The sequence below is a fragment of the Streptomyces sp. NPDC102490 genome, from assembly GCF_044765285.1.
GTDB lineage: Bacteria > Actinomycetota > Actinomycetes > Streptomycetales > Streptomycetaceae > Streptomyces.
Genome location: NZ_JBIWJU010000015.1, coordinates 115,344 through 225,298, shown reverse-complemented (window position 1 = coordinate 225,298; position 109,955 = coordinate 115,344). Strand labels below are relative to the sequence as shown.

Below are 109,955 nucleotides of genomic sequence, written 5' to 3'. Positions count from 1 at the left end.
CCCGGGCAGGATGCGGATGCCGTGGCCGGGCCAGATCGGGTTCCAGTTGCGCAGGCCTTCGGTGTAGTGCCACATCCGGTCGCGGTTGACCAGGCGGGCGCCCGCCTCGGCGCTGATGTCGAGCATCCGCCCGTCGACGTAGGCGGGGACGCCGGTGACCATCTCGGCCGGCGGGGTGCCCAGGCGCTCGGGCCAGTGGCGGCGGACGATGTCGTGGTCGGCGCCGATGCCGCCGGAGGTGACGACGACGGCCTGGGCGGTGAGTTCGAACTCTCCGGCCGCTTCACGGCTGGAGGCGACGCCGCGCGGTGAGTCGTCCGGCACGAGGAGGGTACCGCGCACCCCGCGCACGGTGCCGCCCTCGACGACCAGGTGGTCGACGCGGTGGCGGTGGTGGAAGGTGAGCAGCCCGTCGCGCGCGGCCTGCCGCGCGTACCGCACGAAGGGCTCGACGACCCCCGTGCCGGTGCCCCAGGCGATGTGGAAGCGGGGTACCGAGTTGCCGTGCCCGCCCGCCCTCAGGTCGCCGCGCTCGGCCCAGCCGACGGTGGGCAGGAAGGTGATGCCGTGCCCGGCCAGCCAGGACCGCTTCTCGCCCGCCGCCCACTCCACGTACGCCCGCGCCCAGCGCACCGCCCAGGAGTCCTCGTCCTCGGTCCGGTCGAAGCCCGCGCTGCCCTGCCAGTCGTTCCAGGCCAGGTCGAAGGAGTCCTTGACGCCGAGCCGGCGCTGCTCCGGGGAGTCGACGAGGAAGAGGCCGCCGAGGGACCAGAAGGCCTGCCCGCCGAGATCGGCCGCGTTCTCCTGGTCCACCAGGGCGACCCTCCTGCCCCGGCTGGTCAGCTCGTGGGCCGCGACCAGGCCCGCCAGACCCGCTCCGACCACGATGACGTCGGCATCCATGGCGACCGTCCCTTCCTGTTGTGTCATTGACGCGTGCTGCCGTCGGTGAGCAGCGCGGTGAGCAGCTGTCCCAGCCAGATGCGGGCGCCCGCAGCGTCCCGGTCCAGGAGCAGTTGGGTGGTGACCCCGTCGTAGGCGGCGACCACGGCGTGCGCGGCTTCCCCGGCGTCGCCGAGCACGGCGGGCAGCGCGGTGTGTCCGCGGGCCCGGGCGAGCCGGTCGGCGATCGCGCGCCTGAGGCGGGCCCGGTGCTCCAGCAGGGTGCGGGCGACCTCCGGGTCGCGGGCGGCGTGCACCAGGAAGTCCGTCTTCACCAGGAGCCAGTCGCGGTCGAGCAGCAGCACCTCGGTGACGCGCTCCACGGCGGCGGGCACGTCCAGGTCGGGGCCGTCGGCGGCGAGGGCGGCGGTCACCTGCTCGGCGATCAGGTCGGCCCGCTGCTCATAGAGGGCGAAGAACAGCTCGTCGAGGCTGTCGAAGTTGGAGTAGAAGGCGCCCCGGCTGTACCCGGCGGCCTCGCAGACCTCCTCGATCGACACCCGTCCGAAGCCCTTGGCGGCGAACACCGCGAACGCGGCGTCCAGCAGGTTCGCGCGGGTGCGCACGCGCCGCCTGGTCACCCGCCCGGTGGTGGCCCTCGCCGTCATGCCCGGCCCCTTCGCTCGGTTCGATGCATGAATGTATCGGATACACCAGCGTATCGAAAGGGGCGGTCACGGAAGGGTCTCCACGACACAGTTAGAACATACTTTCGAACAAGGGGTAGGCTGGTCGCATGACCACGCACCTCCAGGGCTCGCTCTTCGACCAGACCGACGAGGTCCGGCTGGGCCCGCTCGACGGGCTGCGCCGCACCCACCTCGGCTCCGGAGCCTGGATCGACCTGCTCCCCGGGTGGCTGAGCGGCGCCGACGCGCTGTTCGAGCGGCTGGCCGCCGAGGTCCCCTGGCGCGCGGAACGGCGTGAGATGTACGAGCGCGTCGTCGACGTACCCCGGCTGCTGGCGTTCTACGGCGCGGCCGACCCGCTGCCGGACCCCCTGCTGGCCGAGGCGCGCGACGCGCTGTCGGCCCACTACGCCGAGGAACTGGGCGAGCCCTTCAGCACCGCGGGCCTGTGCCACTACCGCGACGGCCGGGACAGCGTGGCGTGGCACGGTGACCGGATCGGGCGCGGCGCGCGCCAGGACACGATGGTCGCCATCCTCTCGGTGGGCGCGCCCAGGGACCTGCTGCTGCGCCCGGCGCGCGGCGGCGGGCAGACCGTGCGCCGCCCGCTGGGCCACGGCGACCTGGTCGTGATGGGCGGCTCCTGCCAGCGCACCTGGGAACACTGCGTCCCCAAGACCACCCGCGCCGCCGGGCCCCGCATCAGCGTCCAGTTCCGCCCGCACGGCGTGCGCTGAGGGCCGGGCAACCGCCCGCGCACCGGTTCTGGTTGGCTGTTCCGCGCGGGGACATCCGACCTGGAACGCGGGAGACCATGAGCGCGGACGTACGGCACGTGGCCGACGGCACCTACCTCGTACACGGCGGCCACACCAACTGGGTCATCCTCACCGAGGGCGACGCGGTGACCCTCGTCGACACCGGCTACCCCGGCGACCGCCGGGCCCTGCTCGACTCCCTGGCCGCCGTCGGGAGTTCACCCGAGGCGGTGGCGGCCGTGCTGATCACCCACGCCCACAACGACCACCTGGGCTCGGCCGAGTACCTGCGCGCCACCCACGGCACCCCGGTCCTGCTGCACGAGGCCGAGGTGCCCCACGCGCGGCGCGACTTCCTCCAGCAGGTGTCGGTCGGCACGGTGCTGCGCAACGCCTGGCGTCCCGGCGTGCTGCCGTGGATGGCGCACGTGCTGCGCACCGGCGGCACCGAGCATCACCCGGTGACCGCGCCCGCGCCCTTCCCGGCGGACGGCCCCCTCGACCTGCCCGGCCGCCCGGTGCCGGTGCACACCCCCGGGCACACCGACGGCCACTGCGTCTACCACCTCCCCGACGCCGGGGTGGTGATCTCCGGCGACGCGCTGGTGAGCGGGCACGCCCTCTCCCGGACCGAGGGACCGCAGCTGCTGCCCGACCTGTTCCACCACGACCGGGCCCGCGCGATCGCCTCGCTCGACGTCGTCGCCGGGCTGGCGGGCGACTGCCTGCTGCCGGGGCACGGCCGCGTCCACCGCGGGCCGGTGAAGGACGCCGCAGAACGGGCCCGGGAACGGGCGTTCTAGAGTCGGGGCATGGCCTTGCAGATCAGCGCCACCAATCCGGAGCACCCCGCGCTCCTGCTCGAACTGCCCTGGCAGCTGCCCCTGGAGCAGTGGCCCGAGGAGTACCTCGTGCCCCTGCCCCGCGGCATCTCCCGGCACGTGGTCCGCTACGCGCGCGCCGGGGACGAGGTGATCGCCGTCAAGGAGCTGGCCGAGCGGCCCGCGCTGCGCGAGTACCAGCTGCTGCGCGACCTGGACCGGCTCGCCATCCCGGCGGTGGACGCGCTGGCCGTGGTCACCGGCCGCTCCGACGCCGTCGGCGAGGCGCTGGAACCGGTGCTGGTCACCCGCCACCTGGGCGGCTCGCAGCCCTACCGGTCGATGTTCGAGACGACGCTGCGCCCGGCGACCATGCACCGGCTGATGGACGCCCTCGCGGTGCTGCTGGTCCGGCTGCACCTGGCCGGGTTCGCCTGGGGGGACTGCTCGCTGTCCAACACGCTCTTCCGGCGCGACGCGGGCGCCTACGCCGCCTACCTGGTCGACGCCGAGACCGGGGAACTGCACCCGCGGCTGAGCGAGGGCCAGCGCGACTACGACCTGGACCTGGCCCGGGTGAACATCAGCGGCGAGCTGCTCGACCTGGAGGCGTCGGGGGCGCTGCACCCGTCCGTCGACCCGGTCGACTTCGGCGCCGAGATCTGCGCCCGCTACCGGAGCCTGTGGCAGGAGCTGACCCGCACGTCCGTCTATCCGGCGGGCAAGTACCACTACATCGAGCGCCGGATCCGGCGGCTGAACGACCTCGGCTTCGACGTGGCCGAGATGCAGATCGAGCACGCCTCCAACGGCGACACCGTCACCTTCGTGCCCAAGGTCGTCGACGCGGGCCACCACCAGCGCCAGCTGCTGCGCCTGACCGGCCTGGACGCCGAGGAGAACCAGGCCCGGCGGCTGCTCAACGACCTGGAGAGCTGGATGGCCACCCAGGACGACTACGCCCCGGGCGACCCCCTCGGCGCCCGCCCGGAGGTCCTCGCCCACCGCTGGGTGCGCGAGGTCTTCCGGCCCACCGTGCGCGCCGTGCCGCCGGAGCTGCGCGGCGCGATGGACCCGGCGGAGATCTACCACGAGCTGCTGGAGCACCGCTGGTACCTGTCCGAGCGGGCCCAGCACGACATCGGCCTGGACACGGCCGTCGAGGACTACCTCGTCAACGTCCTGCCCAGGGCCCGGGAGACCCTCCGGCCCACGGCGGACTGAGCGGCGCGGCGGCCGCTCAGGTGTGCGGGACCACCGCCACCGGGCACTCCGCGTGGTGCAGCACGCCGTGCGCCACCGAGCCGATCCGGGCGCCGACGGCCGTACGCCGGGCGCGGCGCCCGACGACCATCAGCTGGGCGTTCCGGGACACCGACAGCAGCACCTGGCCCGCGCTGCCCATCTCCACGTGTTCGACCACCGGGACGTCGGGGAAGCGCTCGCGCCACGGTGCGAGCGCCTCGCCGAGCGCCTTGTGCTCGTACTGCTCCAGGCCCCCGGCCTCGTCGGCCAGCGTCATCGAACTGGGGCTGTAGGTGAAGACGGTCGGCAGCGTCCAGGCCCGCACCGCGCGCACGGTGGCGCCCCGCGCGGCGGCCGCCTCGAAGGCGAACCCGATGACGTCGGCGCTGTCCTCCGGCTCGCCCTGCTGGCCCACGACGACCTCGCGGCCCGCGGCCTCGCCGGCCGCCTCGGCACCGGCCCGCACGAGGACGACCGGCCGGGTCGCCTCGGCGATCACCTGCTGGCCGACGGAGCCGAGCAGGAAGCCGACGACCGCCCCGTGGCCGCGCGAGCCGAGCACCAGCGTCTCGGCGTCGGCCGCGGCGCCGAGCAGCGCCGCGACGGTGTCGCCCTCGCGGACGTCGGTGGTCACCGCGAGGTCGGGGTGCCGTTCGGTGGCCGTCCCGACCGCCTCGGCGAGGGCGTCCCGCGCCCAGCGCTCCTGTGCCTCCCGGTCCACCGCGCCGGCCGCGCCCTGCTCCTGGAACCGCCAGGCGTGCACGACGTGCAGCGGAGCCCGGCGGCGGACCGCTTCCCTCGCCGCCCAGGCCAATGCGGCCAGGCTCTCCTCCGAACCGTCCGAGCCTGCCGTGATCGGGCGCGTCATGCGGGTCCCTCCCTGGGTCGCGGGAACGTCGTTCTCGCGGCCCAGTCTTCCCCAAGCCGCCCGCGCCCCCGCACGGGGGGAGCGGCCGGAGGCCGCCGGTCTCCCCCACGCCGCCCGAGCGAGGGCCCGCGATCGAACATACGATGGCCGCAGGCCGGTGCGGTGACGGGGACGCCGTGCCGTGAATCCGGCCGCTCGACGTGGGGGACGTATGGCACAGGCCGACGGGGAGACACGGACCGTCATCATGACCGTGGACGACGATCCGGGGGTCTCCCGCGCCGTCGCCCGCGACCTGCGGCGGCGCTACGGCGCCACGTACCGGATCGTGCGCGCGGAGTCCGGCGAGTCGGCGCTCGGCGCACTGCGGGAACTGAAACTGCGCGGCGACCTGGTGGCCGTGATCCTCGCCGACTACCGGATGCCGCAGATGAACGGCATCGAGTTCCTGGAACAGGCCCTGGACGTGTATCCGGGCGCCCGGCGGGTGCTGCTGACCGCGTACGCGGACACCAACGCGGCGATCGACGCGATCAACGTCGTCGATCTGGACCACTACCTGCTCAAGCCCTGGGACCCGCCCGAGGAGAAGCTGTACCCGGTCCTGGACGACCTGCTCCAGGCCTGGCGCACCGGCGACCACCGTCCGGTGCCCAGCACCAAGGTCGTCGGGCACCGCTGGTCGGCGCGGTCCTCGGAGGTCCGGGAGTTCCTGGCCCGCAACCAGGTCCCGTACCGCTGGTACTCCGCCGACGAGCCCGAGGGGCGGCGGCTGCTGTCGGCGGCCGGGCAGGACGGGCAGCGGCTGCCGGTGGTGATCACGCCGGACGGGACCCCGTTGGTGGAGCCGGAGGCGCCCGACCTGGCCGCGCGGGTGGGCCTGGCGACCACGCCGACGGCCGACTTCTACGACCTGGTGGTGATCGGCGGCGGCCCGGCGGGGCTCGGCGCGGCCGTGTACGGGGCCTCGGAGGGGCTGCGGACGGTGCTGGTGGAGCGGTCGGCGACCGGCGGGCAGGCCGGGCAGAGCTCCCGCATCGAGAACTACCTGGGCTTCCCCGACGGCGTCTCCGGCGGCCAGCTCACCGAGCGGGCCCGGCGGCAGGCGGCGAAGTTCGGCGCCGAGATCCTCACCGCGCGCGAGGTGACCGGCCTGGAGGCGAACGGCGCGGCGCGGGTGGTCCGGTTCTCGGACGGCTCGGAGATCGCCGCGCACAGCGTCATCCTGGCGACCGGCGTGTCCTACCGGCAGCTGACCGCGCCGGGCACGCACGACCTGGCCGGCTGCGGAGTGTTCTACGGCTCGGCGCTGACCGAGGCGGCCTCCTGCCAGGGCCACGACGTGTACATCGTCGGCGGTGCCAACTCGGCGGGGCAGGCGGCGATGTATCTGGCCCGGGGCGCCAAGTCCGTGACGCTGCTGGTGCGCGGCGAGTCCCTGGCGGCGTCGATGTCGTACTACCTGATCCAGCAGATCGAGGAGACGCCCAACATCCACGTGCGCTGCGGCACCGTCGTCGACTGCGCGCACGGCGACGGCCACCTGGAGCGCCTGACCCTGCGCGACGCGGTCAGCGGCGACACCGAACTCGTCGACGCGCAGTGGCTGTTCGTGTTCATCGGCGCGGCCCCGCTGACCGACTGGCTGGACGGCACGGTGCTGCGGGACGAGCGCGGCTTCATCCTCGCCGGGCCCGACCTCACCCCGGACGGGCGGCCACCGGCCGACTGGGAGCTGGACCGGCCGCCGTACCACCTGGAGACCAGCGTCCCGGGCGTGTTCGTGGCGGGCGACGCCCGCGCGGAGTCCGCCAAGCGGGTCGCGTCCGCCGTCGGAGAGGGAGCCATGGCCGTGATGCTCGTCCACCGGTACCTGGAGCAGTCGTGAGCGGGCGGCCGATGCCGTGCAGCCCCGAGGAGATCGGGAAGCTGTTCCTGTTCGAGGGGCTGACGCCCGAGCAACTGGGCCGGCTGTGCGCCGAGGGCCGGGTGGAGCTGTTCGACCCGGGCCCCGTGTACGCCGAGGGCGAGGACGCCACCTGCTTCTACGTGATGCTGGAGGGGACGGTCGTGCTGACCCGCCGGGTCGGCGGGGACGAGGTGGAGACCAACCGCACCTCGCAGCGCGGGGTGTACGCGGGCGCGATGCAGGCGTACGTCGGCGACCGGGTACCGCAGGTCTACACCAACTCGATGCGGGTCACCGAGCCGACGCGGTTCTTCGTGCTCCCGGCGGACACCTTCGCGGCCGTCATGCGGGAGTGGTTCCCGATGGCGGTGCATCTGCTGGAGGGGCTGTTCTTCGGGTCCAAGAACACCCAGCGGGCCATCGGCCAGCGCGAGCGGCTGCTGGCGCTGGGCTCGCTGTCCGCGGGTCTCACCCACGAGCTGAACAACCCGGCGGCGGCCGCGGTGCGGGCCACCTCGTCGCTGCGGGAGCGGGTGGCGAAGATGCGGCACAAGCTCGCCGTGATCGCCGAGGGCCCGTTCTCCCGCGACGCGCTCGCGGGGCTCATCGAGATACAGGAGCGCACGGCGGAACGGGTCGCCAAGGCGCCCTCGCTCAGCCCGCTGGAGGCCGCCGACCGGGAGGACGCCCTCGGCGACTGGCTGGAGGACCACGGGATCGAGCAGGGCTGGCGGCTGGCGCCGGCCTTCGTGCAGGCCGGTCTGGACACCGAGTGGCTGGAGCAGGTCGCGGCGGCGGTGGACGCGGAGATCCTGCCGGGAGCGGTCGGCTGGCTCAACTACACGGTCGAGACCGAGCTGCTGATGAACGAGATCGCGGACTCCACCGCCCGCATCTCGCACCTGGTGGACGCGGCCAAGCAGTACGCGCAGCTCGACCGGGCGCCCCACCGCACGGTCGACGTCCACGAACTCCTCGACAGCACCCTGCTGATGCTCTCCGGGAAGATCGGCCCGCGGATCGAGGTCGTCAAGGAGTACGACCGTACGGTGCCCCCGGTCCCGGCGTATCCGGCGGAGCTGAACCAGGTGTGGACCAACCTGATCGACAATGCGGTGTCCGCGATGAACGGCGCGGGCGGCGAGGGGACGCTGACCGTGCGGACGGCGCTCCACCACGACCGGCTGCTGGTGGAGTTCCGGGACACCGGCACCGGGATCGCCCCGGAGATCCGGGAGCGCATCTTCGACCCGTTCTTCACCACCAAACCGGTGGGCGAGGGCACCGGGCTCGGTCTGGACATCTCCTGGCGGATCGTGGTCAACAAGCACCACGGCAGCCTCCAGGTCGAGTCCGTGCCGGGCGACACCCGGTTCCAGGTGCTCCTGCCGCTCACCGCCGCGGAAGCCGAACCGACCGATCCGACCGAACCGACCGATCCAGCCGATCCGACCGAGGAGCCGGTATGACCAGCGACACCGGAATCGACCCCACCGTCCCGCCGAGCGGCACCGGCTGCGCCGAGTGCGACGCGGCCGGCGGCTGGTGGTTCCACCTGCGGCGCTGCGCGAGCTGCGGCCACGTCGGCTGCTGCGACAGCTCGCCGGGACAGCACGCGACCGGCCACTACCGGTCCACCGGGCACCCGGTGGTGCAGAGCTTCGAGCCGGGCGAGGACTGGTACTGGGACTACGCGACCAACGAAGTCCGCGAGTCGGGCCCGGACCTCGCCCCGCCCGGCAGCCACCCGGCCGACCAGCCGTCGCCCGGCCCGGCGGGCCGGGTCCCGGCCAACTGGGCGGCCTCCCTCCACCGCTGAGCCGACCGCGCGGCCGGGGAACGGGGAGGCCCGCCGCCCGGCCCGCGTGTCAGGATGGGCGGCGTGTCGCAGACCTCACTCACCAGCCCGCTCGTCGGCCGCGAGGACGAACTCGCGCGTCTCACCGGCGTGCTGGAGCGCGCCCGCGCCGGGGAGGCCCGCGCGGTCCTCGTCGCCGGGGACGCCGGGGTCGGCAAGACCCGGACCCTGGACGAGGTCGCCGGGCGGGCCGCCGCGGCCGGGACGACCGTGCTCACCGGCCACTGCGTGGACCTGGGCGACGTGGGTCTGCCGTATCTGCCCTTCACGGAAATCCTGGGCCTGCTCGCCGCCGACGAGCGGTTCGCCGCCGTGCTGGCCGGGCATCCGGTGGCCGACCGGCTGCTCGGCGGCGGCCCGGACGGCGGGGCCGAGGCCGCGCCCTCGCGGCTGCGGCTCTTCGAGGGCGTGGCCACCCTGCTGACCGACCTGGCGGACGTCGCACCGCTGCTGCTGGTCCTGGAGGACCTGCACTGGGCCGACCAGTCCTCCCGGGACCTGCTGAGGTTCCTGCTCAGCCGGGGAGTCCTGCAACGCCCGGCGGGCGGGGCGCCCGGCCACCGGCTCGCGCTGTTCGCCTCCTACCGGGCGGACGACCTGCACCGGCGCCATCCGCTGCGCCCGCTGCTGGCCGAGCTGGTGCGCCTGCCCGGCGTGGAGCGGCTGGAGCTGCGTCCGCTGCCGGACGCCGACGTGGCCCGGCTGGTGCGCTCGCTGCGGCAGCGGCGGCTGCCGGACACCACCGTGCGCCGGATCGTCGAACGGGCCGAGGGCAACGCCTTCTACGCCGAGGAGCTGGTCGCCGCCACGGACGCGCCGGCCGGGGGCGTCCCCAGCGGGCTGGCCGACGTCCTGCTCATCCGGTTCGAGCAGCTGTCCGAGACCGCCCAGCAGGTGCTGCGCACCGCCGCCGTGGCGGGCCGCCGGGTGGGGCACGACCTGCTGCGGGACGCCGTCGGGCTGCCCGAGGAGGAGCTGGAGTCGGCGCTGCGCGAGGCGGTGGAGCGGCAGTTGCTGGTCTCCGGCGACGGCGGCACCTACTCCTTCCGGCACGCCCTCGCCCGGGAGGCGGTCTACGCCGATCTGCTGCCCGGTGAACGGGCCCGGCTGCACGGCGCGTTCGCCCGGCTGCTCGCCGGTCCGGACCGCCGCTCGGACCACGCGGCCGAGCGCGCGCACCACTACCGCGAGAGCCACGACCTGCCCGAGGCGCTCGCCGCGTCCCTGGAGGCCGCCGACCACGCCCAGCTCCTCGGCGCGCCCGCCGAGGAGCTGCGGCACGTCGAGGCGGCGCTCGACCTGTGGACGGCGGTCGACGCCGCCGCGCGTCCCGCCGGACCCGACGCGGTGACGCTCACGCTGCGCGCCTCGGCGGCCGCCGTGCACGCCGGGGAACTGCACCGCGCGGTCTCCCTCACCCGCTCCGCGCTGGCCGGCCTCGGCCAGGACGCCGACCTGGAGCTGGCCGCCCGCGTCCGCTACACCCTGGCCGGTCATCTGCTGAGCGTCGACAACCTGGAGTCCGCGTACGCCTACAGCAGCGAGGCGCTGGCCCTGATCCCCGCCGAGCCGCCCTCGGCGACGTGGGTGTGGGCGGCGGCCACGCACGCGACGGCGGCCCGCCAGGTCGGTGAGAACGAGACGGCGCTGCGGGTGGCCCGCCGGGCGCTGAGGGCCGCCGAGGAGCTGGGGGTCACCGACGCCCGCGCCGATCTGCTGATCTCCCTGACGAGCCTGGAGGGCCACAACCGCGCCACCCCCGAGGGCCGGGAGCGGCTCCTGGAGGCACGCGAGCTGGCGCGGCGGGCGGGCAACGCGCCCGTGGAGCTGCGGGCCCTGTTCAACCTCGCCATCGGCTGCTTCGAGTCCGGCGACCTGGAGGAGTGCCTGCCCTGGGCGTCGGAGGGACTGGACCGGGCCCGCCGCTCCGGGCTGCTGTCCTCGCCGTACCCGCGGGAGATGCGGTATCTGGCGCTGCTGGTGCGGTACACGCTGGGCCACTGGGACGAGGTGCTGCGCGAGTCCGCAGAGGACGCCGGGGAGCGGTCGGCCGTGGACGGCCACGCCCTCGGCCCCGGACTGTACGTGGCGCTGGCGCGCGGCGACTCGGGGGTGACCGACCGGGCCCGCGCCCTGTTGAGCGGGCCGTTCGACTGGATGGCGCGGATGGTCGCGGGGATCGTGCTGACCGACGCGGCGGCGCTGCGCGGGGACGCGGAGGACGCCGTGCGGTGGATGCGGTCCAGCGTCGAGACGCTCACCGAGGCGGGCACGCGGCCCACCGTGACCCTCCGGCTTGCCACCCTCGCGCTGTCCGCCGTCGCCGACACCGTGGGCGAGCTGCGCCGGGCCGGGGACGACGCCGGGGTGGCCCGCTGGTCGCAGACGGCGGCCGAACTGCTGGCCGACGCCCGCTGGTCCGCCGCGCACGGCTACGACGACGTCCCGCAGGGCCCGGAGGGCCAGGCGTGGCTGGCGCGCGCCGAGGCCGAGTGGTCCCGGGTGGCCGGCGCCGCGCCGGACCCGGCGGCGTGGGAGAAGGCGGTGGCCGCCTTCACGTACGGCGACGCCTACGAACGGGCGCGGTGCAGGCTGCGGCTGGCCGAGGCCCTGCTGGCCGCCGACCGCCGCGAGGAGGCGGCCGCCGAGGCCGACGCCGTGCGCCGGGAGGCCGACCGGCTCGGCGCGACGGTGCTGCGCGAGCGGCTCGACGACCTGGCCCGCCGCGGCCGGCTCACCGGCCCGGCACCGGCCGGCGCGGGCGCCGCCGCGCTGACCGCCCGCGAGCAGGACGTCCTGCGGCTGCTCGCCCTCGGGCACAGCAACCGCCGGATCGGGGAGGAGCTGTTCATCAGCGCCAAGACGGCCAGCGTCCACGTGTCCAACATCCTCGCCAAGCTGAACGCGGCGAGCCGCACGGAGGCGGTCGCGGTCGCCCACCGGCGGGGCCTGGTCGCCCCGGAGCCGACGTCGTCGCACTGAGGGAGTCGCGGGAACCCCCGCCGCCGGGCGGACGTTGACCCGGCACCGGTACCCGGAGCGCACCACGACACAGGGCGGCACGATGAGCGACTTGGTCCCCGGGGGCAACGTCCCTCTGCCGGGCGGCCCCGTGAGCGTACGGGTGCCCGGCGGCTTCGACGTGTCGGCGCTCGTCACGGACGACGGCGGCAAGGTCGCGAGCGACGAGGACTTCGTCTTCTACAACCAGCCGGAGGCACCCGGCGCGAGGCTGCGGGGCGACACGCTCACCGTCGATCCGGCGCGGCTGCGGCCGGGCGCCACCCGGGTGACGGTGGCGGTCGGCCCCGCGGACCCCGGCACCGCCCTGAGCGCGCTCCCTTCCCCCACCGTCCACCTCACCGACGCCGGCGGCCGGGCCGTCACCCGGTTCACCCCCGCGCGTCCCGGGCAGGAGGCCGTGCTGCTGCTCGTGGAGTTGTACCGGCGCGGCGAGGGCTGGAAGGTGCGCGCCCTGGGGCAGGGGTACGCCGACGGACTCGCCGGACTCGCCCGGGACTTCGGCGTGGAGGTGACCGACGACGCGCCGCCGGGACCCGCCGCGGCGCCGGCCCCGGTCCCGCCCTGGACCGAGTCCGACGACTTCCTGGAACTGGTCAACACCGCTCGCGCCGCAGCCGGTTCACCCCCCGTGCGGGCCGACTCCCGGCTGCTCGGCGCGGCCCGGGCGCACGCCGCCGCGATGGCCGCCGCAGGCACCCTGAGCGTCGAGACCCGGGACGGCGTCTCGGTCCACCAGCGCGTCGTCTCGGCCGGGTTCGCGTATCTCACCGTCGGCGAGCACCTGGTCTCGGGCCCGCGCACGCCCGCCGAGTTCGTCGCGTACTGCCTGCGCGCCGAGCGCACCCGGCGCACGCTGCACGACGGCCGTTTCACGCACGCCGGGTGGGCGCACGTCACCGGCGGGCCCTCGGGCGACACGTACTGGACGGCGGTGTGGGCCGTGCCGCTCACCCCGGACGGCCTGGCCCGCACGACGGCTCACGTCGTCGACCTCACCAACCGGGAGCGGGCCGGGGCGGGACTGCCCGCCCTGGCCGTCGACGCCCGGCTGACCGCCGCGGCGCAGGCGCACAGCGCGGACATGGTGGCCCGCGACTTCTACTCCCACACCGATCCGGACGGCGGCAGGCCCTGGGACCGGGCCGCCGCCGCGGGCGCCGCCCGGCGCACGGTCGGCGAGAACATCGCCTGCGGCCAGCGCTCCCCCGCCGACGTGGTCGAGGGCTGGATGAACAGCCCGGGACACCGGGCCAACATCCTCAAGGCCGACTTCACCCACCTCGGTGTCGGGCTGGCCGGCGGCGGCCGGGCGGGCACGTACTGGACCCAGCTCTTCGGCGGCTGAATCCGCCCACCCGCACCCGATCTTGGCGGAACGGGACGCTCCGGGACAGGATGCCGTCATGAAGGGTGACCTCTTTTCCAGCGAGCACATGGTGCAGCCCGCCACAGCGCCGGGCATGACCGTCGAGAACTCCAAATGCATCCGTTACGCGGTGAACGGCGAGATGCTCGCCCGGCAGGGCGCGATGATCGCCTACCGGGGTGATCTCCAGTTCGAACGCAAGGGCCAGGGCGTGGGCGGCATGCTCAAGCGCGCGGTCACCGGCGAGGGGCTGCCGCTGATGGCGGTGCGCGGACAGGGCGAGGCCTGGTTCGCGAACGAGGCCCAGAACTGTTTCATCGTCGAGGTGGAGCCGGGCGACGAGTTCACCGTCAACGGCCGCAACGTCCTGTGCTTCGACGCCTCGTTGTCCTACCGCATCGCCACCGTCAAGGGCTCGGGCATCGCCGGTGGCGGACTGTTCAACAGCGTCTTCACCGGGCAGGGCAGACTGGGCCTGGTGTGCGAGGGCAGTCCCCTCGTCATCCCGGTCTCGCAGCAGTATCCGGTCTACGTCGACACGGACGCGATCGTCGGCTGGTCCGCGGGGCTCTCGACCTCCCTGCACCGTTCGCAGTCGATCGGCTCGATGCTGCGCGGCGGTTCGGGCGAGGCGGTCCAGCTGCTGCTCCAGGGCGAGGGCTTCGTCGTCGTACGGCCGAGTGAGGCGACGCCGCAGAAGACGCAGCAGCACTGACCCCCTCCTGCCTTCCCCCGGGCCCCCGGAATCCGTGTTGACCTTGGAGGCGTCGCGCGAAAGGGTGCGAAGGGGCGCGGATCAGCGCCCGCGCCGGGAAGGAAGACTGCCTTGATCGGGATCACGGAGATCGAAGCCGCGGCCGAGCGGATCGCCGGACATGTCGTACGCACCCCGACCGTGCCCAGTCCGGGGCTGTCCGCGCTGCTCGGCGTCCCGGTCACCGCGAAGCTGGAACTGCTCCAGCGCACCGGCTCGTTCAAGGCGCGCGGCGCCACCGCGAAGCTGCTGTCGCTGACCGAGGCCGAGCGGGCCGCCGGTGTCGTCGCGGTCAGCGGCGGCAACCACGGCATCGCGGTGGCGGTGATGGCCGCCGCCCTCGACGTGAAGGCCACGGTGGTCATGCCGCGCACGGCACCGGCCCGTTCCGTGGAGATCGCGGAGGAGGCGGGCGCGGTGGTGCGGCTCACCGACGGCATGGACCGCGCCTTCGCGCTCGTCGCCCGGCTCCGTGAGGAGGGGCTGACCCTGGTCCACCCCTTCGACGACCCCGTGGTGATCGCCGGACAGGGCACCGTGGGACTGGAGTTCGCCGAGGACGCCCCGGACCTCACCGACGTGCTGGTGAGCATCGGCGGCGGCGGGCTGATCGCGGGCGTGGCGGCGGCACTGCGGGCGCTGCGCCCCGGGGTGCGGATCTGGGGCGTGGAGACCGAGGGCGCCGAGGCCATGTCCCGGGCGCTCGCGGCGGGCGGGCCGCTCCCGGTGCCCCTGTCCTCGATCGTCACCACGCTCAGCGCGCCGGCCGTCTCCCAGGTGACGTACGACCATGTGTCGGAGCTGGTCACCGAGGTGCTCGTGGTGCCGGACCGGGAGGCGGTGCGGGGTTCGCTGGCGCTCGCCGAGCACGCCAAGGTGTGGACCGAGCCCGCCGCCGGCTGTCTGCTCCCGGCGGCCCGGCAGGTGGTGGAGCGGGTGGGGGACGGCGCCCGGATCGGGCTCGTGGTGTGCGGGGGCAACGCCGCGGTGGCCGACATGGCGGGGTGGGCGGACCGCTTCGGACTGCGCTGACGCGGGGCCGGGACACGCCCCGGCGCGCCCCCCGCTTTTGAAGATGGGTCAGAAACGGGGCCGCCGGGCGCGTTCGCTGAACGCACCCCCGTCCCCTCGACGTACCCCTGGTCGAGCAGAGAGCCGGCGGTGCGAACGAGGGATGGCCATGGGCAGGGCACACGTCTCCACACCCGAGCCGGTCGCCGGGCGCTACCGCCTCTTCGAGGTCGTCCAGCGCGAGACGAACCGTGTCTGCTGGTCCGGGGAGGACGCCACGACGGGCCGCCCGTGCCTGGTCACGCAGATCGCGCTGCCGGAGGAAGGGGCCGGTGAGGCCGTCCGCCGGACCCCGGGCCGGGTGATCCGCACCGGCGAGACCATGGCCTCGCTGTGCCCCGGGCGCGTCGCCGTGGTGCTCGACGCGGTGGTCGCGGACGGCATGCTGTGGACGGTGACCGAATGGGTCGCCGGTGTTCCGCTCGGGGACCTGCTGGACCGGGGCGCGTTCAACTACGCCCGGGCCGCGCGCGTCGGCCTGGAGCTGCTGGCGGTGCTGGACGCGGCGCACACCCACGGCGTGACGCACGGCGAGCTGAGCCCGGGGCAGGTGTTCGTGCGCGAGGACGGCTCGGTCGTCGTCACCGGCTTCGGACTGGCCGGCGCCACCCTCGCCCCGCGGCTGACGGCACCCGCGTACGCCTCGCCCGAGCAGGCCCGTGACGAGCGGATCGGGCCCGCGGCCGACCTGTGGACGCTGGGCGCGATCCTCTACGCGATGGTCGAGGGCAGGCCGCCGTTCCGGGACCGGGGCCGCCCGGAGGCCACGCTGAAGGGAGTGGACCGGCTGCCGCTGCGCACGCCGGTGCGCGCCGGTCCGCTCGCCCGGGCCGTGCAGGGGCTGCTGCGCAAGAACTCCCGGGAGCGGCTGACCCGCCCGGTGGTGCGGGCGGCCCTCACCCGGGCGCTGACGGAGGACCCCGGCGGCACCGTGACCGAGGTGACCACCCGGCCCGGACGGCGCGGGGTGTACGCCGCCGCGCGGCAGGCGGGCCGCGACCGGTCGCGGCGGGCCGTGGCCGCCGGGACGGCCCTGGCCGTCCTGACGGTCACGGTCGCCGTCCTCGCGGTCCTCACCGTCACCGACGGGCTCCCCGGCACCGGCGACGGCGCCGCCCCGGGCGCCCGGCAGCGCCCCTCGGCGCCCGCCGCGCCGCCCACCGGCTCCCACTCCAGTTCCGGTTCCGGCTCCGGTTCCGCCCGGCCCTCCTCCCCCGTCGGCGGCTCCACACCGAGCGCCTCACCGTCGCAGCCGGGTGTCCGCGTTCCGGCCGGGTTCCGCCGCTACCAGGCGCCGGAGGGCTTCTCCGTCGCCCTTCCCGGCGGCTGGCGGCGACGGGACACCTCACGGGTGCCGGACGGCGCGTACCGGGTGGTCTTCGGCGCGTCCGGCGACCCGCGCACCCTCGCCGTCACCTACAGCAGGAGCGCGGGCGCGGACCCGGTGGCCGTCTGGCGCGACGCCGTCGAGCCGGGCCTGGCACGCTCGGACGGCTACCGGCGGATCGGCGAGATCCGCGCGACCACCTACCGCGGGCGGGCGGCGGCCGACATGGAGTGGCTGGCCCGGGACGACGGCACCCGGGTCCGCACCTTCGGTCGCGGCTTCCTGCTCGGCGGCGGGCGCAGCTTCTCGCTGCGCTGGACGACTCCGGCGGGCGACTGGGACGACACCGCGAACGAGCGGGCGCTCGCCGCCTTCCTCGCGACCTTCCGGGAGGACGCGAGCTGAGCCCTTCCGCCCGTTTCCACCTGTTTTCCCTCCGGCCGGGCGGGGACTCGGCCGCCATGGCACACATCGGATACACGATGATGACGGAGCAGGCCGGCCCGCGGGACCTCGTCGGCCATCTGGTGCGGGCCGAGGAGGTGGGCTTCGACTTCTCGGTGACCTCGGACCACTACTTCCCCTGGCTGCGCTCACAGGGCCACTCGCCCTACGCGTGGAGCGTGCTGGGCGCCGCGGCGCAGGCGACCTCCCGCATCCCGCTGATGACGTACGTGACGTGTCCGTCGTTCCGGTACCACCCGGCGGTGGTGGCGCAGAAGGCGGCGACGATGCAGTTGCTGTCCGAGGGCCGGTTCCGGCTGGGTCTCGGCTCGGGCGAGAACCTCAACGAGCACGTGGTGGGCGGCGGCTGGCCGTCCGTCGACGTACGGCACGAGATGCTCCAGGAGGCCGTGGAGATCATCCGGGGGCTGTTCGCGGGCGGCCACGTCAACCACCGCGGCACGCACTTCGACGTGGAGTCGGCCCGGCTGTGGGACCTGCCGGAGAGCGCGCCGCCCATCGGCATCGCCGTCTCCGGCGAGCGCTCCTGCAAGCTGGCGGGCGAGTCCGCCGACCTGGTGATCGCCACCGAGCCGAAGGCGGGTCTGCTGGAGTCCTTCGACCGGCACGGCGGTACCGGCAAGCCGCGGGTGGGCCAACTGCCCGTCTCCTACGATCCCGACCGGGACACGGCGATCAAGCGGGCCCACGCGCAGTTCCGGTGGTTCGGCAGCGGCTGGAAGGTCAACTCCGAACTGCCGCACCCGGACTCCTTCGAGGCGGCCACCCAGTTCGTGACGCCCGACGACGTCGCCGCGTCCATCCCCTGCGGCGACGACCCGGACGCCTTCGTGGCGGCCGTACGCCCGTACGTCGAGGCCGGGTTCACCGAGATCGCCCTCGTGCAGATCGGCGGCGAGTCGCAACCCGCCTTCCTGGACTGGTCGGAGAAGACCCTGCTGCCCGCGCTGCGCGAGGAGTTCGGCCGCGACTGAAACCCGGGGACGGGTGAATCACCCAGATGTCCGAGCATCTTGCCGCTGTGCGGGGTACTAGGGGGTCTACGTCCGTCCTCCTGGAGGCCCCCGTGAACACCGCCGTGCACAAGACCCTGGTCGTGCAGCTCCAGGCGGGCGACTCCGCCGACCGGTTCCCCGTGCTCGCCCACTTCGGGTACGACGCGGCGGACCCGTTCGCCCTCACCGTGGTCTTCAGCCACGACGGCCGGGTGCTCGCCCGCTGGGCGCTGGACCGGGAGATGGTCGCCGAGGGGCTGGCCCGTCCGGTGGGCGTGGGCGACGTGCGGCTGCGGCCGGAGTCCCGGGGCATGTGGGACGAGCTGCGCATCGAACTCCTGGGCGACGGCCGGGCCGATGGGGACCGCCACCGTGCCGTGGTGTTCGCGTGGGCCGCGGCGGTCGACGCCTTCCTGCGCGACACGCACACGGTGGTCCGGCCTGGGCGGGAGCGCGTACGCGTCGACGACTTCCTCGCGGAGCTGACGGCGGAGGGGTGACGGCGCGGGGCTGACGGTTCCGGGTGACAGCCGCGGGACCGCGCACACCGCGCGGGTGCTCAGCGGGTGTGGCGGTGCCGGGTCCACAGCGGGATGCCGAACCAGCACAGCAGGTACCAGAGCACCACCCCGGTGACCAGGTAGGGCACGAAACCGTCGTGGGTCGCGACGCGCAGGATCAGCAGCAGCGAGCAGGCCGTCGTGGCGAGCAGCAGCACCAGGCCGAGCACGGTCAGCCGGGACGCCCACCGCACGGCCTGGGGCTTCACCCGCCGTCCGGAGACGAGGCGGTGCAGGGACACCGGGCCGATCAGGGCACCGGTCGTGACGGCTCCGAGGACCACCGTGATCAGGTAGATCATCTGATCGGTGTCCGAGAGGCTCTCGTACTTCGGCTGGAAGACGACCGTCAGCAGGAATCCGAACAGGATCTGCACGCCCATCTGCGCGACGCGGACCTCCTGGATCAGCTCCGTCCACATCCGGTCCGCCCGCTCCTCCTCGGTCTCGTTGCGGCCCCTGCGGCGGACCTGTCCCTCAGCCGGTTCCGAGTCCGAGTGCGTCACGTCTTCCTCCCGTGGGCCATCGCCTCTGCGTCCCTTTCCCTGTTCCCGGGATCCCTGTACTCAGGCGCGGGGCCGCGCGGGCGACGCCCGGTTTGGGCGATCGGGAGACGGTTACACGGGCCGGGACCGAGCAAGGCGCGGCAAAGGAAGTGCGAAGGATGTCCGACACTCAGCTCACCGTGACGTTCGACGGCGGCGGCATCGACGACGCGCGGGCGATCGTCCGCGCACTGGAGGGCGTCTTCGGGGCCCCCGGCGATCTGCCCGCGGACGAGGGGGCGACGGTGCGCACCGCGACCTTCGACTCCCCGGGCGCCCCGCGGGCGGCCTCCGCTCCGGCAGCGGGCGGGACGCTGTCGGCGCCGGTGACGGTCACCGTGCAGGGCACGCCGCAGGCCGTGGAGGCGGCGAGCGAGACGCTGTCCCGCGCCTTCAGCGCGCGGAACGACGGAGCGGCCTCCGGCGACCAGGAGCGGGAACGGCAGTTGCTCCTGGAGCCGTGAGGCCGGGACCCGTGGCCCGTCGGCTGCCTACCAGCGGCCCTCGACCTGGTCCTTGATGCGGCGGTCGTAGAGGTCGCGGATCGCGGCGAGGGTGGCGTCGGACAGCTCCGGCAGCCGGGCGGCGTCCGTGTTGGCGCGGGCCTGCTCGGGCGAACGGGCGCCCGGGATCACACTCGTCACGCCGGGCTGCTGGACGATCCAGCGCAGCGCCAGCTGGGCCGGGGTGTACCCCTCGGGGGCGAGCGCGGCGAACTCGGCGGCGGCCTCCACCCCGGTGGCGTAGTCGACGCCGGAGAAGGTCTCGCCCTGGTCGAAGGCCTCGCCGTGCCGGTTGAAGTTGCGGTGGTCGTTCGCCGCGAAGACGGTGTCCTTGGTGTACTTGCCGGTCAGCAGGCCGGACGCGAGCGGCACCCGGGCGATGATGCCGACGCCCGCCTCCCGGGCCGCGGGCAGGACGTCGCGCAGGGGCTTCATGCGGAACGGGTTGAGGATGATCTGGACGCTGGCCACGTTCGGCCGGGCGATCGCGGTGAGCGCCTCCTCGCAGGTCTCCACGCTGACGCCGTACGCGGCGACGCGCTCCTCCTCGACCAGGGTGTCCAGGGCGTCGAACACCTCGTCGCTGGAGTAGACCGGCGTCGGCGGGCAGTGCAGCTGCACCAGGTCGATGCGGTCGACGCCGAGGTTGCGGCGGGAGCGGTCGTTCCACTCCCGGAAGTTGTCCAGGACGTAGTTCTGCGGGAGCTGGTCGACCCGGCGGCCCATCTTGGTGGCGACCAGCACATGCAGGTCGGGCCTGCTCGCGAGGAAGGTCGCGATGGTCTGCTCGCTGCGGCCGTCGCCGTAGACGTCCGCCGTGTCGAAGAAGGTCACCCCCGACTCGGCCGCCGCCTCCAGTACCGCGAGGGCTTCCTTGTCGTCGACGTCTCCCCAGTCGGCGCCCAGTTGCCAGGTGCCGAGGCCGACGACCGACGCGTGCTGATCCGACCTGCCGAAAGTGCGCTCGTCCATGGCGTCAGTGTGTCATCCGCGGTGCGCGGGCACCGCGTCGGGACGCCGGGGGCGGCCCGGCCCCTCTCCGGTGGCGAGCCTGCGCGCCTGCGCCGTGCGCGCGATCGCGGGCCCCAGCCGGCGCTTGATCCGGCGCAGCGTCTCCAGCCGGCCGGCCGCCCGGTCGATCCGGTAGTACAGGCGGGGCGGCAGGTACGGCAGCAGCGGCGAGTGGCGCTGGCCGAGCAGGGCGAACATCTCCTCGGACGGCAGGTGGATGTAGCGGGGCAGGTTCTCGTACCACTGGGCGCTGAGCCGGGCCGCGCTCTGCACCGGCAGCAGGGCCGCCCTGCGCGCGCGTTCGTAGTGGGCGAGGGCGTCTGGGAGCGTGTCCCGCTCGTGCAGCGCCGCCGACAGCGCCATGGCATCCTCCAGGGCGAGCGTGGTGCCCGCGCCGATGGAGTAGTGCGTGGTGTGGGCGGCGTCGCCGATCAGGACGAGGTTGTCCCGGGACCAGGTGCGGTTGGTGACGGTGCGGAAGGCGCGCCACGGGGCGCCGCCCCGGCCGGAGGACCGCGCGGTGAGCGGGTGTCCGTCCAGCACGTCGGCGAAGAGCTTCTCCAGCAGGACCAGTCCCTCGGCCTCGTCGGCGCGGTCCAGGCCGAGTCCGGTCCAGGTCTCGGGCGCGCACTCGACGACGCAGGTGCTGCCCTCGGGGCCGAAGCCGTAGCCGTACGCCCAGATCCAGCCGTGGCCGGTCTCGGCGAAGGCGAAGGTGAAGGCGTCGAAGACCTTGGTGGTGCCGAGCCACACGTAGGAGTTGCGGCCGCCGGTGATCTCGGTGCCGAAGTGTTCGGCGTACCGGTTGCGCAGGGCACTGCCCGCGCCGTCGGCCGCCACCACCAGGTCGGCGGCGGGCGGATGGGCGCCGGTGACCGGGTGCTCGTACTCCAGGCGTACGCCCAGTTCGCGGGCACGGGCGGCGAGGATCGCGAGGAGCCGGTGGCGGCCGATGCCGAAGCCCTCGTCGCCGTGGTGCCGGGTGGCCCGGTCGCCCACCCGGGCGACGCCGTCCCGCCAGCGCACGGAGTGCTCCTCGACGGCGCGCGCGGACTCGGGGTCGTGCTCCTGGAGCCGGTCGAGCAGTCCGCGCCAGTAGGTGACGCCCCAGCCGTAGGTCGAGCCCTCCGGGTCGCGCTCGTGGACGGTGACGTCGTGGGACGGGTCCCGCCGCTTCAGCAGGATCGACAGATACAGTCCGGCGGGCCCACCGCCGACGCAGGCGACCTTCACACACACCCCTGGTATGCACTCATAACGGTCATTCGGGACCGCAGAGTAACAAGGGAGGGGCCGCGGGCCGGTGCCGCGCGGCCGTGGGCGGGCGCGGTTTATCCGGCGGCCACCGTGCGGCACTCCGGGTGGCCCCAGCCCTGATCGTTCTTGGCGATGGGCTCGCCGGCCGCGTACGAGCGGCCGCACAGGCAGCGCCCGGCGAACTTGGCCTTGATGGTGCGCGCCGAGGAGCCGCCGCCCTTGCGGGCCGCGCCCGATGCCCGGCGCGGCGCCTTGCGGGCGGCCGGAACGTCCGGTGCGGGCGGCGGCTCCGGCGAACCGAGACCGCTGCCCGCGGCTTCCTGGACCACGGCCGCCTGACTGGCAGCGCGGTCGGCGAAGTCGTTGAGCCGGTCGCCGTCGACCTGGTGGGCGGGTACGTAACGGAACTCGACCGATCGGCCCTCCAGCAGCTCGTCGATGCGCACGACCAGCTCCTGGTTGGCGACCGGCTTGCCGGCGGCGGTCTTCCAGCCGTTGCGCTTCCAGCCGGGCAGCCAGGTGGTGACGGCCTTCATCGCGTACTGCGAGTCCATGCGGACCTCGAGCGGTACGGCGGGGTCGGTCGACGCCAGCAGGCGCTCGAGGGCCGTGAGTTCGGCGACGTTGTTGGTGGACCTGCCGAGCGGGCCGGCCTCCCAGCGGACCGGGGTCTCCGACGCGTCGGCCAGCACCCAGGCCCAGCCGGCCGGACCCGGGTTTCCCTTCGAAGCCCCGTCGCACGCGGCCACTGCACGTTCACGCATGCGTCCGATCATGCCATGGCCCGGCGGGGTGTCCGGACCGGGTCAGGAGGCGTCCGTGACCTTGGGCATCTCTCCCTCGGTGGTCGTGATGTCGATCACCGAGAAGCTCGCGCCCTGCGGGTCGCTCAGCGCCGCGAACCGGCCGAACGGGGTCGTCACCGGACCGAACCGCAGGCTGCCGCCGAGCTCGGTGGCGCGGGCCACGGCGTCGTCGCAGTCGCCGACGGTGAAGTAGACGTTGATGTAGGGCGGGACCTCGGGCGGGAAGTCCTCCGTCATGGCCATGCGGCCCAGGACGGTGCGGTCGCCGAGGTCGAAGATGCGGAAGTCCACCTGGTCGTCCTCCATCTGCTTGGCCCGGTAGGAGAAGACCGCGGGGAAGAAGGCGTCCGACTTCGCGGGCTCGCGGGTGAAGACCTCGGCCCAGCAGTAGGCGCCGGGCACGGCCGTCGCCTCGAAGCCCTCGTGGGCGTCGCCCTGCCAGACGCCGAACACGACCCCGCTCGGGTCCCGGGCCAGGCACATGGTGCCGAAATCGCCGACCCGCATCGGCTCCAGGAGCAGTTCCCCGCCGGCCTCGCGGATCCGGGCGGCGGTCGCCGCCGCGTCCGGGGAGGCGAAGTAGAGGCACCACTGGGACTGGTCCTCGTGCCCGGGCGGGGGCGGGACCACGGCGGCCACCGCCTTGCCGTCCGCGTAGCACTGGGTGTAGTTGCCGAACTCCGACGACGACTCGCCGAAGGTCCAGCCGAGGACGCCGCCGTAGAAGCTCTTGGCTCCCTCGACGTCGGTGAACATCGCGTCGGCCCAGCAAGGGGCCCCTTCGGGTTGCACGGCCATGGCTGCCGCCTCCTGTGCGGAGAAGTGATGCGAACGGTGGGGGTGGACGGGATGACCGGATACGGTCCGGTTTCTCACGCTAGCCATCCCGTCCGCGCCCCGCGCGCCGACGGCGCGTCACTGCCCGGCGTACGCCCGCTCCAGCGCGGCGATGTCGAGCTTGCGCATCGACATCATGGCCTGGTTGGCGCGCGCCACCTTGGCGGGATCGGGGTCCTGGAACATCTCCTCGAGCCGGCGCGGGACGACCTGCCAGGAGACGCCGAACCGGTCCTTGAGCCAGCCGCAGGGGCCGTCCTCGCCGCCGCCCTCGGTGAGCCTGGACCAGTAGTGGTCGACCTCCTCCTGGTCGTCGCAGGTGATCTGGAAGGAGATCGCCTCGTTGAACGTGAACTGCGGGCCGCCGTTGAGGCCCACGAACTTCTGGCCGTTGGCGGTGAACTCCACGGTGAGCACCGAGCCGGCGGGCTGGGGTGCTCCCTCGGGGTAGCGGGTGACGGCGCCGATGCCGGAGTTCTTGAAGACGGAGACGTAGAAGTGGGCGGCGTCCTCGGCGTCGCCGTCGAACCACAGGCAGGTGGTGAATCCGTCGGTGCTCATGAGTACCTCCAGGGAGCGGAACACGGTCACCTCTGTCGACCGGCGCGGAGCGCGGAAGTCATCGCTCTGCCGGTGGCGAATCTGCCGCGGGCAGAGAAGGCGCCTGCGGGAGCCGTGGCGGGCCGAGAGTGGAGGAACCGCGGCGCCATCGGCCGCGGCCCGTCCACTTCTCCCGCTGACCACGACTCGACAAGGAGCGCCGATGTCTCCACTCATCGCCGGATCGGCCCCGGCCCGACCGCCCAGGGCCGAGGAGGGCGACACCCCCGCGACCCGGTTCGACGACCGGCTCGCCGAGCAGTTGCTCGACCAGCGGATCGTGCTGCTGGGCACCCAGGTCGACGAGGTCTCCGCGAACCGGGTCTGCGCCCAGCTGCTGATCCTGTCCGCGCAGGACCCGCGCAGCGACATCAGCCTGTACATCAACAGCCCCGGCGGCTCGGTGCACGCGGGGCTCGCCATCTACGACACGATGCGGCTGATCCCCAACGACGTCTCGACGCTCGCCATGGGGTTCGCCGCCAGCATGGGGCAGTTCCTGCTGAGCGTCGGCACGGCGGGCAAGCGCTACGCGCTGCCGAACGCGCGGATCATGATGCACCAGCCGTCGGCGGGCATCGGCGGCACCACCGCGGACATCGAGATCCAGGCGGACAACCTGGAGTTCACCAAGCGGACCATCGAGCGGCTCACCGCCGAGCACACCGGTCAGAGCCCGGAGACCATCTCGCGGGACGGCGACCGCGACCGCTGGTTCACGGCCGAGCAGGCCAGGGAGTACGGAATGGTGGACCGGGTGGTGCAGTCCCTCGCGGACGTGCGCCCGGCCGCCGCCAGGCGACGGATGGGGCTGTGACATGGGGAGCTACACGATTCCGAACGTCGTCGAGCGGACCCCGCAGGGCGAGCGGTCCTACGACGTGTTCAGCCGGCTGCTGTCGGAGCGGATCATCTTCCTGGGGACCGAGATCGACGACGGCGTGGCCAACGTCGTGATCGCTCAGCTGCTGCACCTGGAGTCGTCGGCACCGGAGAGCGAGATCGCCGTCTACATCAACTCCCCCGGCGGCTCGTTCACGTCGCTGATGGCGATCTACGACACGATGACCTTCGTGCAGGCGCCGATCTCGACGTTCTGTGTCGGGCAGGCGGCGTCCACGGCGGCGGTGCTGCTGGCGGGCGGGGACCCCGGGCGGCGGTTCGTGCTCGAACACGCGCGGGTCCTGCTGGGGCAGCCGACCAGCGGCGGCCGGCAGGGGACGGTCTCCGACCTGGCGTTGCAGGCCAAGGAGATGGTGCGGATCCGCTCCCAGGTGGAGGAGGTGCTGGCCCGCCACACCCACCACGACGTGGCGACCCTGCGCGCGGACATGGACCGCGACAAGGTGTTCACCGCCCAGGAGGCGGTGGCGTACGGGCTGGCCGACGAGGTGCTCGCGCAGCGCCGGTCGCGGGTGTGAGCGGCCGGGCCGGCGTCCCGCCCGGTGCGGGACGCCGGCCCGTGCGCGGCCTCAGGCGGCCAGGCACATCCCGTCGAACCGCGCGCCCGACGTGCCCCGGCCCGCTGCCGCGCCGGTGTGCCGGGAGGTGAGGCGGACCAGCTCGCCCTGCGCGCGGGCCAGCAGGTCGCCCAGGCCCAGTCCGAGGGCGCCCGCGGCGGCGGCCAGCACCTCCGAGGACGCCTCCTTGCGGCCGCGCTCCACCTCCGACAGGTAGGGCATGGAGATCCGGGCGGCCTCCGCGACCTCCTTCAGCGTGCGCTCCTGCTCCAGGCGTTCGCGCCGCAGGACGTCGCCGACCAGATCGCGCCACAGGGGCTCTCGCACGGCGGGCGGCCTTCGCTCCGGGGGAACCGGCGGGGCGGCGGGACGCGCTTCGGGACGCTGGGCCCGTGGGCGCAGCGCGATGACGCGGGCTTCGTTCGACACGTGGCTGGTCACCTCCTCAGCCTAGGGTCCCGGCCGTGTCAGGGAAGGGGGCGGCGTTCCGCCCTCAGGGAAATCACGGCGCGTTCGCGGGGTGCCGGGCACGGCCCGCCGCACTACGCTGAAGGGGGAACACACCACCCCGCGAAGACGCCGCGGCACACGGATCGCGCCACCTGTGGAAACGGGTGGCATGTGTCGTCGCGGCCCGGGTACCCGCAATGCGGGAAAACCCTAGGGAGACGTCGAACCGTGACTTTCGTGGGAGAGGCAATGGAGACCGTCGTGGTCCGGCCGCAGGCGCAGCTTGTCGAGGAGCCCGCCGGGAGCGGGACGGGTGAGGGATCACCACGCGGTGTCGTGGACCCCCGCGCCGTCGCCCCGCGCGACGCGCGGCAGTTGTCCCGCCAGTTCTTCCGGCGCCTTACGGAACTCGAAGAGGGCACGCACGAGTACCAGTACGCGCGCAACACCCTGATCGAGATGAACATGTCGCTCGTGCGGTTCGCCGCGGGCCGCTTCCGCGGTCGCGGGGACGACATGGAGGACATCGTCCAGACCGGCATGATCGGCCTGATCAAGGCCATCGACCGCTTCGAGCTGTCCCGCGAGGTCGAGTTCACGTCGTTCGCGCTGCCGTACATCGTCGGCGAGATCAAGCGCTTCTTCCGGGACACCACCTGGGCGGTGCACGTGCCGCGGCGGCTCCAGGAGCTGCGCGTGGAGCTGGCCAAGGCCCGTGAGGAACTCTCCTCCCGCCTGGACCGCGAGCCGAGCGTCGCCGAACTCGCCACGCTGATGAACCTCAGCGAGAGCGAGGTGATCGAGGGCCAGATCGCGGCCAACGGCTACAACTCCTCCTCGCTGGACGCCGCCCTGACCGGCGAGGGCGCCGAGAGCGGCGAGTCGGTCCTGGCCGACTTCATCGGGGTGGAGGAGGACGGGCTGCGGCTCGTCGAGGACTTCCACTCGCTGGCCCCGCTGATGGCCGAGCTGAGCGAGCGGGACCGGCAGATCATCCACCTGCGGTTCGTGGAGGAGGCCACCCAGGCGGAGATCGGCGAACGGCTCGGCTGCTCGCAGATGCACGTGTCCCGGCTGATCAAGCGGATCATCACCCGGCTGCGCGAGGGCATGCTGGGCGAACTCGGCTGCGCCTGATCCCCCGGTCCGCGACGACGACGGTGCCCTTCACCCCTCGGTGAGGGGCACCACGGCGCGTACGCGCTTGCCGACCGGAACACGTTCGACGACGACCGTCTCGACCAGGGCGTGCACGATCTCCAGACCGTGCCGGCCCACCCGCTCGGGGTCCCGGGGGAAGCGCTCCGGCACGGCGCCGCTGCTGTCGTACACGGTGACGACCACCGAGCTGCCGGTGCCCTCCAGCTCCAGGATGTACGGCCCCCTGCTGTGCCGGTCGGCGTTGGTGACCAGCTCGCTGACCACCAGGAGCACCGCTCCGTCGGCGCGGGGGCCGATCGGGGCGCACCACTCGGTCCTCAGCTGGTCCAGGAAGAGCGAGGCGAAGGAACGCGCCCGCGCTATGCATCCCGGCTCACCGGAGTAGTGCGCCGCCCGCCTCAGCGGTTCGACGGGTACGTCGAAACCAGTCGGTATCACTGCCCCGTCCAGATACTCGGTCATGCGTGTCTCTCTCGGAAGCCGGACTGGCCGGACTCTGCTGCACCCGTCCTCGTACCCCGAGCCGCGCATCGCAGTCCCCCTCACTTCGCAGTGCGGGCATCGTCACACTCGTGCGGGGAACTCGTCGGTGCGGGAAGGGTGCGCGGGCGGGTGGGGAAGGGTGTGCGATGAACGAACTGATGGCCGCACGAAGCCTCACCACCCGGCCGGTGGTCACGCTCGGCGGCGATGCCGTCGCCCAGGTCAAGGACACCGTATGCGACGCCGCCGCGGCGCGGATCACCGGTTTCACCCTGACCGGACGGGGCCTGCTGTCCGGCCTGATGAAGGAGGGCCTGCCGTGGTCGGCGGTGTACGCGCTGGGCCACGACGCGGTGATGATCCGGGACCGGCGGGGTCTGGTCGCCGCGGCGGCGATGACGGAGCACCGGACGAACCTGCGGTCCCGTCTGCTGGGGGCGAAAGTGCTGACCGAGGCGGGAGCGGAGATCGGCACGGTGCTGGACGTCGTGGTGGAGGGCGGCACCGGTGGGCGGGTCGTCGGCTTCCGGGTGGCGGCGAACCGGCGGTTCGTGCCCGGACCCGCCCGGCACCGGCGCCGGGTGTACGTGCCGCGCGGCGAGGCGCTCACGGTCACCGGCCGGGCACTGGTGCTGCCCGAGGACGCCGTCCGGCACGTCGCGGACGACCTGCCCGGCTTCACCGCTCTGGTCGGCGGTGTGCCGGGCCCGTGGCGGGGATCGCCGCCGTGATGCTGTTCACCGAGGTGCGCGGCCTGCCGGTGGTGGCGCCGGACGGGGCCGGACCGCTGGGCACCGTGACCTCCCTGACCGTCGACGCCGTCACCGGGTCCGTCAGCCATGTCCGCTGGCGCGGCGGCCGGTTCGGCCCCGAGGCGGCGCTGCCCTGGGACGCGGTGTGCGCGCTCGGACCGGGCGCCCTCCGGGTACGGTCCGCGGCCGCCCCCGAGTCGGCGCCGCCCCACCACGACCTGCTGGGCCGCCGGATCCTCACCGACACGGGCACCGGGCGGGGCACGGTGCTGGACGTCGCGTTCGACCCCCGCACCGCCCGTCTCCTCGCGCTCTTCACCACCCGCGGCGAAGTGCCGGCCGACCGGCTGCTGGGCGTCGGCGACTACGCCCTGGTCGTGCGGGCGGGCTGAACGCCGGCCGGTGCGGGGCGGGCCCGGCCCGGCTTCCGACGCGGACGGCCCTGTCGGCGGGCGGGCCCGGCGAGGGCTGCTTAGCGTGGCACCGTGAGTCCGCAGACCCCCGCAGTACCGCCCGTACCTCCCCGGCCGCCCGCACCCCCCGGGCCTCCCGGAAGCTCCGGTCGGGCGGCCGCCCGGCACGGCTGGGCGCAGGCGCTGGGCACGGTGCTGGCCGGGCTGGTCGCCATGGGGGGCGTGGCGGCGCTCGGGCTGTGGGCGGCCGGTGCCGCGGACCTGCCCGACAACGCCTTCCCCCGGGTCGTGGTGGCGACCGTCGTCACCGCCGTGGGCGGCGCGCTGGAGATGTCGGGCGACGCGGGCGAACTGGCGGCCACCGACGCGGGGCTGACCGTGATGCCGCTGTCCGTCACCCTGACCGGCGCGCTGGTGATCGCCCGGGGCTTCCTGCGGCCGCTGCGCCACCGGGCCGTGACCGGCGCCGCGGAACTGGCCGGCTGGGCCGGGCGGATCGCCGTCCTGTGGCTGCTCGCCCTCCTCGGGACGGCGTTCGCCGCGCGGCAGACCTTCGAGGTCTCGCTCGGCGAGGGCCTGCTGAACGACCTCGGCGACCTGTTCGGCGTCAGCCCCACGGTCGGTTTCACCACGGACGTGCCGCTGACCGTCCTGTTCGGTCTGCTGTGGCTGGCGGGGGTGTTCGTCCTCGCCCTGCTGGCCTCGCGCCGGACGCCGCTGCCCGGGCGGCTGCCGCGGCTGCGGACGTCGGTGCGGCCGGCCGCGTACGCGATGGTCGCGCTGCTGCTCGCGTACGTGGTCGTCGGCGTCGTCGTCGCCCTGGTCGTCGCCGGGACGCGGGGGCATCCGGCGGACACCTTCGCCGTGCTGCTGCTCGGACTGCCGAATCTGGCCTGGCCCGCGCTCACGATCGGCCTCGGGGCGACCTGGAACGGACGCGTGGAGGGTCCGTTCGGGCTCCCGATGCCGCGGGTGCTCGACGAGGTGCTGCGCACGCCGGACGTCTCGACCGTGAACGTGGGCACGCTCGCCGAGCGCGACGGGCGCATGTGGTGGCTCCTGGTCGCCGCGGCCGTGCTGGTCCTGGCGGCCGGATTCCTCACGGCGTCCCGCTCCCCGGCCGGGCTGCCGGCCTGGCTGCACGCCGTGCGCATGGCCGTCGCCCTGGCCCTCACGGTCCTCATGATCGGCCTGATCGGCCGGATCTCCGCCCACTACGGGCTGTCGGTGCTCGGCATCGGCGACCTGGGCGGCGGGCTCTCCGGGCAGGTGTTCCTGCGGCCGCGGCTGTGGGGTGCGGTGGGTCTCGCGCTGCCGTGGGGCCTGGTCGCCGGATTCCTGGGCGCCCTGCTCGCGCGGTGGGCGGGCGGGCGGCCCGGCCGGGTGCGGTCCTGAAGCGGGCGGGTGCGGCGCGCCGGGAGGCTCAGGCGACGGGGACGACCAGGAGCGGCGCGGCCCGCTGCATGCGCAGCGCGTCCACGGACTCGGCCATCAGCTCGTACTCGGTGGTCTCGTCACTGGTCGCGACGCGCACCAGGTGCCCCGCGGCCAACTCGTCGGCGACCAGCTCCTGCTGTACGTCGTCGGCGCACCAGGCGCGCAGCATGCGCGGCACGTCGGGCGCGTCGTCGGCGACGGGAGTCAGGGCGCCGCGCGGTAAGTGGGGGGTGTCGGGCTGCGGATCCAGCCGCTCGGCGATCCATGACGCCCGGTCCCGCAGCCACCACAGGGCCAGGGCGAGGGTGGGGGCCCGGTAGGTGCCCAGGGGTACACCGATGCGTCGGCCGTCGCAGACACCGTAGGCGGTGACATGGCACAGGAACTCGTCGTGCACTGCTGCCCTCCCCGTCACGCCCGCCTGCCGGTCGGGCGGCGCGTCCGTGCGGCTCGTGTGCTGTGCGTGAGGGCGCTGTCGCATGGTGTGAGAGGCCCTAGTGGTGAGTATGTTCACTCCTTAACCACTGTCACCATGAATTTCCGGCCAGTCTCCTGGCATATTCGCGGCGACGGTTGGCCGAAATCCGCACCGCCGCGGCACCACCGCCGCGCCACCGCCGCACCGCACGCCATGACCTCGCGGGTAATCGACGGTGCCGACGGCCGCGGGCATGGTTGGTCCTACCGGGTCACCGAGACCGGGATCCGGTCCCTGACCAGCGCACGCACCTCATTGGAGGCTGATCACCATGTCCGCACCCACCCGTCGTTACGAGGACGCCGCCGCCCGCTACTTCGAGGCCTGGAACGCGGGCCCGGACGCCGTGGCCAAGGCGGTCGCCGCGGCCTGGACGGAGGACGGCCGCTACACCGACCCGGTGGCCGACGTGCGCGGCCACGAGCAGATCGCGGCCGTGATGACGGCGGCGCACGAGCAGTTCCCCGGCTTCTCCTTCCGGCTGTCGGGTGCGGTCGACGGGCACCACGACACGGCGCGCTTCTCCTGGGAGCTGGTGAGCGACGCCGACGGCTCGGCGCCGGTGGCCGGGTTCGACGTCATCACCCTGGACGACGAGGACCGCATCCGGTCGGTGTTCGGCTTCCTGGACCGGGTGCCCGCGGAGGCGTGAGGAGACCGGGAACGCGCCGGGGGGGGGGGGGGGGGGGGGGGCCCCCCCCCCGCCCCCGGCCCCGGCGCGTTCGAGCGGCGTCCTAGCCCTGGACGACCTTGTCGATGCGGGCCAGCTCGTCGGCGTCGAAGTCCAGGTTGCCGATGGCCGCGACGCTGTCCTCCAGCTGCCGGGGGCTGCTCGCGCCCACCAGGGCGGAGGTCACCCTGCCCTGCCGCAGCACCCAGGCCAGGGCCAGCTGGGCCAGCGACTGGCCACGGGAGGCGGCGATGTCGTTCAGGGCGCGCAGCCTGCCGACCAGCTCCTCGGTGACGGCGTCGGAGTTCAGGAAGGGGCTGTCGCTCGCGGCCCGCGAGTCCTCGGGGATGCCGTCGAGGTAGCGGCCGGTCAGCAGGCCCTGCTCCAGCGGGGAGTAGGCGATGGAGCCCACCTCCAGCTCGTCGAGGGCGTCCAGCAGTCCGCTGGTCTCGGGGCGGCGGTCGAGCATGGAGTAGCGCGGCTGGTGGATCAGCAGCGGGGTGCCCAGCTCGGCGAGGATGCGGGCGGCCTCGCGGGTCTGCTCCGGCGAGTAGTTGGAGACGCCGACGTACAGCGCCTTGCCCTGCTGCACCGCCGTGTGCAACGCCCCCATCGTCTCCTCCAGCGGAGTCTCGGGGTCGGGGCGGTGCGAGTAGAAGATGTCGACGTAGTCCAGGCCCATCCGGGACAGGCTCTGGTCCAGGGACGACAGCACGTACTTGCGCGAGCCCCACTCGCCGTACGGGCCCGGCCACATCAGATAGCCGGCCTTGGTGGAGACGACCAGCTCGTCGCGGTACGGCCGGAAGTCGGCCTTGAGGGCCTCGCCGAGCGCGGACTCGGCCGAGCCGGGCGGCGGGCCGTAGTTGTTGGCGAGGTCGAAGTGGGTGACGCCGAGGTCGAAGGCGCGGCGCAGGATGGCGCGCTGGGTCTCGACGGGGCGGTCCGGGCCGAAGTTGTGCCACAGGCCGAGCGAGAGCGCGGGGAGCTTCAGGCCGCTGCGTCCGGTGCGCCGGTAGGGCATCTCCGCGTAGCGGTCGGGGTGTGCGGTGTACAACGCGACTCCAGAGGGGTTGGCCCCCGAGGTTCGGGGCTTGGGTGGAACCGTCCTCCACTCTGGCGTGACCTGCGGGCAGTGGTCCAACAGAAGAATCCGATGGGATTGCGCGGTTACGCTTCTCAATCATGGAACTGCGTCATCTCCAGCACTTCGTGGCGGTCGCCGAGGACCAGCACTTCACCCGCGCGGCGGAGCGGCTGCTGGTGTCCCAGTCCGGCCTGTCGGCGTCGATCCGGGCACTGGAGCGGGAGCTGCGGGCGCCGCTGTTCGTGCGGACGACCCGCCGGGTGACGCTGACGGAGGCGGGGCGGGCGCTGCTGGACGAGGCGCAGCGCATCCTGGCCCAGGTGCGCTCGGCGCACGAGGCGGTCGCCGCGGTGCAGGGGGTGCTGCGCGGAACGCTGTCGCTGGGCGCCGAGCAGTGCATCGCCGGGGTGCCGGTGGCCGGGCTGCTGGCGGCGTTCCGGCGGCGCCACCCGGACGTGGAGATCCGGCTGCGGCAGGCGGGCTCCGGAGAGCTGGCGGAGGAGGTCGCGGCGGGGCGCCTTGACCTGGCCTTCGCCTACCGCACCCAGGCGGACACGGACCAGCTGCGCTCGGTGGCGCTGGCCGGTGAGCCGATGACGGTGCTGTGCCACCCGGACCACCGGCTCGCGGCGGACGGCGCCGTGCTCACCCCGCACGACCTGGCCGACGAGGTCTTCGTCGACTTCCACCCGGACTGGGGTCCGCGCCGCGTGACCGACGCCGTGTTCGCCGCGGCGGGCGTCCGGCGGACCGTGCCGCTGGAGGTCAACGACGTGCACGGACTGCTGGACCTGATCGACGAGAACCTGGGCATCGCGGTCGTGCCGCGGCACTTCCGGCACAAGCGGGCCGCCCTCACCTCGCTGCCGCTCAAGGACACGGCCGGGACCGAGTACGAGACCATCGCGCTGCTCCCGCCCGCGCAGGCCACCAGTCCGGCGGCGCGGGCGCTGATGGGGCTGCTGGAGACGGGAAGCGCGTGAACGGCGGGCGCGGGCGGCCGGACTGCGCGATGGTGGACGCATGCATGCGAAGGACATCCTCATCGAGGGCTACGGCCGTATCCAGGAAGAAGTCCACGCCGCCGTCGAGGGCCTGGACCCCGACGGCCTGAACGCCCGCCCGGCCGCCGACGCCAACTCCGTCGCCTGGCTGGTCTGGCACCTCACCCGGGTCCAGGACGACCATGTCGCGGACGCCTTCGGGCTGGACCAGGTGTGGCTCACCGGCGAGTGGGAGAAGCGTTTCGGCCTGGGGCTGCCCCGCCGCGACACCGGGTACGGTCACAGCCCCGCCGAGGTCGCGAAGGTGCGGGTCGACTCGGGCGACCTGCTGACCGGCTACTACGACGCCGTGCACGAGCAGACCCGCACGGCCCTCGCCTCGCTGACCGCCAAGGACCTGGAGCGGGTCGTGGACGACAACTGGGACCCGCCGGTCACGCTCGCCGTGCGGCTGGTCAGCGTCCTGTCCGACGATCTCCAGCACGTCGGACAGGCCGCCTATGTGCGCGGGCTCGTTCAGAGCGCGGACGCGTAGCCCGGCAGGACCACGTCCTCGATGAGGGCCTTGCGCTCGTCGAAGGGGACGAAGGCGCTCTTGAGGGCGTTCACGGTGACCGTCCGCAGGTCCTCGACGCTCCAGCCCGCCTGCTCGACCAGCAGGGACATCTCGCGCGTCATCGTCGTGCCCGACACGAGGCGGTTGTCGGTGTTGAGGGTGACACGGAAGCCGAGGTCCTTGAGCGCGGTGATCGGGTGCTCGGCGATGGAGGTGGCGGCGCCGGTCTGGAGGTTGGAGGTCGGGCACATCTCCAGGGCGACACGGCGGTCGCGCACCCAGGCCGCGAGCCGCCCGAGCTTGCCCGCGGCGAGGTCGGGGATGTCGTCGGTGATGCGGACCCCGTGGCCGATGCGCTGGGCGCCGCACACCTGGAGGGCCTGGTGGATGCTGGGCAGCCCGTGCGCCTCGCCGGCGTGGATGGTGAAGGGCACGTTCTCGCGGCGCAGGTGCTCGAAGGCGTCGAGGTGGTCGGCGGGCGGGAAGCCGTCCTCGGCGCCCGCGATGTCGAAGCCGACGACACCGGCGTCCCGGAAGGCGACGGCGAGGTCGGCGGCCTCGCGGACCCGGTCGAACATCCGCATGCCGCAGAGCAGGGTGCCGACCCGGACGGGGGTCCCGGCGGCGGCCGCCTTGGCCATGCCCGCGGCGAGCCCCTCCTGGACGGTCTCCACGACCTCCCTCATCGACAGCCCGCCCCCGGTGTTCAGCTCGGGGGCGTAGCGGACCTCGCCGTAGACGACGCCGTCGGCGGCGAGGTCCAGGACGTACTCCTCCGCGGTGCGCAGCAGGCCCTCGCGGTTCTGCATCACGGCGAGGGTGTGCTCGAAGGTGGCGATGTAGCGCACCAGGTCACCGGAGTTGGCGGCCTCGTAGTACCAGGCGGCCAGCTCGTCGGGGTCGGTGGTGGGCAGCGGGTGGCCGACGCTCTCGGCCAGCTCGACGACGGTCGCCGGGCGCAGGCCGCCGTCGAGATGGTCGTGGAGGACCGCCTTGGGGAGGCGGCGGAGAGTCTCGGTGTCTATGCGCGTAGATGACATGTGCGGTGGTTCCTCGGCGGTTCTGGGCGCGAATGCGGGGACGGGTGGGTGGAAGTTCCGGGGGGACGGTCAGGAGGCGGCGGGCTGGAGCAGGTCCCAGCGGTTGCCGTAGAGGTCCTGGAAGACGGCGACCGAGCCGTAGGGCTCGTGCCGGGGCTCTTCCAGGAAGGTCACGCCCGCCGCGGTCATGCGGGCGTGGTCGCGGGCGAAGTCGTCGGTGTGCAGGAAGAACCCGACGCGCCCGCCCGTCTGGTCGCCGACCCGGGCACGCTGGGCCTCGCCCTTGGCGCGGGCCAGCAGCAGGGCGGTGCCCGCGCCGGGGTCGCCGGGTTCGACGACGACCCAGCGGGAGCCGTCGGGCCGGGGCGTGTCCTCGGCGAGGCGGAAGCCGAGGGCCTCGGTGTAGAAGCGGATCGCCTCGTCGTAGTCGTCGACGACGAGGGCGACCAGGGCGATGCGTGTCATCTGCACCTTCCGGGACGGGCGATTGACGGGAGAGGTTATACGTAAAACTCCCGAACGCCAAGTCCCGCCCGAGACCGGCGGCCGCACGGCGGGCGTGCGGCGGGCGTAGGCCGCGCGTACGACAGGTGTACGGCGGGCGTCAGCCCTTGCGGGCTCCGTCGAGCCGCGCCAGGTCCGCGTCGGTGAGGCGCAGCGCCCCCGCGGCGACGTTCTCCGCGAGGTGGTCCGGATTGCCGGTGCCGGGGATGGCCAGGACGTTCGGGCCCTGGTGCAGGGTCCAGGCGATCCGCACCTGCGCGGGCGTCGCGCCGTGCGCCCGGGCCACCGCGCGCACCTCTTCCTCGTGGGCGGTGCCGGCGCCCCGCGGTCCGGCCTCGCCGGCGATGGCGTAGAACGGCACGAAGGCGATGCCCTGGGCGCGGCACTGGGCGAGGAGCGCGTCGGTGGCGGGGTCGTGGAAGCCGAGTCCGTAGCGGTTCTGGACGCTCACCACCGGCGCGATGGCCTGGGCCTCGGCCAGGTGCCGGGGTTCCACGTCGGACAGGGCGAGGTGGCGGACCAGTCCCGCCGCGCGCAGTTCGGCCAGGGCGCCGAAGTGCTCGGCGATCGAGTCCTGGCGCATGCGGCGCAGGTAGACGACGTCGAGGTGGTCCCGGCCGAGCTGGCGCAGGTTCTCCTCGACGTGGCCGCGCAGGTCCTCGGGGCGGGCGGAGGTGCCCCACTCCCCCGACCAGTCGCGGTACGGGCCGACCTTGGTGGCGACGACCAGGTCGTCGGCGTAGGGCGCGAGCGCGCTGTTGATCAGTTCGTTGGCGGAGCGCAGGGAGGAGAAGTAGAAGGCGGCCGTGTCGATGTGGTTGACGCCGAGTTCGACGGCCCGGCGCAGCACGGCGAGGGAGCGCTCGCGGTCGCTCGGGGTGCCGAGGTGGAAGGCGGCGCTGCCCGTCAGCCGCATCGCGCCGAAGCCGACGCGCCGGACGGGCAGGTCGCCGAGTTGCCAGGTGCCCGCGGACTCCGCGGTGATCGTTTCGGAGGTCATCGGCGGAGTTTCGCACACCCGGCAGGGGTCAGCAGTACAGGTTCCCGCCCGGGGAGACGCCGAGGATCTGGCTGAACTGCTGGTACTTGGTGACCCGGCTCTGGACCTGGGCGGGGTTCCTGCCGTCGCACTCCAGCGAGCCGTTGATGGAGCGGATGGTCTGGCCGAAGCCCGCGCCGTTGACCATCGCGTTGTGCGGGGTCATGGTGCCGGGTCCGGACTGGGTGTTCCAGTACCACAGGCCGGTCTTCCAGGCCACGGCCGCGTCGTTCTGCACCAGCCAGGGGTTGCCCAGCAGGTCGATGCCGAGCGCGTCGCCCGCGGCCTTGTAGTTGAAGTTCCAGCTGAGCTGGATCGGCCCGCGTCCGTAGTAGGCGGCCTGGCCGGCCGGGCAGCCGTAGGGCTGGCTCCAGTCGCAGTAGTGCGGGTAGTTGGCGGTGTTCTGCTCGACGATGTGCACCAGGCCGCCGGTCTCGTGGCTGACGTTGGCGAGGAAGGCCGCGGCCTCCTGCTTCTTGGTGGTGTCGCTGCCGGTGTTGGCGAAGCCGGGGTAGGCGCTGAGCGCGGCGGTGAGGCCCCGGTAGGTGTAGAAGGAGTTCCGGCCCGGGAACATCTGGTTGAACTGGGCCTCGCTGACCACGAAGGTGCCGACCGGCGTCTGCGAACCGCCGTCACAGGCGTACGGCTCCCAGTACCAGGTGCTGATGAGCGGGTCGTAGCCCGGGTTGGCGTGCTCGGCGATGTAGGCCTTGCCGTCGGTGTAGCGGACGATGTCGCCGGTGTTGTAGTTCGTGCCGGCCGACCAGGCGGGGTAGCTCGAACAGGCGGCGGCGGAGGCTTCGTTGGCGGGCATGAGCAACGGCACGGCGCCCGCGAGGGCGAGTGCGGTCACCAGGGCGGATATACGGCGCCTCGACACAGGTCGTCTCCTTCTGCGGAGCACGGCCGCTCCCGTACCAGGGGCAGGGTGGAGCGGAACCTTGTGCGCACGTGCCGGTCTGACCGGCCACGGCGTGGGGGCGGCCGTGGAGGGGGGTGTGAGGCACACTCAACCGCCTTGGTCTGTACCAGTCAAGGGTGTAGACCAATCCAATCCGCCCGACCGGCCCCGGAGTTGACGGACGCGGGGCCGGCCGGTCGGTGCCGTCTCAGACGGCGACCGGCAGCGGCGCCGCGTCGCGGCCGGCCGGTACCCGGGCCGGGTGGCGCCACAGTCCCCGGCGGGCGAGGCGCGGCAGGACGCCCTCGCCGAACCAGTAGGCCTCCTCCAGGTGCGGGTAGCCGGAGAGCACGAACTCGTCGATGCCCAGGGCGTGGTACTCGGCGATCCGGTCCGCGACCTCGTCGTGGCTGCCGACCAGCGCGGTGCCCGCGCCGCCGCGCACCAGGCCGATGCCGGCCCACAGGTTGGGATGGATCTCCAGGGCGTCGCGGGCTCCGCCGTGCAGCGCGAGCATGCGGCGCTGCCCCTCGGACTCGCTGCGGGCGAGGCCCTCCTGCACGGCCCGTACGGTCTCCGGGTCGAAGCCGTCGAGCAGCCGGTGCGCCTCGGCCCAGGCCTGCTCCGCGGTGTCCCGGGTGATGACGTGCAGCCGGATGCCGAACCGCAGGGTACGGCCCTCCTTCGCGGCCAGCGCCCGCAGCCGGGCGATCTTGGCGGCCACCTGCTCGGGCGGTTCGCCCCAGGTGAGATACACGTCGACGTACCGTGCGGCGACCTCCCCGGCGACGGCGGAGGAGCCGCCGAAGTACACCTCGGGCACGGGATCGGGCACCCGCACGAGCTTCGCGTCCTCGACCCGGAGGTGCTCGCCGTCCAGGTTCACCGTCCGGCCCGCCCACAACTCCCGTACGACGTGCAGGAACTCCCCGGTGCGGCGGTAACGGGCGTCCTTGTCCAGGAAGTCCCCGTAGGCCCGCTGCTCGCGGCTCTCGCCGCCCGTGACGACGTTGAGCAGGAGCCGGCCGCCGGTCTGCCGCTGGAAGGTGGACGCCATCTGCGCGGCGAGCGTGGGCGAGACGAAGCCGGGGCGGAACGCGACCAGGAACTTCAGGCGTTCGGTCGCCTGGGAGACCATCGCGGTGGTCAGCCACGCGTCCTCGCACCAGGCGCCGGTGGGGGTGAGCGCGGCGACGAAGCCGAGGTCCTCGGCGGCGCGGGCGATCTGGGTCAGATAGGCCACGGTCGGCGGCCGGTTGCGCCCGGAGTCGGTGGCCGGGGCGCCGTGGCCGCCGCCGACGACATCGCGGCTGTCACCGCTGGTGGGCAGGAACCAGTGGAAGGTCAGGCTCGACACGGGTCTCCGTTCGGGGTGTGGTGGCGGGGCGGGACGGCCCCGGTGGGGGCGGCTCGGGGCAAGAGGGCGGGTCCCGGGCGCCGTTGCCCGGCCCGCGAGGGCGTCGCGGGTCGCTCAGCTCGCCGCGGCCAGCGCGGGGACCGTCGGCACGGGGGCCGCCGGGCGGGTGGCCAGGGCCGCCGAGAACTGGTCGACCACGTGGGCGAGGGCCTCCGCGGCACCCGGGCTGACGGTGACCGTGCCGTCCTCGTGGGCCGTGATGTCCCGGTCCAGGGTGAACCAGCCCTGCACGACGTGCGCCGCGCCCATGGAGGTGAGCACCGGGCGAAGCGCGTAGTCGATGGCCAGGACGTGGGCGGTGGAACCCCCGGTGGCGAGCGGCAGCACCGTCTTGCCGGTGAGGGCGTACTGCGGGAGGAGGTCGAGCAGGGCCTTCAACACCCCGGAGTACGACGCCTTGTAGACGGGCGTGCCGACGACGACACCGTCGGCGCGGGCGAACAGTTCGGCGGCCCCGGTGATCGCGGGGTGACCGAAGTCGGCGCCGAGCAGGGCCTCGGCGGGGACGGTGCGGACGTCGAGCGGTATCACCTCGTGCCCCCGCGCGGTGAGGCGCTCGTCGAGGTGGCGCAACAGCCGGTTGGTGCGGGAGGAGGCGGAGGGGCTGCCGGAGACGGACAGGACGGTGGCCATGGGTCCTCTTTTCGGGGGTCCGCGGTGGGCGGGCGCGGCGGCATGCCCGGTGGAGCCCCCAGCGGGGGTACATCGGCCGGGACATGGGCGGGCAGCGGGCCCAACCGGGCCGCGGTGCGGCCGGGTTCAGGTGGTGCGGGAAGTCGCGCGCGGGGCGGTGCCGGGCCGGTGCGGCGAGGGCGGGAGGAGGCGGCGGACCGGCGGGATCAGGCCGCGGGGCGACAGGAGGCGCTGGAGACGCGCGCGAGGTCGACGTGGCGTCGCCGCGTGAGGTCCGGTCGCATGGGCATGCCGACGATCGTGGCAGCCGTCGTCGAGGACGGTCAAGGAGAACCGGGGCGGTCTCACGTCCAGGCCCCGGAATTCACACGGGTGTGACAAAGCGGACCGCCAGGATCCCGTACCGCCCACCACTACACATAAGGGAGAAATAAGAGCAGAATGCTCTTATGCGGCGCTACCGCACACCGCACCAGAAGCGGACGGCCCTGCAAGTCAAAGGAGACGACTCATGGCCAACGTCTCGCACTCCCGAGGTGACATCACCAGCCACCCGGACGCCCCGGAAATGCAGGCGCGCTACGCGCGCGTGCTCGGTGGTCGCGACGTGGCACTCGTGGACGGGCCGGTGTTCCTGCTCGGCCTCTACTGTGCCGTGTCCCCGTGGATACTCCACTTCACCACCAGCCAGCCCTCACTCGTGGCCCACAATCTGATCGTGGGCATCGCCATCGGTCTGCTGGCCCTCGGATTCACCCGCGCCCCGGAGCGCATGTACGGCCTCAGCTGGGCCATGTGCGCGATCGGAGTCTGGATGATCATCTCGCCCTGGATCGTCGGCACGAGCCCGGACGCCGGTGTCATCTGGAACAACATCGTCATCGGCGCCCTGGCCTTGATTCTGGGCATGGTCTGCGCCGGTACGGCGGCGCGGAGCACGCCACGCAGGCCCTAGACACACCGGAAGGACGCGGTACGGGCGACGGGCCGGTCCCGCACTCGCGGGTCGGCCCGTCGCCCGTGCCGCGTGTGCCCGCTGCGGACTGCAGCCGTCCGCAGCGGGCACACGCAGTGCAGCGGGGGTCCTGAGGAGAAGGGGTGGAGATGGAGATCGACGGCATAATCAGCGCCATCGTCATCGGTGTCGTCATCGGCGTGCTGGGCCGGCTGGTCGTTCCGGGCCGGCAGCGCATCGGCATCCTGTGGACGATCCTGGTCGGCATCGCGGCGGCGCTCATCGGCTCGGCGATCGCCTCGGCGTTCGACGTGGCCGACACCGACGGCGTGGACTGGGTGGAGTGGCTCATCCAGATCGGCCTGGCCGCGGTCGGCGTGGCCGCGCTGGACCGGACCCGGTCGCGTCCGGGCCGATGACGGGCTGACCGTCACCGGTTGCGGAGCCACGCCTCGTACCAGGTGACGGTCGCGTCCAGAGTGTCCGCGAGCGGCGTCGGAGCCGCCTCGAAGAACCGCTCGAAGGCACTGGAGTCCATGATCTGCGGCTCCGTGTGCTGGTAGAACATCTCCTCGTACTCGGCCATCATCTGCTCGTCGAAGGGGCCGAAGGGGCGCGGCCGGTCCAGCACGACCACGTTCAGCGGGCTGCCCACCCGCTTCTCGATCATCGCGTGGATCGCGCGCGTGCTGACGGCCGGCGCGGTCGGCAGGTGCCAGACGCGCCCGTCGCCGTCGGGACGCTCGCCGAGGGTCGCGAGTCCGGCCGCCACGTCCTCGATGCCGGTGTAGCTGTGCGGCAGGTCGATGTCGCCCATCGCCACGACGTCCCCGCCGGTGAGCGCGCCGGGGAAGACGGCAGCGCCCAGGGACGAGTTGAGCACGCCGGGCCCGACGAAGTCGGCGCTGCGGCCGAGGACCACGCGGGCCCGGCCGGACCGGTGGGCGGCGAGGTACCGCTCGTCCAGTTCGGAACGCATCCGCCCCTTGCGGCTGGTCGCCTTCCAGGGACTGTCCTCGGTCATCACCGCTCCCCCGGTCTCGCCGTACGGGTAGAGGGTGTCGAGCACCACCAGGCGGGCACCGCTCGCCTCGACGGCGGCCAGGACGGCCTCCTGGACCCGGGGCATCACCTCGACCTGGAGGTGGTAGGCGACGTTGACGCAGTGGTACACGACGGCGGCGTCCTGTATGGCGGTGCGGGCACCGTCGGCCGTGCCGACGTCGGCGGCGACCCGCTCGACTCCCTCGATCGCCGGGCCGGTGGCCGTGCGGTCCACCAGGCGGACGGGGTGACCCCTGCGCACCAGCTCACGGGCGAGCGCGGTGCCGGCGGGGCCGGACCCCAGGACGACGTGCGGGGCGGGCGGCTGCGCGGTGGCGGTGGACATGGGATTCCTCTTTCTCCTGGGCGCTATTAATACTCCCTTTCGTTATAGACTCTAACTCTCGTGATGACCGATAGCAAGATGGTCTGGCCAGGGAGACATGGAGGGATGGAGGCAGGGAGACGGACATAGGCTGGGCGGGAATGATCAATGCACGAGGAAGGTGCTGCGCCATGGCCGTGGAGGACGCCGAACTGCCACACCTGCGCCGTTGCGTGGAGCTGGCGGCCGAGGCACTGGAGGCAGGCGACGAGCCGTTCGGGTCGGTGCTGGTGGGCGGGGACGGCACGGTGCTGACCGAGGACCGCAACCGGGTGGCCTCCGGCGACCGGACCCGTCACCCGGAGTTCGAGCTCGCGCGCTGGGCCGCCGCCCGGCTGACCCCCGAGGAACGGGCCGCGGCCACGGTGTACACGTCGGGCGAGCACTGCCCGATGTGCGCCGCCGCGCACGCCTGGGTGGGCCTGGGACGCATCGTGTACGTCGCCTCGTCGGAGCAACTGGTGGACTGGCTGACGGAGTTGGGCGTCCCGGCAGCGCCGGTGCGGCCGCTCCCGGTGCGCGAGGTGGCGCCCGGTGTGACCGTGGAGGGCCCGGTGCGTCACCTCACGGAGGAGATCCACGCGTTGCACCGGCGCTTCCACACGGGACGCGGCTGAGCCGGGGCGCCCTCCTGTCGGTACGGCGGACGGGTGCCCCGGTCCGCGGTCAGCTCTCGGTGCCCGGCCGGAAGCGCCGGTAGAGGGCAGTTCCCCCCAGCACGAGGGCGGCGCCACCGGCGAGGGCGGGCACCGTGTGGTCCGCCCCTGTGTGGGCGAGAGACACCTCTTCCCGGGGCGGGGCGGCGTGCGCGGACGGTGCGGGTCCGGCGCGCTCCTCCTCGGGGACGGACGGCTCCGGCTCCGCCGGGGGCCGCGCGGGTTCGGGCCGGTCACCGGAGTCGTTCGTCGACTCGTTGCCGACGGCCGGGTTGCCGATGCCGACCACGTTGACGCTGTTGCCGCTGACGTTCACCGGGAGGTGGACCGGCAGTTGCACGCCGTTGCCGGAGAGCACGCCGGGCGAATCCTTTCCGCTCCCCTCGGCGGACGCGCCGCCGGACGTACCGCCTGAGGCGCCCGTCTCCTGGTGCGGAGCCCCTGTGTGGGGCGACCCCGTGTGGGACGACCCCGTGTGGGACGTCCCCTTCCCTCCGGTGTTGGCGCAGCTGTTGCCCGCGGCCGGGTTGAGGAGCCCCGCCACGTTCACGGTGTTGCCGCACACGTTGACCGGCACGTCCACCGGGAGCTGGACGGTGTCGCCGGAGATCAGTCCGGGCGAACCGGCCGCGGACCCGTCGGCGCCGGCCCCGTCGGACGCGAACGCCGCGCACGCCGGCATCGCCACGGCCAGCGCGCCTGAGGCGGCGGCGACGAGCACACCGTTTCGGGTAACCCTTCTCATGAGGTTCCCTGCCTTCCAGACATGGTCGCGGGCAGTCGCCCGCACCGGTTAAAACGCGGGCGCACCATCCGAGTTATGGCTTATCGGCCTTTCACCCCATCGAGTGGGCCTTTCATCGAACAAGCGGTGCGCCGTCCCTCGCGCCGCCGCCCGGAGGCGCCGGCCGGGAAGCCCGCTTATGGTGAGCGAGGGCGCCGACCACCGGTCCGCGACGGGGCGCCCGGGAGGCATCGATGCAGGCCAAGCTGGAGACTCGGCCCTCGGTCCGGCGCCGCGCGGTCACCGGAGCGCTCGGGCTGGCCCTGCTGGGTGCGGGACTGCCCGCGGCCGGCGCCGCGACCGCTGCGACCACCACGCCCACGGCGACCACCGCGACCACCGCGACCACGCGGGACGCCGGATCCGGCATGGCCCGGTTCTACGACCAGAAGGTCACGTGGTCGGCGTGCGAGGGCATGGACATGCCGAAGGACCTGCAATGCGGCAAGGTCACCGTCCCCCTCGATTACGCGCGGCCCAAGGGGCGGACCCTCGACGTGGCCCTGGCCCGGTACCGGACGACCGGTGACTCGCGAGGCTCGGTCCTGCTGAACTTCGGCGGACCCGGCGGCTCCGGCCTCAATGAACTCGCCGTGGGCGGCAAGGAGTTCATGCACCTCACCAACGGCTACGACGTGGTCACCTTCGACCCCCGCGGCGTCGGCCGCTCCTCCCCGGTGTCCTGCGGACCGGCCACCCTGAAGATCATGGAGGCGACGGACGGGGACGGGGGGACGAGCGACCCCGAGGATGTGCTCAAGCGGCTGCGGGACGCGGCCGCCGAGTGCGCCGAGTACTCCGGCCCCGTGCTGTCCCACATAGGCACGGTCGACGCCGCCCGCGATATGGAGGTGATGCGCCGGGCACTCGGCGACGACCGGCTCAATTACCTGGGCTTCTCCTACGGGACCCGGCTCGGGGCGGTGTACGCGGCCCGGTTCCCGGACCAGGTCGGCCGGATGGTCCTCGACGGGGTGGACACGCTGACGGAACCGCTGACCGAGCAGGGGCTGGCCGGCGCCCGGGGGCAGCAGACCGCGCTGGAGAACTTCCTCGACTGGTGCGTCGAGGACATCGCCTGCCCGTTCGGCCAGGACGCCCGCACCGCCCGCGAGCAGGTCGAGCGCCTGGTCGCCTCGCTCGACTCCGACCCGGTGCCGTCGGCCTTCGGCGAGCCCTTCACCGGACAGGACATGGTCGGCGCGATCGGTCAGGCGCTCTACAGCCGGGAGCTGTGGCCGTCGCTGGAGCGGGCACTCGCGCAGCTGCTCGAGGACGGTGACACCCGGGGCCTGGAGGGCTTCTCGTCGGGCGGCGTCACCTTCCCGGTCCGGGAGCCGGTGCACGAGCCGGGCCGTGCGCCGGTGCGCGGGGACAAGGGAGCCGGCCTCACCGACGACGAGGACGTCCCCATGGACAATCTCCCGGCCGCCCTGATGGCGATCAACTGCGCGGACGATCCGGACCGTCCCACCGCCGCCCAGGTCACCGCCTCCCTAGGCCGGCTGCGCGCCCGCTACGAGGAGGCGTCACCGGTCTTCGGCCGGTACCGGCTCACCCAGGTGCTCATGTGCTACGGCCGGCCCAAGGGCACGGACTACATCCGGGACGACGTGAAGGACCTCGACACCGCGAAGATGCTCCTGGTCGGCACCCGCGGCGACCCGGCCACGCCGTACCGCTGGACCGTGGAGACCGCCGACCGGCTCGGCACCTCCGCCGTGGTCCTGGACAACCGGGGCGAGGGGCACACCGGCTACGCCTCCTCCGAGTGCGTGCACCGCAAGGTCGACGACTTCCTGCTGTACGGCTCCCTGCCGCCGGACGGCAGCTCCTGCGGCCCCGAGTCCGCCACCGGCACCGGGTCCGACTGAGCGGCGACCTGCTCCGAATGCCTGATATGCCCATGGGGCCTATCGTGCTGACATGGAGCACGATCTGAGTCCCGCCACCCTCGCCGAACTGCGGCGCCCCCGCCCGTATCCGGCCGTGTCCGTCCTGACGCCGACGCACCGCCGCGAGCCGGACAACGCCCAGGACCGGGTCCGGCTGCGCAACGCGGTCGCCGCGGCCAAGAAACAGCTGGAGGAGGATCCGGCGGTCAGCCGCGACCGGCGCACGGAGGTGTCCCGAGAACTCGACCGGGCGCTCGCCGAGGTCGACCTGACCTACGCCGAGGACGGTCTGGCGATCTTCGCCGCCCCCGGTGAGCACCAGGTCTGGACGCTCAGCCGTTCCGTGCCCGAGCGCGTGGTCCTCTCGGACACCTTCCTCACCCGCAACCTCGTCGCCGCGCAGGCCGCCGAGCGGCCGTACTGGGTGCTGTCGGTCGCCGCCGACCGCGTCAAGCTGTGGAGCGGCGGCGCGGGCCGGGTCGTGGAGGAACACCTCGGCGGCTTCCCTCTGGACCGGCCCGCGGAGGACTTCGACCCCGAGCGCCAGGAGCGGATCGGTGACGCGCCGAGCACCTTCCGGGACGAGGGCACCCGCAGGTTCCTGCGCGACGCCGACGCCGCGATGGGCAGGGTGCTGCGCGCGCATCCCCGGCCGCTGTACATCACCGGTCCCGAGCCGGCGCTGTCCCTGTTCGACGAGGCGGGCGCCCTGGCCGCGGACGCGGTGCTGGTCCCGCACGGCGGGCTCGCGCACGGCACCGCCGAGGCGGTGTGGCAGGCGGTGCGGCCGGTGCTCGAGGACGAGGCGCGCGGACAGGTCGAGGCGGTGGCCAGGGAACTGGACGCGGCCCGTGGCCGGAAAGACTTCGCGGCCGGGGTGGACGAGCTGTGGGAGAGCGCCCACACCGGCCGCGTCCGGCTGCTGGCCGTCGAGGAGGGCTTCAAGGTGACGATGCGCGACGACGGCGAGCACCTGCTCCCGGCGGGCGACGGCGACCTGGACGCCCGCGAGGACATCGTGGACGAGATCGTCGAGCAGTGCCTGGAGACCGGTGCCGACGTCCGCTTCGTGCCGGACGGGGCGCTCGGGGACGCGGACGGCATCGCGGGCGTGCTGCGGTACTGACGCCCGCCACTGCGGCACCCCCGGGAACCGCTCCCCTCCGGACGCCTCTTGACGCGCGTGAAAGCCTGTTTGCCGTACACGGACACGGACACGCACCCGCTGCTCGCGGGTGCGCGGCGGACGGTGAAGGAGCGGGCGCGGCGTGAGTGGACTTCTGGGTGTGGCGGTCCTGGGTGCGGGACACATGGGCGCCGACCACATACGACGCCTCGACCGGGTGGTGAGCGGTGCCCGGGTCGCCGCGGTGGCGGACCCCGACGCCGAGCGGGCGAAGGAGGCCGTGGGCGGCATCGCCGGGGTGGTCGTGCACACGGACGCCGAGGCCGCCCTGGACGCGCCGGGCGTCGAGGCGGTCCTGATCGCCTCGCCCGGCGAGGCGCACGAGGAGGCCCTGCTGGCCGCCTTCGCGCGGGGGCTGCCGGTGCTGTGCGAGAAGCCCATGGTGCCGGACTCCGCGGGTGCGCTGCGGGTGGTGGAGGCGGAGGCGCGTCTCGGCCGGAGGCTGGCGCAGATCGGGTTCATGCGGCGGTACGACGCCGAGTACCAGCGGCTGAAGTCCCTGCTGGACGGCGGACGCCTCGGCCGGCCCCTGATGCTGCACTGTGTGCACCGCAACGTCTCCTCTCCGCCGCACTTCACCTCGGCGATGCTGGTCAACAGCTCCGTCTCGCACGAGATCGACGCGGCCCGCTGGCTGCTCGGCCAGGAGCTGAGCGCGGTGACCGTGGTGCGTCCGCGGCCGTCGGCCGGTGCGCCCGAGGGCCTGCTCGATCCGCAGTTCGTGCTCTTCGAGACCGAGGGCGGCGCCGTGGTGGACGTGGAGGTCTTCGTCAACTGCGGCTTCGGCTACGAGGTGCGCTGCGAGGCCGTCTGCGAGGCGGGCAGCGCCCGGATCGGCGCGGCCCACACCATGGTGGTGACGGCCGAGGGCGGCGCCCGGGAGGAAGTGGCGCAGGACTACCTCGTGCGGTTCGCCGACGCCTACGACCGCGAGGTGCGGAGCTGGGTGGACGCCACCCGTCGGGGCCGGGTCACCGGGCCCGGTGCCTGGGACGGGTACGCGGCGGCGGCGGTCGCCGAGGCCGGGGTGCGGGCGCTGGAGACGGGCGCGCGCACGTCCGTCGAACTGGCGCCCCGTCCGGCCCTGTACGACCCGGCATAGAACAAGGGTCCGACGAACGTCAGAGCGACGACGCCCTCGGGGTCCGATCCCCTTCAAGTCCCGTAGCGAACCTACGACTTGCCCCGGTCCACGGGTACGCCGAGCGCGTAGCCGAGTCACCCCGGGAAGACTGTGGCATATGCCGGAAGCACCACCGTATCGTGTGTCGCCGAATCCCTTACGGGGCATGGCGGGCTGTGCAACAGTCGTAACGGTCCTTCCGTCAGCCCCGGTTCCCCTTGGTCGTACCGTCAGCACATCGGAGTGCGTCATGTCGTCCCATCTCTCCGCGGACCACCCGGCCGCCCAGCCACCGGGACCCGGCTCGGTCGAGGCGCTCATATCGCAGGCCCGGCGGCTGCGGGGCGACGTGGACGCGGTACGGCGGGACAGCCAGGACGACACCACGGACCCCCGGGGACGCTGGCAGCGCGCCCTGTACGACCTGGCGCTGCACCAACTCACCGACCTAGACGCGCACTTGGCGCAGCTGCGGGACGGCCCCGCGCTCGCGCCCCGCGCCGGTTCACTGCTCAGCCGGGTCGGCAGCGCGGAGTGGAACCTGCTGACGGACGAGGCCGAGTGGTCCGGGGAACTCTTCCGCATCCTGGGCCGCGACCCGGCGTCCGTCCCGCTCAGCCTCGACGAACTCCCGTCCCTGGTACTCCCCGAGGACCGCCCGAAGCTCACCGCGATGGTCACCGACTGCCTCGTCGACGCCCGGCCCATCGACGGCGAGTTCCGCGTGGTGCGCCCCGACGGCACCGTACGCACCGTGCACATGATGGGCGAGCCCGTCCTCGACGCCGACGGCAGCACCGCCTCGATGTGGGCGGTGCTCCGGGACGTAAGCGAACTGCGCCGCAGCCAGCGGGCGGTGAGCGAGACCCATGACTCGCTCCGGTATCCTCCGCCGCCGCCCTGGCACGGTCTGCTCCGGTTCCCGGAGGCGGGACGGCCCGGCCTCGACCTGGCCGCCGCGCACCTCCCGTCGGCCTCCGCCACGAGCCTCACCGGCCCGCGGTCCCGGTACGACGGGTGGTACGACGCGTGTCCGCTCGGAGCCGACGACGAAACCCTGCTCACCGTCGGCGGCTTCGGTCGCTCGGAGACCGAGGCGCACGGCCCGGTGATGCTGATCGGCGCCCTGCGCGGCCTGGCGCTGGCCGGCACCCGGCCCGCGGGGCTCCGGGACCGGCTGGCCGAACTGCTCCGGACCACCGCCCTGCCGCCGGTGCACGACGCCGTGTACTGCGGCTTCCGGCCGGACACCCGCACCCTGACCTGGGCCCACGCCTCGGGCCCCGCCCCGCTGCTCTTCCGCGGCGGAACGGGGCGTGCGCTGACCGGACGGGACGGGCCGTCCGGGCAGGCCGAGGCGACCCTGGAAGCGGGCGACCTGCTGCTCCTGCACACCGGGGCACTCGAACCGGCGGCCGTGGAGCTCCTCCTCTCGCTGGCCCCCCGACTGACCGGGGCGGGCTCCGCACAGGACGGCGTACGGACGGTGACACGGGAGCTCGGTGGGTTTCCGGGTCGTCAGGACGCCTGTGTGCTGATGGCCCGGGTGACGCTGTGAGACCTGCGGGAGTCCCGCGTGAAGAGCGTCGTCGCCTACGCCGGCGCGACGCTGCCGCCCCGTCCCTTCCCCTTGGGTGACCTGCCGGGTGACTTGACCTTCGGCAGGGCCAGCTTGATCTCCTCCCGCAGCTCCTGGATCTTCGGGTAACCGGCGTACTCGGCGGTGAGCCGGTACATCTGGCGCAGCCGGTCCCAGGTCCGCTGGGAGGAGTTGGACCCCATCGACACCAGGGCCAGACGCGCGTACCGGTCCGCCTGTTCGGGGTCGTCGGCGATGAAGCACGCGGAGGCCATCGACAGGTAGTCGAAGATCTTCGACCGCTGCCGGCCGTCGATCCTCAGGGCCAGGGCCTTGTCCGCGTAGTGCTGGGCGTGCGCGGCGGCTCCCGGTTCGAACTCGGCCAGCGTCCGGTAGGCCAGGGCCTGCATGCCGTACAGGTCCTCCTCCTTGAACGTCTGCATCCAGTCCGGGGCCGGCCCGTCCGCCTTGTCGGAGACGAAGAGGTCCTCGGCCCGTCCCAGGGTGCGGCGCATCGCCTGGCCCTTGCCCATGGATGCCTGCGCCCAGGCCTCGATGGTGTACAGCATGGCCTTGGTGCGCGGCAGCACCTGCTCGCCGGAGCCGGACTGGGCGAGCTTCATGAGGTCCAGGGCCTCGTCGGGACGCCCCAGGTGCACCATCTGGCGGGCCGCCCGGGAGAGCGCCTCGCCCGCCCGGGGGCGGTCACCGCCCTCGCGGGCGGCGTGCGCCGCGATGACGAAGTACTTCTGGGCCGTGGGTTCCAGGCCGACGTCGTGCGACATCCAGCCCGCGAGGACGGCGAGGTTGGCGGCGACGCCCCACAGGCGCCGCTGGAGATGGGGTGGGTGGTGGTAGGCGAGCATCCCGCCCACCTCGTTGAGCTGGCCCACCACGGCCTTGCGCTGGAGACCGCCGCCGCGGGCGGCGTCCCAGGCGCGGAACACCTCGACCGAGCGCTCCAGTTCCTCCACTTCCTGCGACCCGATGGGGGCGGCCTCGTAGCGGTCGAACCCGGCGGGGTCGGCGTGCAGGGGGTGGTGGGGGTCGGGAGCGTCGGCCGCCAGGGCCGGGTCGGTGTGCAGCCAGTCGTGCATGGCGCTGCTGAGTGCGGAGCCCGCGGCGAGCGCGGCGCCCGCGCCCACCAAGCCGCGTCGGTTGAGCATGAGGTCCATTCCCGTGAATTCGGTGAGGACCGCCGCGGTCCGCTCGGGCGCCCACGGCACGCCGTCGGGATGCTCTTCGCTCCCGCCGGGTGGCCGTTTCCCCGCACGCCCGTGCCGGACCAGACCGAGGTCCTCGATGGTCACGACACGGCCGAGACGCTCGGTGAACAGAGCCGCCAGCACCCGCGGCACCGGATCGCGCGGGATCTCTCCCATGTCGATCCACCGCCGCACCCGCGAGGTGTCGGTCGCCAGCTGGGGGTGGCCCATGGCCGCCGCCTGCCGGTTGACCAGCCTCGCGAGTTCGCCCTTGGACCAGCCGGCCAGGCCGAACAGGTCCGAAAGACGGGTGTTGGGTTCTCCGCTCACGTCAAGCCCCCAGGTTCTCGGCTGAGTTGACAGTAGCCCCGTGCGGGTTGCCGGGCGACTATTCGCCACCGTTCGCCAGGGTGCGCCAGATGGTGTGCCACGGGCGGCCGGGTGTCAGGTAGGAATGCGCCACCCCGACCCGGTCTCCGTGGGGGTACTCCCCAGGGTGGCCCCGGGCGGCCGGTCGGGCGGCGCGACGGCTTTCGGAAGAGGTGCTCTCCGGCAGCGAACGGGCTGGACCGGACCGGTACTTCTTCAGGCAGGCACAGCAGGCACACGAAGGGATCTGTCTCGCCCATGTACGCAGCATCGTCCTCCGTGTCCGCCCCGCAGCGCTCGTTGCACCCCCGCCCGACGGCGGGTGGCGGCCCCTATCTCGCCCCCGCGCGTCCGGCGGCCCCGGTGCTCGGGGCCGGCAGGGCGCGGCTCGGCGCGGGGCCCGGCACCCAGCCGCTCAGCGGAAGAATCGACCTGTCCGGCCCCCAAGGGGCCCAACTGCGCACGGCGATCGCCGCCGTGCACCGGATCTGTCCGGAGTTCTCCCCCGTGCAGGTACTGCGGCGCAGCGGGCGGTCCGTGCTCCTGGTCGGCACCACCGGGCGCAGCACGGCGGTGGCCAAGTGCTTAGTGGACCACTCCCCCGCGTGGGCGGAACGCAGTCGGCACGAGATAGGGGCATACCGCTCGTTCGTCCGGCAGCGCCCCCCGGTGCGGGTGCCGAGACTGATCGCGGCGGACCCGGACAACGGCACGCTGGTCATCGAGCGGATGCCCGGACGGGTGGCGGCGCTGCAGCGGCATCCCCTGGAGGCCCCGCCGCGGGCCGACATCAGGGCGGCCATCGGGGCGGTCTGCCGACTCAACGCGTGGCGGCCGCCGGCCGGCACCTTCGACGCCCCGCTGGACTACGCCGCCCGGATCTCCCGCTACCACGAGCTGGGGCTGCTCACCGACCGGGACCTGGGCGACCTGCAAAAGCTGCTGCACGGCATCGCCCACGCGGGCGGCCGGCAGGGCATGGGCCAGTTCTGTCACGGTGACGCGCTGCTGTCCAACGTCCTGATGTCACCGGCGGGTCCGGTGCTGGTGGACTGGGAGCACGCGGGCTGGTACCTGCCGGGCTACGACCTGGCGACCCTGTGGGCCGTCCTCGGCGACGCCCCGGAGGCCCGCCGTCAGATCAGCCAGATCGCGCAGTCGACGGGCACGGCGGCGCGTGACGCCTTCCTGGTGAACCTGATGCTCGTACTGACCAGGGAGATCCGTACGTACGAGACGGCCGTGCAGCGTTCGATGCACGACACGGCCGCGGCACCGTCGGCGCCGGCCCATCCCGGTGCCGCGCCGACCGGCGAGGAGCAGCGGCTGCTGCTGCGCCGGCTGCACGACGACTGCCAGATGGCCCGGCGGGCCGTGCGGGCGGCGGTCGGCACCCGCTGACGGCGGGGACCAGAGAAAGACGCCAGAGGAAGACGACAGTCCGCGGTGCGCCCCCCGGGTGGGGGCGCACCGCGGATTTCGCGTGTGCGCCACCCGGGTGTGTGCAGGGGCCATTGGTGTACGCCACTGACGCCGCGCAGGCCGGTGGGCCGCCGCCACGAAACTCGCCGAACCCTGGCTGACGTGGGAAATCGCCGCCATGACGGCATGATTGACGGATCGTCCGACCGCCGGGTACCACTGACCCACGCCCGGCCCCGCACCCCCGTCACGCCCCGTCCTGCCCCACCGTCACAGGAGGCCGCCTTGCGAGGAACCCCCGTCGTGCCCGCCCTGGCCACCGCGGCTCTGCTGCTGCCGCTGCTCGGCGCGGCACCGTCCGCCGCCGCGCCTCCCGACGCGCCACCCGCCCCGGACCGCCTCCAGCGGGCGTTCGCCACCGCGGCGGCCGAGTACCACGTGCCGCAGAGCGTCCTGCTCGGCGTCTCCTACCTTCAGTCCCGCTGGAACGCGCACGGGGGCGCGCCGAGTGTGACCGGCGGCTACGGCCCGCTGCACCTCACCGACGCCCGCACCGCCCTGGCCGGGGCGTCGCACCACGGCGAGGGCTCCGAGGACCCGCGCGGCGACGACGCGCGCGCCGCACTGCGCCCGGCGGGCGGTGCCCCCGCTCCCTCCACCGACCTGCCGGCCCGGCTGACCACGCTGCCGAGGGCCGCCGAGCTGACCGGGCTGAGCCCCGAGGCGCTGCGCACGGACCCGGCCGCGAACGTGTCCGGCGGTGCCGCGCTGCTCGCCGCCGCGCAGCGGGAACTGGGTGAGCCGCTCAGTGCCGACCCGGCGGACTGGTACGCGGCGGTGGCCCGTTTCTCAGGCGCGGAGGACTCCGCGACGGCGGCGGCGTACGCCGACGACGTGTACCAGGTCATCCGCACGGGTGAGCGGCGCACCACGGACGCCGGTCAGCGGGTCGTCCTGGCCGCCCGCCCCGACGTGGCACCGGACGTCTCGCAGCTGGACGACGCGGGCCTGCGCGCCGCGTCCGCGGCCGGCACGGAGTGCCCGAAGTCGGTGTCCTGCGAGTGGGTCCCCGCGCCGTACGAGGAGTTCGGGGACGGCGACTACGGCAACCACGACCTGGGCAGCCGGCCGGCCTCCCAGCGCATCCGCTACATCGTCGTGCACGACACGGAGGGCACCTGGAACGGTGTCCTCAACATGGTCCAGGACCCCACCTATGTGTCCTGGAACTACACGTTGCGCTCCACCGACGGCCACATCGCCCAGCATGTGAAGGCCAAGGACGTGGCCTGGCACGCGGGCAACTGGTACGTCAACGCGGGGTCGATCGGCCTGGAGCACGAGGGCTTCCTGGCGGAACCGGACGCCTGGTACACGGAGGCGATGTACCGGTCGTCGGCGCGGCTGGTGAAGTACCTGGCGAAGAAGTACGACATCCCGCTGGACCGGCAGCACGTCCTCGGCCACGACAACGTGCCCGGTACCACCACGGCGACGATCCCGGGCATGCACACCGACCCGGGCCCGTACTGGGACTGGCGGCACTACTTCCAGCTGCTCGGCCGCCCCTTCGAGCCGACCGCGGGCAAGAAGTCGTCCCTGGTGACGATCCGCCCCGACTACGACGCCAACCGCCCCGAGTACACCGGCTGCGAGACGGCGGGGACGCCCTGCGCGGCGCACGGCTCCAGCGAGGTGCGGCTGTACTCCGACCACGACGTGAACGCGCCGCTGATCAAGGACATCGGCCTCGGCACCACCCCCACGACCGGGGTGAACGACCTGTCCTCCCGGGTCTCCACGGGCCAGCAGTACGCGGTGGCCGACCGCTGGGGCGACTGGACGGCCATCTGGTACCTGGGACAGAAGGCGTGGTTCCGCAACCCGGCGAAGAGTCCGGCGGCGGTGCCCGCGTCGGGGCGGGTGCTCACTCCGAGGAAGGGTCTGGCAAGCGTCCCGGTGTACGGGCGCGCGTACCCGGAGAAGGCCGCCTACCCGGCGGACGTGCCGGCCCAGGCGGTGTCGCCGCTGCCGTACACCCTGCCCGCGGGGCAGAAGTACGCGGTCGGTGAGAAGGTGCCCGGCGAGTACTACTACGCGGTCACCTTCGACGCGGCCTCGCACCGGGTGGTGACCGGAAAGGACCAGTACTACGAGATCCAGTACGGCCACCGGGTCGCGTACGTGCGCGCCGCCGACGTGACGGTCTCGGACGTGCGGTAGGCCGGTAGGCCGAGGCCGGGGAGCCGGGTCTCAGCCCTGCTGGAAAAGCTCCGCCGGGAGCGGCTTCAGCAGGGCGTACAGATCGTCGGTGATGGGGCGGTCCCAGGCGGCGATGGTCACCAGGACGCCGTCGCTGCGGTCGAACTGCACGCAGGAGATCCGGCTCTCGGAGAGCTTGAGGCGGCGCACGATGAGCAGGTTGTCGCCCTGCATCACGGGAACGTCCTCGGCGCCGACGACCGTGATCTCCTCGTCGTTCTCCAGCGCGAGGAGCAGCTGGGCCACCTCGAAGGGGATCTCGCCCTCAGGGACGTCGCGGGCCGGGGAGCCGTCCGGGAGGTTGCCGATGATCATCGCGGGGCCGCGGCCGCCGAACAGGTCGTAGCGCAGGAAGACGCCCTGGCAGCTGCCGTCGGGCGCGGGCAGCAGACCGGCGCCGAGGTTGCCGGGCCAGTCGCCCGGGTCCATGGCCAGTACGTCGAAGTCGGGCCCGGCGGGTGTGGCGCTGCGGCGGCGGAGGAACGACATGCCGCAATGGTACGTGGCCGAGGGCCCCGGGCGACGTGCGGGCGGCCGTCCGGCCGGGCTACCCGGTCCGCCGGTGCCGGTCCTGGTGGCGGGCCACCCTGGCCCGGTTGCCGCAGGAGGGCTTGCACCACTCCTGACGCGGGTGCTCCTTGAGGAAGTAGCGCACGCAGCGCGGTGCGTGGCAGGCCCGCAGCCGCTGCCGGTCGGGCCCCGCGAGGAAGCCGATCACGGCCTGCGCGAGGGCCGCGGCGAGGTCGGCCCGCGCGCCCTGCGCGGGCACGGCACGCACGACGGGCTCGGCGGTGTCCGCCCAGGCCAGGACGGGGACCGTGGGGGTGCGGGCGGCGGCCTCGTTCAGGAGCCGCAGGGCCTGCGGCACGGGCAGCAGCCGGGCGGCGTCGGCGGGGCTCGGCTCGCCGGGGCGCACGGCGCGGGCGAAGAGGGCGCGGGCGGCGGCCCGTACGTCCCGTACGGCGGCCAGGGCGGAGGCGTCGGCCGCGAAACCCTCGGTGCCGGGCAGGACGCCGGGGTGCGCGCCGACCCAGGCGGTGAGTCCGGCGGGGTCGGCCAGGTCGTCGGCGATCCCGCCGTGTCCGTCGTGCCGGACGGTCAGCGCGAGGTCGAGTGCGATCCGGGTGTCCTTGCCGGGCGAGTCCTGCATGGGGCCGATGATAGGCAGGCCGGACGGGCCGGGTGTCACTCCTCCGGGGGAGCCGGTGGCACCACCGCGATCGGGGCGGCCGCGTGCAGCAGCACGGCGTGGGTGACCGAGCCCATCATGCGGGCGGGAGCCAGCAGGCGCCGGCGGTGCCGGCCGACGACGACCAGGTCGGCGTCCCTGGCGGCCGCGACCAGGTTCCCGGCGGCGTCGCCGGGCACGACGTGGGTGTCGGCCCGGACGTCGGGGTGGCGGCCGCGGTAGGGGGCGAGCAGGCCGTCGGCCAGGACCCGCGTCTCGCTCTCGACGGAGACCTCGTCGATCACCAGGGGCATCATCTGACCCGCCGCGGCCCAGGTCTGCACCGGCCACGGGTAGGCGGCGACCACCTGGAGGCGGGCGCCGCGCAGCTCGGCCTCGGTGAAGGCGAAGGTCAGCGTGGCCTCGTCGGGGCTGTCCACGTGCAGGCCGACCACCACCCGAGGGCCGGGTTCGGCGGATGCCTCGCCGTGGACCTCGCGTCCGGGGCGGGGCACCACGACGACGGGGCATTCGGCGTCGCGGGCGGCGGCCATGCCGTTGGAGCCGAGCAGCAGGCCGGTGAAGCCGCCCCGGCCGCGGGAGCCGAGGACGAGCAGTTGGGCGTCGGCGCCCAGTTCCGGCAGCAGGGCGCCCGGTACGCCTTCCATGCCCACGTACTCCGTCGGCACGGCGAAGGCCCGCCCCTGGAGGTGCGCGCGTGCCTGGTCGAGCGCCGGGTCCTCGGCGGTGTCCGGCGGGCCCGCGACCAGGACGTCGGTCTGGGCCCAGGCGGCGTACTGGCGGACGTGCACCACCCGCAGGGGTGCCTCGCGCCGGTGGGCGGCGTCGAGCGCCCAGTCCAGGGCGCGCAGGCCGTCGTCGGAACCGTCGACCGCCGCGATGACCGGCAGGGTGCTCATGGGTCCTCACCTCCGGAGTACGCACTTCCCCCCGGCGGCGGACCGGACACCCGGGTTCGGCCGGTCGGCGCACTCCCGCGGTGCCTACGTGAGGTCGAACTCCCCTTCCCGCGCTCCCGACACGAACGCGCCCCATTCCGCCGGGGTGAAGATCAGGGAGGGGCTCTGCGGGCTGCCGCTGTTCCGCATGGCGATGAACCCCTCGACGAAGGCGATCTGGACATCCCCCAGGCCCCGGCTGCTGGACTGCCACTGCGCGTTGCTGAGGTCCAGCTCGGGCTTGTCCCAGCCCATGAGCGGGCGCTGGTGGGTGGTGCTCTCGGCCACGTCCGTGCTCCTCCCGGTTTCGTCGTGCGCGGCCAGCCTAGCGATCGGGTCGGACCGCCGACAGGCCACGTGGGAAGTGCGGTGCGAAGAGACACGAAGGAGATCGCCCACCGGCCGCCGTTCTGTCGCACCACCGGAATGCCGCGTCAGGAACCGGTGAGGCGGTCCCGCAGTTCCCTCTTGAGGATCTTTCCGCTGGCGTTGCGCGGCAGGGCGTCCACGAACCGTACGCGTTTGGGCGCCTTGAACGCGGTGAGCCGCTCGCGGGCGTGGGCGATGAGTTCGTCCTCGGTGACCTCGCCGCGCGGGACGACGACGGCCGTGACGGCCTCGATCCACCGCTCGTCGGGCAGGCCGATCACGGCGGCCTCGGCGACGGCGTCGTGCGTGTAGAGGGCGTCCTCGACCTGGCGGGAGGCCACCAGGACGCCACCGGAGTTGATGACGTCCTTCACGCGGTCGACGATGGTGTAGTAGCCGTCCGCGTCCCGTACGGCGAGGTCGCCGGAGTGGAACCAGCCGTCGCGGAAGGCGGCCTCGGTCTCCTCGGGCTTGTCCCAGTAGCCGTCGCACAACTGCGGGGAGCGGTAGACGATTTCGCCGGGTGTGCCGTCGGGCACGTCCTTGCCGTCCTCGTCGACCACGCGCGCTTCGACGAACAGGACGGGGCGGCCGCAGGAGTCCATGCGGCCCTCGTGCTCGTCCGGGCCGAGGACGGTGGCGAGGGGGCCGATCTCGCTCTGGCCGAAGCAGTTGTAGAAGGCGAGGTGGGGCAGGCGGGCGCGCAGCCGCTCCAGGACGGGCACCGGCATGATCGACGCGCCGTAGTAGGCCTTGCGCAGGCCGTCGAGGTCGCGGGTGGCGAAGTCGGTGCGGTTGGCGAGGCCGATCCACACGGTCGGCGGTGCGAAGAGGCTGTCCACGCGGCCCGCTTCGATCAGGTCGAAGAGCCGGTCGCCGTCGGGCGCGTCCAGAATGACGTTGGTCGCGCCGACCGCGAGGTAGGGCAGCAGGAAGACGTGCGTCTGCGCCGAGTGGTAGAGCGGGAGCGCGTGCGCGGGGCGGTCTCCGGCGCCGAGGTCCAGGGCGGTGATGGCGCTCAGGTACTCGTGCACCAGCGCACGGTGGGTCATCATCGCGCCCTTGGGCAGCGCGGTGGTGCCGGAGGTGTAGAGCAGTTGCACCAGGTCCTCGGCGCCCGGTTCGGGGCCGTCGTACGCGGGCGCCGAGGCGAGGCGGGCCAGGAGCGAGTCGTCGGCGTCGCACAGCGGCAGGGTGCGGGTCCCGCCGGGGAGCCGGGCGGCGAGGCCGGGGGCGGCGAGGACCAGGGTGCTGCCTGACTGGCCGACGAGGTAGGCGAGGTCGTCGCCGGTGAGGTTCTGGTTGACCGGGACGTGCACCAGGCCCGCGCGGGCGCAGGCCAGAAACGCGATCAGGTAGGCGTCGGAGTTGTGGCCGTAGGCACCGACCCGGTCGCCGGGGGACAGTCCCTCGCCCCGCAGGACGCTCGCCGCGCGGGAGACCGCGGTGTCCAGCTCCTGGTAAGTCCAGGAGCGGTCGCGGTACTCCACCGCGACGCGTGCCGGGGTGCGTCGGGCGCTGCGCCGCAGCACCCCGTCGACCGTGCTGCCGTGTCCGGGCGTCATGACCTGATCCTCGGCCGGTGGCGGGGACGGGTCAAGCGGTGCGTGCGCCCGACGGCTCCGCGCATCCGCTCCGCTCACCCCATTGACACGACCCGTCACTGACAGGAAAGTTTCACTCCGCACGGCGATCCGGGAAAGATACTTTCAGCTTCGGCGGCGGGAGACTCTTCGATGGCCGGTCAGGCGACGAACGGATGCACACGGCGTCAACTGGGCGCAGGTGCCCTGGCCCTGGGGGGTGCCCTGGCCATCGCCCCGTTCGCGGCCGGGCCGGCCGAGGCCGTCTCCGGCCAGGGCCGCCGCCCCACCCTGCGGCACGGCACCGCCGGACGCGCCGGACTGCTCCCGGGCCATCTGCGTCAGCTCGTCACCGACGCCGAGACGTTCCTCGGCCCGTCCCCCGTGCACCCGTGGTACGCGGGCGCCGTGCTGCTCGCCGGCCGGGGCGGCACGGTGGCGCTGCACGAACCGATCGGCATGGCGGTGCGGTACCGGTCCTACGACGAGGCGACCGACACCGGCGTGGAGTTCCCGGCGGGTGAGCAGATCCCGATGGCCCGGGACACGGTGTTCGACCTCGCGTCGATCTCCAAGCTGTTCACCTCGATCCTCGCCGTGCAGCAGCTGGAGCGGGGCGCGCTGGAGCTGGAGGCGCCGGTCGCCTCGCACCTGCCGGACTTCGGCCGGGCGGGCAAGCAAGGCGTGACGACCCGTCACCTGCTCACCCACACCTCGGGTTTCCGGGCGTGGATCCCGCTGTACGCCGCGCCCACGTACGAGGAGAAGGTCCAGCTCGTCTACGACGAGGCGCCCGTGAACGCCCCCGGGACCGCGTACCTGTACTCGGACCTGAACCTGATCTCGCTGCAACTCGTGCTGGAGCGGATCACGGGCCGCACCCTGGACGTGCTGCTGCGCGACGAGATCACCGAGCCGCTCGGTCTCACCCGCACCCGCTACAACCCGCCCGCCTCCTGGCGGCCGGGGATCGCGGCCACCGAGGACGCCCGCAAGCCGTGGTCCGGCCTGGACCGCGGTCTGGTGTGGGGCGAGGTGCACGACGAGAACGCCTTCAGCCTGGGCGGCGTCGCCGGTCACGCGGGGGTGTTCTCCTCGGCGTGGGACCTCGCGGTCCTCGGCCGTACGCTGCTCAACGGCGGTTCCTACGGCCGGGCCCGCGTCCTGCGGCCGGAGTCGGTGGAGCTGATGTTCACCGACTTCAACACCGACTTCCCGGGCGACGAGCACGGCCTCGGCTTCGAGCTGTACCAGCACTGGTACATGGGCGCGATGGCGACACCGCGCACGGCCGGGCACACCGGTTTCACGGGCACCTCGCTGGTGCTCGACCCGACGACCGACTCGTTCCTCGTCGTGCTCGGCAACTCCGTCCACCCGGTGCGCGGTTGGCGTTCCGGGTCGGCTCCCCGGGTGGCGGCGGGCACCAACCTGGCGCGGGCGGTGCCGGTCCGTCCGGCACACGGGCGCACGGCGTGGTTCTCGGGGACGGCGAGTTCCGCCACGGCCACGCTCACGCTGCCCGCCCTGGACACATCGGCCGGCCGGGCCCGGCTGCGCTGCGCGCTGTGGTGGGACACCGAGCCCGGCTCGGACACCCTGGTCCTGGAGGCGTCGACCGACGGCGGCGCCGGCTGGCAACCCGTGCCGTTCACCACCACGCACCGCGGCGAGGCGCCCCGGGAGCATCCGGAGGGCTCGGCCACCGGCTGGTCGGGACGCGTCTGGCACCAACTGACCGCCGGCCTCCCGGCCGCGCGGAGCCTCACCCTGCGCTGGCGGTACACGACCGACCGGCTGTACGTGGGTCGCGGGGCGTACGCCGATGGGCTGCGCGTGGAGGCGGGCGGCGGCGTCCTGTTCCACGACGCGCGCCCGGCGGACGCGGCGCGCGTGGAGGCGGTGGGGTGGACGGCGTCGGCCGACTAGCCGCGCGCAAGCGCCCTCAGCCCCCGGTGCCGTCCAGCACCGCCATCGCCGCGTTGTGTCCCGGCACCCCGCTCACCCCTCCCCCGCGCACGGCGCCCGCGCCGCACAGCAGGACGTTCGCCTGCCCGGTCTCCACTCCCCAGTGGCCGGTGCCCTCCTGGGCGTGGGGCCAGGACAGCTCGCGGTGGAAGATGTTCCCGCCGGGCAGGCGCAGGTCGCGTTCCAGGTCGAGCGGCGACCTGGCCTCGATGCAGGGCCGCCCGTCGGCGTCGGTCGCCAGGCAGTCCGCGAGGGGCTCGGCGAGGTGGGCGTCGAGCTGGGCCAGGGTCGACTTCAGCAGTTCCTCGCGTACGGCGTCGTTGTCCCGGGCGAAGAGGCGGGCCGGTGTGTGCAGGCCGAACAGGGTGAGGGTGTGCATGCCCTCGGCGGCCAGGCCGGGGGCGAGGATCGTGGGGTCGGTCAGCGAGTGGCAGTAGATCTCGGAGGGCGGCGCGTCGGGCAGTTCACCGGCGGCCGCCCGGGCGTGCGCGGCGGCCAGCTGCTCGTACCCCTCGGCGATGTGGAAGGTTCCGGCGAAGGCCTCGCGCGGGTCGGCCTCGGGGTCGCGCAGTCGTGGCAGCCGGGTCAGCAGCATGTTCACCTTGAGCTGGGCGCCCTCGGCGGGCGGGGGCGGCGCCTGTCCGGTGAGCGCCGCCAGGTCCCGCGGGGAGGCGTTGACCAGGACGTGGCGGGCAGCGGCGACGTGCTCGCCGTCGGCCGAGCGGTAGGTGACCTCGGCGGTGTGCCCGTCCGCGTCGATCCGCACCGCCTCGTGTCCGGTGGCGAGCACGGCACCGGCGGCGCGGGCCGCGTCGGCCAGCGCGTCGGTGAGGGCGCCCATGCCGCCGACGGGCACGTTCCAGGCGCCGGTGCCGCCGCCGATCACGTGGTAGAGGAAGCAGCGGTTCTGGACCAGCGAGGGGTCGTGGGCGTCGGCGAAGGTGCCGATCAGCGCGTCGGTGAGGGCCACGCCCCGGACCAGGTCGTCGGCGAAGTGCTCCTCGATCGCGACGCCGACCGGCTCCTCGAACAGGGCCCGCCAGGCCGTCTCGTCGTCGACCCGGCGGCGCAGTTCGTCCCGGGTGGGCAGCGGTTCGGTGAGGGTCGGGAAGACCCGCTGGGCCACGTGGCCGGTCAGGGCGTAGAAGCGCTGCCAGGCGGCGTACTCCCGCTCCGAGCCGGTGAGCCGGGCGAAGGACGCGCGGGTGCGGCGCTCGCCCCCGCCGACCAGGAGCCCGGTGGGCCGCCCGGCGCGCTCCACGGGCGTGTACGAGGAGACGGTGCGCGCACGCACCCGGAAGTCCAGGCCGAGGTCCCGCACGATCTTCCTGGGCAGCAGGCTGACCAGGTACGAGTACCGCGACAGCCGTGCGTCGATCCCGGCGAACGGCCGCGTGGACACGGCCGCCCCGCCGGTGTGGTCCAGCCGTTCGAGAACCAGCACGGAGCGCCCGGCCCGGGCCAGGTAGGCGGCGGCGACCAGGCCGTTGTGGCCGCCGCCGACGATGACGGCGTCAAAGGCGCGGGAGGTGCGGGGCGGGGTCGTCATGGCTCTTGGTAACACGGGCGGATCGGGGGCGGCCAGCCCGCCGACGGGCACCGTCCGCGGTCAGCGTGCCGCCCCGCGCGGTGCCGCGACCCCGCGGTACCGCTCCGCGGCCTCGGCGGTGCGGCCGAGCCGGCCCCCATGGCGTCGCCCCGCCCCCGTGGTTCAGTCCGCCCCGCCCTCCCTTGGCCGGTCCAGTACGGCCGCTTGTCGTCCGATGTTGTACGGCGCCGGGCGCGCGGCCGGGCCGAGCCGTGCCATGGCGCGCAGGATGTGTTGGGGCGGCAGCTGCCAGCGCAGACGTGCCGGGATGCGGCGCAGCAGGGTGCCCGTGGCGCGCAGTCGGCGGGTGACGGTGGCGGGCGGGGGCGCGGGTCTGCCGTAGAGCTGGTGCGCGTAAGGCGGCAGTGAGTCGTACGCGAGCGAGGCGACCCGTCGCCACAGCAGCTCGCGGGCCGGGAGCAGGAGGGGGTGGACGGGCGGGCGGAGCAGGAAGTCGTCCACCTCGTGCGCCTCCGCTCCCGCTTCGAGTTCGGGCCGTACCCGCGCGAAGTAGGCGGCCAGCTCGGCCTCGTTCGCGGGTACGGAGGCGGGGTCGAGGCCGACGAGTCGGGCGCTGTGCCGGTGTTCGGCGAGGTAGCGGTCGGCGTGGGCGTCGGTGAGCGGGAATCCGGAGCGGCGCAGGACGTGCAGGTAGGAGCCGATCTCGGCGCAGTGCACCCACAGCAGCAGCGCCGGCTCGTCGACGCCGTAGCGCTCCCCCGTGACCGGGTCCGTGGCGCCGAGCATGCGGTGGATCTTCCGCACCCGGGCCCCGGCCCGCTCGGCGGCCTCGGTGGTGCCGTACGTCGTGGTGCCGACGAAGCCCGCGGTGCGCATCAGGCGGCCCCAGGCGTCGCGCCGGAAGTCGCTGTTCTGCATCACGCCGCGCACGGCGCGCGGGTGCAGGGCCTGGAGGTAGAGGGCGCGGATGCCGGCCACCCACATCATCGGGTCGCCGTGCGCCTGCCAGGTCACGGAGTCCGGGCCGAAGAGCCCCGGATCGCCGTCCGTCGCCGTCATACGGGCAGGCTAACGCGTCGCGCCCGGTGCTCCCAGGGCCTCAGCGCAGGGTGGCGAGGAACTCTCCGCAGGCGCGGGCGCAGTCGCGGCAGGCCCGCGCGCTCTCCTCGGCGCCCGGGTGGCCGTCGAAGACGTGCGCGCTCTCCAGGCACACCTGGCGGCACCACTCCAGCTGGGCGCGGATCGCGGACTCCTCCACCTGGTTCTGCTCGGACAGCACCCGGCAGGTCGCGTCGCAGACCTCCGCGCACATGATGCCCCTGCGCCGTACGAGTTCCTGGTTCTCGGTCCCGTCCGGGTCCACGAGGCTCGCCCGCAGGGCGCAGGCCCGGGCGCACTCGGTGCACGCCTGTGCGCACGCGAAGCGGTCCTCGAGGAAGCGGAACAGTTCCTGCTGGGAAGTCGTCGTCGATGTCACACCGCGCGGGTTGCCGCCGGTTGCCGCGCCAAACCGCCGGACCCGGTGATTCCCAGGGGGTCCGGACCGTCGCGGCCGCACCGCGATCGCGGTGATCAGGTTGGTCACGCGGGCCGGGGGTACCCGCGCTCCATGAGCAACGCATGGATGGATCTGGCCGCGAGCGGCTCCGGCGGTTTTCCCGTCTGGCTGATCATCGCCGCCGTAGTAGTGGTGGCCGTGCTGATCGGCGCGTTCGCCTTCGGCAGCCGACAGAAGCGCCGGGAGTCGCCGCCCCCGCGCCCCGAGGAACAGCCCCGTATGCCCGACAGCGGTCCCGTCCACGAGGAGCGGGAGCGTCGGGAGCCGAACGAGATGCCGCGCAGCGACGACCGCACGCTGCCGCACGAGATGGGGCACCAGGGCAGCCGTACCGCCTCCGACCAGGAGCGGCCCCGCTGGGACGAGGGCAGCAGCGGCTCCTTCGGCAGCGGCGGCACGGGCGGACGCTGACCGCGGCGCGGGGCACTCCGCACGAGCGGGGCAACCCGAAGGGTGACGGTGCGTGATCGGAGCGTAGTTTCCGGCGTCGGCGGTGGGGAATCCATGCGCCGTGCTGTTGCAGAGGAGAAGGGCCCGCGCCGGTGCGCGGGCCCGTCACGCGGGCGAACACACCGTCAACTGGGCCGACGGGCGGCTCCCCGTCTCCGAGGGCGGGGGGCTGCTGCGCAAGGCCTTCCCGGAGCACTGGTCGTTCCTGCTGGGCGAGATCGCCCTGTACAGCTTCGTCGTGCTGCTGCTGACCGGGGTCTGGCTGACGCTGTTCTTCAAGCCCTCGATGTCGGAGGTCGTCTACGACGGCTCGTACGAACCCCTGCTGGGCATGAGCATGTCGGAGGCGTACCGCTCGGCCCTGGACATCAGTTTCGACGTGCGCGGCGGGCTGCTGATCCGGCAGGTGCACCACTGGGCGTCCTTGGTGTTCCTGTCGGCCATCGGGGTGCATCTGCTGCGGATTTTCTTCACCGGGGCGTTCCGCCGACCGCGTGAGGTCAACTGGCTGATCGGTGTCACCCTCTTCGTGCTGGCGCTCGCCGAGGGCTTCGCCGGCTACTCGCTCCCGGACGACCTGCTGTCCGGGACGGGGCTGCGCATCGCCCAGGGGATCATGCTGTCCCTCCCGGTGGTGGGGACGTACATCAGCATGTTCGCGTTCGGCGGCGAGTATCCGGGCCACGACATCGTGCCGCGGCTGTACTCGGTGCACATCCTGCTGCTCCCCGCACTGCTGGTCGCGCTGGTCACGCTCCACCTGATCCTGGTGTTCTACCTGAAGCACACCCAGTGGGCGGGCCGCGGGCGCACCGACCGCAACGCGGTGGGCAAGCCGTTGTTCCCGCAGTTCATGACGAACTCCACCGGCCTGTTCTTCATGGTCTTCGGTCTCCTGACGGTGCTGGCGGCGGTGGCCGAGATCAACCCGATCTGGACGTACGGCCCCTACCGCCCCTACGTCGTCTCCACGGGCTCGCAGCCGGACTGGTACGTCGGCTTCCTGGAGGGCTCACTGCGGCTGATGCCGCCGTTCGAGACGGCGGTGGCGGGCCACACCGTCATGTGGAACGTGCTGGTGCCGGCGGTCCTGCTGCCGGGCGCCCTGTTCGCGGTGCTGTACGCCTACCCGTTCTTCGAGCGGTGGGTGACGGGCGACCACGAGGAACACCACCTGTGCGACCGGCCCCGGGACAGGCCGGTACGCACCGGGCTCGGGGTCGCCGCGATCGTCTTCTACGGTGTGCTGCTGCTGGCCGGCGGCAACGACATCCTCGCCCACACCTTCCACGTCTCGCTGAACCTGCTCACCTGGGTCTTCCGCGTCTCCCTGGTGCTGGCGCCGCCGCTGGCCTTCGTCGTGGCCAAGCGCGTCTGCCTGGCACTGCAGGAGCGCGACCGCGAGCGCCTGACGGAGGGTGAGGAGACGGGCGAGGTGCACCAGACCCTCGCGGGCGGCTACGCCGAGAGCCACGGGCCCCTCGACCCCGAGGAGCGGTACGTGCTGCGATCGCGCAGGCAGCCCGAGCCGCTCGCGCCGTCCCCGAAGGAGGGCGACGCCTCGCACGTGGGCCGCCTGCGGGCGACGCTCAGCGAGTGGTACTACGGCGACCGGGTCGACGTCGAGGAGACGGAGACGGAGCCGGAGCGGGGACCGGCACCGGAGGCGGCGGCACCGGCGGAACGGGACGCCTACTCGGGCGAGCCGGAGCGCTGAGCGCCCCGGTCGGCGTACTGGAAGACCAGACCGCCGGCCCCCATGGTGAGCAGGCCGAAGCCGATCAGCGCCAGCCACAGGCCGAAGACGATGCCGAAGGCGAGCACCACCGCGGCCAGCGCGGTCATGATCGGCCAGGCGCTGCGCGGCGGGAAGAAGTCGAGCGGGCCCGCGGTGTCCACGACCTCGCCGTCATCGCGGTCCTGCGCCCGCAGGCCGCGCTTGCGGTACTGCACGCGCAGGAAGAACGCGACGAGCGAGGCCATGAGGAAGGCGATGACGAGCACGGCGGTGCCGGCGGGCTCGCGCGACCACCAGCCGTAGAGCGCCGCCTCGGCGCCGAAGAACACCGCCACACCGGTGAACAGACGGGATTCGGTCCTCACTGCACATGCCTCTGATCGTGTCGGCTGATGTCGGGGTGGTGCAGGTCGAACGCCGGGGACTCGGAGCGGATCCGGGGCAGCGAGGTGAAGTTGTGGCGCGGCGGCGGGCTGCTGGTGGCCCATTCGAGGGAACGGCCGTAGCCCCAGGGGTCGTCCCGCTCGACCTTCTCGCCGTACTGGTGGGTGCGCCACACGTTGTAGAGGAACGGCAGTGTGGACAGCCCGAGGAGGAAGGCGCCGATGGAGCTGATGGTGTTCAGCGCGGTGAAGCCGTCCGCGGCGAGGTAGTCGGCGTAGCGGCGCGGCATGCCCTGCTCGCCGAGCCAGTGCTGGACCAGGAAGGTGGTCTGGAAGCCGACGAAGAGGGTCCAGAAGTGGATCTTCCCGAGGCGTTCGTCGAGCAGCTTGCCGGTGAACTTCGGCCACCAGAAGTAGAAGCCGGCGAACATCGCGAAGACGACCGTGCCGAACAGCACGTAGTGCAGGTGGGCGACGATGAAGTACGAGTCCGTCAGGTGGAAGTCCAGGGGCGGTGAGGCGATGAGGACGCCGCTCATGCCGCCGAGCAGGAACGTCACCAGGAAGCCGCACGCCCACAGCATGGGGGTCTCGAAGGAGAGCGAGCCGCGCATCATGGTGCCGATCCAGTTGAAGAACTTCACCCCGGTCGGCACGGCGATGAGGAACGACATGAGGGAGAAGAACGGGAGCAGCACGGCGCCGGTGGCGAACATGTGGTGGGCCCACACCACCGCGGAGAGGAAGGTGATGGCGATGGTGGCGCCGACCAGGCTGACATAACCGAAGATCGGCTTGCGGCTGAACACCGGGATGATCTCGGTGACGATGCCGAAGAACGGCAGTGCGACGATGTACACCTCGGGATGGCCGAAGAACCAGAACAGGTGCTGCCACAACAGCGCTCCGCCGCTGGCCGCGTCGAAGACGTGCGCGCCGAACTTCCGGTCGGCCTCCAGCATCAGCAGTGCGGCGGTGAGCACGGGGAAGGCGGGCAGCACCAGGATCGACGTGAACAGGATGTTCCAGGTGAAGATCGGCATCCGGAACATGGTCATGCCGGGGGCGCGCAGGCAGATGATGGTGGTGATGAAGTTGACGGCGCTGAGCGTGGTCGACACGCCGCTCACCACCAGGCCCATCGTCCACAGGTCACCGCCCGGGCCCGGGCTGAAGGTGGCGCTGTTCAGCGGTGCGTAGGCGAACCAGCCGAACGAGGCCGCTCCCCCGGGCGTCAGGAACCCCGCCACCACCATCAGGCCGCCGAACAGGTACATCCAGTACGACAGCGCGTTCAGCCGGGGGAACGCCAGGTCGGGGGCGCCGATCTGCAAGGGCATGATGACGTTGGTGAACCCGGCGAACAGCGGGGTCGCGAACAGCAGCATCATGATGGTGCCGTGCACGGTGAAAAGTTGGTTGTACTGCTCGTTGCTGAACAACTGCAGCCCGGGCCGGGCGAGTTCACTGCGCATGAGCAGGGCGAGGACGCCGCCGAAGAGGAAGAAGCCGAACGACGTCGACAGGTAGAGATGGCCGATCACCTTGTGATCGGTCGTCGTGGCCCACCGCACCAGTGCCCGGCCCAGCGTGCGGTTCGTCCGCTGCCGAGCCGGTGTCCGGCGCGGCGGCTCGGTCCTTCTGTCCACCGCCATGCGGCGGAGCGTACCCAGGCGCCGTGGGCTCGGCCCGACGACCACGCCGAGGCCGGCGCCGGGCGTCCGGCGGTTGGGCCACCCGGCGCACGCGGGCGCGGACCGGACGGTGCCGGGCCCGCACCCGCGCGCGGCGATCGGGTTACCGGGCGTCGAGCACGGTGCCGGTCAGCACCGGGCCTTGCGGCTCGCCGTCGTCGTCGGTGTTCCGGAATCCGATGTACTCCGTGGGCTCCGCGACCTCGTCGGTGACGGTGGGCACCGTCACCTCGGCGTCCGTCTCACCGGGCGGGACCGAGGCCCACAGCGCGAAGTAGTCCAGCCGGGACAGCGGGACCTCCCCGTCGGGGACCTCCCCCACCGTCTCGAGGAGCCAGTCGTGGTCGACGTCCTTGGTGGACAGCTCGGGACGCGTGTCGTCGGGGACCGACACCAGTGCCGTGCCCAGTTCCACGTCGGCGGGCTCCGAGAGCGATACCCGCCAGCGCAGCGGCTGCCCCTCGGTGACCTTGTCCGCGACGGGCGTCACGCTGATCTCCGGCATCGGGTCGTCCTCCCGCACCGTCACGCCGCCGACGTAGGAGCCGACGACGGAGCCGTGGACCGACTTGACCAGCAGGTCGTGGGCGGAGTCGCCGCCGTAGCGCTTGTTGCCCGTCACCTTCACGCGCACGTCGACAAAGGGCTTGCCGGAGCGCACGGTGACCAGGCGCTGTTCGGCTGCCGACCCGGACCCTTCCATGACGTACATCCGGACCGTGCCGCTGCCCTTGCCGGAGACCCGGACCGGGACGTGGTAGGTGCGTACGCCCGAGTCGCCCTCCTCGACCGTCGTCCGGCCGACGTCGACGCGGGCCAGCGGGGCCGGCCGCACCCGGGGGGTGCCCGGCTGCCACCCGTAGGCGTCCATCAGCCAGGCCTTGCCGGCCCGGGAACGGGGTGTCAGTTCCAGCGTGGTGACGCGGCGCAGGTCGATTCCGGCGCGGGTGGCGGCGGTGAGCGGTACGCGCAGTTCCTGCGCCCAGTACGACGCGGTGCGGTCGCTGCCCGGGAGGCCGTCGGCGCGGACGGCACCGAGGGTGGCACGCCGGCCGGCCGCGTCGGTGACGGACACGTCGAGCCGGGTGCCGGTGCTGCCCGGCGGCACGATGACGCGCAGGGCGAGGCTCTTCGCGCCCTTCAGGGAGACGGGTGCGCCGGGTCGGACCCGGGTCGCGGTGCCGGGTGCGGACCAGTCCAGGGCGACCGCGCCGCGACCGGTCTCGCGCTCCGGCCACCAGTACGCGAAGTGCGGCGAGGAGCCGCGCGCGTCCTCGCCGAGGCAGGCGACGCCGGGATCGGGGTCGACCGCCGAGCACAGGCGGCCGCCGCCGGTCACCTTCACGCCGCCGTCCGGCAGGAACCCGGCACCGCGTCCGGCGCCGACCGCGTGGGTCAGCACCCGGGCCGGTCCGGCCGAGGGGGCGCGGCGGCCGGTGCCGTCCACCAGCTCGCGCACCCGGTCGTCACCGGCGACGAACAGCCGGGCGGCGGCGGCGATGTAGGTCGCGCCGGCCCGGTGCTGCTGCCCGGCGGTGAGCCGGGTGGGGCTGTCCGCCGAGCAGACCGGGTCGGGGGCCTCGGGGTCCTCCCAGAAGTCGTCGGAGGCGGGGGCCGCGGCCTGGCCGGGCGTCCATTCGCTGTTGAAGTAGTTGTGGTTGGCGCCCGTGATGTGGACCGCGCTGTGCAGCGCGCGGCCCCGGCTCACGCCGCGGGTGCCGTCGACGTAGAGCTGCCCCTGGAGGTCGGAGACGTCGCCGTCGCAGCCCGGCAGGATCGTCAGGGACGGCACGTCGGGCACCGGGTTCTGGCCGAAGGCGGTGGGGCCGATGAGTACGGTGCCGCGGATGTTCCAGCGGGCCCGGCCCCTCTGGCCGTCCTGGGCCGCGGGCGGCGGGTACAGGCTGTCCATCGCCGCCCGGTCGACGCCTTCACCGCCGCGTGAGTGGCCGACAAGCAGGACGCGGGACAGGTCGGCCTTCGGGCCGCGGCGGACGGCGGCCGGGGCGGTGGCGGTCGCGGCGGACCAGTCGGCCCAGCGGGCCAGGTGGGAGCGGACCAGCGACGAGCGGGCCTGGGCGCCGGCGTCCGCGAGGTCGCCGTCCTGGCCGTTGATGCCGTTGGCGGAGATCGAGACGGTCACATAGCCCTGGGAGGCCAGCAGTTTCTGGTCCTGGAGGTAGCCGCGGTGGCTGGGGATGGGCTGGGCGCCGTCGGCGCAGGGCCAGTCGATCGTGACGGCGTCCTCGCCCTGGCCGGGGACGTAGCAGGTGGCGTGCCGGCCGTGCAGGAAGAGCGCGAGGGGGCGTTTGCCGGTGGTGCCCTTCGGTGCGACGACCAGGCCGCGCATCTCGACCGGGACGGACAGGCCGGGCAGCCGGACCGGGTCGAGGGTGTACTCGCCGGTGGTCGTGGCGAACCGGCCGGGCCGGCCCGGGTCGACGGTGCCGGCGGGGAGGAGCGGCGGGAGTTTCGCCGGGGGCGCTTGGGCGGGGCGGCGCTGTCGGGCGGCGGCGCCCGGTTCCTGGTCCAGCCGGCGGCCGGCGGCGCGGACCTGGAGGTCGGTCAGCCCGTGCGGTGCGGCGGGGCGGGTCTCGTCCAGCGGTAAACGGAAGGTCCTGCCGTCGCGGTCGGGTGCGGGTACGCCGAGCAGCCGGCCGCCGGAGTGGAACTCCACCCGTGCGTCACCGGGCCGGACGGGCCGCGGGGAGCGCCATTGAAGGGATCTCGCCGTACCGGTGCCGGTGATCTGCCAGCCGGGCGGCAGGTCGGCGGTGCCGTCCGGTGCCGCCCGCAGGGATGCGGCGCCGCCGGGCGGTTCCGGTGCGGCCTGGGCCGCGGCGGGCGCGACGCCCACCAGGGTCAGGGCCGCTGTCGCGGCGGCCCATATCGTTCGAGCACGTATCAAGAATCCGCTCCTCAACACCTGGGTGGTTCCTGGTTCCGGGGCAACGTCCGTGCGGACGCTCCCGGTTGGAGGAGGGGAGGAAGATCCTTGAGGTTGCCTGCGAGCCGTCAGCCGCCGGTTCCGCCGCCGGTCGTACCGGTGCGGGGGCCCGCCGCGGTTCCGGGGGCCGGGGGTGCCTCACGGGTCGCCGCGCCGAGGGGGCAGTCTTCGCTGGAGCGGCCGGCCAGCCGGCCGCCGGGCTGCTCCACGGTCACCTGCGCGCTCCCCAGTGCCGGGTCCTGGTGGAGCCGGGCGACGGCGACGGTGCAGGCCAGTTGGTCGACCGCCGTGTCGCTGAGGCTTCCGGCGCTCCGCGGCAGCCGGACGCTGACGCCGGTGCCGTCGGTGCGGATGGTGGGAGCCTCGGCGGCGCGCGGCAGTTCGGTGGTCAGCCCTCTCCCGCGCTCCTTGTCGTCGGGGCCCTTGAACAGCATGAGCAGGGTGCTGCCGAGGTCGGTCGGGCCCGGCACCGTGCGGTCCACCGCGACCAGGGACCCGTTCTCGACGAAGTAGAGCGGGACCTTGACGAAGGGCACCGCCTCGGGCACGGACTCCGACGGCGCGGAGGTGACGCCCGGGTCCAGGACGCCGGTCGCGGGTTCGCCCGCCTCGACCACCCCGGTCTCGGGGATGCCGCACGCGGAGAGCGGGAGCAGCGCCGCCAGCAGCAGCGGGACGGCGCGCGCGGACGGGTTCATGTGCGGTCCTCCTTCGCCGGGGGCGGCGTCCGGTCCTCCGTGGCGTCCGGGGGCAGCGGCAGGACGACCGTGAAGACGGCGCCGCCCTCGGGATGGTTGGCCGCCCGGACGGTACCGCCGTGCAGGCGTACGTTCTCCGTGGTGATGGCCAGGCCGAGTCCGCTGCCCTCGCTCCGGGCGCGGGCGTCGGCCGACTTGTAGAAGCGGTCGAAGACATGGGGCAGGACGCTCTCGGGGATGCCGTCCCCGCCGTCGCGGACCGTGACGACGGCCTGCCGCCCGGCGCGGGGGTCGTCCTGGGCGTGGAGGTCCAGGCGCACCGGGGGCGCGCCGTGCCTCAGGGCGTTGGCGACGAGGTTCGCCACGATCACGTCGAGGCGGCGCGGGTCGACCCGGCCGCGCAGCGCGCCCGGTTCCGGCAGGCCGGTCTCCACGGTGTCCTGCCAGCCGCGGGAGGCGAGCGTGCGGCGCAGGGACTCGGCGAGGTCGATCTCGTCCAGGTGCAGGGCGGCCGCGCCCGCGTCGAACCTGGAGATCTCCATCAGGTCGTCCACCAGCTCGGCCAGCTTGGTGGTCTCCGTGCTGATCAGGCGTACGGCCGTCGCGGTGTCCTCGTCGAGTCCGGCCGCGTCCTCGTCCAGCACGTCGGTGACCGCCGACATCGCCGCCAGCGGGGTGCGCAGTTCGTGGGAGACGTCCGCGGCGAAGCGGCGGGCGCCGGCTTCCATGCGCCGCAGTTCCGCCACCGAGCCCTCCAGTGCGGCGGCGGTCTCGTTGAAGGTGCGGGAGAGATCGGCGAGTTCGTCGGAGCCGTGCACCGCGAGCCGGGTGTCCAGCCGCCCCTCGGCGATGCTCCGGGTCGCCCGGCGCAGCGCCCGCACCGGACGCAGCACGCCGCGGGCGGCCAGGAGGGCGATCAGGACGGCCAGGACCAGGGCCGGTACGGTGGCGCGTTCGATGGCGTTGACCAGTGCGTCGACGTATCCCTGCTCCTCCTGCTGCGGCACGGTGAGGTAGACCTCGAGCCCGGAGGCGCGCCGCTCGGTGGTGTACTGGCCGGCGAAGGTGACGGGCATGCCGACGACCAGCGAGGAGTGGCCGTCGTGCGACACCCGCTGGAACACGGTGGCCCGGCGGGAGCGCACCGACTCGCGCATGGCCGGGGACAGTTCGCCGAACGCGTCCCCGGGGACGGAGGTCGCGCTCGCCTCCCGGTAGGCGACCAGCACCCGCCACGGCTGGGACCGCCCGCCCCTGGACACGTCGTCGGCGAACGACTCCAGGTCGGCCGCGTCGGGCGGGAACCGGTAGTTGGGGACCAGTGTGTTGACGCGGTGCCGGAACTCCTCGATCACCGTGTCCTGGCTCTGTTGCAGGATCCCGGTGCGTGCCTCGCGGAAGGTCAGCGCGCCGGTGGTCACGGTGGCCACGACCGCGACGAGGGTGAAGGTCACCACCAGCCGCAGGCGCAGCCCCATCAGCGCCCGCAGCACCCGGGGAACTCTCACCGAGGCCCGAACCGGTAGCCGAAGCCGCGCACGGTGTGGACGTAGCGCGGACTGCCCTGCGGTTCACCGATCTTGGACCGCAGTCGCTTGACGCAGGCGTCCACGAGGCGCGCGTCGCCGTGGTAGTTGTGCTCCCACACCGCCTCCAGGAGCTGCTGGCGGCTGAACACCTGACCGGCCGAGGCGGACAGGGTGAGCAGCAGCCGCAGTTCGGAGGGGCCGAGGGCGACGGGTCGTCCCTGGTGGGTGACGGTCAGTCCGGCCCGGTCGATGACCAGGTCGCCGTGGTGTTCGGTGCGCGCGCTGCCCTGCTCGTCCGCCGTGCCGCCCACGCGGCGCAGTACGGCGCGTATGCGCGCGTCCAGCACCCGGGCGCGGACCGGTTTGACGACGTAGTCGTCGGCGCCGGACTCCAGTCCGACGACGATGTCGGTGTCGTCGCCGCGGGCGGTGGCCATGATGATCGGCACCTGGTCGTGGGCGCGTATGCGGCGGCACACCTCCAGGCCGGACATGCCCGGCAGCATCAGGTCGAGGACGACCGCGTCGGGACGGAAGGACCGGAGCTGCTCCAGTCCGTCCTCGCCGGTCGCGGCCGCGGCGACCTCGTGCCCCTGCCGGCGCAGGGCCAGTCGTACGCCGTCCCGGACGGCGCGGTCGTCTTCGATGATCAGGACCCGTGGCATGGGGCTCAGTATGCGCGTGCGCGGGTGGGAGACCGAGCGCGGGTGACGGCTGTTACACAGCGGTCCAAAAGCCGTCCACGGGCGATCACACGCCCCGGGCACCCTTTGTGATCATGAGCAAGCGCCGTCGACCGACTCCCCCGCCGTCCTCCGCCACGGGCCGCCGCCGAGGCGGTCGCTCCCGCCACCGGGGCGGCGGGCGGCCCCGCCTGCTGTGGCCGGGTCTCGCGGCCGGGGCCGTCCTGGTGCTCGCCGGCGGTCTGGCCCTCAAGGGGGCCACGGAGCCCTCCGGCGGCTCCACCGGCACGGCCGGTACGTCCTCGGCGGCCCAGGGGTCCGAGTCGCCCACGGCCGGTGGGACGGAGAAGGCACCGGAGGACGGGACTCAGGCCGCCCCGGCCAAGGAGACGGAGAAGAAGAAGGAGACGGGGCAGGACAAGGAGGATGAGAAGGGCAAGGAGGAGAAGCCGGACCCCGACTCGATTCCGTCGTCCGGACCCGGGACGTTCGCCACCGCGGGCGGTGGCGGTGACCGGGTCGGCGGGAGCGCGCGGACGCTGACCTACGTGGTGCAGGTCGAGGACGGCATCGGGATCCCGGCGCGGGACGTCGCGGCCGAGGTGGAGCGCGTCCTGGCCGACGAGCGGGGCTGGACGGCCGACGGGAAGGTGGGGTTCCGGCGGGTGTCCGGGGGCGCCTCCGACTTCCGGGTACGGCTCGCCACCGCGGGGACGGTGGACGAGATATGCGGCCGGTACGGCCTGGACACCGGCGGCGAGGTCAACTGCAACGTGGGCCAGGACGTCATGGTCAACCTCAAACGGTGGCTGCTGGCCACGCAGTACTACGCGGACGACGTGACGTCGTACCGGGCGCTGATCATCAACCACGAGGTGGGGCACTTCCTCGGCCACGGGCACGAGGGCTGCCCCGGGGCGGGGCGTCCGGCGCCGGTGATGATGCAGCAGATCAAGGGCCTGCACGGCTGCCGCACCAACGTCTGGCCCTACGACGCGGAGGGCCGGGCCGTCACCGGTCCGGCGGTCGGCTGACGGTGTCGCCGTCGCGCTTCCCGCAGTCCGGATTCCGGCAGGTGCCGGGGGCCCAGACCGGGACGGTGATCCCCAGCGTCTTGTGCCGGTGGATCTCGGCGGGGACCCGGTGGCCGCAGGTCGGGCAGATGTCCTCGTACTGCGCGTCGACCTGCCGCGGTGTTCTCGTCTTCTGCGTGTGACTGCTCATGATGCCCACACCCACGCTCGTGAGACCGTTGAACGCCTCTTTGCCTTTACTTTACCTTACGTCCGGAAGACCCGGGAAGCGCGCCCGCGCCGTCCTCCTCCCCGTTCTTCCCGTTCTCCCCGTTCTTCCCGTGCTCCGTGTCGGCGGGGCGGCGCAGGCTCAGCGTCACCGAGACCGCCAGGACCACGACGATGACCGCCAGGCTCACCAGTGACGGGATCTCCGGCACGGCCGGGCTGATCGTCTTGTGCGTCGCCTGGAGGATGAGTTTGACGGCGATGAAGCCGAGGATGACCGCCAGGCCGGTACTCAGGTAGTGGAAGCGCTCCAGCAGCCCCGACAGCATGAAGTACAGGGCGCGCAGGCCGAGGATGGCGAAGGCGTTGCTGGTGTAGACGATGAAGGTGTCGTCGCTGACGGCGAGCACGGCCGGCACGCTGTCCACGGCGAAGATCAGGTCTGCCGCCTCGATCGCGGCGACGACGGCGAGCAGCGGCGTCGCCACGTGCTTGCCCGCTTCCTTCACGAAGAACTTCTGGCCCGCATACGTGTCCCGCACGGGGACGACCTTGCGCAGCAGCCGCACGGCGAAGCTCCGGCCCGGGTCGAAGCTCTCCTCCTCGCCTTTGAGGATCTTGTAGACGCTGTAGAAGAGGACGGCCGCGAAGCCGAACAGTACGGCGGTGAACCGGTTGACCACGGCCACACCGGCGGCGAGGAAGACGCCGCGGAACACCAGGGCGCCGATGACGCCGAAGAACAGCACCCGGTGCTGGTAGGCGCGGGGGACCTTGAAGTAGGCGAAGATCAGGGCGAAGACGAAGAGGTTGTCGACCGAGAGGCTCTTCTCCAGCAGCCACGCGGTGGTGTACTCGGTGCCCGCCGTACCGCCGAGGACGAGGAAGACGACCGCGCCGAAGGCGAGGGCCAGGCCCACCCACAGACCGCTCCAGACGGCCGCTTCCTTGAAGCCGATGACGTGGGCGCTGCGGTGCGCCAGCAGGTCGACGGCGAGCGAGACGACGACGGTGGCGGCGAAGGCCGCCCAGAGCCAGAAGGGCACATCGAACATGGCGACCTCGCGTGGAGCTGGGGGGTCAGCGGTCCTCGGCCACGGGGGCGGGCCGCATCGCCTCGGTGGGCACGCCGTTGGCCCTGGCCGCGTCGGCGAGGGCCTGGGCGGCGGCCTCCGCGGCCTGCGCCGTGTCGTTGGCCGCCTGGGCGGCCCCGTCGTCCGTCGACGGGCTCTCCCGGGTGGCCGGCGACTGCGGCAGCGCTTCGGTGAAGGCGCGGGACACTCCCTGGAGCGCGGAGGTGACCTCGCTGGGGATGACCCAGAACGTGCTGCCCGAGCCCTGCGCCAGCTGGGGCAGCACCTGGAGGTACTGGTAGGCGAGGAGCTTGGGGTCGGGGTCGTTGCGGTGCACGGCCTGGAAGACCTCGTCGATGGCCCGGGACTGTCCCTCCGCCTTGAGGATCTCGGCGGTGCGGTTGCCCTCGGCGCGCAGGACGGCGGCCTGCTTGTCGCCCTCGGCGGTGAGGATCTGCGACTGGCGCTGGCCCTCCGCGCCGAGGATCGCGGCCCGCTTGTCCCGCTCGGCCCGCATCTGCTTCTGCATGGCGTCCTTGATGGACTGCGGCGGGTCGATCGCCTTGATCTCCACCCGGTTCACCCGCAGCCCCCATTTTCCGGTGGCCTCGTCGAGCACCCCGCGCAATTGACTGTTGATGGTGTCGCGCGAGGTGAGGGTCTTCTCCAGGTCCATGGATCCCACGACGTTGCGCAGGGTGGTGACGGTGAGCTGCTCGACCGCCTGGAGGAAGTTCGCGATCTCGTAGAAGGCCGCGCGCGGGTCCGTGACCTGGAAATACAGCACGGTGTCGATCTCGACGACCAGATTGTCCTCGGTGATGACCGGTTGGGGCTTGAAGGAGACCACCTGCTCGCGCAGGTCGATCACCGGATAGACGCGGTCGATGTACGGGATGACCACGCTGAGGCCGGGTTTCAGCGTGCGGTGATAGCGGCCGAGCCGTTCGACGTTGCGGGCGCGGGCCTGCGGCACGATGCGCACCGCCCGCACCACGGTGAAAACGGCGAGAAGCGCGACGATCACACCGGCGATGAGGAACGCCGAGGCTTCCATGGTCACTCCCGGGGATAGACGAATGCGGTGGTGCCGCTGATCTCCAGGACGTCGACGGTCGCACCCCGGGGAATCACCAGCGTCTCGTCGTAGGAACGGGCCGTCCATTCCTCACCGCCGATGCGGACCCGGCCTTCCCTTCCGGTCACGTCGGAGACGACGTAGGCGGCCTGGCCGATCAGGGCGTCCACTCCGAACCGCTGGGTCTGGGGCTGGACGAGGTGGCGCAGCGCGACGGGGCGGAGGAAGAAGAGGGTGACCGCGGAGACGACCGTGAAAACGAGGAATTGAAAAGGCGTGGAAAGACCCGCCGCCGCGGATCCGGACGTGATCAGCGCGGCCACTCCCAGCATTCCGAGCGCGGCGGTCAGGGTGAAGATCTCCGCCACGACCAGGACCGCCGAAACGATCAGCCAGATCAGCCACGGATCCATCACGGCCCCCTTTCCGCATTTGATCTATTTTACCGGCTTTCCGGAAAAGGGGACCTGCTCGTCACCGACGGCAACTCGTCGCGCTATTGGTCTAGACAAGGGTCCTCGTGATGGTGAAAAGTCGAATGGGTCATGCGTCTCCCTCCTCCCTCGGGACGCCCCCGCACCCAGCCCCGTGCTGCGCAAAGAGAGGAGCACCACCGTTGGAAGCGCTGGAGAAACGCAGGGAGCACGTGATCGCACTGTTCCGCGTCGTCGTAGGTCTGCTGTTCGCCTGCCACGGAGCGGCCACCCTGTTCGACGTCCTGGGCGGCCCGCACGGAGCCGCACCCGGCTTCGCCGCATGGCCCGGCTGGTGGGCCGCCGTGGTGCAACTCGTCGGCGGCAGCCTGGTGGTGTGCGGCCTCGCCACCCGCACCGCCGCCCTGGTGTGCTCCGGGTCCATGGCGTACGCCTACTTCGTGGAGCACCAGCCCGACGGGCTCTTCCCCATCCAGAACGGCGGGGAGCCGGCGGCCATGTTCTGCTGGTCCTTCCTCCTGGTCGCCGCCGTCGGTCCGGGCCGCTGGAGTCTGGCCTCCCGCCTCCGCCCACGGCGGGGTGACGAGGGTGGACGGGTCACCCGGACGCTGCCCAGGGATACGCCGACGTCCGCCTGAACCCGGGCGGGCCCGGCCGTGGGCGGGCGGTGGTCGGCCCGGGGCCACCGCACCGCCCGTTACTTCTGTCCGGCGAACATGGCGATCAGGCCGTGCGGTGCGTCGTCGCCGTACATCAGGGCGTACAGCCGGGACGCGTCGGCGGCCTCCGCCGCACCGCGCGGGAACAGGTCCCGTTCGTACGCGGCGAGCGCGGCCTCCGCGTCCCCGGGGTGCGCGGCGAGGGCCATGCCGAGTTCGGCGCCGTCGTACATGGCCAGGTTGGCGCCTTCGCCGGACGGGGGCATGAGGTGGGCCGCGTCGCCGAGCAGGGTCACTCCCGGCACCCGCTCCCACCGGTGCGCGGCGGGGAGGGTGTGGAGCGGACGCAGGACCGGTGCGACGTCGGCGTCGGTGATCAGCGCGGTCAACTCCGGTGCCCATCCGGCGAACTCCCGCGCCACCCGCGCCGCGCCCGCCGCCCCGGCGAGATCGAGGCCGTCGAACCACTCCCGCGGTTTGCGCAGGGCCACGTAGGCGTGCAGGGTCCCGCCGCTCTCCCGGTGGGCCTGGATCGCCTTCCCGGGCGCGAGGGCGAACATCGCGCCGTCGCCGACCGCCTTCGCGGTGGCCGGGTGCCTGACGTCGGCGTCGTACAGCCAGGTCTCGACGAACGACATGCCGACGTACTCGGGCGTGGCGTCGGACAGCAGCGGTCGCACCCGGGACCAGGCGCCGTCCGCGCCGACCAGCAGGCTCGTGACGACGCGGGTGCCGTCGGCGAACGCCACCTCGTGGCGGCCGTCGCCGAGGGAGCGGGCGGCACGGACCTTGCGGCCCCAGCGGACGGTGCCGGCCGGGAGTGAGTCGAGCAGCATCCGCCGCAGTTCGCCGCGCATCACCTCGGGCCGGCCGCCCGTGCCGTCGTCGCCCTCCTCGTACAGGACCGTCCCGTCCGGGGCGAGGGCCCGGCTCGCCTGGCGGCCCTCCAGGACGAGGCCGCGGAACTCCTCGAACAGCCCCGCGGTCCGCAGGGCGGGCTGGCCGTTGTGCTCGTGTATGTCGAGCATCCCGCCCTGGGCGCGGGCCGTCGGGGACGCCTCGGCCTCGTAGACCGTGGCCGGGATTCCGTGGACGTGCAGAACGCGGGCGAGCGTGAGGCCGCCGAGTCCGGCGCCGACGATCGTGACGTGCGTGGTCATGGTGCGTACCTCCTGATCGCGGCCGCGGGGGTGGGGAACCGACGAGACCGACGGGGACTGGAACGACGTTCCAGCACCTCCAGAGTGGAACGCCGTTCCAGTGAATGTCAAGCTGGAACGGCGTTCCAGGCGGTCTAGGATGGGGGGCATGGCAACCAGGTCGCGTCGTCCGGAACGGCGGCAGGAACCCCTCTCGCGGGAGCGCATCGTCGGGGCCGCCGTCGAACTGCTGGACAGCGTGGGAGAGCGCGGCCTCACCTTCCGCGCGCTGGCCGAGCACCTCTCGACCGGCCCCGGCGCGATCTACTGGCACATCACGGGAAAGGCCGAACTGCTCGCCACCGCCACGGAAGCGGTCGTCTCCGGCGCCGTGACCGCCGGCCCCACCGGTACCGCCGACTCGCCCGAGGACGCGATCCGCGCCGTCGCGCTCGGCCTGTTCGACGCGACCGAAGCGCACCCGTGGCTGGCCGCGCAGCTCGCGACGCAGCTGTCCCGCACCCCCTGGGGGACGGTGACACCGCGGATCTTCGAGAGCCTCGGCCGCCAGGTCCGGGCGATGGGCGTCCCGGAGGCCGACTGGTTCACGGCAACCTCGGCACTGACGCACTACATCCTCGGCGCCGCCGGCCAGAACGCCGTGAACTCCGCGAGCGCCGGCCCGGCGGGACACGACGTGGACCGGGACGAGTTCCTGGACACCGTGTCGACGGCGTGGGAAGGGCTCGACCCGGACGAGTACCCCTTCACCCGGGCCGTGGCGGCCCAGGTGCGCGGCCACGACGACCGCGAGCAGTTCCTCTCCGGAATCGCCCTCGTCCTGGCCGGCATCACGGCACTTCACCGGCCCGGCCGGTAGCAACCGTCACCACCGCCCGCCGTCCGGACGGCGTTCGGCGTGTGCGCCGTCTCACGCATCCCACACCTGCCCACGTTGCGTGGGTCACTGCGGAAATGCCCTTTTCGCGTCCATGCTCGAAGTGAGAGGTGCCGCGCGAAGTCGCGCGCAGCGCCGATGACTTGGTCGCGTCGCGGTCGAGTGAGCCGTGCCACAGCGCTCGTGACGCAGACCCCACTTCCCCCCACCGCTCCCCTCCGAAAGGTGCCGATCGTGGCCGCTTACCTGTGCGCTCCCGCCGTGATACACGGCGAGCACTCCGTGAAGACCAGCGAGATCGTGGCGGACGTGCGCGACCGGCACCCGGACGCGGCGTGGGCGCCGCGGATCGACGGCATAGCGGCCAGTACGGGCATCGAGACCCGCGGCTGGATGCTTCCCCTCCAGGCCGCCGTCGCGCCCGGCAACGGCGGCGCCCTGGGGACCGCCGGCCCCGGGGCCGTCCGGGCGGCGCTGGCCCGCGACGGGTTCACCGAGCAGGACGCGGACCGCGTGATCGCCGCCCTCGGGACGGTGCCCGCGCCGCAGACCGTCCAGGAACGCACCGCCCCCGCCTGGGAGGCCGTCCAGTCCTACGGGGAACGTGCGGCGCGCGGGGCCCTGCAGATCGCCGGGCTGGACCCCGCGGACGTCGACTGCCTGATCACCAGCAACTCCACCACCCCGGCGCTGCCCGGACTGGACGTGGCCCTGGCCAACCGCCTGCCGCTGCGCGGTGACGCCCTGCTGCTGCCGGCCACCCAGTGGGCCTGCGTGGCCGGGACCCGTTCCCTGGCGCTGGCGGCGGACCTGGTGGCGGCCGACCCCGACCGGGTGGTCCTGGTGGTGATCTCGGAGGCGCTGAGTACGACCTACCAGCCCGCGGACGACACCCTGGAGTCCCTGATCGTCCGGCTGCTGTTCGCGGACACCGCGGTCGCCGCGGTGGTCACGGGCCGCCCGAGGCGCGAGTCGGTGCTCCGGCTGGACACCGCCTGGCACCGCACCCTGCCGGACACACAGCACCTGCACCGCCTGGAGACGCGGGCGGACGGCACCCACTTCGTGATGGACCGGCGCGGGCCGCGGGCGGTGCAGGACACGGTCACCGCGATGTGGGAGTGGCTGCGCGTCCGTTACGGGGACGACCCCGCCTCCTGGCACCCCGACGTCCTGCTCGCGCACCCCGGCGGGACCCGGGTGCTGGAGTACATGGAGCAGACGATGCCCGACGCGTGGCCCTCGGGGCTCCTGGAGTACAGCCGGGACAGCTACACCAGCGGCAACCGCGGGGGCGCCGCCGTGTTCGACATCCTGCGCCGGGCGCACGACGCCGGGCAGAAGTCGGGCAGCCGTGCCGTCCTCTACGCGGCCGCCCCCGGCCTCACGGCCACCGCCCTGGAAGGCGAGTGGCTCTAGACCCCCCGGTCACCTTCCGTGGTCGTCGCGCGGTCCGCTGGTGTGGGCGAAGCGTCCGCCGGTGTTATTGAATGGGGTGTGCGGCCGGGATGCTCGGGGGCTCTTCCGCACGGGTTCGAGTACGGCCCCGGCACTGTGCCGGGGTTGGCGAGTGAGCTGAGGGAGCCGCATGGACTCCACACCCTCCCCTTCGTCCTCGTCGCCGTTCGACCTGGTCAGCAGTGCCCTCGGGCGCTACATCCCGCGTGACGGAGCGGCGGCGGCCGATCCCGCCGAGTCCCGGGACGACCCCGCCGGGCAATCACCGGAGCACGATCATCCGGCCGGGGGCCGGCCGGAGCAGATCCTCGGCGCGGTCAATCTGGACCGGGAGCTGAGAGTCACCCACCGCAATCTCGACGCCCCCGTCTTCGCGGGACTGGACGCCGTGATCGGAAGCCCGTTCGTCGATCTCCTGCCCCAGGGTGACGTACCGACGGTCACCCGGCGGCTGCGCCAGGTCCTGGAGACCGGCGAGGCCCACGTGGCCCGGGTCCAGCGCCTGCGCCGCCGCGACGGGTCGGAGCTGGTGGTCTCGATGAGCATCCTGCCCGCGGCGGCACCCCAGGAGGGCCTGACCGTCTCCGTGATCGCCATGGCCAGGCGGCTGCACCTGTACGCCGCCGAGACCGCGATCGGCATGTCGCTGGACATCGGCGAGACGGCGCAGTCGCTGGCGGAGTCCCTGCTCGCGTGGGGGGACGTGGCCGCCGTCGATCTCGACTTCGCCGTGTGGACGGGCGAGGGTGTCACCGACCGGGCGCAGGGCCGCATCCGGCTGCGGCGGGCGGCCCTGGTGCCGGACCGGGCGTGGCCCGAGGGCTATGTGACCCTCGGCGAGGATCTTCCCAGCGACGCGAGCCGCCTGCTGTCGCAGGCGATACGGCGGGCCGACGCCCCGCAGTCCATCGTCCTGCCCGACCGCGAGGCGATCGAGCGGGTGCTCGGCAGCCCGCGGCTGGTGCGGGCCCTGGTGCCCGGGGACCGGTCGGCGGGGGTGGCGTGCGTACCGCTGGTCCTGGAGGGCGATCCGCCGGTCGTCCTGGGCGTGGCGGAGGTGTGGCGGCGGGCGGACCGCCCCTTCGCCGACAGTGAGCTGTTGGACCTCCAGGAGCTGGTGGCCAGGACCTCCCACCATGTGGACCTGGCCCGCCGGCACCAGCGCGAGCACACCCAGGTGCTGGCCCTGCAACGCCGGCTGCTGCCGCGCTCCGGCGGCGGCACCGTCCAGACCGCCAGCGTCTACCAGCCCACCACTCCCGACAGCGCGGGCGTCGGCGGTGACTGGGTGAACAGCTTTCCGCTGCCGGACGGCCGTACCGCGCTGGTCGTCGGCGACGTCGTCGGGCACGGCCTGGGGGCCGCGGCGACCATGGGGCAGCTGAGCATGGAGGCACGCGCCCTGCTGTCCGCCGGCCTGGCGCCCGACGAGGTGCTGGAGCACCTGGACGAGACCGTGACCCTGCTGGACGACTCGGAGTCCGGACTGGCGGCCGGCTACAGCGCCCTCGGTTCGACCTGCTGCATCGCCGTCTACGATCCCGTCAGCCACCGTGTGGCACTGTCCAGCGCGGGCCACCTGCCTCCGATCCTGGTCTCGCCGGACGGGCACGCCGGCCCTCTGCCGGTCCAGCCGCACCCCGGCCTGGGCGCCGAGTTCGCGCTGCGGGAGCCGTTCGGTGTGCACACGTTCTCCGCGCCCCCGGGCTCGCTGCTCGCCCTCTACACCGACGGCCTGGTCGAGGACCCGGCCGTGCCGATCGACGAGGGCATCGGCAGGCTGGCGGAGGCCGTGTCCGCGGTGCACCCGTGGGACACGCTTCAGCAGGCGGCGCGGCGGGTGGTCTCCGAGGTGATGCCGACGCGTCAGCGCGACGACGTGACCCTGCTGCTCGCGCGCATGATCGGCTACCGCAAGGGGGACACCGCGACCTGGCGGCTGCCCGCCCGCGACGACGCGGCCGCGCGGGCCCGTGCGCTGGTCTCCGCGCTGCTGCGGCAGTGGCGCACCAGGGACACCACCCGGGACACCGTGCTGCTCCTGGTCAGCGAGTTGGTCACCAACGCGGTCCGGTTCGCCGGCGGCCCCGTCACGGTACGGCTGATCAGGGCCGGTCCCGGGCTGCTGTGCGAGGTCGGCGACACCGGCAACGGCCGACCGCGGCTGGGCCGGGGCGGGCTCCTCGACGACGGGGGCCGCGGCCTGCACGTGGTGCACCGGCTCACCAGCCGGTGGGGGGTGCGGTGGACGGACACCGGCAAGGTGGTCTGGGCCGAGGTCGTGCGCTGACGCGCCTGCGGGACCGTACGTGCGCGAGGTTCGGGGTGGAAGGGAACCGGGGCGCGGGGGGCCGGCGTCCGTGGAAGCACAAGATCCCCACAGCGCCCCGAGGAATCCGAGATGACCGGCACGGCCACCCGTTACCTCTATCTCGCGCGGCACGGCGAGGCTTCTGCGGACGAGAGCAGGCTGACGGACGCCGGCCGGCGACAGGCCACGCTGCTCGGCCGGCGCCTGCGCGACGTTCCGCTGACCGCCGTCCACCACGGCCCCCTGCCGCGGGCGGAAGAGACCGCGCGCCTGATCACGGACGAACTGGAGGGTCTCACTCCGCGCGTCGCGGAGAGCGCCGGTGACTACGTGCCCCACATTCCGGAACGCGACGAACTCCCGGCCGGGTCGGCGGACTTCTACCTCGACTTCCTCGCCGGTGCCACGGACGAGGAACGCAGGCGCGGACCCGGGCTCGCCCGTCAGGCGCTGCGCCGTTTCACGGGGGCGGTGACGGACGGCACGCGGGACCGGCACGAACTGGTCGTCACCCACAACTTCCTCATCGCCTGGCTCGTCCGCGACGCCCTGCACGCGCCGAAGTGGCGGTGGCTCGGCCTCGACCACGGCAACGCGGCGCTCACCGTCATCCGCTACGCGCCCGGCCGGGCGGCGTCCGTCCTCGTCACCAACGACATGCGCCACCTGCCCGCCGAGCTGTGCTGGACGGGCTTTCCCTCCATGGCGGCCTGACCGGCCTCGACGCGGATGACACCTTGTCGCTGCCGGTCAGGGCATGGCGGTGCTTCGGGAAGGAGCCCGGCCCGGGGTGTCAGGCCCGCACCGTCTCCGGCTCCGGCCGTGCCCCCTTCCGGCGGACACCCTCGCCGAGTTCCTCCGTCGGGACCGTGTGGGTCTCGCGGGCCGTGAGCGCGGCGATCACCGGCGGGACGCACAGCGCCGCCGTGAAGAGCGCCACCGCGAACCAGTCGTCGCCGTCCGGGCCGGCGATCCGCGCGGCGAAGGTGACCGCGAACCCGGCCACCGCGAAGCCGATCTGCGTACCGATGGCCACGCCCGACAACCGCACCCGGGTGGAGAACATCTCGCCGTAGAAGGCGGGCCACACGCCGTTCGCCGCGCTGTAGACGACACCGAAGGCGACGATGCCCAGCAGGAACGTCAGCGCGTAGGAGCCGGTCGAGATCGCCCACAGGTACAGGAACATCGTCACCGCGCTGCCGACCGCGCCGATCAGGAACACCGGGCGCCGGCCGATCCGGTCGGACAGCATCGCCCACAGCGGGATGGCGGCAAGCGCGGCGACGTTGGCGAGGGCGCCCACCCACAGCATCGCGGTGCGGGACATGCCGACCGAGTCACTCGTGGCGAAGGCCAGCGCCCACACCGTGAAGATCGTGCTGACCGAGGCGATCAGCGCGGCGGCCACCACCCGCAGGACGTCCGCCCAGTGGTCGCGCGCCAGCACGGCCAGCGGCATCTTCACGACGCCTTCCGTGGCCACCTGCTGGGCGAAGGCCGGAGTCTCGTCGAGCCTGCGGCGGATGACGTAGCCCACCGCGGCGACCACGACACTCAGCCAGAACGGCACGCGCCAGCCCCAGGCCAGCAACTGGTCCTCGGGGAGCGCCGCGACGGGGAGGAAGACCAGGGTGGCGAGCAACTGGCCGCCCTGGGTGCCACTGAGGGTGAAGCTGGTGAAGAAGCCGCGTCGGTGCGGCGGCGCGTGCTCCAGGGTCATGGAGTTGGCGCTGGCCTGCTCCCCCGCCGCCGATATGCCCTGGAGCACACGGCAGAGCACCAGCAGGACCGGGGCGAGGACGCCGACCTGGTCGCGCGTGGGCAGGCACCCGATGAGGAACGTGGACACGCCCATGAGGATCAGGGTGAAGACCATGATCTTCTTGCGGCCCATGCGGTCGCCGATGTGCCCGAGGAAGAACGCGCCGACCGGACGCGCGGCGTACGCGACGCCGAACGTCGCCAGCGACAGCAGCGTCGCGGTGGCCGGGTCGGACTCGTCGAAGAAGACCTCCGGGAAGATCAGCGCGGCCGCGCTGCCGTAGATGAAGAAGTCGTAGTACTCCAGCGCGCTGCCGATCCAGGCGGCTGTGGCGGCCTTCCTGGGCTGGCCGGGCGGGGCGGCGCCCTGGGAGGCGGGGGCGGGGACGGACACGGCGTACTCCTTCGGGGGACTCCGCCCGGGGACGGAGTGAGCGGGGGGAGGGGTGCCGGACGAGTAATTAACCCACTGGGTAGTTAGTCGCGGTTGGGAAGGGATGTTGCGCCGACGTGTCCCGCCTGTCAAGGGGTCGTGTCCTGGGCGAGCGCCCCGCCCTCAGTCCGTCGCGCGCTCCGCGGTCAGGTAGGCGATCACCATGTCCCCCAGCATCGTCCGATAGTGCTCGCGCTGGTCCGGGGCGACCAGGTCGCGGCCGAACAGGGCACCGAAGGTGTGCCGGTTGGAGACCCGGAAGAAGCAGAAGGAGCTGATCATCGCGTGCAGGTCAACGGCGTCGACGTCGGCCGTGAACAGGCCGGAGCGCCGCCCTTCGTCGAGGATGCGGCGGATCACGTCGAGCGCCGGGGAGCCGATGCTGGCCAGCATCTCCGAGGACGCGATGTGCGCGGCGTCGTGGATGTTCTCGATGCTGACCAGGCGGATGAAGTCGGGGTGCCGTTCGTGGTGGTCGAAGGTCAGCTCGGCGAGGCGCCGGATGGCGGCCACCGGGTCCAGGTGGTCGACGTCGAGCTGCTGCTCGGCCTCCCGGATCACGCCGTACGCCCGTTCCAGTACGGCGGTGAACAGCTGCTCCTTGCCTTCGAAGTAGTAGTAGATCATCCGCTTCGTGGTGCGGGTGCGGGCGGCGATCTCGTCCACGCGGGCCCCGTCGTAGCCGGCCCGGGCGAACTCCCGCGTCGCCACGTCGAGGATCTCGGCCCGGGTGCGGGCGGCGTCGCGGGTGCGGGTGCCGGATCGTGCCGGTTCGTCGACGCTGGTCATCGGGTTCCTTCGGCTGGGCCTTGACGGGGTGCGGGCAGGGCGTGTCGGTGAGGGGCGTGTCGGTGATTGTAGAAGCCGTGCGCTTCCCTCCCGCCGCAACCTCCTGCTATGACTAACGTACTGGTTCGTACATTGTTCGCTCGGGTTCGAGCCCGAGCCGCTCAGGAGGTCGTCCCCAGGTGGCCAACGACTCGTATCTCGTCGGACTGATCGGTTCCGGCATCGGACCCTCGCTCTCCCCGGCCCTGCACGAGCGGGAGGCCGGTCGTCAGGGCCTGCGCTACCTGTACCGGTTGATCGACATCGACGCCCTCGGCGTGCCGCCCGAGGCGGTGGGCGACCTCGTGCGGGCCGCGCGGGACCTGGCATTCGACGGGCTGAACATCACCCATCCGTGCAAGCAGCTCGTCATCCGGCACCTGGACTCCCTCACTCCGCAGGCCGAGGCACTGGGCGCGGTCAACACCGTCGTCTTCGACGACGCCGGCCGCGCGATCGGCCACAACACGGACGTCACCGGCTTCGCCGCGTCGTTCGCCCGCGGACTGCCGGACGCGCCGCTGGAGCGGATCGTGCAGCTCGGCGCGGGCGGAGCGGGCGCGGCCGTCGCCCACGCCACCCTCACGCTGGGCGCCGGGCGGATCACGGTCGTCGACGCCCTGCCCGAGCGCGCCGTCGACCTCGCCACCTCGCTGAACCGGCACTTCGGGGACGGCCGTGCCGTCCCCGCCACCCCCGACCGACTGCCCGACCTGCTGTCAACGGCCGACGGCATGGTGCACGCCACCCCCACCGGCATGGCCGCCCACCCGGGGCTGCCGCTGCCCGTCGACCTGCTCCACCCGGGACTGTGGCTCGCCGAGGTCGTCTACCGCCCGCTGGAGACCGAGCTGCTGCGCACCGCACGCGCGCTGGGCTGCGCCACGCTGGACGGCGGTGGCATGGCCGTCTTCCAGGCCGCGGACGCGTTCCGGCTGATCACCGGGCGGGAACCCGACACGGCGCGGATGCTCGCCGACATCACCGACCTCGCCGGTGCCGTCACCGCTCCGAAGTAGAAAGAGGAACCGACGTGCGCACGTCCATCGCCACCGTCTGCCTGAGCGGCTCCCTCACCGAGAAGCTCACGGCCGCGTCCCGGGCCGGTTTCGACGGCGTGGAGATCTTCGAGAACGACCTTCTGGCCAGCCCGCTGGCCCCTGAGGAGATCCGGGCCCGTTGCGCCGACCTCGGACTGACCATCGACCTCTACCAGCCCATGCGGGACGTGGAGGCGCTGCCCGAGGAGGAGTTCGGCCACGCCCTGCGCCGCGCGCGGCACAAGTTCGAGGTGATGCGCAGGCTCGGCGCGGACACCGTCCTGGTCTGCTCCAGCGTCTCCCCGCACGCCCTGGACGACGACGCCCTCGCCGCCGAGCAGCTCGGCCGCCTCGCCGGCCTGGCCCAGGACCACGGCATCCGCGTCGCCTACGAGGCGCTCGCCTGGGGCCGGCACATCAGCACCTATGATCACGCCTGGCGCGTCGTGCAGGCCGCGGACCATCCCGCGCTCGGCACCTGCCTGGACAGCTTCCACATCCTCTCGCGCGGCAGTGACCCCCAGGGCATCGAGGACATCCCCGGCGAGAAGATCTTCTTCCTTCAGCTGGCCGACGCCCCGCTGCTCGCGATGGACGTCCTCCAGTGGAGCCGTCACTACCGCTGCTTCCCCGGCCAGGGCGGCTTCGACGTCGCCGGACTGCTGCGGCACGTACTGCGCGCCGGTTACGACGGCCCGCTCTCCCTGGAGGTCTTCAACGACGTCTTCCGGCAGTCCGAGGCCGGTCCCACCGCCGTCGACGCCCGGCGCTCCCTGCTGGTCCTTCAGGAACAGGTCGGCCTCGCCGCACCGCCCGCACCCACCCCGCCCTCCGGTGTCGCCTTCGCCGAGCTGGTCACGCCCGACGCCGCCCCCGTCTCGGCGGTGCTGGGCGCGCTCGGCTTCGCCCGGACGGCACGGCACCGGGGCAAGCCGGTCGACCTGTGGCAGCGGGGCGACGCCCGCGTACTGGTCAACACCGGTCCCGCCGAACGCCGCGACGGCACCCGGCTGGCCACCATCGGCCTCGAGTTCCCCGACCCCGCCGGCGCGGCCCGCCGCGCCGAGACCCTGCTCGCCCCGGTGCTGCCACGCCGCCGCGCGCACGGGGACGCCCCGCTGGAGGCGGTCGCGGCACCCGACGGCACGGAGCTGTTCTTCTGCGCCACCGAGCGCCCCGGACTGCCCGACTGGCGCGCGGACTTCGAGAACGTCGGGGGCGCCGGTCCCGACGCCGGGGGCGACGGTGGCTGGCGCATCGACCACCTGTCCCTGACCCAGCCCTGGCACCAGTTCGACGAGGCGGCTCTCTTCCACCGAGCCGTCCTCGGGCTGCGCTCCCAGGGGAGCGTGGACGTCGCCGACCCCTACGGGCTGCTGCGCAGTCGCGCCGTCTCCACCGACGACGGCACCGTCCGGATCGTCCTGACCGTCGGCGCGGCCCCCGTCGACGACACGGCGCAGGCCCAGCACATCGCGCTGGCCACCGACGACGTGGTCGCCGCCGCACGCGACCACCGTGCGGCCGGTGGCGAGCTGCTGCCGATCCCGGCCAACTACTACGACGACCTCGCGGCACGCTACGAGTTCGCGGACGGCGAGCTGGAGACGTACCGGGAGCTGGGCATCCTCTACGACCGCGACGAGCACGGCACCTTCCGGCACTGCTACACGCTCACCATCGGCCGGGTCTTCTTCGAACTCGTCCAGCGCGACGGCGGCTACCGCGGCTACGGCGCGGCCAACGCCCCGGTGCGGCTGGCCGCACAGCACACGGTGCGCGGGTTCACCGGCGGCTGACGCGGTGATGCCGTACGGTCCCCCACCCCGGTCGCGAGCCACGTAGTCGATCCGCGCGTACCGGACACCGTCGGAGGTAGTGCCCGACCGGGCGTCACGGGTAGTAGCATCGCGGGACTACTTTCAGCTTGAAACCGTATGAGGACCACCGAAGAGGAGAAGTCGTGCCCGACCGCGGGAGCCACGTCACCTTCCAGCACGGGCAGGAGTACCTGGCCGCGATCTCCGAGCGCTGGAACTACCAGATCCTGCGGGAGGTGTTCTTCGGCGTGGGCCGCTTCGGCGAGCTCAAGCGGGCCCTGGGTATCTCGGCGAACATCCTCACCGCGCGGCTCAACAGCCTGACGGAACTGGGACTGCTGACCAAGCGCGCCTACCGACCCGACAAGCCCTGGTACGAGTACGAACTCACCGACAGCGCCCGCGAACTCGTCGTCCCGGCCATCGCGGCCGTCACGCGCTGGGCCGAGACCCACGCGACCGGCACCGACGTCACGCACCGCCCGCTCATGCACACGACGTGCGGCAATCCGACCAACCCGTACCTCGCGTGCAGCAGTTGCCACCAGCCGGTCGAGGCCTCGACTCTGCGGCCGACGACCGCCGAGGAGGGTGGTGCCGGTCGGCGGGAGGGATCGGCTCCCGCGGCGCCGGGTGACTGATCTCCTCACCCCGGGCCAAGGTGGTAGCGTTCTGAAACTAGTAGCGATACGCTACTAGTAAGTGAACGCCTTTTGGTCACGAGAGGACCGATCATGACCGTGAACTGGCTCGAAGGAGTTACCGAGAAGCTGATCCCCACCTCACTGGGCCTGATCAACGTGCGCGTCGGCGGCCGTTCCGACGGCCCCGCCATGGTGTGCTGGCCGAGCCTGATGATGGACGGCACCATGTGGCAGTACCAGTACGAGCACTACGCTCCGACCCACCGCGTGGTGCTCATCGACAGTCCCGGACACGGCAGGTCCGACGCGCTGCGCAAGATCATCGACCTCAAGGACTGCTCCGACGCGCTCGTCGACATCCTCGACGCGCTCGACATCGACACGTGTGTTCTGGTGGGCAACAGTTGGGGCGGCATGCTCGCCGGCGTCTTCCCGGCCTACTACCCGGAGCGGACCGCCGCGGCGATCGGCATCAACTGCACCGCCTCCCTGCCCACGACGGTCGAAAGCATCTGGGCCACCGCGCTGTCCACGTTCCTCTCGCTTCACTCGAAGATGCCGCCGCTGGCCGCCAAGGCCGCCCGCGCCGCCTTCGCCGGTCCTACCGCCGAGGCCACCAACCCGGAGTTCACGGAGTTCACCACGTTCGTGCTGCGGGACGACCCGAAGTCGGTCGCGTGGGCGCTGCGCAGCATCCTCATAGGCCGCAAGGACGAGCACCGCCGCCTGAGCACCATCAGGAACGTGCCCGTCCTGATCATCGCCGGTGAGGAGGACAGCCAGTTCCCGGTGCACGTGGTGCGGAAGATGGCGGACGCCATCGAGGGCAGTACCTTCCGTGTACTCCAGCACACCGCGCACCTCGCCGCCCGCGAGAACCCCGATGGCGTCAACGCCGAGATCGACGCCTTCCTCGCCACCGTGCCCGCGACCGTCTGATCAGGAGACCGACACCATGGCAGACACCGCACACGCCACGGCCGTACCCGACTGGGTGCTGAAGTTCATGGACGCCATCGACACCCTGGAGTTCGGCGAGGGCTTCGCGCCGCTGACCGAGGACACCGACATGTTCTTCGGCACCGAGCACATCCGCGGCGTCGAGGCCATCAAGGCGTTCTTCGTCAAGATCGACGAGCCGCTGAACATCACCCACGAGGTCCTGGAGTTCTGGACGGCGGGCGACGGCGTCCGCCTGCTGCGCGGCGAGGCCACCATGGCCAAGAAGAGCGCGCCGAACCAGGTGGTGCGCGCCCCGTTCATGCACATCTTCTACCTCGACCAGGAAGAGCCGGCCCGCGTCCGGGCCCTCCGCGTCACCGCGGGCCCGCTTCAGACCGACGCGGTGATGTGACCCGCGTCCGGGACCCACAGCGACTACGCGGGCCCCGGAACCGAGAACCGGCAAGAGTCCACAGCCCGACTCAGCACGGCGGGTGCACGGGCTCGTTAGGGTGACGGGATGAGCGACGATCCCGTGATACTGCGTCCGGTGGCCGAGGATGACTTGTCGGTGCTCGAGCGGTTCCTGACAGATCCGGAGGCCACCGGACCGTTCCAATGGCTGGGCTGGTCGGATCCGGGGCGCTGGCGACGTCGCTGGGCGCAGGATGGTCTGCTGAGCGATGACGGCGGCCAGTTGATGGTGACGACGGGCGCCGACCGGCTCGGTTTCGTGGCCTGGCGGAAGGTCGTGACCTCGCGGAACTCGTACTGCTGGAATATCGGGGCCCAGTTGCTGCCGGACGGCCGGGGACGTGGTGTCGGCACGCAGGCGCAGCGGTTGCTGGTGCGCTATCTGTTCGCGCACACTCCTGTGGTCAGACTCGAGGCGGACACCGAGACGGAGAACATCGCCGAGCAGCGCGCACTGGAGAAGTCCGGCTTCACCCGTGAGGGCGTCCTGCGCAGCGCCGTGTTCCGGGACGGACAGTGGCGGGACGTCGTGCGCTATAGCGTGCTCCGCGACGAAATCGCCTTGGACGAGTCTCCGGAAGTAGCGCGCCGCTCGGGTGACAACTAGCGGCGGCCCGCTTTGGACTGCCCTACAGACGCGCGTTGCGCTCCGCATTTCGCCGGTAGGCGTCATGTGCCGCCTGGGTGGCGAACCCCGTGACGAAAGCGGCGGGGCTGCCGTAAAGCAGAAGTGGACCCACGTCGGAAACCCAGTCCCCGATGGCGAGCACAGCGACAACGTCGAGGTAGTAGAACAGGAACAGTGCCCCTTGGCCGAGCTTCGTCATCGCCCATCCCCCTTGTGGTCGCCGCTCTTTCGCCCAGGCATGCCCGGTCCGTTACGGTCCGACACCGCGCAGAGCGGCCCGCGCCTGCGCAGGTGGAGGACTGCTCTTCGCGATGAGTTCTGCGGCGATCGTGAGTCTGTATCTCTACGGGGCCAACAAGCTGATCACGGAAGAGAGACGATGGGCATGGGAAATCCGGAGCGGGCCAGAGATGTCTGGCCGATCGTGCACGCGGAGCGTGCGGCGCTGATCCACGACCTCGAGAGTCTCGACGACAAGCAGTGGGAGCAGCCGTCGCTCTGTGAGGAGTGGACGGTCCATGACGTCGTTGCCCACCTGGTCGACTCAGCTCGCACGACGCGCGTCGGCTTCGTGGTCGGCCTCGCCCGGGCACGGTTCGACTTCCACCGCCAGAACGCTCACGGTGTGGCGCGCGAGCACGGTGCCTCGCCGCTGGAGACGTTGGCGCGGCTTCGCCGGGTGGCCGCGCGGACGTCGACCCCTCCGGCGCCTCTCGACAGCCGGATCGTCGAGGCGGTCGTCCACGGGGAGGACATCCGCCGCCCGTTGGGACTCACCCGCTTCTACCCCCGGGATGCCGTCGTCAGGGCGCTTCGCTTGCAGGCTCACACCCCGGCGTCGTTCGGCGGCGCCAAGGAACTCGTGGCCCCTCTCCGCCTCACGGCGACCGACGCCGATGTGTCGATCGGCGATGGTCTGGAAGTGACCGGACCTGCGCTTTCATTGCTTCTCGCCATTATGGGACGGCGCGTGGCGCTCAACGACCTGGACGGCCAGGGAGTCGGTGCGCTGAAGTAGCCAACCTGACGAGCGTGGCCTTGGGCTTGCCGCGGCGCATACCGCCCTCTGAGAGCCTTCGCGGATGTCGGCACCGAGTTTTGGAGTGCCTCCTCTTCGCCGTCGCCGAACCCCGTGACTGCTTCCTCAAAGCGTTCCACTTCGTGGAGCGCTGACTCATGCACTCGCCCGTCGCCGCACGACGACTGAGTCAGTCTTCTCATCCGCCGGGCGGAGCCGTGATCAGGTCCATGCTCGGGTATCTGCCCGTGACGAAGCCCGCGGCCTCATAGACCGGGAGGCCGGCCGTACTGGCGTGCAGTTGGACGTAGTGGATGCCCGCCGTGTGGAGGCGGCCGACCAGTGCGTCCACGATGCGGCGGGCGTGGCCGCGGCCGCGGGCGGGGACGTCGGTCACGATCCCGTCGAGGTAGCCGCGGCGTCCGTCGGGCCAGCGCGAGCTCGGCAGGTGGTAGGTGATCCAGGCCATGCCGCAGGCGAGGAGAGGCGCACCGGGTTCGCCCCCGACGACCAGGCAGACGCAGTCGTCGCGGTGGTTGATGCGTTCCTCGAACCAGCCGTGGGCGATGCGTCGCCACGGTGCGTCGGCCGGTCCGGGATCCATGCCCAGGCTTTCCAGGGCGACGGCGCGCAGCCGGATCAGTTCCGGTATGTCGGCCGTGACGGCCTCGCGAGGTTGCATGTTCCTGGCTCCTTCCGTCGGGCCTGTGTCAACGGTCCATGCTGAGCAGGACACGGCCGAAGGGCCGGTCCTCGATCAGGTGACGCTGCGCCTCGGCCGCCTGTGCCAGCGGCAGCACCCGAGCGACGACGGGGTTGATGCGGCCCGCGTCCAGCCACTCCAGCAGGGTCATCCGGGCGGCCCGGGCAACGTCGGGCGGGGTCGTCGTGAAGGTGTAGCCACGGGCTGTGGCGTTCTTCCATATCAAGTCGGTGATGTTCACCGTTCCTTCGATGCCGCCCGCGTATCCGACGCCGACGTAGACGCCTCCGTGGGCGAGGGAGGCCATGCAGTCACCGAGCAGCGGACCGGCGACGCCGTCGACCACGATGTCCACGCCCCTGCCGTCGGTGATGCGTGCGACACCGTCGGTCAGCGATTCGCGGGACAGGTCGATCACGTGCTGGTGACCGGCAGCGCGAGCCTGTTCCGCCTTGTCGGTGCGGCTCGCGGTGGTCAGGACCAGGGATGCGCCGAGTTCGCGGGCCACCTCCACGGCACCCATGCCGACTGAGCCGCCGATGCCCGGTGCCAGGACGGTGCAGCCGGGGCTCACCTCTGCCACCCGGGTCAGTACCAGGTAGGCGGTGCTGTATCCGGCGCCGGCGAACAGAGCACACGCGGCTTCGTCGCTCACGCCGTCGGGGAGGGGCATCAACTGGTCGGCGTCCGCGGCCAGCTGTTCGCGCCAGGTGCCGTCGGTGCGCCAGCCGAGCCCACCGCCGCCGACCACCACCCGCGTGCCGTCTCCCAGGCCGGTCACCCCTGGTTCGGTGACCCGGCCCACTCCGCCGCCTCCGGGGATGTGGGGTGGGGGCCGGTGCAGGGAGGCATCCATCCGGCCTGCCCTGATGGTGTTGTCGGCCGGGCTCACCTCGGCGTAGGCGAGCCTGACCGACGCCCTGCCGCCGGTGGCCGGTTCGGCGGGGCGCTCCACGAGTTGCAGCTCCTCGTAGCCGCCGTGGCGCCGGTACTCGATCGCCAGCATGGCGTTACACCTCCGTGTGTGGGATGCCAGGACCTCGGGGGGCCGGATGGTCCACGTCGATGAAACAGGTTCTGTTACAACTGCGAGTAAGGGTGAGTCCGGCTGCCACCGGGTCGGCGGTTCAGTTCAGTCGGAGCGGGTGGCCAGGGTGTCCCGCAGGACGTCCGCGATCGTGACGCCCGCGAACTCCCGCCGGACGGCTTCCTCCGCGTCGGCATAGACGCCGCGCAGCGTCGGCCGAATGCCACGGCCGATGGGGCACGCCTGGTTCGGTGTACCGCGATGCAGCGCGAACAGAGGTTCGTCGTGCACCGCGCTGAAGACGTCGAGCAGTGCGATGGAGTCCGCGGCGCGAGCCAGTGTCCAGCCGGCCCCCGCCCCGTGCCGGACCGTCACCAGCCCCGCCTCGCGCAGATCCGCGAGACTGCGCCGGATCACGACCGGGTTCGTGGCCACGCTCGTGGCGATCTGGTCCGAGGTGACCACGTCGCGTCCGCGGTCGTGCACCAGGGCCATCCAGGTCAGCACATGGACAGCGACCGTCATCCTGCTGTTGGCACTCACGCCCTCCACCCCCTCGCTGTAACAATAACAGTTGCAGCGAGGGGGTTCGGTGGGCTCGGACCTGATGCGCTGCCTGGAGGGACAGGACCGACACGGTCCCGCCTGTGCCTGGCCGGGCCCGAGTTGACCCTCCCCCACGTCAGGTGTGCGGCTGTGTGCCGACGAAAGGACTTGGGCGCGCCCATGTCGTTCGCGCGCGTGACCTTCGCTGCCGCAAGGCCGATACTGCCGACAGCAGGGATCCCGACCAACCGCACCCGACCGTCCGACCGACCTGACGCCTCGTCACCAAAACCGGCATCGAGTCGGCATCAGTACCGCCCGAAGCCGCACACGACCGCCACGGACTACCAAGATCACGAACCGCTCGACCCCACCCTGACCAGCAAGAACACAAGCCACAGCCCATCAGCTAATCTGCCTAGGAGAACCCTTGAGGATGCTCATCAACGTACCCGAGACCGTCGTCGCGGACGCGTTGCGCGGTATGGCGGCTGCCCATCCCGAGTTGACCGTGGATGTCGAGAACCGGGTGATCGTGCGGCGGGACGCCCCGGTGTCCGGGCAGGTCGCCCTGGTGTCGGGAGGCGGTTCCGGGCACGAGCCGCTGCACGGCGGGTTCGTGGGCCCCGGGATGCTGTCGGCCGCCTGTCCGGGTGAGGTGTTCACCTCGCCGGTGCCGGACCAGATGGTGCGGGCCGCGGCGGCCGTGGACAGCGGGGCCGGGGTGCTCTTCATCGTCAAGAACTACACCGGCGACGTCCTCAACTTCGACATGGCCGCCGAACTGGCCGAGGACGAAGGTATCCGGGTCGCGAAGGTGCTGGTCAACGACGACGTGGCGGTGACGGACAGCCTCTACACCGCCGGCCGGCGCGGCACCGGCGGGACGCTGTTCGTCGAGAAGATCGCCGGGGCGGCGGCGCGGGAGGGCCGCCCGCTGGAGCAGGTGGAGGCGATCGCCCGCCGGGTCAACGACAGCTCCCGCAGTTTCGGGGTGGCGCTCAGCGCCGTCACCACGCCGGCCAAGGGCAGCCCCACCTTCGACCTCCCCGCCGGTGAGCTGGAACTGGGCATCGGCATCCACGGGGAGCCGGGCCGGGAGCGGCGCCCGATGATGACCTCGGGCGAGATCGCCGAGGCGGCCGTGGACGCGGTGCTGACCGACCTCGGCCCGCGCAACCCCGTCCTGGTCCTGGTCAACGGCATGGGCGCGACGCCGCTGCTGGAGCTGTACGGCTTCAACGCCGAGGTGCAGCGGGTGCTCAGCGAGCGGGGTGTGGCCGTCGCCCGCACCCTCGTCGGCAACTACGTCACCTCCCTCGACATGGCCGGCGCCTCGGTCACCCTGTGCGAGATCGACGAGGAACTGCTCGGACTGTGGGACGCCCCGGTCAGCACCCCGGGTCTGCGATGGGGCATGTGACGGCGAGCCGGGGAAGAATCGCGACGTACCTACCAGGCAAGGAGAACCTGTGCTCGACGCCGACTTCTTCCGCCGCTGGATGACGGCGGCCACCGCGCTGGTCGACCGCGACGCGGAGCGGCTCACCGCCCTCGACTCACCCATCGGCGACGCCGACCACGGCAGCAATCTCCAGCGCGGGTTCACGGCCGTGGCCGCCACGCTGGAGAAGGACGCGCCCGACACACCCGGCGCCGTCCTGATCCTCGCCGGGCGGCAGCTCATTTCCACGGTCGGCGGCGCCTCGGGGCCCCTGTACGGGACGCTGCTGCGCCGTACCGGCAAGGCGCTCGGGGACTCCCCCGAGGTGAGTGAGGAGCAGTTGGCCGAGGCGTTGCGGGCGGGCGTGGACGCCGTCCGGACGCTCGGCGGTGCCGCCCCGGGGGACAAGACCATGGTGGACGCCCTGGTGCCCGCCGTGGACGCCCTGGGCGACTCCTTCGCGGCGGCCCGTACGGCGGCCGTGGGCGGGGCCGAGGCGACCACGCCGATGCAGGCCCGCAAGGGCAGGGCGAGCTATCTGGGTGAGCGCAGCATCGGACACCAGGACCCGGGTGCGACCTCGGCCGCACTGCTCTTCGAGGCGCTGAAGGAGGCGGCCGGTGAGTGACGAGAAGCTGGTGGGCGTCGTACTGGTGTCCCACAGCGCCGAGGTCGCCGCGTCGGTGGCTGAGCTGGCGAAGGCCCTGTCGGGCGGCGCCGGGGCGGTGGCCGTCGCACCGGCGGGCGGTACCGCGTCCGGGGAGTTCGGGACCAGTTCGGAACTGGTCGCGGCCGCCGCCGCGTCCGTGGACCGGGGCGCGGGGGTCGCCGTCCTCACCGATCTGGGCAGTGCGGTGCTCACCGTGAAGGCGCTGCTCGCCGAGGGTGACGAACTCCCGGAGAACACCCGTCTGGTGGACGCGCCCTTCGTCGAGGGCGCGGTGGCTGCGGTCGTCACGGCCTCGACGGGCGCCGACCTAGCGGCCGTGGAGGCGGCGGCCGCGGAGGCGTACTCCTACCGAAAGGTCTGACCGGGAGGTCCGGGCGCAAGGCCCGCCCGGGCCGCTCAGTCCCCGTCCACGAACCGCCGCGCCAGCCGCTCCCCCGCCTTCTCGGCCGCGGCCGTGTCCTCGATGGGCTCGACCCGGCTGCCCTTGAAGACGATGTACGTGACGTCGGAGGCCACGCCGCCGCCCTCGGGGTCCGACGGGACGCCGAGGGAGCGTGCGGCGGCGTAGGAGGCCTCGCCGATCAGCTCGCTCGGGCCGACGTCGCCGACGACCGCGTACCGTACCCGGTCCCCGTGGACGAGGGCCGCGAGAGATCCGCCGCGGACGTCGTCCTCGCGGTGGTCCCAGGTGTCGCTGGGTCCGGGCACGACGACGTAGGGCAGGCGTTCGGCGTCCAGCGGGCGGCCGTCGGACCCGGTGTACGCGGTGGCGGGGCTGAAGTGCGGGTCGGTGCGGGCGTTGCACCGGTCGCCGGGCCGCCCGTCGCAGTCGACGTCGAGGTCGGCCTTCCAGTACACGGCGTCCCGTGTGCCGCACACCGGGATGTCCGCCGGTGCTCCGGCGTCGCTGCGGTAGCGCCCGGGCGAGACGGGTGCGCAGTCCCGCACCTTGGCCAGCAGGTCGGCGGCGCGGACGGGTTCCCCGCTCCCGTCCCGCCGCGGGCGGGCCCCGGCCCGGGAGTCCGGCCCGACCCGCGAGGGAGGTTCGGTCTGCTCGGCCGGGACGTGCGGTACGGGGCCCATCCGGACCCCGGACCGGTCCGCGCGCAGGCTCCCGGTCCGGTCCGGGACGCCGGGCAGCAGGATCCGAGCATGCGGGTCGGAGAGCGGCGGGGGCGGGGCGTCGGGGAACGTGGTGGGGGCGAGCAGGGCGGCGCTGGCCGCGACCAGTGTCAGCGACTGGACACGCACGATGGGGCCTCTCCTCGGGGACAGGGACGGGCACTCGGCCCCATGTGTCCCCGAAACGCTCACGTGACCACCTTTCGCAGGGCCAGACGGTGCATGCCCGCCGCGCGCTCCGTGTCCCGGGGATGCGCGACCGGGGGCGGGTGGGCCGGGCCTGTTGCGGCCCGGCCCACCCGGCCGCCCGTGCCGGCGCGGGTCGGCGACGACAGCGGTCCACGCGCCGGCGGCCCGAACTTCCCCGGGCTCGCCGGGAGTTCGGCCGTGAGGTGACTCAGCATACGTAACGCTTCCGGGTGCGGTTCACCCACGGCCCTCTTGATGTGATCGCGTCACGCGCGTCATATTGGTCCGGACCTTTACAGTCGTCGCCGTCGAAGCCGGCGCCACCGGGGAGGCAGAACCGTGCGCGAGGTTTCCGTTCCCGCTCTCCCGCGCCGCTGCGCCCTGCTCTGCGGGGCGCTCCTCCTGCTCGCGTCCTGCGGCTGGGGCTCGGCCGAGGACGGTGGCGGTGAGGGCGACGGCGGCGGGCTGCCCGCGGTACCCACGGGCGTCACCGCGAAGGCCGGCAGCGCGACCACCGTGCACGTGATGTGGAACGCGGTCGACGACGTCGAGACCTACGAGGTCTACCGCGGCGGCACGCTGGTGAAGGAGGTGCCGGCGGCCGAGCGGATGGTGGACTTCACGCGGCTGCGCCCCTCCACCGGGTACGTCTTCACCGTACGGGCGCGGGACGCCGACGGACGGCTCGGTCCACGCAGCCGGGAGGTGCGGGCGACCACCCCCGCCGCGGTGGCCGACGCCTCCGCACCGACCCGCCCGGGGGACGTCCGCGGCCGGGCGGCGGGCAGCCGGGCGGTCCAGCTCACCTGGTCGGCCGCGAAGGACGACCGCGGTGTGGTGTCGTACGACGTCTACCAGGGCGGCACGAAGGTCCACAGCGTCGGAGGCAATCAGACGGCGGCCGTGGTCACGGGGCTGCGGGCGGGCACCCGCTACTCGTTCACCGTGCGGGCGCGGGACGCCGCCGACAACGTCTCCCCGGCGGGCGCCGCCGTCCTGCTCACCACCCCGGGCACCGACGACGGACACGCCACCGCGCCCACTCGGCTGCGCGCCGCCTCCCACCAGGCCGACGGGGCCTACTACCTCGACCTCTCCTGGACCCCGCCCCGCACGGAGACCCCGGTGACCGAGTACCAGATCCACCTGGACGGCCGGGCGGCGACCTCGCTGGTCTACGGCGCCGACGCACCGCGCGACCGCGCCGAGTACAGCTTCTACGCCGGCCGCGAGGCCGGGGTCACACACCGGGTCAAGATCCGGCCGAGGCTGGCCGACGGGACGTGGGGCGGGTTCTCTGAGGAACGGCAGGTGACCACGGGAGCGAGCCGGTGACCTGACGCGCGGTCGGCTCCGGTTCGGTCCGGGGGGCGTGTCACCTGGCCGGTCGCGCTCCGCATGCGGGGCCGGCCCGTGCCCTGTTGGCTGCCAGAGGGGGCACGGGCGTTCCCGATCCCGGCGGCGCAAGGATGTACCGCCGACCGTGCCGCCGGAGGGCAGTCCACATGCGCATCTCATCGCCACTTCTCCGCTCCGGTGCCACCGTGGCGGCCGCCGCCGTGCTGCCCGTCGTCCTGGCCGCCGGACCGGCCGCGGCGGGACCGGGGATCTCCGTGAGCACCACCGGGACCACGGTGTCGGTCACGACCACGGCCTGCGCCCAGCTCAACGGCAGTTGGGGCACCGCCTCGCTGCTCACCAGCAGCCAGCGGGACTTCGCCCAGGGGCGTCAGGTGGCGCTGTCCGGCAGCGGTTCGGGCCAGTCCGCGGCCTGGTCGGGCATCTCGCCGGGCACGTACACGGTGATCGTCATGTGCTCGAACAACAGCACCGCGGGCACCCAGACGGTCATCGTCTCCTCGGCCCCCTCCCCCAGGCCCTCGCCGAGCCGCTCCGCGACCCCCGCCCCGTCCGTGTCGCCGGGCGGCGTCATGGGCGGTCTGGGCGGGGCCGTCCAGGACTACGGCACGGCCACCCTGGTGGCGGGCGGCGCGCTGGTGGGGGCCGGCGTCATCGCCGCGGCCTGGTTCCTGCGCCGCCGCTCGAAGCCGTACCGGTTCTGAGCGGGGCCCACGGGATGGCCGGGGCGGTCAGGCCCGTTCGTCGCCGGGCAGGTCGGCGAACTGGGCCAGGGCGTGTCTGAGCCACTGGGTCCAGAACGTCTCCAGGTCGATGCCGGCCCGCAGCACCAGGTGCCGCAGCCGGTCCTCGGTGCTGTCCCGGCCGGGCGGGAAGTCGCGTCGCTCGATGTCCTCGTACTCGGCCAACTGCCGTTCGTGCAGCTCCAGATGGCGCCGCAGGTCCGCCTCGACACCGTCGGTGCCGACCACGGCGGCGGCGCGCAGCCGCAGCAGCATCGCGTCCCGCAGGGGCTTGGGGTCCTGCGGGGTCGCGGTCCAGCGGGACAGTTCGGCGCGGCCCGCGGGCAGGACCTCGTAGGACTTCTTCTGCCCGCGGGCCGGCTGCTGTCCGGGCAGTGCGCGGATCAGGCCCTGCGCCTCCAGTTTTCCCAGCTCGCGATAGATCTGCTGGTGCGTCGCCGACCAGAAGTAGCCGATCGACCGGTCGAACCGGCGGGTCAGCTCCAGGCCCGACGACGGCTTTTCGACCAGGGCGGTGAGGATCGCGTGCGGGAGTGACATGGGCTCATCCTAGGGACGGCCCGCGCGCCTTCCGGCCCACGCGGCCCTACAGCGCCGCCGCCAGCTCGGTGCCCTGCTTGACGGCGCGCTTGGCGTCCAGTTCGGCGGCCACGTCGGCGCCGCCGATGAGGTGCGCGCTGTGTCCGGCGGCGACCAGGTCGTCGTACAGGCCCCGGCTCGGCTCCTGGCCGGTGCACAGGACGACCGTGTCGACCTCCAGGACGGTGGACTCGTCGCCGACGGTGATGTGCAGCCCGGCGTCGTCGATCCGGTCGTAGCGGACGCCCGGCACCATGGTGACGCCGCGGTGCTTGAGCTCGGTGCGGTGGATCCAGCCGGTGGTCTTGCCCAGCCCCGCGCCGACCTTGGACGTCTTGCGCTGGAGCAGGTGGACGGTGCGCGGCGGCGCGGGGCGCTCGGGTGCGGCGAGGCCGCCGGAGGCGCGGTAGGCGGTGTCGACGCCCCAGAGGCGGAAGTACGTCTCCGGGTCCTCGTGCGCCTTGTCGCCGCCGTCGGTGAGGTACTCGGCGACGTCGAAGCCGATGCCGCCCGCGCCGAGGATCGCGACGCGCTCGCCGACGGGGGCGGCGTCGCGCAGGACGTCGAGGTAGCCGACGACGCAGGGGTGGTCGACGCCGGGGATGTCGGGCGTGCGGGGGGTGACGCCGGTGGCGACGACGACCTCGTCGTGGCCGGTGAGGTCGGCGGCGCCGACGCGGGTGTTCAGGCGTACGTCGACGCCGTGTGCCGCGAGCTGGGTGCGGAAGTAGCGCAGCGTCTCGTCGAACTCCTGCTTGCCGGGGACCTTGCGGGCGACGTTCAGCTGCCCGCCGATCTCGCTCGCGGCATCGAACAGGGTGACCTCGTGGCCGCGTTCGGCGGCGCTCACCGCGCAGGCGAGGCCGGCCGGTCCGGCGCCGACGACGGCGACGCGCTTGCGCCGCCGGGTCGGGGAAAGGACCAGCTCGGTCTCGTGGCAGGCGCGCGGGTTGACCAGGCAGGAGGTGATCCGGCCGCTGAACGTGTGGTCCAGGCAGGCCTGGTTGCAGCCGATGCAGGTGTTGATGGCCTCGGGGCGGCCGGCCGCGGCCTTGGCGACGAAGTCGGGGTCGGCGAGCATCGGGCGGGCCATCGAGATCATGTCGGCCGTTCCCTCGGCGAGCAGCGTCTCGGCCACCTCGGGGGTGTTGATGCGGTTGGTGGTGACGAGCGGGACCGACACCTGGCCCATCAGCTTCTTGGTGACCCAGGTGTAGGCGCCGCGGGGCACGGAGGTGGCGATGGTGGGGATGCGGGCCTCGTGCCAGCCGATGCCGGTGTTGATGATCGTCGCGCCGGCGGTCTCGACGGCCTTGGCGAGGGTGATCACCTCGTCGAGGGTGGAGCCGCCGGGCACCAGGTCGAGCATGGACAGGCGGTAGATCACGATGAAGTCCTCGCCGACCGCCTCGCGCACCCGGCGGACGATCTCGACGGGAAAGCGCGTGCGGTTCTCGTACGACCCGCCCCAGCGGTCGGTGCGGTGGTTGGTCCGCGCGGCGATGAACTCGTTGATCAGGTAGCCCTCGGACCCCATGATCTCGACGCCGTCGTACCCGGCCTCGCGGGCCAGCCGGGCGGTGCGGACGTAGTCGTCGACGGTGCGCTCGACCTCGGCGTCGGTCAGCTCGCGCGGCACGTGCGGGCTGATCGGGGCCTGGAGCGGGCTCGGGGCGACCAGATCGGCGTGGTAGGCGTAGCGGCCGAAGTGCAGGATCTGGAGGGCGATGCGGCCGCCCTCACGGTGCACGGCGTCGGTGACCACCCGGTGCTGCTCCGCTTCCGCCTGCGTGGTGAGCTTGGCGCCGCCCTCGTAGGGGCGACCCTCGTCGTTGGGGGCGATGCCGCCGGTGACGATCAGGCCCACGCCGCCGCGGGCCCGGGCGGCGTAGAAGGCGGCCATGCGCTCGAACCCGCGCTCGGCCTCCTCCAGGCCGACGTGCATGGAGCCCATCAGGACCCGGTTGGGGAGCGTGGTGAAGCCCAGGTCGAGCGGGCTCAGCAGGTGCGGGTAACGGCTCATCGGGCCCTCCGTGCGCGGTGACGTGCCTCTGTTGTAGAGGACGGCCACCCCATTGTGCAACTAGTTGCACAATGGGGTGGCGCACACCTCACCGCACCCGGCGGGACCGGCTCAGCGGCTTTCGAGCCGTACGTGCAGTTCCCGCTCCTGGTCCCCGGAGGTCTGGCTCAGGTCGTGCACGGTGAACAGGGAGTCCAGGGTGGCGCGGAGCCTCTCGACCGCCCAGTAGCCGCCCTGCGCGTCGGCCTCCACGGACGCCCCCAGCCGGGCGGGGGCACACTCGCCCCCCTGCTCGTCGGCCACGTCGAAGGTGCCGAGCCACACGGTCGGGCGCACCTCGTCGTACTCCCGGGTCACGTCGCCCGCGTGCCGGTCCGAGGAGAAGCACGCGCACAGGGTGTCGAACACGGTCCGGGCGTCCTCCTTGCTGCATCCGCTCAGCTCCACCGAGACGGACTCGGGATGCAGTCGCTCACCGTCCATCGTGATCGCTCCCTCTCGTGGTCATGGCCGATTCCGCTCTCGCCGTACCACCAGAAAAGCACCACCGGCGGCCCGGCGCGAAGGGGCCGGGTCAGCCCCGGGTGAACCGGTACGTCTTGCTGTCGGTGAGCACGCAGAAGCCGGGCGACACGACGATCACCCGCAGGGTGCCGGTCCGCCGGTCGTAGTCGACGCCCTCCGCCTCGAAGCCCCCGGAGCAGGCGCTGCGCAGGGGCAGCTGCCGCAGCGCGGTGACGTGTCCGGTGACGTCGGCGGTGCCGTTCGGCGCCGCCGACAGGTCGATCCTCAGCAGCGGCTTGGTGAGGCCGAAGAGCGTGCCCGCCGGGTCGTCGGAGGAGCACAGCAGCGTGGTGGCGTCCAGGAAGTCGCAGCCCTGGACGTCGCGCACGGCGTGGTCCAGGTGGACGGTGGCCGCCTGCGGGAGGTTCGCCGAGGGCGAGGTGGCGGGGTTGACGCCCGGGTTCGGGAAGACCAGCAGCCGGTTCATGGTGCCCCATTCCCCCGCCAGCATCCACTGCCCGTCGGGCGAGACGGCGGACCACGAGTTGTTCAGCGCCTCGCCGGGGCTCAGCGTGTGCACGTACTCCGACCAGGTCCCGTCCGGTGCCTGCACGCGGAACATCTTCGTGTTCCCGTCGTCGCGCTGGTACGGCTCGACGTAGTGGCCGTCGTAGGAGGCGTCCGGGTCGCCGACGTGGTTCCAGCCGCGGGCGGCGAGGCCGAGCGGAACGGTGCCGATCCCGGTGTAGCGGTTGGGGCTGCCCGCCGGGACCTCCACCGAGGCCAGGCCCTGGCTCTCGGTCAGCGGGTCGGCCCGGTCGGAGCCCACCTCGGTCCAGGTGTCGGCGGCCCGGGCGCCCTCGGCGGGGGCGTCCGCCCGGGCCGGGCCCGCGAGGACGGCGGAGAGGGCGAGGACGGCGAGACCGGTCAGGGCGGCGTGACAACGTTGCCGGGCACGCAGGGGCATCGGGGGCTCCTCGGTGGGGGTGGCCGGGCGGCACGGGCGGGCTGGAGACACTCGGCGCACAGTCTGGACCGTCCACAGGGTCATGTACAGACCAACTCCGGACGCGCTTCGTGCGGCGGTCCCCGGCCTGCGGGGAGATGCTGGGAGGGGACGGCGCAGCCCTGACGGACCGGCCCGGTGCGCGGTGGAACGCGGTAGAACAAGGGGGTCGGCATCGCAGGGCGTGCCGCGTCGAACGGCGAAGGCGGGGCGTGGGATGAGTGCAGCGGGGTCTGCCGGGTTCGAGGGCGAGCCGTCACCGCGCGGCCCGGTGCGGCCCAGCGGGCTGCTCGACCTGCTGAACGTGGCGTCGATCGTGCTGGACGCCGAGGGCCGGATCGTCCTGTGGAGCCCGCAGGCCGAGGAGCTGTTCGGCTGGTCCGCGCCGGAGGCGCTGGGGCGGTACGCGGCCCGCATCATGGTCCACGAGCGCCATTTCGACCTGGTCGTGAAGCTGTTCGAGGAGGTCATGAAGACCGGCCGGAGCTGGGCCGGCGCCTTCCCCGTCCGGCACAAGGACGGCGGCACCCGGCTGGTGGAGTTCCGCAACATGCGCCTGCTCGACGACCGCGGGGACGTCTACGCCCTCGGGCTCGCGGCCGACCAGTCGACGGTCCGCCGGGTGGAGCGGGACGTCGCCCTGTCCACGAGGGTGATCATGCAGTCCCCGATCGGTCTGGCCGTCCTGGACCCCGAGTTGCGGTACGTCTCGGTCAACCCGGCCCTGGAACGGCTGGACGGCATCCCCGCCGGGGACCACCTCGGCCGGACGGTCCGCGAACTGCTGCCGCAGGTGGACGCCGGCCCGCTGGAGGCGGCGGCACGGGAGGTGCTGGAGACCGGGCGGCCGGTCGTCGACCGGCCCGCGACCGGGCGGACCCCCTCCGACCCGGACCAGGATCACACCTGGTCGGTCTCGCTGTACCGGCTGGAGGACGCCCTGGGCGCCGTACTGGGCGTGGCCGTCTCGGTCGTGGACGTCACCGAGCAGTACCGGACGGCGGCCGAGGCCGAGAGAGCGCGGCGCCGGCTGGCCGCCGTCGCGGACGCCTCCGCCCGGATCGGCACCACGCTGCAACTGGACCGCACCGCGTACGAGCTGGCCGACGTGGCCGTGCCCGGTCTCGCGGACATCGCCGCCGTGGACCTGCTGGACGCCCTGGTCGCGGGCCGGCGCAGCACGCTGGGGCCGGCCGAACCCGCGGTGATCAGGGCGCTGGCCGTGCGCGCCGCCGACGACGCCGGGGACGCGCTGCGGGCGGCCGACCCGCCTGGCCGGGTCGCCCGGTACGGACCGGACCGCCTGGTCACCGAGTGCGTGCGCACCGGCCGGCCGGTGATGGTGGCGCGGGTGACGCGGGAGGACCTGGCACGCGTCGCCCGCTCGCCGGAGGCGGCCGAGCTGCTGCGCCGGGCGGGCGTCCACTCGTACCTGGCCGTGCCGCTGATCGCGCGGGGCGAGGTGCTCGGTGCCCTGGACCTGAAGCGGATCGCGAACCCCCTGCCGTTCGACGAGGACGACCTGCTGCTGGCCCGGGAGCTGGCCGCGCGGGCGGCGTTGCAGATCGACAACGCCCGCTGGTACCAGAACGCCCGCGACACCGCCCTCACCCTCCAGCGCAGCCTGCTGCCCAGCCATCCGCCGGTGACCGGCGGGCTCGAGGTCGCCTCCCGCTATCAGCCGGCCGGGGGCACCAGCGAGGTCGGCGGCGACTGGTTCGACGTGATCGAGCTGGCCGGCGGCAGGACCGCGCTGGTGGTGGGCGACGTGATGGGCAGCGGCATCGCGGCGGCGGCCTCCATGGGGCGGCTGCGCACCGCGACGAACACCCTGGCCGCCCTCGAACTGGACCCCGCGCAGCTGCTCGGGCACCTGGAGCGGACCACGGCGGGCCTCGACCAGGCCATCGCCACCTGCCTGTACGCCGTCCACGACCCGCACCTGCGGCGGTGCCTGATCGCCAACGCCGGGCATCTGCCCCCGGTCCGCCTGCGGGCCGGCCGGCCGCCCGAGCTGCTCGACCTGCCCACCGGGGTGCCGCTCGGGGTGGGCGGCGTCGCCTTCTCCACCACCGAGGTCGGCCTGGAGCCGGGCGACCGGCTGGTCTTCTACACGGACGGCCTGGTCGAGACGCGCGGCCATCCGCTGGACGAGCGGCTGGACGCGCTGCTCGCCCTGCTGGACGGCCCGGACCGCCCTCTGGAGGAGGTCTGCGACCTGCTGCTGCGCACCCTGCACGAGCCGGAGAACTCCGACGACGTGGCCCTGCTGATCGCCCGGGCCACGCCGCCGGAGCAGCGGTACGGGGCGCGGACGGTCAGCCCCTGACGCCGATCACCACGTGGGCGTACAGCTCCTCGCAGACCGCGAGGCGGGTCGTCAGACCGGCCCGGGTGAAGGCGGCGACGGCGTCGGGCGCCTGGCGTTCGCTCGTCTCGGCCAGCAGGCAGCCGCCCGGGGCGAGCCAGCCGGGCGCCTCGGCCGCGACCCTGCGCAGCACGTCGAGGCCGTCGGTGCCGCCGTCCAGGGCGACCAGCGGTTCGTGGTCGCGGGCCTCGGCGGGGAGCAGCGCGACCTCCTCGGTGGGGACGTACGGCACGTTGGCCGCGAGGATGTCCACCCGGCCGCGCAGCGCGTCGGGCAGCGCGTCGAACAGGTCACCGGCGTACACCCGGCCGCCCGCGTCCGCGAGGTTGCCGCGGGCGCAGTGCACGGCGGCCGGGTCGACGTCGGCGGCGTGCACCTCGGGCCGGTCGAGCGCGGCGGCCAGGGCCGCGCCGACGGCGCCCGACCCGCAGCACAGGTCGACCACGACGTCCGCGTGCGGCGCGTGGGCCAGGGCCTCGGACACCAGGAACTCGGTGCGTCGGCGGGGCACGAAGACACCGGGCGCGACCGCGATGCGCAGGCCGCGGAACTCGGCCCAGCCGAGGACGAGTTCGAGGGGCAGGCCGGTGACCCGGCGGTCGACCAGCGCGGTGAGTTCCGCGGCGGTGCGGGCGGCGGTCAGGAGGAGCGCGGCCTCGTCCTCGGCGAAGACGCAGCCGGCGGCACGCAGCGCGGCCACGACGGCGTCACGCGACGGGAGAGCAGCCGAGAAGGGGGCGCGGAGGTCCGGGGAGGACGCGGGGAGGGGCGGGACGGGGAAGGTGGGAGGCATGGAAGCCGAGAGCCTTTCGGGAACCGAAGGGCGCTCTCCCGGTCACTCGTTTCCGGTGACCGCACTGCCGTGAGATGAGAGCACCCGGGCCGACACAGCGGTAATCGGTCTCACCTCCCAGTCGTCCGGCGGCCGGGGCGATCCGCGGCCGCCGGTCACCCTACCCCAAGGAGCAGACGCCGACGGCCTCCCCCCCGAGTGGTTGACGCGCACTACCTCCCAGGCAAAGTTGTACTGTGCAACCAGCAAGGCCGAGGAGGAACCGTGACGGCTGCCGAGACACCGGACGAGACGAGCGTCGCTCCCGGCGGGCGCCCCGCGGACGCCGCCGTGGAGACCATCCAGCGCGAGATGACGGTCTTCGCCCGCCGGGCCCGCGCCTCCGCGGGACGCATGCACCCGGAGCTGTCGCTGGTGTCGTACACGCTGCTCGGTCACCTGGAGGAGCGGGACGGCCGCCGGGCCACAGACCTGGCCGCCCACTACGCCCTGGACAAGTCCACCGTCAGCCGCCAGGTGTCCGCGCTGGAGCGCGCCGGGCTGATCGAGCGGCGCGTCGACCCGGACGACCACCGCGTCCAGGTCCTGCACCTGACGGAGTCCGGACGGCACGCCCTGGACCGGGTCACCGAGCGCCGCAGGACCGCCTTCCGGGAGCGGCTCGCCGACTGGCCCGAGCAGGACCTGCTCCGCTTCGCCGCGTATCTGGAGCGGTACAACGCGTGGCCGGGCGCGGCCCCGGACGGGGACCGGGACTGAGCGGCGCCGGGGACACGTACCGTGGACGGGTACGCACTGATCACGCCGGCCGCGGGCAGCCCGCCCCGGCGGCCCGAAAGGCTCCACCGCATGCACACCACCCGAGGCTTCACCGGGCGTCCGCGCGCCGCCCGGCCGGGACTGCCGCCCGGCCAGTACGACGCGGGCGACGACTGGCCCGTGCTGTCCGCCGAGGTCACGCCCGAGATCGCGCCGGCCGACTGGACCTTCCGCGTGGGCGGTCTGGTGGCCGAGCCCCGCACCTGGGACCTGGCACAGGCCCGCCGGCTGCCGGCGTCCGGGTACGCGGGCGACATCCACTGCGTCACCGGCTGGTCGAAGTTCGGGGTGCGGTTCGGGGGCGTGTCCCTGGACGCCTTCCTGGACGCGGCGGGTCCCCTGCCGTCGGCGACGCACGCGGTCGCCCACGCGCACACCGGCTACACGGCGAACCTGCCGCT

The 109,955-nt window shown here is 73.1% G+C and carries 110 protein-coding genes (2 of these 110 cut by a window edge); 56 read left to right on the top strand and 54 right to left on the bottom strand.

Features of this window, described 5'->3' with window-relative positions:
- Both ACIRGB_RS31615 and ACIRGB_RS31610 read right to left on the bottom strand, forming a co-directional pair.
- Positions 1-903, bottom strand: the 5' portion of a protein-coding gene (locus ACIRGB_RS31615; protein ID WP_403872261.1) for an FAD-binding dehydrogenase. It extends 771 nt beyond the left edge of the window; only the first 903 of its 1,674 coding nucleotides appear in the window; its start codon is at positions 901-903; its stop codon lies off the left edge, out of view.
- A 23-nt stretch (positions 904-926) separates the two neighbouring features.
- Positions 927-1,550, bottom strand: coding sequence for a TetR/AcrR family transcriptional regulator (locus ACIRGB_RS31610; RefSeq protein WP_403872181.1), 624 nt, complete (start codon positions 1,548-1,550; stop codon positions 927-929).
- A 128-nt stretch (positions 1,551-1,678) separates the two neighbouring features.
- Between ACIRGB_RS31610 and ACIRGB_RS31605 the strand changes: the two genes are divergently transcribed.
- The 3 genes from ACIRGB_RS31605 to ACIRGB_RS31595 all read left to right on the top strand — a co-directional run bounded on the left by ACIRGB_RS31605 (position 1,679) and on the right by ACIRGB_RS31595 (position 4,374).
- On the top strand, positions 1,679-2,308 hold the full coding sequence (locus ACIRGB_RS31605; protein WP_403872179.1) for an alpha-ketoglutarate-dependent dioxygenase AlkB: 630 nt from the start codon (positions 1,679-1,681) through the stop codon (positions 2,306-2,308).
- Positions 2,309-2,385: 77 nt separating this feature from the next.
- Complete coding sequence (locus ACIRGB_RS31600) at positions 2,386-3,132, top strand: MBL fold metallo-hydrolase (protein WP_403872177.1); 747 nt, start codon at positions 2,386-2,388, stop codon at positions 3,130-3,132.
- A gap of 9 nt (positions 3,133-3,141) precedes the next feature.
- Entirely contained in the window at positions 3,142-4,374 is a 1,233-nt protein-coding gene (locus ACIRGB_RS31595; RefSeq protein WP_403872175.1) for a DUF4032 domain-containing protein, read from the top strand.
- 16 nt (positions 4,375-4,390) lie between these two features.
- Here ACIRGB_RS31595 and ACIRGB_RS31590 read toward each other — a convergent pair whose 3' ends face one another.
- Positions 4,391-5,263, bottom strand: a complete 873-nt coding sequence (locus ACIRGB_RS31590; protein WP_403872173.1) for a universal stress protein — start codon at positions 5,261-5,263, stop codon at positions 4,391-4,393.
- A gap of 211 nt (positions 5,264-5,474) precedes the next feature.
- On the opposite strand from ACIRGB_RS31590, the gene ACIRGB_RS31585 reads away from it, so the two are divergent.
- The 10 genes from ACIRGB_RS31585 (at position 5,475) to ACIRGB_RS31540 (ending at position 18,532) form a co-directional block, all read left to right on the top strand.
- Positions 5,475-7,151 carry an FAD-dependent oxidoreductase gene (locus ACIRGB_RS31585; RefSeq protein WP_403872171.1) on the top strand — a complete coding sequence of 559 codons (1,677 nt, stop codon included), beginning with the start codon at positions 5,475-5,477 and terminating at the stop codon, positions 7,149-7,151.
- Positions 7,148-8,641 (top strand): ATP-binding protein, encoded by a 1,494-nt coding sequence (locus ACIRGB_RS31580; RefSeq protein ID WP_403872169.1) that lies wholly within the window; start codon positions 7,148-7,150, stop codon positions 8,639-8,641. The genes ACIRGB_RS31585 and ACIRGB_RS31580 overlap by 4 nt, the downstream gene beginning before the upstream one ends.
- Complete coding sequence (locus ACIRGB_RS31575) at positions 8,638-8,991, top strand: UBP-type zinc finger domain-containing protein (RefSeq protein WP_403872167.1); 354 nt, start codon at positions 8,638-8,640, stop codon at positions 8,989-8,991. Before ACIRGB_RS31580 ends, ACIRGB_RS31575 begins: the two co-directional genes overlap by 4 nt.
- 54 nt (positions 8,992-9,045) lie before the next feature.
- Positions 9,046-12,012, top strand: a complete 2,967-nt coding sequence (locus ACIRGB_RS31570; protein WP_403872165.1) for an AAA family ATPase — start codon at positions 9,046-9,048, stop codon at positions 12,010-12,012.
- An 82-nt stretch (positions 12,013-12,094) separates the two neighbouring features.
- On the top strand, positions 12,095-13,399 hold the full coding sequence (locus tag ACIRGB_RS31565; RefSeq protein ID WP_403872163.1) for a CAP domain-containing protein: 1,305 nt from the start codon (positions 12,095-12,097) through the stop codon (positions 13,397-13,399).
- A gap of 58 nt (positions 13,400-13,457) precedes the next feature.
- Positions 13,458-14,135 carry an AIM24 family protein gene (locus ACIRGB_RS31560; RefSeq protein WP_403872161.1) on the top strand — a complete coding sequence of 226 codons (678 nt, stop codon included), beginning with the start codon at positions 13,458-13,460 and terminating at the stop codon, positions 14,133-14,135.
- Between the two features lie 111 nt (positions 14,136-14,246).
- Positions 14,247-15,206 (top strand): threonine/serine dehydratase, encoded by a 960-nt coding sequence (locus tag ACIRGB_RS31555; protein ID WP_403872160.1) that lies wholly within the window; start codon positions 14,247-14,249, stop codon positions 15,204-15,206.
- Between the two features lie 148 nt (positions 15,207-15,354).
- Positions 15,355-16,977, top strand: a complete 1,623-nt coding sequence (locus tag ACIRGB_RS31550) for a serine/threonine protein kinase (protein WP_403872158.1) — start codon at positions 15,355-15,357, stop codon at positions 16,975-16,977.
- A gap of 56 nt (positions 16,978-17,033) precedes the next feature.
- Positions 17,034-18,011, top strand: a complete 978-nt coding sequence (locus ACIRGB_RS31545) for an LLM class F420-dependent oxidoreductase (protein WP_403872156.1) — start codon at positions 17,034-17,036, stop codon at positions 18,009-18,011.
- Positions 18,012-18,103: 92 nt separating this feature from the next.
- Positions 18,104-18,532 (top strand): SsgA family sporulation/cell division regulator, encoded by a 429-nt coding sequence (locus ACIRGB_RS31540; protein ID WP_403872154.1) that lies wholly within the window; start codon positions 18,104-18,106, stop codon positions 18,530-18,532.
- Positions 18,533-18,591: 59 nt separating this feature from the next.
- Here the strand turns inward: ACIRGB_RS31540 and ACIRGB_RS31535 are convergent, their stop codons facing one another.
- The gene (locus tag ACIRGB_RS31535) at positions 18,592-19,098 is read right to left on the bottom strand and encodes a DUF6328 family protein (RefSeq protein WP_104631328.1); all 507 of its coding nucleotides are present in this window, start codon (positions 19,096-19,098) and stop codon (positions 18,592-18,594) included.
- Between the two features lie 158 nt (positions 19,099-19,256).
- Here ACIRGB_RS31535 and ACIRGB_RS31530 point away from each other — a divergent pair, with 158 nt between their 5' ends.
- The gene (locus ACIRGB_RS31530; protein ID WP_403872152.1) at positions 19,257-19,601 is read left to right on the top strand and encodes a hypothetical protein; all 345 of its coding nucleotides are present in this window, start codon (positions 19,257-19,259) and stop codon (positions 19,599-19,601) included.
- A gap of 27 nt (positions 19,602-19,628) precedes the next feature.
- On the opposite strand, the gene ACIRGB_RS31525 is transcribed toward ACIRGB_RS31530, so the two are convergent.
- The 5 genes from ACIRGB_RS31525 to ACIRGB_RS31505 form a co-directional block, all read right to left on the bottom strand.
- Positions 19,629-20,612 carry an aldo/keto reductase gene (locus tag ACIRGB_RS31525; RefSeq protein WP_403872150.1) on the bottom strand — a complete coding sequence of 328 codons (984 nt, stop codon included), beginning with the start codon at positions 20,610-20,612 and terminating at the stop codon, positions 19,629-19,631.
- Between the two features lie 12 nt (positions 20,613-20,624).
- Complete coding sequence (locus ACIRGB_RS31520; protein ID WP_403872149.1) at positions 20,625-21,890, bottom strand: FAD-dependent monooxygenase; 1,266 nt, start codon at positions 21,888-21,890, stop codon at positions 20,625-20,627.
- A gap of 92 nt (positions 21,891-21,982) precedes the next feature.
- The gene (locus ACIRGB_RS31515) at positions 21,983-22,684 is read right to left on the bottom strand and encodes a ribonuclease H (protein ID WP_403872147.1); all 702 of its coding nucleotides are present in this window, start codon (positions 22,682-22,684) and stop codon (positions 21,983-21,985) included.
- Positions 22,685-22,714: 30 nt separating this feature from the next.
- On the bottom strand, positions 22,715-23,512 hold the full coding sequence (locus ACIRGB_RS31510) for a VOC family protein (protein WP_403872145.1): 798 nt from the start codon (positions 23,510-23,512) through the stop codon (positions 22,715-22,717).
- A 117-nt stretch (positions 23,513-23,629) separates the two neighbouring features.
- Positions 23,630-24,112, bottom strand: a complete 483-nt coding sequence (locus ACIRGB_RS31505; protein WP_403872143.1) for a VOC family protein — start codon at positions 24,110-24,112, stop codon at positions 23,630-23,632.
- A 202-nt stretch (positions 24,113-24,314) separates the two neighbouring features.
- On the opposite strand from ACIRGB_RS31505, the gene ACIRGB_RS31500 reads away from it, so the two are divergent.
- The gene (locus ACIRGB_RS31500) at positions 24,315-24,968 is read left to right on the top strand and encodes an ATP-dependent Clp protease proteolytic subunit (protein WP_403872142.1); all 654 of its coding nucleotides are present in this window, start codon (positions 24,315-24,317) and stop codon (positions 24,966-24,968) included.
- A gap of 1 nt (position 24,969) precedes the next feature.
- A complete protein-coding gene (locus tag ACIRGB_RS31495) occupies positions 24,970-25,572 on the top strand; it encodes a ClpP family protease (RefSeq protein ID WP_403872141.1) in 603 nt (200 codons plus the stop codon).
- 51 nt (positions 25,573-25,623) lie between these two features.
- On the opposite strand, the gene ACIRGB_RS31490 is transcribed toward ACIRGB_RS31495, so the two are convergent.
- The gene (locus tag ACIRGB_RS31490) at positions 25,624-26,052 is read right to left on the bottom strand and encodes a helix-turn-helix domain-containing protein (protein WP_403872139.1); all 429 of its coding nucleotides are present in this window, start codon (positions 26,050-26,052) and stop codon (positions 25,624-25,626) included.
- Between the two features lie 258 nt (positions 26,053-26,310).
- Between ACIRGB_RS31490 and ACIRGB_RS31485 the strand changes: the two genes are divergently transcribed.
- Positions 26,311-27,198 carry an RNA polymerase sigma factor SigF gene (locus ACIRGB_RS31485; protein WP_403872137.1) on the top strand — a complete coding sequence of 296 codons (888 nt, stop codon included), beginning with the start codon at positions 26,311-26,313 and terminating at the stop codon, positions 27,196-27,198.
- Between the two features lie 30 nt (positions 27,199-27,228).
- On the opposite strand, the gene ACIRGB_RS31480 is transcribed toward ACIRGB_RS31485, so the two are convergent.
- Positions 27,229-27,684, bottom strand: a complete 456-nt coding sequence (locus ACIRGB_RS31480) for an ATP-binding protein (protein WP_403872135.1) — start codon at positions 27,682-27,684, stop codon at positions 27,229-27,231.
- Positions 27,685-27,851: 167 nt separating this feature from the next.
- Here ACIRGB_RS31480 and ACIRGB_RS31475 point away from each other — a divergent pair, with 167 nt between their 5' ends.
- The 3 genes from ACIRGB_RS31475 to ACIRGB_RS31465 all read left to right on the top strand — a co-directional run bounded on the left by ACIRGB_RS31475 (position 27,852) and on the right by ACIRGB_RS31465 (position 30,265).
- Complete coding sequence (locus tag ACIRGB_RS31475; protein WP_403872133.1) at positions 27,852-28,436, top strand: PRC-barrel domain-containing protein; 585 nt, start codon at positions 27,852-27,854, stop codon at positions 28,434-28,436.
- Positions 28,433-28,849, top strand: a complete 417-nt coding sequence (locus tag ACIRGB_RS31470; protein ID WP_403872259.1) for a PRC-barrel domain-containing protein — start codon at positions 28,433-28,435, stop codon at positions 28,847-28,849. Before ACIRGB_RS31475 ends, ACIRGB_RS31470 begins: the two co-directional genes overlap by 4 nt.
- Positions 28,850-29,053: 204 nt before the next feature.
- Positions 29,054-30,265: a streptophobe family protein gene (locus ACIRGB_RS31465; protein WP_403872257.1), complete on the top strand. Its 1,212-nt coding sequence runs from the start codon at positions 29,054-29,056 to the stop codon at positions 30,263-30,265.
- Positions 30,266-30,293: 28 nt separating this feature from the next.
- Here ACIRGB_RS31465 and ACIRGB_RS31460 read toward each other — a convergent pair whose 3' ends face one another.
- Positions 30,294-30,704 carry a hypothetical protein gene (locus ACIRGB_RS31460; RefSeq protein ID WP_076973003.1) on the bottom strand — a complete coding sequence of 137 codons (411 nt, stop codon included), beginning with the start codon at positions 30,702-30,704 and terminating at the stop codon, positions 30,294-30,296.
- Positions 30,705-31,056: 352 nt separating this feature from the next.
- Between ACIRGB_RS31460 and ACIRGB_RS31455 the strand changes: the two genes are divergently transcribed.
- The gene (locus ACIRGB_RS31455; RefSeq protein ID WP_403872131.1) at positions 31,057-31,437 is read left to right on the top strand and encodes a nuclear transport factor 2 family protein; all 381 of its coding nucleotides are present in this window, start codon (positions 31,057-31,059) and stop codon (positions 31,435-31,437) included.
- An 82-nt stretch (positions 31,438-31,519) separates the two neighbouring features.
- On the opposite strand, the gene mgrA is transcribed toward ACIRGB_RS31455, so the two are convergent.
- Positions 31,520-32,512, bottom strand: coding sequence for an L-glyceraldehyde 3-phosphate reductase (mgrA, locus tag ACIRGB_RS31450; protein ID WP_403872129.1), 993 nt, complete (start codon positions 32,510-32,512; stop codon positions 31,520-31,522).
- 128 nt (positions 32,513-32,640) lie between these two features.
- Here mgrA and ACIRGB_RS31445 point away from each other — a divergent pair, with 128 nt between their 5' ends.
- Both ACIRGB_RS31445 and ACIRGB_RS31440 read left to right on the top strand, forming a co-directional pair.
- Entirely contained in the window at positions 32,641-33,525 is an 885-nt protein-coding gene (locus tag ACIRGB_RS31445) for a LysR family transcriptional regulator (RefSeq protein ID WP_403872127.1), read from the top strand.
- A gap of 40 nt (positions 33,526-33,565) precedes the next feature.
- Positions 33,566-34,081 (top strand): DinB family protein, encoded by a 516-nt coding sequence (locus tag ACIRGB_RS31440; protein ID WP_403872125.1) that lies wholly within the window; start codon positions 33,566-33,568, stop codon positions 34,079-34,081.
- Here the strand turns inward: ACIRGB_RS31440 and ACIRGB_RS31435 are convergent.
- The 7 genes from ACIRGB_RS31435 to ACIRGB_RS31405 all read right to left on the bottom strand — a co-directional run bounded on the left by ACIRGB_RS31435 (position 34,063) and on the right by ACIRGB_RS31405 (position 39,920).
- Positions 34,063-35,142, bottom strand: coding sequence for an adenosine deaminase (locus ACIRGB_RS31435; protein WP_403872123.1), 1,080 nt, complete (start codon positions 35,140-35,142; stop codon positions 34,063-34,065). The two genes, ACIRGB_RS31440 and ACIRGB_RS31435, sit on opposite strands and share 19 nt — an antisense overlap.
- 69 nt (positions 35,143-35,211) lie before the next feature.
- Positions 35,212-35,607: a VOC family protein gene (locus ACIRGB_RS31430; RefSeq protein ID WP_403872121.1), complete on the bottom strand. Its 396-nt coding sequence runs from the start codon at positions 35,605-35,607 to the stop codon at positions 35,212-35,214.
- Positions 35,608-35,746: 139 nt separating this feature from the next.
- Complete coding sequence (locus ACIRGB_RS31425) at positions 35,747-36,646, bottom strand: aldo/keto reductase (RefSeq protein ID WP_403872119.1); 900 nt, start codon at positions 36,644-36,646, stop codon at positions 35,747-35,749.
- 28 nt (positions 36,647-36,674) lie between these two features.
- A complete protein-coding gene (locus tag ACIRGB_RS31420) occupies positions 36,675-37,565 on the bottom strand; it encodes a glycoside hydrolase family 19 protein (protein WP_403872117.1) in 891 nt (296 codons plus the stop codon).
- A gap of 229 nt (positions 37,566-37,794) precedes the next feature.
- A complete protein-coding gene (locus ACIRGB_RS31415) occupies positions 37,795-38,943 on the bottom strand; it encodes an LLM class flavin-dependent oxidoreductase (RefSeq protein WP_403872115.1) in 1,149 nt (382 codons plus the stop codon).
- A 114-nt stretch (positions 38,944-39,057) separates the two neighbouring features.
- Positions 39,058-39,636 (bottom strand): NADPH-dependent FMN reductase, encoded by a 579-nt coding sequence (ssuE, locus tag ACIRGB_RS31410; protein ID WP_403872113.1) that lies wholly within the window; start codon positions 39,634-39,636, stop codon positions 39,058-39,060.
- Positions 39,637-39,842: 206 nt separating this feature from the next.
- Positions 39,843-39,920: a putative leader peptide gene (locus ACIRGB_RS31405; protein ID WP_403872255.1), complete on the bottom strand. Its 78-nt coding sequence runs from the start codon at positions 39,918-39,920 to the stop codon at positions 39,843-39,845.
- A gap of 227 nt (positions 39,921-40,147) precedes the next feature.
- On the opposite strand from ACIRGB_RS31405, the gene ACIRGB_RS31400 reads away from it, so the two are divergent.
- Positions 40,148-40,591: an SPW repeat protein gene (locus tag ACIRGB_RS31400; RefSeq protein ID WP_403872112.1), complete on the top strand. Its 444-nt coding sequence runs from the start codon at positions 40,148-40,150 to the stop codon at positions 40,589-40,591.
- 149 nt (positions 40,592-40,740) lie between these two features.
- Positions 40,741-41,010: a GlsB/YeaQ/YmgE family stress response membrane protein gene (locus ACIRGB_RS31395; RefSeq protein ID WP_403872253.1), complete on the top strand. Its 270-nt coding sequence runs from the start codon at positions 40,741-40,743 to the stop codon at positions 41,008-41,010.
- Between the two features lie 11 nt (positions 41,011-41,021).
- On the opposite strand, the gene ACIRGB_RS31390 is transcribed toward ACIRGB_RS31395, so the two are convergent.
- Complete coding sequence (locus ACIRGB_RS31390; RefSeq protein WP_403872110.1) at positions 41,022-41,981, bottom strand: SDR family oxidoreductase; 960 nt, start codon at positions 41,979-41,981, stop codon at positions 41,022-41,024.
- Positions 41,982-42,151: 170 nt separating this feature from the next.
- Between ACIRGB_RS31390 and ACIRGB_RS31385 the strand changes: the two genes are divergently transcribed.
- Positions 42,152-42,637, top strand: a complete 486-nt coding sequence (locus ACIRGB_RS31385; protein ID WP_403872108.1) for a nucleoside deaminase — start codon at positions 42,152-42,154, stop codon at positions 42,635-42,637.
- Positions 42,638-42,686: 49 nt separating this feature from the next.
- Here the strand turns inward: ACIRGB_RS31385 and ACIRGB_RS31380 are convergent, their stop codons facing one another.
- Entirely contained in the window at positions 42,687-43,421 is a 735-nt protein-coding gene (locus ACIRGB_RS31380) for a chaplin (protein WP_403872106.1), read from the bottom strand.
- A gap of 233 nt (positions 43,422-43,654) precedes the next feature.
- Between ACIRGB_RS31380 and ACIRGB_RS31375 the strand changes: the two genes are divergently transcribed.
- The 4 genes from ACIRGB_RS31375 to ACIRGB_RS31360 all read left to right on the top strand — a co-directional run bounded on the left by ACIRGB_RS31375 (position 43,655) and on the right by ACIRGB_RS31360 (position 49,222).
- A complete protein-coding gene (locus ACIRGB_RS31375; protein WP_403872104.1) occupies positions 43,655-45,334 on the top strand; it encodes an alpha/beta hydrolase in 1,680 nt (559 codons plus the stop codon).
- A gap of 52 nt (positions 45,335-45,386) precedes the next feature.
- A complete protein-coding gene (locus ACIRGB_RS31370) occupies positions 45,387-46,481 on the top strand; it encodes a chemotaxis protein (RefSeq protein WP_403872102.1) in 1,095 nt (364 codons plus the stop codon).
- A 142-nt stretch (positions 46,482-46,623) separates the two neighbouring features.
- Positions 46,624-47,643, top strand: a complete 1,020-nt coding sequence (locus tag ACIRGB_RS31365) for a Gfo/Idh/MocA family protein (protein ID WP_403872100.1) — start codon at positions 46,624-46,626, stop codon at positions 47,641-47,643.
- 271 nt (positions 47,644-47,914) lie between these two features.
- Positions 47,915-49,222 carry a PAS domain-containing protein gene (locus tag ACIRGB_RS31360; protein WP_403872098.1) on the top strand — a complete coding sequence of 436 codons (1,308 nt, stop codon included), beginning with the start codon at positions 47,915-47,917 and terminating at the stop codon, positions 49,220-49,222.
- 35 nt (positions 49,223-49,257) lie between these two features.
- On the opposite strand, the gene ACIRGB_RS31355 is transcribed toward ACIRGB_RS31360, so the two are convergent.
- Positions 49,258-50,778, bottom strand: a complete 1,521-nt coding sequence (locus ACIRGB_RS31355; RefSeq protein WP_403872096.1) for a hypothetical protein — start codon at positions 50,776-50,778, stop codon at positions 49,258-49,260.
- Between the two features lie 297 nt (positions 50,779-51,075).
- Here ACIRGB_RS31355 and ACIRGB_RS31350 point away from each other — a divergent pair, with 297 nt between their 5' ends.
- Complete coding sequence (locus ACIRGB_RS31350; protein WP_403872094.1) at positions 51,076-52,218, top strand: aminoglycoside phosphotransferase family protein; 1,143 nt, start codon at positions 51,076-51,078, stop codon at positions 52,216-52,218.
- Between the two features lie 324 nt (positions 52,219-52,542).
- Positions 52,543-54,462, top strand: a complete 1,920-nt coding sequence (locus tag ACIRGB_RS31345; RefSeq protein WP_403872251.1) for an N-acetylmuramoyl-L-alanine amidase — start codon at positions 52,543-52,545, stop codon at positions 54,460-54,462.
- Between the two features lie 30 nt (positions 54,463-54,492).
- On the opposite strand, the gene ACIRGB_RS31340 is transcribed toward ACIRGB_RS31345, so the two are convergent.
- The 5 genes from ACIRGB_RS31340 to ACIRGB_RS31320 all read right to left on the bottom strand — a co-directional run bounded on the left by ACIRGB_RS31340 (position 54,493) and on the right by ACIRGB_RS31320 (position 58,562).
- Positions 54,493-54,990, bottom strand: a complete 498-nt coding sequence (locus ACIRGB_RS31340) for a hypothetical protein (RefSeq protein ID WP_403872092.1) — start codon at positions 54,988-54,990, stop codon at positions 54,493-54,495.
- Positions 54,991-55,048: 58 nt separating this feature from the next.
- Entirely contained in the window at positions 55,049-55,651 is a 603-nt protein-coding gene (locus ACIRGB_RS31335; protein ID WP_403872090.1) for an ABATE domain-containing protein, read from the bottom strand.
- A 35-nt stretch (positions 55,652-55,686) separates the two neighbouring features.
- Entirely contained in the window at positions 55,687-56,589 is a 903-nt protein-coding gene (locus ACIRGB_RS31330; RefSeq protein WP_403872088.1) for a universal stress protein, read from the bottom strand.
- An 84-nt stretch (positions 56,590-56,673) separates the two neighbouring features.
- Complete coding sequence (locus ACIRGB_RS31325; protein ID WP_030182473.1) at positions 56,674-56,916, bottom strand: DUF397 domain-containing protein; 243 nt, start codon at positions 56,914-56,916, stop codon at positions 56,674-56,676.
- Between the two features lie 146 nt (positions 56,917-57,062).
- Entirely contained in the window at positions 57,063-58,562 is a 1,500-nt protein-coding gene (locus ACIRGB_RS31320; protein WP_403872087.1) for an acyl-CoA synthetase, read from the bottom strand.
- A gap of 171 nt (positions 58,563-58,733) precedes the next feature.
- Here ACIRGB_RS31320 and ACIRGB_RS31315 point away from each other — a divergent pair, with 171 nt between their 5' ends.
- Positions 58,734-60,509: a serine hydrolase gene (locus ACIRGB_RS31315; protein ID WP_403872086.1), complete on the top strand. Its 1,776-nt coding sequence runs from the start codon at positions 58,734-58,736 to the stop codon at positions 60,507-60,509.
- Between the two features lie 16 nt (positions 60,510-60,525).
- Here ACIRGB_RS31315 and ACIRGB_RS31310 read toward each other — a convergent pair whose 3' ends face one another.
- From ACIRGB_RS31310 to ACIRGB_RS31300, 3 genes are all read right to left on the bottom strand, one after another.
- The gene (locus ACIRGB_RS31310) at positions 60,526-62,097 is read right to left on the bottom strand and encodes a phytoene desaturase family protein (protein ID WP_403872084.1); all 1,572 of its coding nucleotides are present in this window, start codon (positions 62,095-62,097) and stop codon (positions 60,526-60,528) included.
- Positions 62,098-62,259: 162 nt separating this feature from the next.
- Positions 62,260-63,156 carry an oxygenase MpaB family protein gene (locus tag ACIRGB_RS31305; RefSeq protein WP_403872082.1) on the bottom strand — a complete coding sequence of 299 codons (897 nt, stop codon included), beginning with the start codon at positions 63,154-63,156 and terminating at the stop codon, positions 62,260-62,262.
- Between the two features lie 40 nt (positions 63,157-63,196).
- Positions 63,197-63,574 carry a four-helix bundle copper-binding protein gene (locus ACIRGB_RS31300; protein WP_403872080.1) on the bottom strand — a complete coding sequence of 126 codons (378 nt, stop codon included), beginning with the start codon at positions 63,572-63,574 and terminating at the stop codon, positions 63,197-63,199.
- 132 nt (positions 63,575-63,706) lie between these two features.
- Between ACIRGB_RS31300 and ACIRGB_RS31295 the strand changes: the two genes are divergently transcribed.
- Complete coding sequence (locus ACIRGB_RS31295; RefSeq protein WP_403872079.1) at positions 63,707-64,066, top strand: DUF6479 family protein; 360 nt, start codon at positions 63,707-63,709, stop codon at positions 64,064-64,066.
- Between the two features lie 100 nt (positions 64,067-64,166).
- Positions 64,167-65,822 (top strand): cytochrome bc complex cytochrome b subunit, encoded by a 1,656-nt coding sequence (locus ACIRGB_RS31290; protein ID WP_403872077.1) that lies wholly within the window; start codon positions 64,167-64,169, stop codon positions 65,820-65,822.
- On the opposite strand, the gene ACIRGB_RS31285 is transcribed toward ACIRGB_RS31290, so the two are convergent.
- The 6 genes from ACIRGB_RS31285 to ACIRGB_RS31260 form a co-directional block, all read right to left on the bottom strand.
- Entirely contained in the window at positions 65,798-66,208 is a 411-nt protein-coding gene (locus ACIRGB_RS31285; protein WP_403872075.1) for a cytochrome c oxidase subunit 4, read from the bottom strand. The genes ACIRGB_RS31290 and ACIRGB_RS31285 overlap by 25 nt on opposite strands.
- Entirely contained in the window at positions 66,205-67,926 is a 1,722-nt protein-coding gene (gene ctaD, locus ACIRGB_RS31280; protein ID WP_403872074.1) for a cytochrome c oxidase subunit I, read from the bottom strand. The genes ACIRGB_RS31285 and ctaD overlap by 4 nt, the downstream gene beginning before the upstream one ends.
- 97 nt (positions 67,927-68,023) lie before the next feature.
- Positions 68,024-70,828: a hypothetical protein gene (locus tag ACIRGB_RS31275; RefSeq protein ID WP_403872072.1), complete on the bottom strand. Its 2,805-nt coding sequence runs from the start codon at positions 70,826-70,828 to the stop codon at positions 68,024-68,026.
- Positions 70,829-70,935: 107 nt separating this feature from the next.
- The gene (locus ACIRGB_RS31270) at positions 70,936-71,565 is read right to left on the bottom strand and encodes a hypothetical protein (protein WP_403872070.1); all 630 of its coding nucleotides are present in this window, start codon (positions 71,563-71,565) and stop codon (positions 70,936-70,938) included.
- Positions 71,562-73,043, bottom strand: a complete 1,482-nt coding sequence (locus tag ACIRGB_RS31265) for an ATP-binding protein (RefSeq protein WP_403872249.1) — start codon at positions 73,041-73,043, stop codon at positions 71,562-71,564. The genes ACIRGB_RS31270 and ACIRGB_RS31265 overlap by 4 nt, the downstream gene beginning before the upstream one ends.
- Before the next feature lie 26 nt (positions 73,044-73,069).
- Positions 73,070-73,759 (bottom strand): response regulator, encoded by a 690-nt coding sequence (locus ACIRGB_RS31260; protein ID WP_403872068.1) that lies wholly within the window; start codon positions 73,757-73,759, stop codon positions 73,070-73,072.
- 113 nt (positions 73,760-73,872) lie between these two features.
- On the opposite strand from ACIRGB_RS31260, the gene ACIRGB_RS31255 reads away from it, so the two are divergent.
- Positions 73,873-74,811 (top strand): DUF3152 domain-containing protein, encoded by a 939-nt coding sequence (locus tag ACIRGB_RS31255; RefSeq protein WP_403872066.1) that lies wholly within the window; start codon positions 73,873-73,875, stop codon positions 74,809-74,811.
- Here the strand turns inward: ACIRGB_RS31255 and ACIRGB_RS31250 are convergent.
- Genes ACIRGB_RS31250 through ACIRGB_RS31235 form a run of 4 tightly spaced genes read right to left on the bottom strand, consistent with a single transcriptional unit; the run spans position 74,789 to position 77,582 of the window.
- The gene (locus ACIRGB_RS31250; protein ID WP_403872064.1) at positions 74,789-75,001 is read right to left on the bottom strand and encodes a hypothetical protein; all 213 of its coding nucleotides are present in this window, start codon (positions 74,999-75,001) and stop codon (positions 74,789-74,791) included. The two genes, ACIRGB_RS31255 and ACIRGB_RS31250, sit on opposite strands and share 23 nt — an antisense overlap.
- 46 nt (positions 75,002-75,047) lie before the next feature.
- Positions 75,048-76,073: a TerC family protein gene (locus ACIRGB_RS31245; RefSeq protein ID WP_403872062.1), complete on the bottom strand. Its 1,026-nt coding sequence runs from the start codon at positions 76,071-76,073 to the stop codon at positions 75,048-75,050.
- A 25-nt stretch (positions 76,074-76,098) separates the two neighbouring features.
- Positions 76,099-77,148, bottom strand: coding sequence for an SPFH domain-containing protein (locus ACIRGB_RS31240; RefSeq protein ID WP_403872060.1), 1,050 nt, complete (start codon positions 77,146-77,148; stop codon positions 76,099-76,101).
- A 2-nt stretch (positions 77,149-77,150) separates the two neighbouring features.
- Positions 77,151-77,582, bottom strand: a complete 432-nt coding sequence (locus ACIRGB_RS31235) for an NfeD family protein (RefSeq protein WP_403872059.1) — start codon at positions 77,580-77,582, stop codon at positions 77,151-77,153.
- A 203-nt stretch (positions 77,583-77,785) separates the two neighbouring features.
- Between ACIRGB_RS31235 and ACIRGB_RS31230 the strand changes: the two genes are divergently transcribed.
- Positions 77,786-78,241: a DoxX family protein gene (locus tag ACIRGB_RS31230; protein ID WP_403872057.1), complete on the top strand. Its 456-nt coding sequence runs from the start codon at positions 77,786-77,788 to the stop codon at positions 78,239-78,241.
- Positions 78,242-78,300: 59 nt separating this feature from the next.
- Here the strand turns inward: ACIRGB_RS31230 and ACIRGB_RS31225 are convergent, their stop codons facing one another.
- The gene (locus ACIRGB_RS31225) at positions 78,301-79,422 is read right to left on the bottom strand and encodes an FAD-dependent oxidoreductase (protein ID WP_403872055.1); all 1,122 of its coding nucleotides are present in this window, start codon (positions 79,420-79,422) and stop codon (positions 78,301-78,303) included.
- Positions 79,423-79,570: 148 nt separating this feature from the next.
- Between ACIRGB_RS31225 and ACIRGB_RS31220 the strand changes: the two genes are divergently transcribed.
- The 4 genes from ACIRGB_RS31220 (at position 79,571) to ACIRGB_RS31205 (ending at position 84,782) form a co-directional block, all read left to right on the top strand.
- Complete coding sequence (locus ACIRGB_RS31220) at positions 79,571-80,281, top strand: TetR/AcrR family transcriptional regulator (RefSeq protein ID WP_403872053.1); 711 nt, start codon at positions 79,571-79,573, stop codon at positions 80,279-80,281.
- A 252-nt stretch (positions 80,282-80,533) separates the two neighbouring features.
- Positions 80,534-81,718, top strand: a complete 1,185-nt coding sequence (locus ACIRGB_RS31215; protein ID WP_403872051.1) for a type III polyketide synthase — start codon at positions 80,534-80,536, stop codon at positions 81,716-81,718.
- 169 nt (positions 81,719-81,887) lie between these two features.
- The gene (locus tag ACIRGB_RS31210) at positions 81,888-84,047 is read left to right on the top strand and encodes a SpoIIE family protein phosphatase (protein WP_403872049.1); all 2,160 of its coding nucleotides are present in this window, start codon (positions 81,888-81,890) and stop codon (positions 84,045-84,047) included.
- A 111-nt stretch (positions 84,048-84,158) separates the two neighbouring features.
- Entirely contained in the window at positions 84,159-84,782 is a 624-nt protein-coding gene (locus tag ACIRGB_RS31205; RefSeq protein ID WP_403872047.1) for a histidine phosphatase family protein, read from the top strand.
- 79 nt (positions 84,783-84,861) lie between these two features.
- Here ACIRGB_RS31205 and ACIRGB_RS31200 read toward each other — a convergent pair whose 3' ends face one another.
- Positions 84,862-86,226 carry an MFS transporter gene (locus tag ACIRGB_RS31200; RefSeq protein ID WP_403872045.1) on the bottom strand — a complete coding sequence of 455 codons (1,365 nt, stop codon included), beginning with the start codon at positions 86,224-86,226 and terminating at the stop codon, positions 84,862-84,864.
- Between the two features lie 162 nt (positions 86,227-86,388).
- Entirely contained in the window at positions 86,389-87,054 is a 666-nt protein-coding gene (locus ACIRGB_RS31195; RefSeq protein ID WP_403872043.1) for a TetR family transcriptional regulator, read from the bottom strand.
- Positions 87,055-87,233: 179 nt separating this feature from the next.
- Here ACIRGB_RS31195 and ACIRGB_RS31190 point away from each other — a divergent pair, with 179 nt between their 5' ends.
- The 6 genes from ACIRGB_RS31190 (at position 87,234) to ACIRGB_RS31165 (ending at position 92,620) form a co-directional block, all read left to right on the top strand.
- Positions 87,234-88,112, top strand: coding sequence for a shikimate dehydrogenase (locus tag ACIRGB_RS31190; RefSeq protein ID WP_403872041.1), 879 nt, complete (start codon positions 87,234-87,236; stop codon positions 88,110-88,112).
- 14 nt (positions 88,113-88,126) lie between these two features.
- Positions 88,127-89,932 (top strand): bifunctional sugar phosphate isomerase/epimerase/4-hydroxyphenylpyruvate dioxygenase family protein, encoded by a 1,806-nt coding sequence (locus ACIRGB_RS31185; protein WP_403872039.1) that lies wholly within the window; start codon positions 88,127-88,129, stop codon positions 89,930-89,932.
- A 164-nt stretch (positions 89,933-90,096) separates the two neighbouring features.
- A complete protein-coding gene (locus ACIRGB_RS31180) occupies positions 90,097-90,594 on the top strand; it encodes a winged helix-turn-helix transcriptional regulator (protein WP_403872037.1) in 498 nt (165 codons plus the stop codon).
- A 93-nt stretch (positions 90,595-90,687) separates the two neighbouring features.
- Positions 90,688-91,536 carry an alpha/beta fold hydrolase gene (locus tag ACIRGB_RS31175; protein ID WP_403872035.1) on the top strand — a complete coding sequence of 283 codons (849 nt, stop codon included), beginning with the start codon at positions 90,688-90,690 and terminating at the stop codon, positions 91,534-91,536.
- A gap of 16 nt (positions 91,537-91,552) precedes the next feature.
- A complete protein-coding gene (locus tag ACIRGB_RS31170) occupies positions 91,553-91,951 on the top strand; it encodes a nuclear transport factor 2 family protein (RefSeq protein WP_403872033.1) in 399 nt (132 codons plus the stop codon).
- 108 nt (positions 91,952-92,059) lie between these two features.
- Complete coding sequence (locus tag ACIRGB_RS31165) at positions 92,060-92,620, top strand: GNAT family N-acetyltransferase (RefSeq protein ID WP_403872031.1); 561 nt, start codon at positions 92,060-92,062, stop codon at positions 92,618-92,620.
- A gap of 22 nt (positions 92,621-92,642) precedes the next feature.
- Here ACIRGB_RS31165 and ACIRGB_RS31160 read toward each other — a convergent pair whose 3' ends face one another.
- On the bottom strand, positions 92,643-92,840 hold the full coding sequence (locus tag ACIRGB_RS31160; RefSeq protein WP_403872029.1) for a hypothetical protein: 198 nt from the start codon (positions 92,838-92,840) through the stop codon (positions 92,643-92,645).
- 180 nt (positions 92,841-93,020) lie between these two features.
- Here ACIRGB_RS31160 and ACIRGB_RS31155 point away from each other — a divergent pair, with 180 nt between their 5' ends.
- On the top strand, positions 93,021-93,659 hold the full coding sequence (locus ACIRGB_RS31155) for a maleylpyruvate isomerase family mycothiol-dependent enzyme (RefSeq protein ID WP_403872028.1): 639 nt from the start codon (positions 93,021-93,023) through the stop codon (positions 93,657-93,659).
- 199 nt (positions 93,660-93,858) lie between these two features.
- Here ACIRGB_RS31155 and ACIRGB_RS31150 read toward each other — a convergent pair whose 3' ends face one another.
- The 3 genes from ACIRGB_RS31150 to ACIRGB_RS31140 form a co-directional block, all read right to left on the bottom strand.
- Positions 93,859-94,341: a GNAT family N-acetyltransferase gene (locus tag ACIRGB_RS31150; protein ID WP_403872026.1), complete on the bottom strand. Its 483-nt coding sequence runs from the start codon at positions 94,339-94,341 to the stop codon at positions 93,859-93,861.
- A 28-nt stretch (positions 94,342-94,369) separates the two neighbouring features.
- A complete protein-coding gene (locus ACIRGB_RS31145; protein WP_403872024.1) occupies positions 94,370-95,368 on the bottom strand; it encodes a zinc-binding alcohol dehydrogenase family protein in 999 nt (332 codons plus the stop codon).
- 126 nt (positions 95,369-95,494) lie between these two features.
- Positions 95,495-95,932 carry an Rrf2 family transcriptional regulator gene (locus ACIRGB_RS31140; protein WP_403872023.1) on the bottom strand — a complete coding sequence of 146 codons (438 nt, stop codon included), beginning with the start codon at positions 95,930-95,932 and terminating at the stop codon, positions 95,495-95,497.
- A 433-nt stretch (positions 95,933-96,365) separates the two neighbouring features.
- On the opposite strand from ACIRGB_RS31140, the gene dhaK reads away from it, so the two are divergent.
- Genes dhaK through ACIRGB_RS31125 form a run of 3 tightly spaced genes read left to right on the top strand, consistent with a single transcriptional unit; the run spans position 96,366 to position 98,410 of the window.
- Positions 96,366-97,358 (top strand): dihydroxyacetone kinase subunit DhaK, encoded by a 993-nt coding sequence (gene dhaK, locus ACIRGB_RS31135; protein ID WP_403872021.1) that lies wholly within the window; start codon positions 96,366-96,368, stop codon positions 97,356-97,358.
- A 49-nt stretch (positions 97,359-97,407) separates the two neighbouring features.
- Positions 97,408-98,007 (top strand): dihydroxyacetone kinase subunit DhaL, encoded by a 600-nt coding sequence (dhaL, locus tag ACIRGB_RS31130; protein ID WP_403872019.1) that lies wholly within the window; start codon positions 97,408-97,410, stop codon positions 98,005-98,007.
- Positions 98,000-98,410: a PTS-dependent dihydroxyacetone kinase phosphotransferase subunit DhaM gene (locus tag ACIRGB_RS31125; RefSeq protein ID WP_030182406.1), complete on the top strand. Its 411-nt coding sequence runs from the start codon at positions 98,000-98,002 to the stop codon at positions 98,408-98,410. Before dhaL ends, ACIRGB_RS31125 begins: the two co-directional genes overlap by 8 nt.
- A gap of 35 nt (positions 98,411-98,445) precedes the next feature.
- Here ACIRGB_RS31125 and ACIRGB_RS31120 read toward each other — a convergent pair whose 3' ends face one another.
- Positions 98,446-99,300 carry a glycoside hydrolase family 75 protein gene (locus ACIRGB_RS31120; protein ID WP_403872017.1) on the bottom strand — a complete coding sequence of 285 codons (855 nt, stop codon included), beginning with the start codon at positions 99,298-99,300 and terminating at the stop codon, positions 98,446-98,448.
- Positions 99,301-99,699: 399 nt separating this feature from the next.
- Here ACIRGB_RS31120 and ACIRGB_RS31115 point away from each other — a divergent pair, with 399 nt between their 5' ends.
- Complete coding sequence (locus tag ACIRGB_RS31115) at positions 99,700-100,695, top strand: fibronectin type III domain-containing protein (protein WP_403872015.1); 996 nt, start codon at positions 99,700-99,702, stop codon at positions 100,693-100,695.
- 170 nt (positions 100,696-100,865) lie between these two features.
- Positions 100,866-101,423, top strand: coding sequence for a hypothetical protein (locus ACIRGB_RS31110; RefSeq protein ID WP_403872013.1), 558 nt, complete (start codon positions 100,866-100,868; stop codon positions 101,421-101,423).
- Positions 101,424-101,450: 27 nt separating this feature from the next.
- On the opposite strand, the gene ACIRGB_RS31105 is transcribed toward ACIRGB_RS31110, so the two are convergent.
- The 4 genes from ACIRGB_RS31105 to ACIRGB_RS31090 form a co-directional block, all read right to left on the bottom strand.
- A complete protein-coding gene (locus ACIRGB_RS31105; protein ID WP_403872011.1) occupies positions 101,451-102,002 on the bottom strand; it encodes a PadR family transcriptional regulator in 552 nt (183 codons plus the stop codon).
- Positions 102,003-102,048: 46 nt separating this feature from the next.
- Positions 102,049-104,064 carry an FAD-dependent oxidoreductase gene (locus ACIRGB_RS31100; RefSeq protein ID WP_403872009.1) on the bottom strand — a complete coding sequence of 672 codons (2,016 nt, stop codon included), beginning with the start codon at positions 104,062-104,064 and terminating at the stop codon, positions 102,049-102,051.
- Positions 104,065-104,175: 111 nt separating this feature from the next.
- On the bottom strand, positions 104,176-104,547 hold the full coding sequence (locus ACIRGB_RS31095; protein ID WP_403872008.1) for a hypothetical protein: 372 nt from the start codon (positions 104,545-104,547) through the stop codon (positions 104,176-104,178).
- Positions 104,548-104,638: 91 nt separating this feature from the next.
- Positions 104,639-105,535 (bottom strand): hypothetical protein, encoded by an 897-nt coding sequence (locus tag ACIRGB_RS31090; RefSeq protein ID WP_403872006.1) that lies wholly within the window; start codon positions 105,533-105,535, stop codon positions 104,639-104,641.
- 256 nt (positions 105,536-105,791) lie between these two features.
- Here ACIRGB_RS31090 and ACIRGB_RS31085 point away from each other — a divergent pair, with 256 nt between their 5' ends.
- Entirely contained in the window at positions 105,792-107,903 is a 2,112-nt protein-coding gene (locus tag ACIRGB_RS31085) for a SpoIIE family protein phosphatase (RefSeq protein ID WP_403872004.1), read from the top strand.
- Here the strand turns inward: ACIRGB_RS31085 and ACIRGB_RS31080 are convergent.
- Positions 107,893-108,735: a putative protein N(5)-glutamine methyltransferase gene (locus ACIRGB_RS31080; RefSeq protein ID WP_403872002.1), complete on the bottom strand. Its 843-nt coding sequence runs from the start codon at positions 108,733-108,735 to the stop codon at positions 107,893-107,895. The two genes, ACIRGB_RS31085 and ACIRGB_RS31080, sit on opposite strands and share 11 nt — an antisense overlap.
- A 351-nt stretch (positions 108,736-109,086) precedes the next feature.
- Between ACIRGB_RS31080 and ACIRGB_RS31075 the strand changes: the two genes are divergently transcribed.
- Together ACIRGB_RS31075 and ACIRGB_RS31070 are read left to right on the top strand one after the other, a co-directional pair.
- The gene (locus ACIRGB_RS31075) at positions 109,087-109,494 is read left to right on the top strand and encodes a MarR family winged helix-turn-helix transcriptional regulator (protein WP_403872247.1); all 408 of its coding nucleotides are present in this window, start codon (positions 109,087-109,089) and stop codon (positions 109,492-109,494) included.
- A gap of 90 nt (positions 109,495-109,584) precedes the next feature.
- A protein-coding gene (locus ACIRGB_RS31070) for a sulfite oxidase-like oxidoreductase (RefSeq protein ID WP_403872000.1) crosses the window boundary here: on the top strand, positions 109,585-109,955 show its 5' portion. 235 nt of this gene lie beyond the right edge of the window; the window shows 371 of its 606 coding nt (coding positions 1-371); its start codon is at positions 109,585-109,587; its stop codon lies beyond the right edge, outside the window.

Excerpts from the sequence above, each read along its gene's own strand:
- ACIRGB_RS31610 (WP_403872181.1), bottom strand. The coding sequence starts at position 1,550 with ATGACGGCGAGGGCCACCACCGGGCGGGTGACCAGGCGGCGCGTGCGC.
- ACIRGB_RS31605 (WP_403872179.1), top strand. The coding sequence starts at position 1,679 with ATGACCACGCACCTCCAGGGCTCGCTCTTCGACCAGACCGACGAGGTC.
- ACIRGB_RS31600 (WP_403872177.1), top strand. The coding sequence starts at position 2,386 with ATGAGCGCGGACGTACGGCACGTGGCCGACGGCACCTACCTCGTACAC.
- ACIRGB_RS31595 (WP_403872175.1), top strand. The coding sequence starts at position 3,142 with ATGGCCTTGCAGATCAGCGCCACCAATCCGGAGCACCCCGCGCTCCTG.
- ACIRGB_RS31590 (WP_403872173.1), bottom strand. The coding sequence starts at position 5,263 with ATGACGCGCCCGATCACGGCAGGCTCGGACGGTTCGGAGGAGAGCCTG.
- ACIRGB_RS31585 (WP_403872171.1), top strand. The coding sequence starts at position 5,475 with ATGGCACAGGCCGACGGGGAGACACGGACCGTCATCATGACCGTGGAC.
- ACIRGB_RS31575 (WP_403872167.1), top strand. The coding sequence starts at position 8,638 with ATGACCAGCGACACCGGAATCGACCCCACCGTCCCGCCGAGCGGCACC.
- ACIRGB_RS31570 (WP_403872165.1), top strand. The coding sequence starts at position 9,046 with ATGGGCGGCGTGTCGCAGACCTCACTCACCAGCCCGCTCGTCGGCCGC.
- ACIRGB_RS31565 (WP_403872163.1), top strand. The coding sequence starts at position 12,095 with ATGAGCGACTTGGTCCCCGGGGGCAACGTCCCTCTGCCGGGCGGCCCC.
- ACIRGB_RS31560 (WP_403872161.1), top strand. The coding sequence starts at position 13,458 with ATGAAGGGTGACCTCTTTTCCAGCGAGCACATGGTGCAGCCCGCCACA.
- ACIRGB_RS31550 (WP_403872158.1), top strand. The coding sequence starts at position 15,355 with ATGGGCAGGGCACACGTCTCCACACCCGAGCCGGTCGCCGGGCGCTAC.
- ACIRGB_RS31545 (WP_403872156.1), top strand. The coding sequence starts at position 17,034 with ATGGCACACATCGGATACACGATGATGACGGAGCAGGCCGGCCCGCGG.
- ACIRGB_RS31530 (WP_403872152.1), top strand. The coding sequence starts at position 19,257 with ATGTCCGACACTCAGCTCACCGTGACGTTCGACGGCGGCGGCATCGAC.
- ACIRGB_RS31525 (WP_403872150.1), bottom strand. The coding sequence starts at position 20,612 with ATGGACGAGCGCACTTTCGGCAGGTCGGATCAGCACGCGTCGGTCGTC.
- ACIRGB_RS31515 (WP_403872147.1), bottom strand. The coding sequence starts at position 22,684 with ATGATCGGACGCATGCGTGAACGTGCAGTGGCCGCGTGCGACGGGGCT.
- ACIRGB_RS31510 (WP_403872145.1), bottom strand. The coding sequence starts at position 23,512 with ATGGCCGTGCAACCCGAAGGGGCCCCTTGCTGGGCCGACGCGATGTTC.
- ACIRGB_RS31505 (WP_403872143.1), bottom strand. The coding sequence starts at position 24,112 with ATGAGCACCGACGGATTCACCACCTGCCTGTGGTTCGACGGCGACGCC.
- ACIRGB_RS31500 (WP_403872142.1), top strand. The coding sequence starts at position 24,315 with ATGTCTCCACTCATCGCCGGATCGGCCCCGGCCCGACCGCCCAGGGCC.
- ACIRGB_RS31495 (WP_403872141.1), top strand. The coding sequence starts at position 24,970 with ATGGGGAGCTACACGATTCCGAACGTCGTCGAGCGGACCCCGCAGGGC.
- ACIRGB_RS31485 (WP_403872137.1), top strand. The coding sequence starts at position 26,311 with ATGGAGACCGTCGTGGTCCGGCCGCAGGCGCAGCTTGTCGAGGAGCCC.
- ACIRGB_RS31480 (WP_403872135.1), bottom strand. The coding sequence starts at position 27,684 with ATGACCGAGTATCTGGACGGGGCAGTGATACCGACTGGTTTCGACGTA.
- ACIRGB_RS31475 (WP_403872133.1), top strand. The coding sequence starts at position 27,852 with ATGAACGAACTGATGGCCGCACGAAGCCTCACCACCCGGCCGGTGGTC.
- ACIRGB_RS31455 (WP_403872131.1), top strand. The coding sequence starts at position 31,057 with ATGTCCGCACCCACCCGTCGTTACGAGGACGCCGCCGCCCGCTACTTC.
- ACIRGB_RS31445 (WP_403872127.1), top strand. The coding sequence starts at position 32,641 with ATGGAACTGCGTCATCTCCAGCACTTCGTGGCGGTCGCCGAGGACCAG.
- ACIRGB_RS31440 (WP_403872125.1), top strand. The coding sequence starts at position 33,566 with ATGCATGCGAAGGACATCCTCATCGAGGGCTACGGCCGTATCCAGGAA.
- ACIRGB_RS31435 (WP_403872123.1), bottom strand. The coding sequence starts at position 35,142 with ATGTCATCTACGCGCATAGACACCGAGACTCTCCGCCGCCTCCCCAAG.
- ACIRGB_RS31430 (WP_403872121.1), bottom strand. The coding sequence starts at position 35,607 with ATGACACGCATCGCCCTGGTCGCCCTCGTCGTCGACGACTACGACGAG.
- ACIRGB_RS31425 (WP_403872119.1), bottom strand. The coding sequence starts at position 36,646 with ATGACCTCCGAAACGATCACCGCGGAGTCCGCGGGCACCTGGCAACTC.
- ssuE (WP_403872113.1), bottom strand. The coding sequence starts at position 39,636 with ATGGCCACCGTCCTGTCCGTCTCCGGCAGCCCCTCCGCCTCCTCCCGC.
- ACIRGB_RS31405 (WP_403872255.1), bottom strand. The coding sequence starts at position 39,920 with ATGCGACCGGACCTCACGCGGCGACGCCACGTCGACCTCGCGCGCGTC.
- ACIRGB_RS31400 (WP_403872112.1), top strand. The coding sequence starts at position 40,148 with ATGGCCAACGTCTCGCACTCCCGAGGTGACATCACCAGCCACCCGGAC.
- ACIRGB_RS31395 (WP_403872253.1), top strand. The coding sequence starts at position 40,741 with ATGGAGATCGACGGCATAATCAGCGCCATCGTCATCGGTGTCGTCATC.
- ACIRGB_RS31390 (WP_403872110.1), bottom strand. The coding sequence starts at position 41,981 with ATGTCCACCGCCACCGCGCAGCCGCCCGCCCCGCACGTCGTCCTGGGG.
- ACIRGB_RS31385 (WP_403872108.1), top strand. The coding sequence starts at position 42,152 with ATGGCCGTGGAGGACGCCGAACTGCCACACCTGCGCCGTTGCGTGGAG.
- ACIRGB_RS31380 (WP_403872106.1), bottom strand. The coding sequence starts at position 43,421 with ATGAGAAGGGTTACCCGAAACGGTGTGCTCGTCGCCGCCGCCTCAGGC.
- ACIRGB_RS31375 (WP_403872104.1), top strand. The coding sequence starts at position 43,655 with ATGCAGGCCAAGCTGGAGACTCGGCCCTCGGTCCGGCGCCGCGCGGTC.
- ACIRGB_RS31370 (WP_403872102.1), top strand. The coding sequence starts at position 45,387 with ATGGAGCACGATCTGAGTCCCGCCACCCTCGCCGAACTGCGGCGCCCC.
- ACIRGB_RS31360 (WP_403872098.1), top strand. The coding sequence starts at position 47,915 with ATGTCGTCCCATCTCTCCGCGGACCACCCGGCCGCCCAGCCACCGGGA.
- ACIRGB_RS31350 (WP_403872094.1), top strand. The coding sequence starts at position 51,076 with ATGTACGCAGCATCGTCCTCCGTGTCCGCCCCGCAGCGCTCGTTGCAC.
- ACIRGB_RS31340 (WP_403872092.1), bottom strand. The coding sequence starts at position 54,990 with ATGTCGTTCCTCCGCCGCCGCAGCGCCACACCCGCCGGGCCCGACTTC.
- ACIRGB_RS31335 (WP_403872090.1), bottom strand. The coding sequence starts at position 55,651 with ATGCAGGACTCGCCCGGCAAGGACACCCGGATCGCACTCGACCTCGCG.
- ACIRGB_RS31330 (WP_403872088.1), bottom strand. The coding sequence starts at position 56,589 with ATGAGCACCCTGCCGGTCATCGCGGCGGTCGACGGTTCCGACGACGGC.
- ACIRGB_RS31320 (WP_403872087.1), bottom strand. The coding sequence starts at position 58,562 with ATGACGCCCGGACACGGCAGCACGGTCGACGGGGTGCTGCGGCGCAGC.
- ACIRGB_RS31315 (WP_403872086.1), top strand. The coding sequence starts at position 58,734 with ATGGCCGGTCAGGCGACGAACGGATGCACACGGCGTCAACTGGGCGCA.
- ACIRGB_RS31310 (WP_403872084.1), bottom strand. The coding sequence starts at position 62,097 with ATGACGACCCCGCCCCGCACCTCCCGCGCCTTTGACGCCGTCATCGTC.
- ACIRGB_RS31305 (WP_403872082.1), bottom strand. The coding sequence starts at position 63,156 with ATGACGGCGACGGACGGCGATCCGGGGCTCTTCGGCCCGGACTCCGTG.
- ACIRGB_RS31295 (WP_403872079.1), top strand. The coding sequence starts at position 63,707 with ATGAGCAACGCATGGATGGATCTGGCCGCGAGCGGCTCCGGCGGTTTT.
- ACIRGB_RS31270 (WP_403872070.1), bottom strand. The coding sequence starts at position 71,565 with ATGAACCCGTCCGCGCGCGCCGTCCCGCTGCTGCTGGCGGCGCTGCTC.
- ACIRGB_RS31265 (WP_403872249.1), bottom strand. The coding sequence starts at position 73,043 with ATGGGGCTGCGCCTGCGGCTGGTGGTGACCTTCACCCTCGTCGCGGTC.
- ACIRGB_RS31260 (WP_403872068.1), bottom strand. The coding sequence starts at position 73,759 with ATGCCACGGGTCCTGATCATCGAAGACGACCGCGCCGTCCGGGACGGC.
- ACIRGB_RS31255 (WP_403872066.1), top strand. The coding sequence starts at position 73,873 with ATGAGCAAGCGCCGTCGACCGACTCCCCCGCCGTCCTCCGCCACGGGC.
- ACIRGB_RS31250 (WP_403872064.1), bottom strand. The coding sequence starts at position 75,001 with ATGAGCAGTCACACGCAGAAGACGAGAACACCGCGGCAGGTCGACGCG.
- ACIRGB_RS31245 (WP_403872062.1), bottom strand. The coding sequence starts at position 76,073 with ATGTTCGATGTGCCCTTCTGGCTCTGGGCGGCCTTCGCCGCCACCGTC.
- ACIRGB_RS31240 (WP_403872060.1), bottom strand. The coding sequence starts at position 77,148 with ATGGAAGCCTCGGCGTTCCTCATCGCCGGTGTGATCGTCGCGCTTCTC.
- ACIRGB_RS31235 (WP_403872059.1), bottom strand. The coding sequence starts at position 77,582 with ATGGATCCGTGGCTGATCTGGCTGATCGTTTCGGCGGTCCTGGTCGTG.
- ACIRGB_RS31225 (WP_403872055.1), bottom strand. The coding sequence starts at position 79,422 with ATGACCACGCACGTCACGATCGTCGGCGCCGGACTCGGCGGCCTCACG.
- ACIRGB_RS31220 (WP_403872053.1), top strand. The coding sequence starts at position 79,571 with ATGGCAACCAGGTCGCGTCGTCCGGAACGGCGGCAGGAACCCCTCTCG.
- ACIRGB_RS31210 (WP_403872049.1), top strand. The coding sequence starts at position 81,888 with ATGGACTCCACACCCTCCCCTTCGTCCTCGTCGCCGTTCGACCTGGTC.
- ACIRGB_RS31205 (WP_403872047.1), top strand. The coding sequence starts at position 84,159 with ATGACCGGCACGGCCACCCGTTACCTCTATCTCGCGCGGCACGGCGAG.
- ACIRGB_RS31195 (WP_403872043.1), bottom strand. The coding sequence starts at position 87,054 with ATGACCAGCGTCGACGAACCGGCACGATCCGGCACCCGCACCCGCGAC.
- ACIRGB_RS31175 (WP_403872035.1), top strand. The coding sequence starts at position 90,688 with ATGACCGTGAACTGGCTCGAAGGAGTTACCGAGAAGCTGATCCCCACC.
- ACIRGB_RS31170 (WP_403872033.1), top strand. The coding sequence starts at position 91,553 with ATGGCAGACACCGCACACGCCACGGCCGTACCCGACTGGGTGCTGAAG.
- ACIRGB_RS31165 (WP_403872031.1), top strand. The coding sequence starts at position 92,060 with ATGAGCGACGATCCCGTGATACTGCGTCCGGTGGCCGAGGATGACTTG.
- ACIRGB_RS31160 (WP_403872029.1), bottom strand. The coding sequence starts at position 92,840 with ATGACGAAGCTCGGCCAAGGGGCACTGTTCCTGTTCTACTACCTCGAC.
- ACIRGB_RS31155 (WP_403872028.1), top strand. The coding sequence starts at position 93,021 with ATGGGCATGGGAAATCCGGAGCGGGCCAGAGATGTCTGGCCGATCGTG.
- ACIRGB_RS31150 (WP_403872026.1), bottom strand. The coding sequence starts at position 94,341 with ATGCAACCTCGCGAGGCCGTCACGGCCGACATACCGGAACTGATCCGG.
- ACIRGB_RS31145 (WP_403872024.1), bottom strand. The coding sequence starts at position 95,368 with ATGCTGGCGATCGAGTACCGGCGCCACGGCGGCTACGAGGAGCTGCAA.
- ACIRGB_RS31110 (WP_403872013.1), top strand. The coding sequence starts at position 100,866 with ATGCGCATCTCATCGCCACTTCTCCGCTCCGGTGCCACCGTGGCGGCC.
- ACIRGB_RS31105 (WP_403872011.1), bottom strand. The coding sequence starts at position 102,002 with ATGTCACTCCCGCACGCGATCCTCACCGCCCTGGTCGAAAAGCCGTCG.
- ACIRGB_RS31100 (WP_403872009.1), bottom strand. The coding sequence starts at position 104,064 with ATGAGCCGTTACCCGCACCTGCTGAGCCCGCTCGACCTGGGCTTCACC.
- ACIRGB_RS31095 (WP_403872008.1), bottom strand. The coding sequence starts at position 104,547 with ATGGACGGTGAGCGACTGCATCCCGAGTCCGTCTCGGTGGAGCTGAGC.
- ACIRGB_RS31090 (WP_403872006.1), bottom strand. The coding sequence starts at position 105,535 with ATGCCCCTGCGTGCCCGGCAACGTTGTCACGCCGCCCTGACCGGTCTC.
- ACIRGB_RS31085 (WP_403872004.1), top strand. The coding sequence starts at position 105,792 with ATGAGTGCAGCGGGGTCTGCCGGGTTCGAGGGCGAGCCGTCACCGCGC.
- ACIRGB_RS31080 (WP_403872002.1), bottom strand. The coding sequence starts at position 108,735 with ATGCCTCCCACCTTCCCCGTCCCGCCCCTCCCCGCGTCCTCCCCGGAC.
- ACIRGB_RS31075 (WP_403872247.1), top strand. The coding sequence starts at position 109,087 with ATGACGGTCTTCGCCCGCCGGGCCCGCGCCTCCGCGGGACGCATGCAC.